88 protein-coding genes and 1 tRNA gene (2 of these 89 cut by a window edge) are annotated in these 115,343 nt (G+C 68.1%); 37 read left to right on the top strand and 52 right to left on the bottom strand.

Annotation, left to right across the window (positions count from 1 at the left end):
• Both IEX50_RS02025 and IEX50_RS02020 read right to left on the bottom strand, forming a co-directional pair.
• On the bottom strand, positions 1-5 hold the 5' portion of the coding sequence (locus IEX50_RS02025; RefSeq protein WP_229673590.1) for a TonB-dependent receptor. It extends 2,839 nt beyond the left edge of the window; 5 of the gene's 2,844 nt are visible here — the first part of the coding sequence; its start codon is at positions 3-5; its stop codon lies beyond the left edge, outside the window.
• Between the two features lie 775 nt (positions 6-780).
• On the bottom strand, positions 781-3,108 hold the full coding sequence (locus tag IEX50_RS02020) for a glycoside hydrolase family 31 protein (protein ID WP_373285290.1): 2,328 nt from the start codon (positions 3,106-3,108) through the stop codon (positions 781-783).
• Positions 3,109-3,273: 165 nt separating this feature from the next.
• Here IEX50_RS02020 and IEX50_RS02015 point away from each other — a divergent pair, with 165 nt between their 5' ends.
• Positions 3,274-5,538 (top strand): beta propeller repeat protein, encoded by a 2,265-nt coding sequence (locus IEX50_RS02015; RefSeq protein ID WP_229673588.1) that lies wholly within the window; start codon positions 3,274-3,276, stop codon positions 5,536-5,538.
• A 25-nt stretch (positions 5,539-5,563) separates the two neighbouring features.
• Here the strand turns inward: IEX50_RS02015 and IEX50_RS02010 are convergent, their stop codons facing one another.
• The 6 genes from IEX50_RS02010 to galA are packed head-to-tail and all read right to left on the bottom strand — an operon-like array spanning position 5,564 to position 16,381.
• Positions 5,564-7,195: an alpha-L-fucosidase gene (locus IEX50_RS02010; RefSeq protein WP_157177268.1), complete on the bottom strand. Its 1,632-nt coding sequence runs from the start codon at positions 7,193-7,195 to the stop codon at positions 5,564-5,566.
• Between the two features lies 1 nt (position 7,196).
• Complete coding sequence (locus IEX50_RS02005) at positions 7,197-8,006, bottom strand: SGNH/GDSL hydrolase family protein (RefSeq protein WP_157177267.1); 810 nt, start codon at positions 8,004-8,006, stop codon at positions 7,197-7,199.
• A 56-nt stretch (positions 8,007-8,062) separates the two neighbouring features.
• A complete protein-coding gene (locus IEX50_RS02000; protein WP_157177266.1) occupies positions 8,063-10,147 on the bottom strand; it encodes a beta-galactosidase in 2,085 nt (694 codons plus the stop codon).
• A gap of 55 nt (positions 10,148-10,202) precedes the next feature.
• Positions 10,203-11,735, bottom strand: a complete 1,533-nt coding sequence (locus IEX50_RS01995) for an alpha-L-fucosidase (RefSeq protein WP_157177265.1) — start codon at positions 11,733-11,735, stop codon at positions 10,203-10,205.
• A gap of 25 nt (positions 11,736-11,760) precedes the next feature.
• Positions 11,761-13,419 carry a DUF5597 domain-containing protein gene (locus IEX50_RS01990; protein WP_157177264.1) on the bottom strand — a complete coding sequence of 553 codons (1,659 nt, stop codon included), beginning with the start codon at positions 13,417-13,419 and terminating at the stop codon, positions 11,761-11,763.
• A gap of 37 nt (positions 13,420-13,456) precedes the next feature.
• Entirely contained in the window at positions 13,457-16,381 is a 2,925-nt protein-coding gene (gene galA / locus IEX50_RS01985; protein WP_157177263.1) for a beta-galactosidase GalA, read from the bottom strand.
• Positions 16,382-16,696: 315 nt separating this feature from the next.
• Between galA and IEX50_RS01980 the strand changes: the two genes are divergently transcribed.
• From IEX50_RS01980 to IEX50_RS01930, 10 genes are all read left to right on the top strand, one after another.
• Positions 16,697-19,747 (top strand): TonB-dependent receptor, encoded by a 3,051-nt coding sequence (locus tag IEX50_RS01980; protein WP_157177262.1) that lies wholly within the window; start codon positions 16,697-16,699, stop codon positions 19,745-19,747.
• An 86-nt stretch (positions 19,748-19,833) separates the two neighbouring features.
• Positions 19,834-21,384: a tryptophan halogenase family protein gene (locus tag IEX50_RS01975; RefSeq protein ID WP_157177261.1), complete on the top strand. Its 1,551-nt coding sequence runs from the start codon at positions 19,834-19,836 to the stop codon at positions 21,382-21,384.
• Positions 21,381-22,916 (top strand): tryptophan halogenase family protein, encoded by a 1,536-nt coding sequence (locus IEX50_RS01970; RefSeq protein WP_229673586.1) that lies wholly within the window; start codon positions 21,381-21,383, stop codon positions 22,914-22,916. Before IEX50_RS01975 ends, IEX50_RS01970 begins: the two co-directional genes overlap by 4 nt.
• 17 nt (positions 22,917-22,933) lie before the next feature.
• Complete coding sequence (locus IEX50_RS01965) at positions 22,934-24,535, top strand: GH39 family glycosyl hydrolase (protein WP_157177260.1); 1,602 nt, start codon at positions 22,934-22,936, stop codon at positions 24,533-24,535.
• 105 nt (positions 24,536-24,640) lie between these two features.
• Complete coding sequence (locus tag IEX50_RS01960; protein ID WP_157177259.1) at positions 24,641-27,526, top strand: glycoside hydrolase family 31 protein; 2,886 nt, start codon at positions 24,641-24,643, stop codon at positions 27,524-27,526.
• 502 nt (positions 27,527-28,028) lie between these two features.
• On the top strand, positions 28,029-28,385 hold the full coding sequence (locus IEX50_RS01950; RefSeq protein ID WP_373285268.1) for a hypothetical protein: 357 nt from the start codon (positions 28,029-28,031) through the stop codon (positions 28,383-28,385).
• Positions 28,386-28,697: 312 nt separating this feature from the next.
• Positions 28,698-29,741, top strand: coding sequence for an arabinan endo-1,5-alpha-L-arabinosidase (locus tag IEX50_RS01945; RefSeq protein WP_157177258.1), 1,044 nt, complete (start codon positions 28,698-28,700; stop codon positions 29,739-29,741).
• Entirely contained in the window at positions 29,738-31,183 is a 1,446-nt protein-coding gene (locus IEX50_RS01940; RefSeq protein WP_157177257.1) for a family 43 glycosylhydrolase, read from the top strand. The genes IEX50_RS01945 and IEX50_RS01940 overlap by 4 nt, the downstream gene beginning before the upstream one ends.
• Before the next feature lie 3 nt (positions 31,184-31,186).
• Positions 31,187-32,551: a glycoside hydrolase family 27 protein gene (locus tag IEX50_RS01935; protein WP_157177256.1), complete on the top strand. Its 1,365-nt coding sequence runs from the start codon at positions 31,187-31,189 to the stop codon at positions 32,549-32,551.
• A gap of 163 nt (positions 32,552-32,714) precedes the next feature.
• Positions 32,715-35,615, top strand: a complete 2,901-nt coding sequence (locus tag IEX50_RS01930; protein ID WP_157177255.1) for a TonB-dependent receptor — start codon at positions 32,715-32,717, stop codon at positions 35,613-35,615.
• A gap of 42 nt (positions 35,616-35,657) precedes the next feature.
• Here the strand turns inward: IEX50_RS01930 and IEX50_RS01925 are convergent, their stop codons facing one another.
• Together IEX50_RS01925 and IEX50_RS01920 are read right to left on the bottom strand one after the other, a co-directional pair.
• Positions 35,658-36,635, bottom strand: coding sequence for an alpha/beta hydrolase (locus IEX50_RS01925; RefSeq protein WP_157177254.1), 978 nt, complete (start codon positions 36,633-36,635; stop codon positions 35,658-35,660).
• Between the two features lie 88 nt (positions 36,636-36,723).
• Positions 36,724-37,995, bottom strand: a complete 1,272-nt coding sequence (locus IEX50_RS01920) for an NAD(P)/FAD-dependent oxidoreductase (RefSeq protein ID WP_229673584.1) — start codon at positions 37,993-37,995, stop codon at positions 36,724-36,726.
• Between the two features lie 197 nt (positions 37,996-38,192).
• On the opposite strand from IEX50_RS01920, the gene uxaC reads away from it, so the two are divergent.
• Together uxaC and IEX50_RS01910 are read left to right on the top strand one after the other, a co-directional pair.
• Positions 38,193-39,605, top strand: coding sequence for a glucuronate isomerase (gene uxaC / locus IEX50_RS01915; protein ID WP_157177252.1), 1,413 nt, complete (start codon positions 38,193-38,195; stop codon positions 39,603-39,605).
• Positions 39,602-41,053, top strand: a complete 1,452-nt coding sequence (locus IEX50_RS01910) for a mannitol dehydrogenase family protein (RefSeq protein ID WP_229673582.1) — start codon at positions 39,602-39,604, stop codon at positions 41,051-41,053. Before uxaC ends, IEX50_RS01910 begins: the two co-directional genes overlap by 4 nt.
• 230 nt (positions 41,054-41,283) lie before the next feature.
• On the opposite strand, the gene IEX50_RS01905 is transcribed toward IEX50_RS01910, so the two are convergent.
• From IEX50_RS01905 to IEX50_RS01875, 7 genes are all read right to left on the bottom strand, one after another.
• On the bottom strand, positions 41,284-41,694 hold the full coding sequence (locus IEX50_RS01905) for a Na+/H+ antiporter subunit G (protein WP_157177251.1): 411 nt from the start codon (positions 41,692-41,694) through the stop codon (positions 41,284-41,286).
• A complete protein-coding gene (locus tag IEX50_RS01900; protein ID WP_157177250.1) occupies positions 41,691-41,960 on the bottom strand; it encodes a K+/H+ antiporter subunit F in 270 nt (89 codons plus the stop codon). The genes IEX50_RS01905 and IEX50_RS01900 overlap by 4 nt, the downstream gene beginning before the upstream one ends.
• On the bottom strand, positions 41,957-42,448 hold the full coding sequence (locus IEX50_RS01895) for a Na+/H+ antiporter subunit E (RefSeq protein ID WP_157177249.1): 492 nt from the start codon (positions 42,446-42,448) through the stop codon (positions 41,957-41,959). Before IEX50_RS01895 ends, IEX50_RS01900 begins: the two co-directional genes overlap by 4 nt.
• Positions 42,445-43,968 (bottom strand): monovalent cation/H+ antiporter subunit D, encoded by a 1,524-nt coding sequence (locus IEX50_RS01890; protein ID WP_157177248.1) that lies wholly within the window; start codon positions 43,966-43,968, stop codon positions 42,445-42,447. Before IEX50_RS01890 ends, IEX50_RS01895 begins: the two co-directional genes overlap by 4 nt.
• Positions 43,965-44,318: a Na+/H+ antiporter subunit C gene (locus IEX50_RS01885; protein ID WP_157177247.1), complete on the bottom strand. Its 354-nt coding sequence runs from the start codon at positions 44,316-44,318 to the stop codon at positions 43,965-43,967. The genes IEX50_RS01890 and IEX50_RS01885 overlap by 4 nt, the downstream gene beginning before the upstream one ends.
• A complete protein-coding gene (locus IEX50_RS01880; protein WP_157177246.1) occupies positions 44,315-47,125 on the bottom strand; it encodes a monovalent cation/H+ antiporter subunit A in 2,811 nt (936 codons plus the stop codon). The genes IEX50_RS01885 and IEX50_RS01880 overlap by 4 nt, the downstream gene beginning before the upstream one ends.
• Positions 47,126-47,186: 61 nt before the next feature.
• Positions 47,187-48,731: a L,D-transpeptidase family protein gene (locus IEX50_RS01875; RefSeq protein ID WP_229673580.1), complete on the bottom strand. Its 1,545-nt coding sequence runs from the start codon at positions 48,729-48,731 to the stop codon at positions 47,187-47,189.
• Between the two features lie 116 nt (positions 48,732-48,847).
• On the opposite strand from IEX50_RS01875, the gene IEX50_RS01870 reads away from it, so the two are divergent.
• The 4 genes from IEX50_RS01870 (at position 48,848) to IEX50_RS01855 (ending at position 53,267) form a co-directional block, all read left to right on the top strand.
• Complete coding sequence (locus IEX50_RS01870) at positions 48,848-49,516, top strand: hypothetical protein (protein ID WP_157177245.1); 669 nt, start codon at positions 48,848-48,850, stop codon at positions 49,514-49,516.
• 62 nt (positions 49,517-49,578) lie between these two features.
• Positions 49,579-49,980 (top strand): DUF2946 family protein, encoded by a 402-nt coding sequence (locus IEX50_RS01865; protein ID WP_229673579.1) that lies wholly within the window; start codon positions 49,579-49,581, stop codon positions 49,978-49,980.
• Between the two features lie 99 nt (positions 49,981-50,079).
• Entirely contained in the window at positions 50,080-52,122 is a 2,043-nt protein-coding gene (locus tag IEX50_RS01860) for a TonB-dependent receptor (protein ID WP_157177244.1), read from the top strand.
• Positions 52,119-53,267 carry a PepSY-associated TM helix domain-containing protein gene (locus tag IEX50_RS01855; RefSeq protein WP_198350695.1) on the top strand — a complete coding sequence of 383 codons (1,149 nt, stop codon included), beginning with the start codon at positions 52,119-52,121 and terminating at the stop codon, positions 53,265-53,267. Before IEX50_RS01860 ends, IEX50_RS01855 begins: the two co-directional genes overlap by 4 nt.
• Here IEX50_RS01855 and IEX50_RS01850 read toward each other — a convergent pair.
• Both IEX50_RS01850 and IEX50_RS01845 read right to left on the bottom strand, forming a co-directional pair.
• Positions 53,227-56,232 (bottom strand): glycosyl hydrolase family 28-related protein, encoded by a 3,006-nt coding sequence (locus IEX50_RS01850; RefSeq protein WP_157177243.1) that lies wholly within the window; start codon positions 56,230-56,232, stop codon positions 53,227-53,229. The two genes, IEX50_RS01855 and IEX50_RS01850, sit on opposite strands and share 41 nt — an antisense overlap.
• Positions 56,233-56,288: 56 nt before the next feature.
• Positions 56,289-56,519, bottom strand: coding sequence for a response regulator transcription factor (locus IEX50_RS01845; protein WP_157177405.1), 231 nt, complete (start codon positions 56,517-56,519; stop codon positions 56,289-56,291).
• Positions 56,520-56,828: 309 nt separating this feature from the next.
• On the opposite strand from IEX50_RS01845, the gene IEX50_RS01840 reads away from it, so the two are divergent.
• Together IEX50_RS01840 and IEX50_RS01835 are read left to right on the top strand one after the other, a co-directional pair.
• Positions 56,829-58,181: a GntP family permease gene (locus tag IEX50_RS01840; protein WP_157177242.1), complete on the top strand. Its 1,353-nt coding sequence runs from the start codon at positions 56,829-56,831 to the stop codon at positions 58,179-58,181.
• A gap of 16 nt (positions 58,182-58,197) precedes the next feature.
• On the top strand, positions 58,198-58,875 hold the full coding sequence (locus IEX50_RS01835) for a FadR/GntR family transcriptional regulator (RefSeq protein ID WP_157177241.1): 678 nt from the start codon (positions 58,198-58,200) through the stop codon (positions 58,873-58,875).
• Between the two features lie 8 nt (positions 58,876-58,883).
• Here the strand turns inward: IEX50_RS01835 and IEX50_RS01830 are convergent, their stop codons facing one another.
• Entirely contained in the window at positions 58,884-59,438 is a 555-nt protein-coding gene (locus tag IEX50_RS01830) for a gluconokinase (protein WP_157177240.1), read from the bottom strand.
• A gap of 134 nt (positions 59,439-59,572) precedes the next feature.
• Between IEX50_RS01830 and IEX50_RS01825 the strand changes: the two genes are divergently transcribed.
• Together IEX50_RS01825 and IEX50_RS01820 are read left to right on the top strand one after the other, a co-directional pair.
• The gene (locus IEX50_RS01825) at positions 59,573-62,653 is read left to right on the top strand and encodes a glycosyl hydrolase family 28-related protein (RefSeq protein ID WP_229673578.1); all 3,081 of its coding nucleotides are present in this window, start codon (positions 59,573-59,575) and stop codon (positions 62,651-62,653) included.
• Between the two features lie 110 nt (positions 62,654-62,763).
• Positions 62,764-65,802 (top strand): TonB-dependent receptor plug domain-containing protein, encoded by a 3,039-nt coding sequence (locus IEX50_RS01820; protein WP_157177239.1) that lies wholly within the window; start codon positions 62,764-62,766, stop codon positions 65,800-65,802.
• Between the two features lie 47 nt (positions 65,803-65,849).
• Here the strand turns inward: IEX50_RS01820 and IEX50_RS01815 are convergent, their stop codons facing one another.
• The 6 genes from IEX50_RS01815 to IEX50_RS01790 all read right to left on the bottom strand — a co-directional run bounded on the left by IEX50_RS01815 (position 65,850) and on the right by IEX50_RS01790 (position 72,645).
• Positions 65,850-67,022, bottom strand: coding sequence for an MFS transporter (locus IEX50_RS01815; protein ID WP_198350694.1), 1,173 nt, complete (start codon positions 67,020-67,022; stop codon positions 65,850-65,852).
• A 154-nt stretch (positions 67,023-67,176) separates the two neighbouring features.
• Positions 67,177-67,656, bottom strand: a complete 480-nt coding sequence (locus IEX50_RS01810) for an Hsp20 family protein (RefSeq protein ID WP_157177238.1) — start codon at positions 67,654-67,656, stop codon at positions 67,177-67,179.
• 154 nt (positions 67,657-67,810) lie between these two features.
• Entirely contained in the window at positions 67,811-69,040 is a 1,230-nt protein-coding gene (locus IEX50_RS01805; protein WP_157177237.1) for an MFS transporter, read from the bottom strand.
• 56 nt (positions 69,041-69,096) lie between these two features.
• Complete coding sequence (locus IEX50_RS01800) at positions 69,097-70,344, bottom strand: arsenic transporter (protein WP_157177236.1); 1,248 nt, start codon at positions 70,342-70,344, stop codon at positions 69,097-69,099.
• Between the two features lie 310 nt (positions 70,345-70,654).
• A complete protein-coding gene (locus tag IEX50_RS01795; protein ID WP_184075080.1) occupies positions 70,655-71,101 on the bottom strand; it encodes a ferritin-like domain-containing protein in 447 nt (148 codons plus the stop codon).
• A gap of 65 nt (positions 71,102-71,166) precedes the next feature.
• A complete protein-coding gene (locus tag IEX50_RS01790; RefSeq protein WP_157177235.1) occupies positions 71,167-72,645 on the bottom strand; it encodes a deoxyribodipyrimidine photo-lyase in 1,479 nt (492 codons plus the stop codon).
• Between the two features lie 106 nt (positions 72,646-72,751).
• On the opposite strand from IEX50_RS01790, the gene ribB reads away from it, so the two are divergent.
• Positions 72,752-73,876, top strand: coding sequence for a 3,4-dihydroxy-2-butanone-4-phosphate synthase (gene ribB / locus IEX50_RS01785; RefSeq protein ID WP_184075082.1), 1,125 nt, complete (start codon positions 72,752-72,754; stop codon positions 73,874-73,876).
• 75 nt (positions 73,877-73,951) lie between these two features.
• Here ribB and IEX50_RS01780 read toward each other — a convergent pair whose 3' ends face one another.
• Positions 73,952-75,088, bottom strand: coding sequence for a glycosyltransferase family 4 protein (locus tag IEX50_RS01780; RefSeq protein ID WP_157177233.1), 1,137 nt, complete (start codon positions 75,086-75,088; stop codon positions 73,952-73,954).
• The gene (locus IEX50_RS01775) at positions 75,085-76,032 is read right to left on the bottom strand and encodes a UDP-2,3-diacylglucosamine diphosphatase (protein ID WP_373285265.1); all 948 of its coding nucleotides are present in this window, start codon (positions 76,030-76,032) and stop codon (positions 75,085-75,087) included. Before IEX50_RS01775 ends, IEX50_RS01780 begins: the two co-directional genes overlap by 4 nt.
• A gap of 203 nt (positions 76,033-76,235) precedes the next feature.
• Between IEX50_RS01775 and IEX50_RS01770 the strand changes: the two genes are divergently transcribed.
• Both IEX50_RS01770 and IEX50_RS01765 read left to right on the top strand, forming a co-directional pair.
• Positions 76,236-76,952, top strand: coding sequence for a class I SAM-dependent methyltransferase (locus IEX50_RS01770; RefSeq protein WP_157177232.1), 717 nt, complete (start codon positions 76,236-76,238; stop codon positions 76,950-76,952).
• Between the two features lie 23 nt (positions 76,953-76,975).
• Positions 76,976-77,587 carry a hypothetical protein gene (locus IEX50_RS01765; RefSeq protein WP_157177231.1) on the top strand — a complete coding sequence of 204 codons (612 nt, stop codon included), beginning with the start codon at positions 76,976-76,978 and terminating at the stop codon, positions 77,585-77,587.
• A gap of 128 nt (positions 77,588-77,715) precedes the next feature.
• On the opposite strand, the gene IEX50_RS01760 is transcribed toward IEX50_RS01765, so the two are convergent.
• Positions 77,716-79,377 (bottom strand): aminotransferase class III-fold pyridoxal phosphate-dependent enzyme, encoded by a 1,662-nt coding sequence (locus tag IEX50_RS01760; RefSeq protein ID WP_157177230.1) that lies wholly within the window; start codon positions 79,375-79,377, stop codon positions 77,716-77,718.
• Positions 79,378-79,412: 35 nt separating this feature from the next.
• Between IEX50_RS01760 and asd the strand changes: the two genes are divergently transcribed.
• Entirely contained in the window at positions 79,413-80,306 is an 894-nt protein-coding gene (gene asd / locus IEX50_RS01755; RefSeq protein WP_157177229.1) for an archaetidylserine decarboxylase, read from the top strand.
• A gap of 122 nt (positions 80,307-80,428) precedes the next feature.
• On the top strand, positions 80,429-82,432 hold the full coding sequence (locus IEX50_RS01750) for a TonB-dependent receptor (RefSeq protein WP_157177228.1): 2,004 nt from the start codon (positions 80,429-80,431) through the stop codon (positions 82,430-82,432).
• A 175-nt stretch (positions 82,433-82,607) separates the two neighbouring features.
• On the opposite strand, the gene IEX50_RS01745 is transcribed toward IEX50_RS01750, so the two are convergent.
• On the bottom strand, positions 82,608-83,123 hold the full coding sequence (locus IEX50_RS01745; RefSeq protein ID WP_157177227.1) for a YciE/YciF ferroxidase family protein: 516 nt from the start codon (positions 83,121-83,123) through the stop codon (positions 82,608-82,610).
• 293 nt (positions 83,124-83,416) lie between these two features.
• On the opposite strand from IEX50_RS01745, the gene IEX50_RS01740 reads away from it, so the two are divergent.
• On the top strand, positions 83,417-84,523 hold the full coding sequence (locus IEX50_RS01740) for a glycerophosphodiester phosphodiesterase (protein WP_157177400.1): 1,107 nt from the start codon (positions 83,417-83,419) through the stop codon (positions 84,521-84,523).
• Between the two features lie 86 nt (positions 84,524-84,609).
• Here the strand turns inward: IEX50_RS01740 and mtgA are convergent, their stop codons facing one another.
• Positions 84,610-85,323: a monofunctional biosynthetic peptidoglycan transglycosylase gene (mtgA, locus tag IEX50_RS01735; protein ID WP_157177399.1), complete on the bottom strand. Its 714-nt coding sequence runs from the start codon at positions 85,321-85,323 to the stop codon at positions 84,610-84,612.
• A 99-nt stretch (positions 85,324-85,422) separates the two neighbouring features.
• Between mtgA and IEX50_RS01730 the strand changes: the two genes are divergently transcribed.
• Entirely contained in the window at positions 85,423-86,250 is an 828-nt protein-coding gene (locus IEX50_RS01730) for a transporter (RefSeq protein WP_157177226.1), read from the top strand.
• Between the two features lie 84 nt (positions 86,251-86,334).
• Here the strand turns inward: IEX50_RS01730 and IEX50_RS01725 are convergent, their stop codons facing one another.
• On the bottom strand, positions 86,335-86,856 hold the full coding sequence (locus IEX50_RS01725) for a hypothetical protein (protein WP_157177225.1): 522 nt from the start codon (positions 86,854-86,856) through the stop codon (positions 86,335-86,337).
• 79 nt (positions 86,857-86,935) lie between these two features.
• Here IEX50_RS01725 and IEX50_RS01720 point away from each other — a divergent pair.
• Positions 86,936-87,012: transfer RNA gene (locus IEX50_RS01720), tRNA-Arg, on the top strand.
• Positions 87,013-87,283: 271 nt separating this feature from the next.
• Here the strand turns inward: IEX50_RS01720 and IEX50_RS01715 are convergent.
• The 6 genes from IEX50_RS01715 to IEX50_RS01690 all read right to left on the bottom strand — a co-directional run bounded on the left by IEX50_RS01715 (position 87,284) and on the right by IEX50_RS01690 (position 93,682).
• Positions 87,284-88,546, bottom strand: a complete 1,263-nt coding sequence (locus IEX50_RS01715; RefSeq protein WP_157177224.1) for an N-succinylarginine dihydrolase — start codon at positions 88,544-88,546, stop codon at positions 87,284-87,286.
• Positions 88,533-89,549, bottom strand: a complete 1,017-nt coding sequence (gene astA / locus IEX50_RS01710) for an arginine N-succinyltransferase (protein WP_157177223.1) — start codon at positions 89,547-89,549, stop codon at positions 88,533-88,535. Before astA ends, IEX50_RS01715 begins: the two co-directional genes overlap by 14 nt.
• Positions 89,546-90,739, bottom strand: a complete 1,194-nt coding sequence (locus tag IEX50_RS01705; protein ID WP_157177222.1) for a hydrolase — start codon at positions 90,737-90,739, stop codon at positions 89,546-89,548. The genes astA and IEX50_RS01705 overlap by 4 nt, the downstream gene beginning before the upstream one ends.
• 427 nt (positions 90,740-91,166) lie before the next feature.
• On the bottom strand, positions 91,167-92,189 hold the full coding sequence (locus IEX50_RS01700; protein WP_157177221.1) for a DUF481 domain-containing protein: 1,023 nt from the start codon (positions 92,187-92,189) through the stop codon (positions 91,167-91,169).
• A 3-nt stretch (positions 92,190-92,192) separates the two neighbouring features.
• Positions 92,193-92,669 (bottom strand): RNA pyrophosphohydrolase, encoded by a 477-nt coding sequence (locus IEX50_RS01695; RefSeq protein WP_157177220.1) that lies wholly within the window; start codon positions 92,667-92,669, stop codon positions 92,193-92,195.
• Positions 92,666-93,682 carry an alpha/beta hydrolase gene (locus IEX50_RS01690; protein ID WP_229673576.1) on the bottom strand — a complete coding sequence of 339 codons (1,017 nt, stop codon included), beginning with the start codon at positions 93,680-93,682 and terminating at the stop codon, positions 92,666-92,668. Before IEX50_RS01690 ends, IEX50_RS01695 begins: the two co-directional genes overlap by 4 nt.
• Positions 93,683-93,722: 40 nt before the next feature.
• Here IEX50_RS01690 and IEX50_RS01685 point away from each other — a divergent pair, with 40 nt between their 5' ends.
• The 3 genes from IEX50_RS01685 (at position 93,723) to IEX50_RS01675 (ending at position 97,402) form a co-directional block, all read left to right on the top strand.
• Positions 93,723-94,616, top strand: coding sequence for a histone deacetylase family protein (locus tag IEX50_RS01685; RefSeq protein WP_157177219.1), 894 nt, complete (start codon positions 93,723-93,725; stop codon positions 94,614-94,616).
• A 78-nt stretch (positions 94,617-94,694) separates the two neighbouring features.
• Positions 94,695-96,089 (top strand): cryptochrome/photolyase family protein, encoded by a 1,395-nt coding sequence (locus IEX50_RS01680; protein ID WP_157177218.1) that lies wholly within the window; start codon positions 94,695-94,697, stop codon positions 96,087-96,089.
• Positions 96,090-96,151: 62 nt separating this feature from the next.
• Positions 96,152-97,402, top strand: a complete 1,251-nt coding sequence (locus IEX50_RS01675) for an SAM-dependent methyltransferase (protein WP_157177217.1) — start codon at positions 96,152-96,154, stop codon at positions 97,400-97,402.
• Between the two features lie 4 nt (positions 97,403-97,406).
• Here IEX50_RS01675 and dcd read toward each other — a convergent pair whose 3' ends face one another.
• The 3 genes from dcd to IEX50_RS01660 form a co-directional block, all read right to left on the bottom strand.
• The gene (gene dcd / locus IEX50_RS01670; protein ID WP_157177216.1) at positions 97,407-97,961 is read right to left on the bottom strand and encodes a dCTP deaminase; all 555 of its coding nucleotides are present in this window, start codon (positions 97,959-97,961) and stop codon (positions 97,407-97,409) included.
• Between the two features lie 142 nt (positions 97,962-98,103).
• Complete coding sequence (locus tag IEX50_RS01665) at positions 98,104-98,556, bottom strand: cytidine deaminase (RefSeq protein WP_157177215.1); 453 nt, start codon at positions 98,554-98,556, stop codon at positions 98,104-98,106.
• Positions 98,557-98,563: 7 nt separating this feature from the next.
• Complete coding sequence (locus tag IEX50_RS01660) at positions 98,564-99,046, bottom strand: UPF0262 family protein (RefSeq protein ID WP_157177214.1); 483 nt, start codon at positions 99,044-99,046, stop codon at positions 98,564-98,566.
• A gap of 133 nt (positions 99,047-99,179) precedes the next feature.
• Here IEX50_RS01660 and IEX50_RS01655 point away from each other — a divergent pair, with 133 nt between their 5' ends.
• Positions 99,180-100,694: a replicative DNA helicase gene (locus IEX50_RS01655; RefSeq protein ID WP_157177213.1), complete on the top strand. Its 1,515-nt coding sequence runs from the start codon at positions 99,180-99,182 to the stop codon at positions 100,692-100,694.
• An 82-nt stretch (positions 100,695-100,776) separates the two neighbouring features.
• Positions 100,777-101,553 (top strand): outer membrane protein, encoded by a 777-nt coding sequence (locus tag IEX50_RS01650; protein WP_229673575.1) that lies wholly within the window; start codon positions 100,777-100,779, stop codon positions 101,551-101,553.
• A 182-nt stretch (positions 101,554-101,735) separates the two neighbouring features.
• Here the strand turns inward: IEX50_RS01650 and IEX50_RS01645 are convergent, their stop codons facing one another.
• The 5 genes from IEX50_RS01645 to cobA are packed head-to-tail and all read right to left on the bottom strand — an operon-like array spanning position 101,736 to position 105,713.
• Positions 101,736-102,506 carry a phosphoadenylyl-sulfate reductase gene (locus IEX50_RS01645; protein WP_157177212.1) on the bottom strand — a complete coding sequence of 257 codons (771 nt, stop codon included), beginning with the start codon at positions 102,504-102,506 and terminating at the stop codon, positions 101,736-101,738.
• The gene (locus IEX50_RS01640; protein ID WP_157177211.1) at positions 102,499-102,915 is read right to left on the bottom strand and encodes a DUF934 domain-containing protein; all 417 of its coding nucleotides are present in this window, start codon (positions 102,913-102,915) and stop codon (positions 102,499-102,501) included. The genes IEX50_RS01645 and IEX50_RS01640 overlap by 8 nt, the downstream gene beginning before the upstream one ends.
• The gene (locus IEX50_RS01635; RefSeq protein ID WP_157177210.1) at positions 102,912-104,585 is read right to left on the bottom strand and encodes a nitrite/sulfite reductase; all 1,674 of its coding nucleotides are present in this window, start codon (positions 104,583-104,585) and stop codon (positions 102,912-102,914) included. Before IEX50_RS01635 ends, IEX50_RS01640 begins: the two co-directional genes overlap by 4 nt.
• A 1-nt stretch (position 104,586) precedes the next feature.
• A complete protein-coding gene (locus IEX50_RS01630) occupies positions 104,587-104,925 on the bottom strand; it encodes a DUF2849 domain-containing protein (protein ID WP_157177209.1) in 339 nt (112 codons plus the stop codon).
• Entirely contained in the window at positions 104,922-105,713 is a 792-nt protein-coding gene (gene cobA / locus IEX50_RS01625; RefSeq protein WP_157177396.1) for a uroporphyrinogen-III C-methyltransferase, read from the bottom strand. The genes IEX50_RS01630 and cobA overlap by 4 nt, the downstream gene beginning before the upstream one ends.
• A 138-nt stretch (positions 105,714-105,851) precedes the next feature.
• On the opposite strand from cobA, the gene IEX50_RS01620 reads away from it, so the two are divergent.
• Positions 105,852-106,268: a hypothetical protein gene (locus IEX50_RS01620; protein WP_157177208.1), complete on the top strand. Its 417-nt coding sequence runs from the start codon at positions 105,852-105,854 to the stop codon at positions 106,266-106,268.
• Between the two features lie 62 nt (positions 106,269-106,330).
• Here the strand turns inward: IEX50_RS01620 and IEX50_RS01615 are convergent, their stop codons facing one another.
• From IEX50_RS01615 to IEX50_RS01605, 3 genes are all read right to left on the bottom strand, one after another.
• A complete protein-coding gene (locus IEX50_RS01615) occupies positions 106,331-108,607 on the bottom strand; it encodes an ATP-dependent helicase (RefSeq protein WP_157177207.1) in 2,277 nt (758 codons plus the stop codon).
• A 203-nt stretch (positions 108,608-108,810) separates the two neighbouring features.
• Positions 108,811-109,434 (bottom strand): 16S rRNA (guanine(966)-N(2))-methyltransferase RsmD, encoded by a 624-nt coding sequence (rsmD, locus tag IEX50_RS01610; protein WP_157177206.1) that lies wholly within the window; start codon positions 109,432-109,434, stop codon positions 108,811-108,813.
• Positions 109,435-109,682: 248 nt separating this feature from the next.
• Positions 109,683-110,522, bottom strand: a complete 840-nt coding sequence (locus IEX50_RS01605) for a pseudouridine synthase (protein WP_229673574.1) — start codon at positions 110,520-110,522, stop codon at positions 109,683-109,685.
• A 118-nt stretch (positions 110,523-110,640) separates the two neighbouring features.
• Between IEX50_RS01605 and IEX50_RS01600 the strand changes: the two genes are divergently transcribed.
• Positions 110,641-111,057 carry a response regulator gene (locus tag IEX50_RS01600; protein ID WP_157177205.1) on the top strand — a complete coding sequence of 139 codons (417 nt, stop codon included), beginning with the start codon at positions 110,641-110,643 and terminating at the stop codon, positions 111,055-111,057.
• A 177-nt stretch (positions 111,058-111,234) separates the two neighbouring features.
• Positions 111,235-112,551, top strand: coding sequence for an AmpG family muropeptide MFS transporter (locus IEX50_RS01595; protein ID WP_157177204.1), 1,317 nt, complete (start codon positions 111,235-111,237; stop codon positions 112,549-112,551).
• A gap of 20 nt (positions 112,552-112,571) precedes the next feature.
• Here IEX50_RS01595 and IEX50_RS01590 read toward each other — a convergent pair whose 3' ends face one another.
• The 3 genes from IEX50_RS01590 to accD form a co-directional block, all read right to left on the bottom strand.
• Positions 112,572-113,015 carry a DUF6628 family protein gene (locus IEX50_RS01590; RefSeq protein ID WP_229673573.1) on the bottom strand — a complete coding sequence of 148 codons (444 nt, stop codon included), beginning with the start codon at positions 113,013-113,015 and terminating at the stop codon, positions 112,572-112,574.
• A gap of 87 nt (positions 113,016-113,102) precedes the next feature.
• Positions 113,103-114,431, bottom strand: a complete 1,329-nt coding sequence (locus IEX50_RS01585) for a bifunctional folylpolyglutamate synthase/dihydrofolate synthase (RefSeq protein ID WP_157177203.1) — start codon at positions 114,429-114,431, stop codon at positions 113,103-113,105.
• Positions 114,432-114,550: 119 nt separating this feature from the next.
• On the bottom strand, positions 114,551-115,343 hold the 3' portion of the coding sequence (gene accD, locus IEX50_RS01580) for an acetyl-CoA carboxylase, carboxyltransferase subunit beta (RefSeq protein WP_157177202.1). It continues 59 nt past the right edge of the window; the window shows 793 of its 852 coding nt (coding positions 60-852); its start codon lies beyond the right edge, outside the window — the gene reads right to left on this strand; its stop codon occupies positions 114,551-114,553.

The following is a 115,343-nucleotide window of genomic DNA, read 5'->3' as shown; positions in this document are numbered from 1 at the left end:
TTCATCACATCCTCCTCCAGCTGGTCTGGTCCCGACGGACCGCCTGCTTTTTGACGCTTGGATATCGTCCGCGGTGCGCCGCTGCCGTATCGTCCGCCACGCGTAGCGAATGATCTGACGCCCTCATACGATCGATCGATATACGCAGACAATTTCTCGGAGATCATAGCAAAAATGTCGCATGACGAGCGGTTGGTCGCGGGATCCGCAGCCGTCAACATTGCAGATCTCAAGGCGGCGGAGTTGCAAGCAAACCAGAAAATAGCCGGGCATGTCCGTAGATCTCAGGAGCCCTTCAGCACATTGCACCTTCGTAATTGTAGGACTAAAAACGGAACATTTGTGTCGTTTTCGTCGATGCGTAATCGGTGCTCCGCACCAGGATTTGAGCTGTCGAACAGGGAGACCCGGTGACGTCCGGTAAAGACGCGGTGCTGCACGTATGACCCGAATCTGGGTTCGGCCGGGGGGCAGGCGGGTAGGGGCCTAGGCCGCCGTTGCTGGCGACCCCGTCACTCCCGGAAACCGGGCCAGAGCCTTCGACGGTTCGATGCCATCGCACGGCCGGTCGATGTTCGATGTCGGCGAGTTGGCCAGATCGCCCGCGAGTTCGCTGGCTGAGGGCGATCGCCGCGTGCACGACCGGAGGCCGCAATAGGGATCGTCCAGTCGTGCCCCCCTGCCTGGCATCCGGCGGCAACGAGAGAGCGGCCTTTATGGTCTCTCGGGAACGCGGCCGAAGCGGCAGGGGGTTTATCAGTCCGTTTTATCTGGCCCGCGTCAGTTCGCTCCCGCAGCTGGCTGGATCACCTTGACCAAGCCGGGCAGCGCCTGTCCGGTGGGGAGGCGGCCGCTGGCGGTCAGGCGGCCGGTGCGGTCGTCCCAGCGCAGCGTGGCGGACTGGCCGCCCTGGCGGTAGGCGTTGGTGACGCCCTCGTCGTCGTAGAGCGCGAAGCTGGTGTCGCGGCCGGGGTAAACCATGACACTTTCGAGCGGCTGGCGGGTCGCGGTGCTCATCACGGGGGCGCCTATCGGGACGATCGATCCGGCGCGGACGAACAACGGGATCTTGTCGATCGGTGCGGCGACCGTGACCGTCTGGCCGCCCGTATATTTGCGGTTGGTCCAGTAGTCGTACCAGTCGGCACCGGCGGGCAGGTAGACCGGTCGGCTGGTCTGGCCCTGTTCGGTGACGGGGGCGACGAGGAAGGCGGGGCCGAACATATACTGGTCGCCGATCGTCGCGGCGGCTGGGTCGGCCGGGAAATCCATGAACAGTGCGCGCATGAACGGCGCGCCGGTGTCGTAGGTGTGGCGGCCCATGGCGTAGAGATAGGGCATCAGCGCGTAGCGGAGCTTCAGGAAGTCGGCGATGACCGGTTCGGCCGCCTTGCCATACTCCCACACCGCGGTACCGGGCCGCTGGCCGTGAATGCGGAGCGTGGGGGTGAACACGCTGTAGGCGAACCAGCGCGTGAACAGTTCGGGATAGTCGCGGTAGTCGGGCGCCATCGCGGTGGCGCCGGCCGGATCGAGCAGCACGGGCCGTGCCGCCGCCGGTCCGCTCGGCCACTGCCAGCCGCCGATGTCGCTGCCCCAATAGGCGTGGCCGCTGGCGGTGAAGCCGAGGCCGGTCGGGATCTGGCGGCGATACGCCTCCCACGTCGATTTGATGTCGGACGACCAGAACAGCCCGCCATTGCGTTGCGTGCCGAGATAGGCGGCGCGCGACAGGATCAGGTTGCGCAGGTTCGGGCGATCGCGCGCCGATCCGTCCGCCACGCCGCTTGTATGCACGAGCGGGAAGAGGTTATGATAGCGGTCGCCCGAACCGATCGAGAACAGGTTGCCGTCCGGCACCAGGTCCGGCTCGGTTTCGTCCAGCCAATACCATTCGAAGCCCTGCGACGCGATGTTGTCGCGGATCGTCTGCCAGTACCAGGCGCGCGCATCCGGGTTGGTGCTGTCGATCAATGCACCGGCGCGATCCGCCCGGATGGGCAGCCCGTCGACGACATTGCCGTCATGATCCTTCAGCAGCCAGCCCTTGGCCGCGAGCATGTTGTAGTAGCGCGATTCGCGTTCGAACCGCGGCCACACGCTGATGATCGAGTGCATCCCCATCGCGCGCAACTTGTCGTTCATCCCCTTAGGGTCGGGGAAGTAGGTGCGGTCGATGTCGAGCTGCCCCATGCGGGTCCAGTGGAACCAGTCGAGCACCATGATGTCGAGCGGGTAGCCGCGGCTGCGATAGCCGTCGGCGATACCGAGCAGTTCGGCCTGCGTTTCGTAGCGCGCCTTCGACTGGATCAGCCCGAAGGCGGCCTTGGGCGGCAGCGGGGTACGTCCGGTCAACTGGGCATAGCCGGCGTAAAGCGCGTCCGTGGTGGCGCCGGTAATCAAGAAGAACGACACGCGTTCGCCGACGTTCGACTGGAAATGCGTCCCGTTGTGCAGGCCCGGCGACACGGTCAGCGCCGACGGATTGTCCCAGACAATGCCGTAGCCCTTGTTGGTCACCATGAACGGCACGCAGACCGTCTCGCCCGCCGGCGCATCGTAATTATGGCGGCAGTCGATGGTGCGGCCGCGCAGGTCGAGCGTGCCTTCCTGGTTCTGGCCGAGGCCGTAATAATGGGTGTCGGGCGTGTCGGCGAAGCTGGCGCCGACGCGGAACGTTTTTTCCCCGTTCACGGTGTGCGGGGCCATTTCCCAGCCGTCCATGCGGGTGAGCACGCGGCCCGCGCCGTCGGCGATGGAGAGCGACACGGGCGGCAGCGATGGCGCAAAATATCGTTCCATCTGGCTGGGCGCCTTCGGCCAGGGCTGAGCGTTCACGGTCAGCGTCATGCCGGACGATGCGAAGATGTCGCCCGTGGTGTCACTGCGGCGGGTCCAGCCGGCGGCGTTCGATTGCGCGTTCGGGCCGGGGCCGGGCGCGGCATTGGCCAGCGTGCGATCGAGCGCGATCGTGACGCGCACGATGTTGGGCGCATAGGGTTCGACCGCGACCAGGCTACCGTTGCGATCGAGCGTCGCCATCGGCTCCGCCAGCGCCGGGACGGTGGCCAGCGTCGCGAGCAGCGATGCCCCGGCCAGCGTCAGCATGCGACGGCGCTTTGTGATGCTCATCAGGGTCCCTCCCGTCGGACAGGCGAACTGAGGCCGCCTTTGAATTCCGGACTTCGGCTTAAGAGACAAGTCTTTACAGATGCAAGCGTAACCGTGATTGGCCGTTGCATGGGCCGGGGGAGATGGCATTAGTCTTATCCCATGCTGACACCCTTCCAAATAACACCGCGCCACCGCCGGGCGGCCGCGCGCCGGGTTGGCTTTCCGTACCTTCTCGCGCTTGCCGCATTTGGCATGGTGGCGCCGGCTGGTGCCGCCGGTTCGCCGCCTTATGAATGGCGCAACGTGACGGTGGGTGGCGGCGGGTTTGCGCCGGGGATCGTGTTCAGCCCAGCGGAGCGCGGCCTCGCCTATCTGCGCACCGACATGGGTGGTGCCTATCGCCGCGATGCGCGGGCGGACCGCTGGGTCCCGTTGCAGGACGGCATGGCGATCGGCAGCTACATGGGGATCGAGAGCGTCGCACCCGATCCGGTCGACGCGGATGTCGTCTATCTGGCCGCGGGGATGGGCGCGCGTGCGCCAGCCGCGATCCTGCGATCGGCCGACCGCGGCGGGCATTGGCGGATCACCCCGGTTCCGTTCGCGATGGGCGGGAACGAGGACGGGCGCGGCATGGGAGAACGACTCGCGGTCGATCCGCATAGGCGCACGACGCTGTTCTTCGGATCGCGTCACGACGGGTTGTGGCGCAGCGACGACAGCGGCGCGCGCTGGCGGCGCGTGTCGGCGTTTCCGCTGGCGGGGCTCGGCCAGCCCACGGAACCGCGCAAGACGCATGGCGGACTGAGCTTCGTCCTGTTCGACCCTGCGCAGGCGGGGCGGATGTTCGTGGGCAATGCGGACCCCGGCGACCGCCACCTGTTCCGGTCGGACGACGGCGGGCAGAGCTGGCGCGCGGTGCCTGGCGGCCCGGCGGCGGACATGTTGCCGGTCAAGGCGGTGGTGGGCGGCGACGGCGTGCTGACCATCAGCTATTCCGATGCGATCGGGCCGAATGGCGTCACGCGCGGCGCGGTCTGGCGGCACGTGATCGCAACCGGTGCGTGGACGGACGTGACGCCGGACCGCCGCGCCGATGCGCCACCGGGCGGCTATTTCGGGGTCGCCGTGTCGCGCCAGAACCCGCGCGTCATCGCCGTCAGTACCGTCAACCGGTACAACCCGATCGACACGGTGTGGCGGTCCGTCGACGGGGGCACGCATTGGGACGAACTGTACCGTCGCAGTACGCGCAACGTGGCGGCCAGCCCGTTCCTGAAACTGAACGGCGAAGAGGCGGATTTCGGCCACTGGATCGCCGGGCTGGGGATCGATCCGTTCGACGACCGCCATGCCGCCTACACGACCGGCGCGACGTTGTACGACACGCGCGACTTCGCCGGACCGGGCCGCATGACATGGCGGCCATGGACGCGGGGGATCGAGCAGACCGCGATCATCACGCTGACCAGTCCGACCGGCGGTGCGCCGCTGGTTTCGGGGTTCGGCGACATCGCCGGGTTCCGTCACGACGACCTGACGGTGTCGCCGCCGCATGTCCACCGCAACCCGTATCTGACCAACACCAACACGCTCGACTATGCCGGACTGGCGCCGTCCGTGATGGTGCGCAGCGGCAGTACCCACACCAGGATCGTGCCCGGGCCGTCGCTGGCCTGGTCGGCCGACGGGGGCGGCAGCTGGCAGCCGCTGGTCCCGCGCGCGATCGCGCCCGTGCGGCCGCTGGCTGGGCCGCCGCCCGTCGCGACGGGCGACGCGCCGATTGTCGTGTCGGCGGACGGCCGGACCTTCCTGGCCGGCACGATTATGCCGGTGCTGACCCGCGACCGCGGCGCGAGCTGGGTCGAGGCGATGGGACTGCCGCTGCGCAGCCGTCCGGCGGCGGACAAGGTCGATCCGCGGCTGTTCTACGTGGTGGATGCGGAGGCGGGCCGGTTCCTGCGCAGCGACGATCGTGGCGCGCATTTCACGGTCGTCGCTGCACGCGGGTTGCCGCGGGACCTGTCGAGCGTGCGCAACACGTGGCGCGAGGCGCAGAACCCGCTTGTCGCGACGCCGGGGCGTGCGGGTGCGCTGTGGCTGCTGATCGACGGCACACTCTACCGGTCCGAGGATCGCGGGGACAGCTGGGTACGGGCGCCGGGGGCCTTGAAGATCGGCTATTACGGGCTCGGCAAGGCGGCGGTCGGCAGCCGGTGGCCGGCGCTCTATGCCATCGGCGAACGCGACGGGATAAAGGCGGTCTGGCGGTCGATCGATGGCGCGACGGACTGGGTGCGGATCAACGACGACGCGCACCAATGGGGCATGCGGTTCCGCGTCATCGGGGGCGATCCCAAACTCTACGGCCGGGTTTATATCGGCACCGATGGCCGCGGAATCGTCTACGGGGACCCCCGCTAGGGCAGGACAGAGCGCCGGGCGGGGGTCAGGTGGTAACACCCCGTCCATCGATCCGCACGACCGGTACGAACCCGCCATCGGAGCGTGCGGGCAGGTCGAGATGGAGGCCCGCCGCGTCCTGCCGATGACGGACCGGCCCACCGCCGAGCAGGGTGACGCGGCCAATGTTCGCGTTCCAGCGGCCGGCGGCAAGCGACGTGACGGTCGCGGTCTCCGTCGGCCATTTCAGGAACAGCAGGTAGAGCGCGCCCTTGTTGGTGGTGAAGCGCACGTCGCGCGGGGTGAACGGCTTGGCCGCGCCCTCGTTCTGCATGCCGGCGGCCAGCACGGTCGGCCCTTCGCCGAAACTGCGCCACGGGCGGGAGCCGAAGATCGCCTCGTCGTTGATCGCCATCCAGCCGCCCATCCGGTCGAGGATCCGCTCCTCCTCCGCATCGATCGAGCCGTTGCCGGGTTGCGGCACGGACAGCAGCAGGTTGCCGTTCTTCGACACGACGTCGGCCAGCCGCTGCACGACATCCTCGGCGGTCTTGTAGCTTTTATCGTTCAGCCGCGCGACGTTGTAGAACCAGTCGCCGAGACAGGTGTCGGTCTGCCACGGCTCCTCCCAGAGATGGTCGGAAAAGCCGCGTTCGACATCCTGCACCATGCCGAACCGCTGGTGCGGTTGCAGCTGCTTGCCCGTCAGCACGACGTCGATCTTGCCGTGCCAGTCGATCGAGCGGTTATAATAGTCCGCCGCCGCCTGCAGCCCGACCGGACCGAATGGCAGCCCGTAGTCGTCGAGATAGCAAAGGTCGGGTTTGTACTTCGTGATCAGGTCGGTCTGGCGCAGCAGCCAGTTGGCGACATAGGCCTGACCGCGCGCGCCGGGCGGCGCGGTTTCGAGCCATTGGCCGTCATGGATGTCATGCCAGCGGTTCATCGCGGCCACGCTATCGATCCCGTCGGGCATCGCGGCATAGGGGCCGTTGTACAGGGTTTGCGGATCGAGCCCGTCCCACCACAGGCCGCGACCGTCCGCCCGGGCCAGCCGCGACGCGTCGTAGCGCACGCCCTTCATCGGCCCGGTCGGGTCATAGCCATAGGCCGTCTGGTACCAGTGCCAGCTGTGCGCACCGTGGTTGGATACGCCGAATTTCAGCCCGGCTCGGCGTGCGGCCTTTTCCCAGATGCCGACCACGTCCTTCTTCGGCCCGACCCGCACGGAATTCCACGGATGGTAGCGGCTGTCGAAGCAGTCGAGATTGTCGTGATGGTTGGCGAGCGCAACGAAATATTTCGCGCCGACCTTCTTGTACCGCTCGATCAGCGCGTCCGGGTCCCACCGGTCCGCGGTCCAGCGGTGCATGATATCCTTCATGCCGGTCCGCGATGGATGGCCGTAGGTTTTCAGATGATGGTCGTACATCGGGTGACCCTGCATGTACATGAATCGACCATACCAATCGCCCTGTTCGGGCACCGATTGCGGCCCCCAATGCGACCACAGGCCGAGCTTCGCATCGCGAAACCAGTCGGGATAGCGGTAGTTCGAGACCAGCGATGGCCAGGTCGGTTGAACGGGCCCGCGCGCGACGCCCATTGGGCTTTGCGCGAGGGCTGTGCGGGCCAGACCGAGGGCAGCCGCACCGGCGAGGAAGGATCTGCGTTGCATCTCAGCGTCCACCCAGCGTCTTCGCGATCGCCGCCAGTGCCACGGGACGCATCGCCGCGTAGCCGGCGGGCGTCGGGTGGACGCCGTCGCTGGCCAGTCCCGGCTTCATGGCGCCTTCGGGCGTGGCGAGCACGGGATGATAGTCGACATAGGTGAAGCCGTTCCGCCGTGCGTAGTCCGCCAAGCGGCGGTTGAGCGCGGCGATCTGCGGCACCGGGCGCGTCCGAGGGCTCCAGCGGAAGGCGGCGGCGGGCGGGATCGACGCGATGATCACCTTGATGCCATGCGCCTTCGCCAGCTCCGCCATCGTCGCGATATTGCCTTCCACCGTCTCGATCGTGGCGGCGCCGGTCGACCCGCCGATGTCGTTGGTTCCGGCCATGATGTGAACCGCGGCAGGGCGGAGCGCGAGGACGTCTTGGCGGAAGCGCACCAGCATCTGCGGCGTGGTCTGCCCGCTGATCCCGCGATCCACCAGCCCGCCGGTGAAAAATGCGGGGTCGGCCCCGATCCAGCTGTCGGTGATCGAGTCGCCGAGGAACACGACCCGCGCTGCGGCGCCCGATGCGGCCAGGCGGGCATTGTCCGCGCGGTACCGGCATAGCTGGCCGAAGTCGCGGGTCAGCAGATGAAGGTTCCACATCTGCCAGCCGCCGGAATTGTCGATGGTACGGCCCGGCGGGCAGGGGTCCGCAACGATGCCGACGGGGTCGCTGACATACGGATCGCCGGGCACGTTCGTCTGCGCCAGGGCGGGCGCGGCGAGCAGGGCCACTGCCAAACTCAGTCCGTACGTCGATGTCTTCCGCATGCTTGTCCTTTCGATCGTCGTGTCGGGTAAGGTGCGTCCCGCTCCCATGGCGGCACTCACGGCCGGTCGAGCAGTTCGACGCCGTAGGGTGCCAGCGGCAGCGTCCCGGAAAAACGCTGTCCGCTGAGCAGGCCCTTCGCGGTGCCGGCGATCGTCACCGTCGCGGGCACGTTGGCGGTGTTCACGTACAGGGTCCGTCCGTCCACCACCCGCGCGGAAACGCTTTCGGGCGTCTGCGGTCCGGGCGTGATCCCGAGCGAGGGATAGAGCGATCGGATGAGCGGTCCGATCAGCCCGGGCTGGGCGGCCGTAGCGAGGTAGATCGCGCGGCCCTTGCCGTAGCGGTTCACCGTGATCGCCGGGCTTTTCTCGGGCGTGTTTTCGAAAGTGGCCAGCGTCTTTGCGGTCCCGGGTTCAAGGACCTCGTAATAGGGATCGGTGCCTTCGCGCAGCTGGCCGTCGAACCGGACCCGAAGCGGCTGTTCCGCGCGGTAGAAGGCATTGGTCCGCACGCCGAACACGTCAGTCAGGCGACCGGGCAGGGGCGTGTCGAACCATTTGCCGGTCTCGTCCGCCTTGGCGGAATAGCCCGTCATGACCACCGTCCCGCCGTTCGCGACATAGCGCCGGACGGCGTCGCCGGTCGCCTTGTCCATCAGATACGCGCTCGACAGCACGACCAGCTTGTACCGGTCGATCGGATCGTGGCCGATGTCGATGACGGCCGCGTCGATATTGTCGCGGTGGAACGGTGCGTAGGCGGCCTTCACCTGATCGGTGTAGTTGCCCTTGAAATATTCCTGCATCGTGTTGGGGCCGGGCGGCGGGCTGGTCAGCCAGCTCGTCTCGAACGAGTAATGGATCGCGACCTGCGGCGGCGCGTCGCGGGGGAAGCCCATGGCCTGCAGCGTCTTGAACTCGCGCGCGATCCGGCCGAACTCGGCGACTTTCCAGGACGGGCGGCCGTCATGATCGACCAGTCCGAACAGGGACTGTTCCTCCCCACCGATATGCGAATTGAACGTCCAGGCCAGCACCGTCTGCGCATAATGGAGCAGGCCGAAATAGGCCCACATGCGCGAACGGCCGGGCGTGCCGTAGTTGCCGCCGCCGCCCGCGACGAATTCGTTGAACCAGACCGGCGTCTGGTGCGCCGCCCGGTTCATCATCACTTCGAAGCCGGCACCCAGCGGATCGCCCGGATAGAAACCCTGCGCGCCGTAGGTCGAGACCTTCTCCCACGATCGGAGATAGTCGAACCCCTTGGTCCAGGCGGTCGGCCAGAAATTCGATGCGACCGGCAGGTTGGGGGCGAACCGCTTGCGCACCGCCTCCAGGTCGGTGAGCGCGCCAATCGTATCGTCTGACCAGAAACGCCGCAGATCGAGATAGCGCTCGTTCGGGCCGGGGCCGCGCATATAGGGCAGATCGACCTGATCCCAGCTGTTGATCCGGCGCGACCAGCGCTGCGTCGCCCAGGCGGTGTTGAGCGCGGCGATCGAGCCATATTTCTTCTGCAGCCAGACGACGAACCGCGCACGGTCCGCGGGCGAGTAGGACACCTGCCCATTGCCGATCTCGTTATCGTAACCGATCGCGATCACCGCGGGATTGCGGGCGTAGCGTTGCAGCATCCGCTCCGCCAGACGGGCGGCCAGCCGGCGATAGTCCGGGTCGGCGATATTGTCCCAGTAGCGCGTCGCGGCGTTGAGCCGAACGCCGTCCTGGTTGACAATATCGACACCGGGATAGCGTTTGTGCAGCCAGATCGGTGCCGGCTGACCCGGAATGTCGACGATGACGCGGATGCCCGCGGCGTGCATCTGGCGCAGCACGTCGTCGAACCAGCCGAACTCGAACCGCCCCTCCTCGGGTTCGAACGAGTCCCAGGACAGGTCGCCCATGCGGACCATGTTGAACCCCGCGCCCTTCATGATCGCGATATCCTGGCGGATCTGTTCGGGGGACCGATCGACCGGTTGATAGCAGGTGCCGACGAACAACTGCCCCTTGCCCGGCCATTCCGGGTGGCCGACCGCGCTCTGCGCCGCCGCCGGTTGCGGGGCGGCGATCGCGACCAGCAGGGAGGACAGCGCCAACGCCAGGACGGTGCCGGAGGACGGGGTGCCGGTCGGGTTCATGGGGCGGACTTTCCTGGAAGCGTGGCGGGCAGGCGGGAGGATGCGGGGCGGGGCGTTAGGCATAGGAAATGCGGAAAGCGCTGGCGTGCCGGGTGGGCAGCGTCGGCGGCACGGCGATCGTCAGGCCCTGCGCGGTCTGACGGAAGTCGATCGGTCCGGCGTGGCCGAGCAGCGCGACGTGGCGGATCGGACGCGGTTCGTGCCGGTTTCCCGCGGCGAGCGTCGTGATCGTCAGCGTACCGGACGGTTCGCCCAGCACGATCGCGAACAGATCGTCGCCGCGCGTCGTGAAACGCACGTCGCGCGGCGTATAGTCACCCTTCTCCGCGAACATACCGGCGGTCGTTTTGGTCGGTCCTTCGCCATATACGGTCCAGGGGCGGGTGCCGTGGATCGCGGCGCCGTTCACCGCCATCCAGTCCGCGAGTTCGGTGAGCAGCAGTTCGGATTGCGGCGGCAAACTGCCGTCCGGGTCCATGACGATGTTGAGCAGCAGATTGCCGTTCTTGCTGACGATGTCGGCCAGCATCGTCACGACCTGCGTCGCGGTCTTGTAAGGATGGGCCGCGTTGTAGAACCAGTCGCCGTTCGATGTATCGGTCTGCCAAGGAAGGGGGTTTATCCCGGCCAGGACACCGCGTTCGACATCCTGCACGGCCGCGCCGCGGTGGAAGCTGCCGGTGCCGTTATCCTTGCACGTGTAGACCGCGTCGAGCCGGCCCGAGCGCCGGATGCTGCCGTTGTAGAGGTGCTCGACGAGGCTGCGCCCGACGGCACCGAACGGCAGGCCGCCGTCGGAGTAGAGCAGGTCCGGCTGGTAGCTGTCGACGAGGTCGCGGATCCGATCGAACCAGCGCGCATGAAAGTCGGCGTCTACGGTGTACCAGGAGGTCGGCGTGTTGCGGTAGGGTTCGTCGCGGTTGCGGTGGTACAGATCCGCAAAGGCGGGGTCCGCGCCGTCATAGGCGACGCCGAGTTTCGGCCAGAACTGATCGTAGAGGTGGTTCGGGTACCACCAGCAATAGCTGGCTGCCAGATGTTCGGAGACGCCGAAGCGCAGTCCGCGGCGCGTTGCGGCGGTTTTCCAGGCGCCGACGATGTCGCGTTTCGGCCCCAACGCGACCGAGTTCCAGCGGTGATGCCGCGATCGCCACAGGTCGAAATTGTCGTGATGCACGCCCATCGCGACGAAATAGCGCGCACCGGCGGCGGCGAACCGGGTCATCAGCGCATCGGGATCGAACCGCTTCGCCGTCCAGAGCGGCAGGATATCCTTGTAACCGAATGTGGACGGGTGGCCGTAGGTCTTGACGTGATGATCGTAATGCGGGTGGCCGGGCACGTACATGAAACGCGCATACCAGTCGCCCTGACGCGGTACCGCCTGCGGCCCCCAATGCGCCCAGATGCCAAACTTGGCATCGCGAAACCAGTCGGGAACGCGGTAAGTTTCGAGCGAGGCGACCGATGCGTCGAACCGCCCCGGCGGGATCTTAGGCGCCGGGCGGGGCGCTGCGGTGGCCGACGATAGCCCCGCCGCACCGAGCAGCGGTGCCGCCAGGATCTCCCGCTTCGTGAAATCGGCCATCCCGTCTCCCCCCAACCCCTGTACCCTAGTTCGGATTGCCGACCGGAATGACGGGATTGCCCTTGTAGCTGCCCAGTTTCACATGCAGCACCTGCGGCCGCCCGGTGAAATTGAGACCATAGTCGGTCTGGTCGCCGTTCAGGACACGGTCGAACACCCAGTCGCCCTGCGCGTCGTAATGACCTTCCTCGATCCGATCGTACAGCATCGACCGGCCGCTTTTCGTGTCGGCCAGCGCGAAGGTGACGCGCGTGTCGAAGCCGGCGACAAGATATTCGTCGGGTCCGATCTCGGCGATCGCCAGGCCGCCGGTCGGTTGCGGGTTGCCGGTCGGCTTGTCGACGCCGAACTGGTACTGACCGAACGTCGCGGTGGCGCGGTATTTGCCCAGCTCCATCACCTGGCGATGCTCCGCCTTGGGATCGGTCGGTTCGGCGACGCCCCAGGTCTTGCCCGCAAAGGCCAGCCGCGCCCAGTGCCGCATCATCGGCGCGAACATGCGGTAGTTTCGCGCGAACAAATCCAGCGTCGCGGCGTCCAGCGTCCGCGCGCCCAGCGGGAAGTTGTAGTAGCCGGTATCGTCCATGCCGAACGGCGCGAAGCCGATTCCACCCTTGCCGACGACCGGATAGAAATAGCGCGCGAATTCGGCGGCGTTGCCCGTTTCGGGTACCATCAGCGCGTTGTCCGGCCGCCCGTAGAGCCGCAGATATTCGAGATAGGGGCCGTGGTCGCGCGCATAGATGTCGGGCGCGACCAGGTCGATCGACGGTGCGGCTGCCTTGTACACGTCGATGACGTGGTGGACGGGACCGCCGCTGGCGTAGCTATTGGCCAGCTGTCGCCCGAATGCCGCGGCCAGCGCGGCGTTGACGTACATCGGGATGGGCTTCACCGCCTTTCCGGCTGCCGCGATTTCATCGATATAATGCGCGACCGACCAAGCGTGGAAATATTCATCGGCGTCGGCACCGAACACGGTCTTCCAGTTGCCGGGGCGCTTCCCGAACCTGGTCAGCAACGCCTGCGGCACCGGGCCGTCGAACGCCTTTTGCGCGACGGGCGAGAAATCCCGGACGCTGCCGTAGGTGCCGGCTTCGTTTTCGGGCTGCACCATGATGACGGTATTCTGCGGATCGGCGGCCTTCAGATGCTCCATCAGCTTGACGAAGGCGCGTTTGTCCGCCTCCAGCGTGGCATGGGAATGCGGCGACAGCGCGTAATGCGTCTCGCCCTTTGCATTCGTCATGCGGGGGAAGCGCTTGTTGTCGAGCTTGACCCAGGACGGCGCATAGTTGGGCGAGGTGTTCTTCCACGTCGCGAACCACAGGATGACCAGCCGAACATTGTTCTGCCGCGCTTCGGCCAGCAACTGATCGAGGAACGAAAAGTCGAACTGCCCTTCCTTGCGCTCCACCTGTTCCCATGCGATCGGGACCTCGACCGTGTTGGCGTGCATCGCCCGGATGGTCGGCCAGACCTGCGGCAACATGGCGGGGTAGTTGCTGGAATTGTTGACCTGCGCACCCAGCATGAGCCACGGCGCGCCGTCGACCATCAAGGCGTGGCGCCCGTCGCGGGTGACGAGGGCAGGGACCGGGTTCGTGGGCTGCGCAGACGCGGTGCCGGCCAGCAGCCCGGCCGCGATCAGGCAGGTCATGCCCCGGAACAGGCGGTCCGTCATTGTCGATATCCTCTCATAAGCCGGGCGGTACGGGCGTTCATTGTTCGACGAACACGATGCCGCCCAGCCCGGACGGGACGCGGCCGTCGCTTTCGAGCAGGAGGGTGACGACGCGCTCTCCCTGGCCCGCCGGCAGCGGCACGGTGATCGTTTCCGGCGCAAAGCCGGTCTTAGTGGCCAGCCGCCGGCCGTCGATCCAGACTTCGCCGCGTCCGACGACGTCCCTGAACCGGATCCGGCCGCCCTTCGCCTGCACCGGGCGGTGCGGTGTAAGCCGGGCGCGGAGGACACTCCAGGTGCCTGTCCCCTGCGCGGGCTGGATTTCGCCGGCGCGCACGAAGAGCCAGCTGTTCATGTCGTTGTCGGCCAGGACGATGTCCGGCGACGGTTTCGCCGCCGATGCGGGTGATTGGCGCCAGTCCGGTATCATCTGCGTCGCAGGGGTGACCGGCACGAACGGCAGCGGCGGCGTCGCGAGCAACCGAACGGTGCTGCGCGCAGCCCGCAACCCGGTTGCGTCGGCGCGAAGCGTCAAGGCGCGCGCATCGCCGCCGTCGGCGCGCACGATGACCTGCGCCAGCCCATTGAAAAGACGGCGGCGATTGCCCTGTTCCGGTTCGTGGCTGACCGGGTCACCGTTGCCCAGTCCGATGATCTTGCCACCGGTCACGGCGAAGCTGACGTCGAGATTGCTCGTCGGCACATGGCGCCCGCGCGCATCGACCGCATCGATCGTGAAGGGCTGCACATCCTCGCCGTCGGCCGCCATCGTGCGGCGGTCGGGGGTGAGCCGGAGCGCGACCGGCGCACCCGTGGTCTCCACGACGCTGCGCGCGACTTCGCGGCCGCCGCGGTATCCGATCGCCTCCAGCCGGCCCGGCGCATAGGGGACCGACCAGACCGGCATGGTGTAGCGATCGACCGTCCGTTCGCCGACCGGCCGGCCGTTGAGCGTCAGCCGGACTGACTCGACGTTGGTGAGCGCCACGACGCGGACCGGCTGCCCCTCGCGCCCCGGCCAGTTCCAGTGCGGCATCAGATCGAGCAGCGGGACATCGTCGATCCACTGCGCGCGGTGCAGGTAGAAGGCCATCTTGGGAAAGCCGCAGAGGTCCATGATCCCAAAATAGCTGCTCGCCGACGGCCATTCGAACGGCGACGGCTCGCCATGATAATCGAACCCCGTCCAGACGAAAGCGCCGGCCACGAACGGCCGTTCGGCGATCGATTTCCATCCGTCACGGTGCGTGCTGCCCCAATCCGCCGGTTCATCGTCATAGGACGACATGACGTGTGAGGCGCCATCGGTTTTCCAGGCGCCGCGCGTCATGAACGCGCTGGTATCCTCCGAACTGGTCAACGGCAGCGTCGGATTGGCGGCGTGGAACCGGTCATACTGGTCGCGCTGATAGTTGAAGCCGACGACGTCGACCGCCTGGCTGACGTTGACGGGTGCGAACATCCCGCCGTTCATGGCCGCGGTGACCGGGCGGCTGTCGTCGAGTGCCTTCACCACGGCGGACATCCGCCGGACCATCTCGTACCCGGCGGGAGTGCCCTGCATCGGTTCTTCGTTGAACACCGACCACATGAAGACGCTCGGCCGGTTCCGGTCGCGCCGGACCAGCCATTCCAGCTGCTTCATATAGTCTGGACTGGTATTGAAGTTGCGGTTCTCGCTCATCACCAGAAAGCCCAACCGGTCGCAGGCGTCGAGCACTTCGGTCGCGATCGCGGCGTGCGCGAAGCGGATCGCGTTGCAGCCGAGCGCTTTCAACCGGCGCAGCCGCCAGTCCCACAACGCATCCGGCACGGCGACGCCGACGCCGGCATGATCCTGGTGATTGCACGTGCCCTTGATCTTCACGGGGCGGTCGTTGAGGTGAAATCCGGTGGCCGCGTCGAAGCGGAGCGTGCGAAAGCCGATCCGGAGCGTGCGTTCGTCCGCGACCCGGCCGTCGCGCAGCAGCCTGGTCTGCACGCTGTAGAGCGTCGGCGTGTCGATCGACCAGAGCCGCGGTGCCGGGACCGCGATCGACAGGGTGGCCGACTTGGTCTTCAACGGATCGATCGTGGCGGGGACGCGGGCCGTGCCGACCGTGCGCCCGTCCGGATCCCGCAACGTCGCCTCGACGGTTGCGGTTGCCGCCGCCTTGCTGATATTGCCGAGCGTCACGGTGACCGGCACGGTCCACGATCCGTCCGGAGCACGGCGCGGATCGGCATGGATGCCGTCGGTGGCGATGTGGACCGCGTCGCGGCGGGCGAGCCAGACATGGCGGTACAGTCCCGCGCCCTCGTACCACCAGCCCTCCATAGTCTGCGCATCGACCCGGACGACGATGCTGTTCAGATCGTCGCCGTAACGCGCAAGGTCGGTGATATCGACGTAGACCGAGGTGTAGCCGCTCCAGTTGTGCGCCACGACCGAACCGTTGAACCAGATCGTCGCGTTGGTCGCGATGCCGCCGAATTGCAGTTCGAGAAAGGCGCCGCGGTCGGCGGGATCGAGCCTGAGGGCACGTCGATACCAGCCGAACCCGCGCCGGCGGTAGCCTTGCGAAACGTTGGCGGTCTCGTCGAACGGCATCGCCGCGGCCCAGTCGTGCGGTAGGTCGATTTCGGGCCAGTCCGAATCGTCATACTGCATGGCGGCGGCGCCCTGCGCCTGTCCGGCCTTGGCGGCGTTATAGGACCAGCCGTGACCGCGGATCTCGGGCATCGGAATATCGCCGAGGTGGAAACGCCAACCATGGTCGAGCAGCAGCCGTTTCGGATCTTCGACATGTGCCCTCAGCGGCAGTGCGTCGCGGGGCGCGGGCATCGGCAGCGCGCCGGCCGGCGGCGGGGCTTCCGCGGTCGAGCCGAGTGCGCCTGCCACCGGCACGCCGACGCTCGCCGCCACACCGGTCCGCAGGAGCGTTCGTCGGTCGAGCGCGCTTCCGCTCCGCAGCCCGGTCATTCCCAATCCTCCCCTTCGGTGCGGCGGCACTTCACCATGCTCGCCGTCAACGATCCCAATATGTACGACTAATGTAAAGCCGTACAGCGCGCGAACGAAGCCGCCGACCATCCTACGGTTTCAAATTGCCGGTCGCCCAAGCGCGCGGGCGCGGGCTCGCCGGTGCCTCGTTCGCCATCGCCGTCACCAGCGGTCGTTGCAGCCGCGAAAGGTTGTTGCGGGATTGTTGCTCCGCTGTTACCGCGCGCTTCCCGGAATGCACAAAGTGCGCCGTCGGGCCCGTGAGGGCATGTACACCAAGGGGGGATGATAGAAATGCGCGCGATCCAGCAGCTTGTTTTGAAACGCCAGTTTCGGGCGCAGACCGGTGTATCGTTGATCGCGCTGCTCGCCGCCGGATACAGCACGGGTGCCGCGGCGCAGGCGGAGGTCCAGGCGATCGCGCCGGTTGCGACGCAGGCCGCGGCGCCGAGCGCGGACGTCGGTGAGCCTGCCGCGGATCAGACGGGTGGCGACACCGTCGTCGTGACCGGACGCCGTGCCGCGCTGGAGGCTGCGGTCGAGCGCAAGCGGCGCAGCGAGACGATCGTCGACTCCGTCGTCGCCGACGATGCCGGGAAATTGCCCGACAATTCCATCACCGAAGTGCTTCAGCGCGTTTCAGGCGTGTCGATCGTGCGTTTCGCCGCACTGGGCGATCCGGATCACTTTTCCGTCCAGGGTTCCGGCGTGCAGGTGCGCGGTCTGACCGGCGTCGCATCCCGCCTCAACGGTCGCGAAATCTTCAGCGCGAACAATGGTCGCGCGATTCTTTGGAGCGACGTGACGCCCGAGCTGATGGCCGCGGTCGATGTCTACAAGGCGTCGACGGCCGACCTGATCGAAGGCGGCACGGGCGGGCAGATCGACCTGCGGACGAAGATGCCGTTCGATTTCAACGGCAAGTTCCACGTTGCCGGCACGGGCGAACTGAGCCTGGGCGACATGGCGAACAAGGCCGATCCGATGGGTTCGGTTCTGGTGACGGACTCGTTCGACACGCCGATCGGTCGTATCGGGCTGCTGGCGGACGTGGCGTACAGCCAGTTCAGCTCGCTGTCGCAGTTCATCCGCACCGAACCCTATTTCAAGACGCGCATCGGCGATACCGACCGGTACATCCCGGGCGGATTCACCTACGGCGACGAAGCGTTCCAGTATCGCCGCAACGGCATCTACGGCGCGGCGCAGTGGGCACCGTCGGACAGTCTGACGTTCACCGGCACCTTCTTCCAGTCGCGGTACAAGAGTCAGTCGAGCGACTATGGCGCGCAGGTTTCGTCCCAGACGCTCGCCGTCGATCCGGCCACCAGCACGTTCGACTCGAACGGCCTGCTGCTCAAGACGGACTCGCTGTTCAACCGAGATCCCGCGACATTCCTGCCCGGCGGGCAGGTGACCAGCAGCGGCAACAAGGGTTTTGTCGAAAGCGACACGCGGACGCGGGACTATTCGCTGTCGTTCGCATGGGCGCCGCAGGATGGTCCGTTGACGCTGAAGGGAGCGATCCAGCGCGTCGATTCACGCCAGATATACGACCGGATCGATATCTTCCGCGAAGTGAGCTTCGGCTCAGGGTTCGGAATGGACCTGACCGGCGGACTGCCGCAGATCAGCGTCAGCCCGGCGACCCAGGCATCGTTCGCCGATCCGTCGAACTATTTCTGGTCCGCATCGATGCCGCACAACGAGCGGAACAAGGGGCGGCTCGACACGGCGCAACTCGACGCCGAATACAAGTTCGAATCGAGCTTCTTCCGATCCGTGAAGATCGGCGCACGCTACGCCGAGCGGACCGAGCGCGATCTGCAGAACGGCTATAACTGGGCGGCACTCGGTCGCGGGTGGAACGGCGACCCACAGCTGACCTATGCCAATGCCGCGCCGGGCGATGTCGCGCTCCATGCGTTCAAGGACTTCTTCCGCGGCGAAACGCTGCTTCCGGGCAATCTGCTGTTCGCCAGCGAGGAGCTGGCCGACCGGTTCAACGTCGATCGGACCGGCCTCGTCACGCCGCCCCCGGCAGGCTTCTGCCCGGCCGGAACGGAGTTCAACTGTTCGGCGTCGGGTCCGCTGGCGCAGACCGGTTATGGCGGCCTATCCGGCATCCGGGCACCGGGGTTCATCCTGCCGGGTGACCAGGTCGACAACCGCACGCAGAACCTGGCGGGCTATGCGCTCGTCCGGTTCGGGCCGCAGGGCGACGCCAACGGTGTGTCCGGCAACGTCGGTGTCCGCGTCGTCAACATCAAGAACGAGGGCAACGGCTTCATCCAGCAGAACGGCAACACGTTCATCCGCGACGGCCAGATCGTGACGCTCGGCACGCAGTTCGTCGCGCGCGGCGGCAAGGCGGAATTCACCCGTGCGCTGCCGTCGATCAACGTGGTCTATGCGCCGTCGAACCAGATCAAGCTGCGCGCCGGGTACAACATCACGATGGACCTGCCGAGCTTCAACGCGCTGCGCGCGTCCGGATCGGTGGGCGTCGCGACGACTGCCAGTGCGGTGCAGGGTCAGCCCGGGACGTTCACGAACTTCACCGCCGAAACCGGCAACCCGCTACTCAAGCCGACGATTTCCAACAATTTCGACCTGTCGTTCGAATATTACGGCCCGCGCGGGGTGACGTTCCACATCGCGCCCTTCTACAAGCGGCTGACCGATCTGCCGATCTTCTCGCTGACGACGCGGCAGGTGCAGGTCGTATTCTCTGACGGACGGTCGGAAACCGTGAGTGCGGCGGCATCCGACTACATCAATGCCGACGAGGCAGCGACGGTGAAGGGCGTGGAAGTGGGCGGCCGCTTCTTCCTCGACATGTTCGAAGGGCCGATCAGCGGTCTGGGGTTCGAGGGGAACTACACCTACATCGAAAGCAAGAACCCCGGCGACGTCTACCGCGACATCAACGGTGCCATCCGCAACGATGCACCGCTTGTCGGTCTTTCGAAGCACAATGCCAACGCGGCGTTGTTGTACGAGCGCAATCCCTTTTCGCTGCGCATCGCCTATTCTTGGCGGTCGAAATATCTCCAGTCGACCAACAGCAACGGCACGAACCCGACCTACACCTATTACTCGGCGCCGGGTGTCTCCACGGCGACCCAGATCGCGTTGCCGGTCTACAGCGATTCCTACGGGACGCTCGACGCCGGCATCCGTTTCAAGGTCACCAAGAACTTCTCGTTCGGTGTCCAGGGAACGAACCTGACGGCGGCGACGGCGAAGACGCTGATGGGCGGCTATCCCGGCGGCAAGCTGGTCGGGCGCAGCTGGTTCCAGAGCGATCGCCGGATCAGCACGGGCATCAACCTGGCTTTCTGATAGACCGTCGGACGAGCTCCACCGCGATCGGGATCAGTCCGGTCGCGGTGGACATTCCGGATCGATGACGGCGGGGAGTGGGGGGAATGAGACAGCGCATCCTGATCGTCGGTGGCGGGACGGCCGGCTGGCTGACCGCGGGTTACCTTGCCAAACGGTTGAGTGCCGATCTGCCGGGGGGCGTCGCGATCACGCTGGTGGAATCGCGCGACATCGGGGTGCTGGGCGTCGGCGAGGGGACGTTCCCCACGATCCGCCGGACGCTGGCCACGATCGGCATCGACGAGGCGGAGCTGGTCCGCCGATGCGGCGCGACGTTCAAGCAGGGCATCAAGTTCGCCAACTGGCGCAATGAGCCGGGCGAGGGCGCGACCGACCATTATCTGCATCCGTTCCAGGTCGCCGACCAGAGCAGCGGGCTCGAACTGCTCCCTTACTGGCTGATCGGCGCGGGCGGCCCCGAGGGCTGGGACGCGGTCGCGACGCCGCAGAAGAAGGCGGCTGACGCCTGGCGCGCGCCGAAGCTGGCGAGCCATGCCGACTATGTCGGGCCGCTCAGCTATGCGTTCCATTTCGATGCGATCGCGCTGGCTGGGTTGTTGCGCGACCAGGGGATCGTGAACGGGGTCTGCCATCTGGTCGATACCGTGACGGAGGTCATGCTCGACGAGGATGGTGCGATCGGCGGCGTGCGGACCGAGCAACACGGCATGCTGGACGCCGATCTGTATATCGACTGCACGGGGTTCCGCGCCGAGTTGATCGGCAAGGCGATGGGGATGCCGTTCCGGTCGTGCCGCGACACGCTGTTCTGCAACCGCGCGGTCACTGCGCAGCTGCCCTATCCGGACCCGAACGCGCCGATCGCGTCCTATACCATCTCGACGGCGCAGCAGGCCGGCTGGACGTGGGACATCGGTCTCGCGGCACGGCGCGGGATCGGTCACGTCTATTCGTCGGACCATAGCGACGACGAGACGGCCGAGCGTGTCCTGCGCGATTATCTGGGTCCGGCGAGCGCGGAGACCGAGGTGCGGCGGTTCAAGTTCGACGCCGGCTACCGCGAGATCAGCTGGCACAAGAATTGTGTCGCGGTCGGTCTGTCGAGCGGGTTCTTTGAGCCGCTGGAGGCGACGGGGATCGCCTTTGCCGAGGTGGCCGCCGGGTTGATCGCCAACCTGTTCCCGTGGGGCGGCGATCATGAGACGTCGGCGCGGCAGTTCAACGCGGCGCTGCGCCGCCGGTACGAGCGCGCGCTGGATTTCATCAAGCTGCATTATTGCCTGTCCGAACGGCGCGACACGGACTTCTGGCGAGACAATGTCGCCGCCGCGTCGATCCCCGACAGCTTGCAGGAGATGCTGGACCGCTGGCGCTTCCGCTGGCCGAACGAGCTGGATATCGACCCGCGGACGGAAATCTTCACCGAGCATAGCTGGCAATATGTGCTGTACGGCATGGGATGGAAGACCGACCTGACCGCCCGGGCCGGCGCGCTGCGCTACCATGAGGATGCCCGCCGCGCGTTCGCCGAGGTGCGCCAGCAGGCGCAGTTTGCGATCCGGAATTTGCCGAGCAATCGCGACTTGGTGCACTATGCGCAGGGTCGACGGTTCGGCGCGCAGGCGGCGGCGTGACCGGCGCGGCGACAGGCCCCATCCGCAAGGTGGTGATCGTCGGCGGCGGCACCGCGGGGTGGATGACGGCTGCGGCACTATCACGCGCCGTGTCCGCGGACGTGTCGGTCACGTTGGTGGAATCGGAGGAGATCGGCACGGTCGGCGTCGGCGAGGCGACGATCCCGTCGCTGCTCGATTTCAATCGCATCATCGGCATCGATGAGGATGCGTTCGTCCGGGCGACCCAGGCGACGTTCAAGCTGGGGATCCGGTTTCGCGACTGGGGACGGATCGGCGACGACTATCTGCATCCGTTCGGGACGCATGGGCGCGACGTGGCCGGCGTGTCGTTCCACCAATTGTGGCTGCGTGCGGCCGCGCGGGGTGAAACTGCAACGCCCGGCCCGATCGGCGACTATTGCCTGTCCCACGTCGCGGCCCGACTGGGGCGCTTCAATCGCCCGGTCGCGGACCCGTCGGCAGTCCTTTCGACCTTATCGTACGCGTTCCACTTCGACGCCGGCCTCTATGCCGCCTATCTGCGCACACTGTCGAAAGCCGCCGGCGCGACGCGGGTCGAGGGGCGCATCGCCGGCGTCGTGCGCAACGCCGAAACGGGTTTCATCGACGCGGTGACACTGGCCGATGGTCGCCGTGTGGACGGCGAGCTGTTCGTCGATTGCAGCGGGTTCCGCTCGCTGTTGCTGGGCGATGCGCTGGGGGTGCCGTTCACGAGCTGGCAGCACTGGCTGCCGTGCGACCGCGCCTGGGCGGTGCCGAGCACGCGGCAGGGGCCGCTGACCCCCTATACGCGCGCCACCGCGGACCGGGCGGGCTGGCGGTGGCGCATCCCGCTGCAACACCGCGTCGGGAACGGGCATGTCTATTCAAGCGCGTACAGCGACGACGACACCGCGGTCCGGGCGCTGCTCGACGGGTTGGAGGGAACGCCGCTTGCCGAACCGCGCCAGTTGCGGTTCGTGGCGGGCCGGCGCGAACGATTGTGGGAGAAGAACTGCGTCGCGATCGGGCTGGCCGGCGGTTTCCTCGAACCGTTGGAGTCGACCAGCATCCATCTGATCCAGTCCGGTATCACGCGATTGCTGAGCCTGTTTCCGGATCGCTCGTTCAATCCGGTTGAGATCGCCGAGTATAACCGGCTGCTGCTGCGCGAATATGATCAGGTGCGGGACTTCATCATCCTGCATTACCATGCAACGACGCGTAGCGATTCACCGTTCTGGGATCATTGCCGCACCATGACGCTTCCAGCGTCGCTGGCCGACAAGCTGGCACTCTGGGCCGGCAATGCCCGGCTGTTCCGCGAGGCCGGCGAGCTGTTCACGCCGGACAGCTGGATCGCGGTGCTGCTGGGGCAGGGGCAGCGTCCGACCGGTTGCGATCCGCTGGTCGCTGCACTGCCGGTCGGGGAGGCGGCCGCCTTCCTGGCGCATCTGCGCGATGTGATCGGCCGGACGGCCGCCGCGATGCCGACGCACGAGACCTTCATCGCGCAGCATTGCGCCGCGCCCGCCCTCCAAACCGCATGATCCAGTTGGGAAGAACTATGACGCGTCCGCTCTCGCTCACTCTGGCCGCGTCGTTGGTGGCGACCGCAATGATCGCCGTGCCGCATGCCGGGGCCGCGGCTGCCGTCGCGCGCCCCGCCGAACGCGTGATCGATATCGATGTGCAGAAGGCGGGCGCCCCGATGGACCAGTCGTTCCGGCTGTCCGTCGGTTCCGACTATGCCGGGACGCTCATCCGCCCGGACAGCATGGCGCAGCTCGATACCGCGGTGAAGGAGCTTGGTTTCCAATATGTCCGCTTCCACGCGATCTTCCACGACGACCTGAAGACGGTGCGCGTGGAGAATGGCCGGACGATCTACGACTGGACGAAGATCGACCAGCTGATCGACGGGCTTCTCGCGCGCAAGATCAAGCCGTTCGTGGAATTGGGGTTCACCCCGAACGCGATGGCCACGTCGCCGCAGACGATCTTCTACTGGAAGGGCAACACCTCGCATCCGGAGCCGAAGGCCTGGGCCGCACTGGTCGATGCGTTCGTGCGCCACCTGCGCCAGCGTTACGGCGAGGCCGAGGTGCGGAGCTGGTTCTTCGAGGTCTGGAACGAGCCCAATCTGGACGGTTTCTGGGAGAAGGCGGACCAGAAGGCGTATTTCGAGCTATACGAATCGAGCGCGCGGACGATCAAGGCGATCGATCCGCAGCTGCGCGTCGGCGGACCGTCCACCGCGGGGGCGGCGTGGGTGCCGGAACTGCTGGACTATGTGTCCCGGCGCAAGATCCCGATCGATTTCCTGAGCACCCACACCTACGGCGTCGACGGCGGTTTCCTGGACGAGAAGGGGCAGGACGACAACAAGCTGTCCACCAACCCCGACGCGGTCACCGCGGACGTGCGCAAGGTGCGCGCGCAGATCGATGCGACGGCCTATCGCGGGCGACCGCTCTATTTCACGGAATGGAGCGCAAGCTACAACCCGCGCGACCCGGTCCACGACAGCTATATCAGCGCGGCCTACATCCTGGGCAAGCTGCGCGCGACCCGCGGGATCGCGCAGGGCATGAGTTACTGGACGTATAGCGACCTGTTCGAGGAAGCCGGCGTGCCGCCGACATCGTTCCACGGCGGGTTCGGGCTGATGAACCGCGAGGGTATCCGCAAGGCGAGCTGGTTCGCATATAAATATCTCAATCAACTGCGCGGTCGCGAGATCGCGACCGGCGACGGGGAAGCGCTGGCGACGACGGGGAACGGCGGGACCAACGTGCTGCTGTGGGCATGGCGCCTGCCGGCCCAGTCGATCAGCAACCGGCCGTTCTTTACCAAGGTGTTGCCGACCACTGCGCAGGTGCCCGCGCAGCTGCGGCTGTCGGGACTGGCGCCGGGCACTTACCGCGTGACGCTGCGCCGGACCGGTTTCAAGGCCAACGACGCGCATACTCGCTACCTGGAGATGGGGTCGCCGAAGGATCTCACGCCGGTCCAGGTTGCGGAGTTGCAGGCGCTGACCCGCGACCTTCCGGAATCGACGCAGACCGTTCGGGTCGGACGCGACGGCCGTTACGCGGTGCGCGTGCCGATGCGCGCCAACGATGTCGTGCTCGCAACCGTCGAGCGGACGGACGCGACACCGCGATGAACACTGTTCCGGGGCCGCGCGCCGTGGCACGGATTGCATGAACCGCCGCGACGCCCGGGGGCCGGTCCTGAACGGCCGTGGCGCGCATGATCGAGGGGAACGACCATGAACAAGGCTCTTGTTGCTGCGCTGCTGATCGGCAGCGCCATTGCGTCACCGGCCTATGCGAAGGCCGGACGGTATGAGCGGACGGCGGACGGCATCGTGGTCACGCCCGCGACGGGACCGTCGTCACGCGTCGCACTGACCGTCCACGGCGACGGCATCATCCATGTCGTCGCCACGCCGCGTGACGCCACGACCGGTACGCCCGCGACGAGCCTGATGGCGCCGACGCCCCCGGCGGCTGGCGGCTTCTCCGTGCGCGCAACGGCCGGCAGCGTCGTCGTGACGGCTGCGCGGACCGTCGCCGAGGTCGAACTGGCGACGGGCCGGGTGATTTTTCGCGACGCCGCCGGAAAGCCGCTGCTGAGCGAGGCAGGCGCGACCGGTTTCGCGCCGGCCATCGCGGACGGCAAACCGTTCGTTTCGGTGTCGCAGCAGTTCAATCGCGGGACGGACGAGGGGCTTTACGGCCTTGGCCAGCATCAGGCCGGTCAGATGGACCAGAACGGCGAAGACGTCGAACTGGCGCAGCACAATATGGACATCGCGGTCCCGTTCCTCGTCTCCACCCGAGGCTACGGCATCCTGTGGGACAACAACTCGATCACGCGCTTCGGTAATCCCAAGCCGTACACGCTGGTCGGCGAGGGTATGCGCGTCACGTCGAACGGGAAGCCCGGCTTTACTGCCGAATATTCGCTGAACGGTCGGCCGGTCGTCACGCGGCAGGAAGCCACGGTGAATTATCAGTTCATCAAGGACCAGGTGAACTGGCCGGCCGCGGCGAAGGTTCAGACGACGGCGGCGGAAGGCGGCCAGAATACCGCCGGCAATGCGGTGCAGAAACAGCGCGTCGTATGGACGGGCGACCTGCAGCCGACCGTCGCCGGGATGCACCGCTTCCAGCTTTACGGATCGAGCTATTTCAAGGTGTTCGTCGACGGCAAGGAGGTCCTGAACCGCTGGCGTCAGAACTGGAACCCCTGGTACGCCAACTTCGACGTGCCGATGCGCGCCGGCACGCCCGCGCGGATCCGGATCGAGTGGGAACCCAATGCCGGCTACATCGCCCTGTTCCACAACGACCCCGTGCCGGAGAGCGATCGCCGGTCGATCCGGTTCACCAGCGAGGTGGCCCAGGCCAAGAACTACTGGTTCGTGCCCGGCGCGGGCAGCATGGACGGCGCGGTCGCGGGCTATCGTCAGCTGACCGGCAAGGCCGAGATGATGCCGAAATGGGCGTACGGCTTCTGGCAGTCGCGGCAGCGTTACGACACCGCGGCGGAGCTGACCGCCGTCGTCGATCGCTACCGCGAGCTGAAGATCCCGCTCGACAACATCGTGCTCGACTGGCGTTACTGGCGGGACGACGACTGGGGGAGCCACCGGTTCGACCCGACGCGTTTCCCCGACCCCAAGGCGATGATCGACGCGGTCCACGCCAAGAACGCGCATTTTATGATCTCGGTCTGGCCGAAATTCTATCCGACAACCGATACCTACAAGGAACTCGCGGCGGCGGGTGCGGTGTATCAGGGCAACCTGAAGATGGGGAACAAGGACTGGGTGGGACCGGGCTATGCCAGCACGGTGTACGATCCCTATTCGGCGGCGGGCCGGCGGACCTTCTGGCGGCAGATCGAGGATCGCCTCGCCAAGCTGGGCACCGATGCGTGGTGGGCGGACGCCAGCGAGCCCGACATGCATTCCAACATCTCCGTGCCCGAGCGGATCGAGACGATGGGCCCGACCGCGATCGGGCCGGCGGCGCAGTATTTCAACAGCTTCCCGTTGATGAACGCACGGTCGTTCTTCGACGGCTGGCAGGCTTTCAAGCCGGACGTCCGCCCGTTTCTGCTGACCCGTTCGGGCTTTGCCGGGTTGCAGCGTTACGGCGCGGCGATCTGGTCCGGCGACGTCGCCAGCCGCTGGTACGATCTGCGCGCGCAGATCTCGGCGGGCGTCAACGCGTCCGTGTCCGGCATTCCGAACTGGACGCACGACATTGGTGGGTTCGCGCTGGAAGATCGCTATTCGGCCAAGACGCCGGCCGCGGCCGATCTTGCCGAATGGCGCGAACTCAATCTGCGCTGGTTCCAGTTCGGCGCGTTCAGCCCGCTGTTCCGCAGCCACGGCGAGGCACCGTTCCGTGAGATCTACGAGATCAGCCCGGCAGGATCGCCGATGCGCGCGTCGATGGTCTGGTATACGCAGCTGCGGTACCGGCTGATGCCGTATATCTACACGGTGGGCGCCGACACCTGGGCGAAGGACGGCAGCATCATGCGGCCAATGGCGGCCGATTTCCCGACCGACCTTGGCGCACGCAAACTGACCGACCAGTATCTGTTCGGCGACGCGTTCCTGGTCGCGCCGGTCACCGAATATGGGGCACGTGTGCGCCCGGTCTATTTCCCGGGCACGGGCCGCTGGTATGATTTCACCACCGGCGCGGCGTATCGCGGCGGGACGACGGCGACTGTCGCCGCACCGTTCGAGCGGATGCCGCTGTTCGTGCGCGCGGGTGCGATCGTGCCGATGGGACCGGTCACGCAATATGTCGACCAGGACCGGGCGGCTCCCCTGACGATGGCGGTCTATACCGGCGCGGACGGCCGCTTCTCGCTCTACGAAGACGACGGGACCAGCCAGCAGTACAAGCAGGGTGCGTTCAGTCGCATCCCGATCGGTTATGACGACCGCACCGGCGCTGTGACGATTGGTGCGCGCGAGGGCAAGGGATGGGAAGGAATGCCGACAACCCGCACCATCCGCATCCGCTGGGTCGGTGAGGACCAGACCATGACGGACGCCAACGGTTTCGATGCCGAGATCAGCTACAGCGGCGGGGCACTCACGGTGTCGCGACGCGGTACCCCCCGCTGAGATCAAGCCACGCGGCATTAAAGGCGTTCGACCTGCCGCTGACGTGCGGTCAGATCGGCGATGTGCCGGGTTTGACGATCGCGACGGTGAGCCGACAGATGACGCGTCCGAAGGCGGCCGGGGTGATCGGGCGGCCGGGCCGTGACGATTTCGGACTGGGCCGCGTTCGCCGTCTGCGCCAACGCCGCCTGACGGGCGGTCGGTCGGCGCGGGGCAGCACGCCAGCGCGTTCTCAAGGTCGGCGCGCGCCGTGCTGGTCAGCTGGGTGCGACGTGCTCCCAGGCGGAGCTCGATACCGGCATCAGCAGGAAACTGTTCGCGGACTTCGATGTGAATATGTCGATATCGACACCAGGGCGCTGCTTAGGTTCGGGGCGTTGTTCAACCGGGCCTCCGCCGGGATCGGCATGCGGTTCTAGACCGCAATCGGGAAACGGCCGGGTCCGCTGGATGTCCGAGGCTCGAACAGCTGGGGCCTCCACTGGTCGACTCACCGGGACTGATGAACTGGCTGGGCTGGCATGCTAAGGCGGCGGGCATGTCAAACAACCGAAGCAACACCGGGACCGTCGATGTCGACGGCCTCACCTACATCTGGGAACTCCAACGCGAGCCGCAATGGTCGGATGATGAGGGATGGAGGGGCATGGCGATCCGCCTGCTGCAAAAGGATACGCAGCGTGAGGCCTCGATCGAATTTCCGGCCCCGAAGCGCCTGATGAAGGGGCTGCCGCGGGGGCGTCTGCAGATTGACGATGCGACCCTCTCGCGTGGCGTTCGTGCAGCGCTCGCCGCGGGGTGGGACCCGATGTCGCGCGGCAGGCCGATGCTGTTCATGGTGGACGCCGAAGGCAACTGACGGAGCGCGATCCGCCGCCCTGGGTGCCGCTCGCTTTGGAGTGACGCAGGTGAACGGATCTGGCCGGCGGCCTTGTCCGACATCCGGTCACCCATCCATAGCCTGGCTTAGCCCCGACGGCGGCCTTCGCCGGCCACCTCTGCCCTCGAACGTTCAAGACGAGAAGCGCGGGGGGTCGATTGTCAAACTCGTCGCGACCGCATATGTCGGAGTAGAAATACTGAAACCGACCATCCGAACGGGCGATCCGCCCGGCCGGAGTCGGTGGCCCGGCCGGAACAACCGGCGGGCGGCGATGGGGAGAGTGCGACGATGGCTTCACGGGTTTGGGCGACGGGATTGATCGCCCTGATGCTGGCGGGGAGCGCGTCGGGACAGGCGCAGCCGGAAGCCGCCGCCCGTCGCGGGGCGCTCAACGCGCGGATGACGGGCGATATCGCGCCGGTCCACGACCCCGTCATGATCCGCGCCGGCAAAACCTATTATGTCTACGGCACCGGCCTCGACGGGCAGATGCTCAGCGCGCGGACGTCGACCGACCTGATCCACTGGACCGCCGGTACGCCACCCTTGTCCCAGCTGCCCGACTGGGCGACCAAGGCGGTTCCCGGAACGAAGGGGATGTGGGCGCCCGACATTTCACGCGGGGCGGACGGGCGGTACCGGCTCTATTATTCGGTGTCGACATTCGGGTCGAACCGCTCGGCGATCGGTCTGGCGACCAGCGCGACGCTCGATCCGGCCGCGCCGGGCTATGGCTGGCGCGACAAGGGGATGGTCGTGATGTCCACCCCGGCGGACGATTTCAACGCGATCGACCCCAACCATGTCGTCGACGCGGACGGCCGCCACTGGCTGGCGCTCGGCAGTTTCTGGAGCGGGCTGAAGCTGTTCGCGCTCGATCCGCGGACCGGCAAGCTGCTCGATCCCAAGGAGAAGCCCTTTGCGATCGCGCGGCGTCCGGCCCCCGCGGGCGGGCCGGACCCGGTGGAGGCGCCGTTCATCATCCGGCACGGCGGCTATCACTGGCTGCTCGCCAGCTATGATTATTGCTGCAAGGGCGTGAACAGCACCTACTACACCGTCGTCGGCCGCGCGAAGGCGATCACCGGGCCGTATCTCGGCAAGGACGGCAGTACGATGCTGAACGGCGGCGGCACGATCCTGCTGCGCGCCGACCTGCAGGAGCAGCAGCGGTTTCGCGGGCCGGGCCATCCGGGCGTGATGCACGATGCCGACGGGCGGGATTATGTGGTCTACCACGCCTATGACCGGACGAAGGACGGCGTGCCCACGCTCCGGATCGCGCCGATCGCCTGGGGTGCCGATGGTTGGCCGACAGCGGAGTATCAATGATGATCGCAGTTTCACGCCGCCTGTTCGTGGCCGGTGCCGGCGCAGTATCGGCCAGCGGCGCGATCGCGCGTCTGCCCGGCGGGGCGCCCGCGGCCGCGCCGGTACCGAGCAATCCAGTGGTGCGCCAGCGGGCGGATGCACAGGTGTTCCGTCACGACGACGGCTATTACTACATGACCGGATCGGTCCCGGAATATGACCGGATCGTGCTGCGCCGGTCGCGGACGCTGGCCGGGCTGACGACTGCGCTGGAACGCGTGCTGTGGCGGCATCTGGCCAGCGGGCCGATGTCCGGCTTCCTGTGGGCGCCCGAGCTGCACCTGATCGACGGCAAGTGGATCGTGTATTTCGCCGCGGGGCCGAGCGGGGGCGGGGAGGACGTGTTCCGCATCCGCACCTATGCCCTGGTCGCGGACGGGGCTGATCCGATGACGGCGCGCTGGTCCGTGCTGGGCCAGTTGAAGACGCCGTGGGACAGCTTCAACCTCGATTCGACGTCGTTCGTCCATCGCGGCACGCGCTATCTTTGCTGGGCGCAGCGCGAACCGGGGATAGAGACGAACAGCAACCTTTACCTCGCGCCGCTCGCCACGCCGCTGACGCTGGCGAAACCGCCGATCCGGCTGGCCGTGCCGACGCTGGACTGGGAGATCCAGGGGTACAAGGTTGCCGAGGCGCCGTCGCTGCTGACGCGCAACGGGCGGCTGTTCATCACCTATTCGGCGAGTGCGACCGACGCGCGCTACTGCCTCGGCATGCTCAGCGCGCGCGCCGATGCGGACATCATGACCGTGGGCTCCTGGACGAAATCGCCGCTGCCGGTGTTCGTCTCCTCGACGGTCACCAACGTCTACGGGCCGGGGCACAACAGCTTCACGGTGGACGAGCAGGGCCGCGACGTGCTCGTCTATCACGGGCGCGACTATGCCGCGATCAAGGGCGATCCGCTGTTCGATCCGAACCGCCACACGCGGATGCAGCGCTTTTACTACAAGCCCGACGGCACGCCCGATTTCGGCATCCCGGTCGGCAACGGACCGCTGCCGGACCGGTTCGCGGCGGTCGGCAGCGATGCGGGCTTCCTGCGCCATGACGGCGACCGCGTGTCGGTGGGGCAGGGCGACATCACGTCCAGCCAGTTCCGTCAGGTGCCGGGCATTGCCGGGCGGGGCAGCGTGTCGCTGGTGCCGATTGATGCGCCCGACCGCTATCTGGTCGCGCAGGGCGACGGGCGGATCGCGCTGGCGGCCAAGAACGGCGGCCGCGGGTTCGCGGAACAGGCGAGCTTTATCGCGCGGCCGGGGCTGACCGATCCACGGGGCATCACGTTCGTGGCGGCGGGGCGGCCGGGCATGGCCATGCGGCGCGGCGACGGCGGGTTAATGCTCGGCACCACCGCGACGCCTGCCGAGCGCGCGTCCGCCACCTTCCTGGTGCGCTGAGCCATGATCGCGCCGGTCGATCGCCGCACGCTGCTGGCCGGCGCGTTCGCCGCGACCGCGATCGGCGGGGAAGGGGTGGTGCGTGCCCAACCCGCGCCGCCGTCGCGTCCGCCGCTGCTCGCGCCGACCCCGCCAATGGGGTGGAACAGCTGGAACAGCTTCGCGACGACGATCACCGAGGCGCAGGCGATCGAGACCGCGCGGATCATGGCGGCCAGGCTGCTGCCCGCGGGCTACGACATCTTCACCGTGGATATCCAGTGGTACGAACCTGAGGCGCAGAGCTACACGTACAATGCCCGCCCGACGCCGGCGATGGACGGCCATGGCCGGTTGCTGCCCGCGCCGAACCGGTTTCCGTCGAGCGTCGGCGGCAAGGGGTTCCGCCCGCTCGCCGACCGGGTCCATGCGCTGGGCCTGCGGTTCGGCATTCACCTGATGCGCGGTATCCCGCGGCTGGCGGTCAAGCGCAACCTGCCGGTGCTGGGGACGCGGTACCGCGCGCGCGACATCGCCGATACCACCAGCATCTGCGCCTGGAACCCCGACATGTACGGCGTCGACATGCGAAAACCCGGTGCGCAGGCCTATTATGACAGCGTGTTCGCGCTTTACGCGTCGTGGGGCGTCGACTTCGTCAAGATGGACGACATGAGCCGTCCCTATGATGCGCACGCGGCCGAGATCGAGGCGGCGCACAAGGCGATCGGCGCGACCGGCCGGCCGATCATCCTGAGCCTGTCGCCGGGCGAGACGCCGGTGCCACGCGCCGACCATGTCCGCCGCTACGCGCAGATGTGGCGGATCAGCGACGATTTCTGGGACGAATGGGCGTTGCTGGAGGCGCAGTTCGTGCGGCTGGAGAACTGGAACGCGCACCGTGCGCCGGGGGCGTGGCCGGACGCCGACATGCTGCCGCTCGGGCGGCTGGCGCTGGGCGCGCGGGACACGAAGTTCACGCCGGACGAGCAGCGGACGCTGATGACGTTGTGGGCGATCGCGCGGTCGCCGCTGATCATGGGCGGCGACCTCCGCCACCTCGACGACGCGACGCTGGCGCTGCTGACCAATCCGGAAGTGATCGCGGTCAACCAGCGCAGCGACGGCAACCAGCCGCACTACATCGCGGACGGGATCCGCGTCTGGTCGGCGCGGGTGCCGGGTACCGAAGATCACTACCTTGCCTTGTTCAACACTGACAAAAGCAAGCGAACCGTGTCGCTCGATCTCGCGTTGCTCGGACTGTCGGGCCGGCTCGGCGTGCGGGATCTCTGGACGCGGCGTGACGAGGCAACGGTGTCAGATCGCATCACACGGACCATTGCATCGCATGGCGCCGCCCTGTACCGGCTGACGCCCGGCCGCTGAAACGGCAGGTTTGGCGGCGTCCGCCCCTCGCTCGGGCCAAATATTTCGCTGTGCGACAGACCCGTAACTTACCGCTTGCGTAAAGCCCCAAGCAGGCATAGCGGCTGTCGGAGTAATGGTAGGCCGACAACAAGGCCACGATAACGAATCGGGGAGAGGTCGCATGGCGATCAAGGCATTCAAACTCTGTTCTGCGTCCGTTCTCGCGCTGGTGCTTGCCTCACCGGCCTACGCGCAGGCGGTGCCCACCACGCCGCAGGATCGCCCGGACTCCGCACCGACCGGCACCCCCGCACGGACCGACAGCGCGCCTGCGGTCACCACCACTGCCGACACCGAGCAGCCCGCAGCCGGCGCCGCCGCACCCGCCGTGGACGGCAGCGAGGAGGCGATCGTCGTCACCGGCGTGCGCGCCAGCTTGGTCGGGGCGCTGAACGTGCGCAAGAATTCGATTCAGATCGTCGACTCGATCGTGTCGGAGGATGTCGGCAAGCTGCCCGACAACAATGTCGTCGAAGCGTTGCAGCGCGTGACCGGTGTGCAGGTGACCAACCGCACGGGGGGCGAGGCCGCCGCGATCTCGATCCGCGGCCTGCCCGACGCGCTCACCACGCTGAACGGTCGCAACATCTTCACCGCGGCGGGGCAGGCGTTCGCGCTGCAGGACATCTCGGCCAACCTCGTGAAGCAGGTCGACGTGTACAAGACGCGCGCGGCCGAGCAGATCGAGACCGGGCTGGCCGGCCAGATCGACGTCGCCACGCGCCGCCCGTTCGATTTCGACGGGTTTGCGATCTCGGGCTTGGCGCGCGGGATCTACAACGAGCAGGCCGACAGCTATAATCCGAACGCCGCGCTGCTCGTCAGCAACCGCTGGGAAACCGGCATCGGCGACATCGGCCTGCTGGTGAACGGGAGCTACACGCGCACCAAATATCGCGACCAGACGATCACCGCCGGCGCGTTCGTGCCGTTCGCAACCGAGACGCCGCCCGCCGGGTCCGGCCTCGCCCCGCTGGAACGGATCTTCCCGGGCGCCACCAACGGCAACTGGACGCCCGGGCTGGACCGCGGCCTGCCGACCACGCCGGGTTCGACGCTGAACATCAACGGCGTCACCACGCCCTATTATCTGTCACGCGACGCGATCTTCAGTTCGGACCTGTACGGCAAGCGCGAGCGGCCGTCGGCGAACATCGCGCTGCAATGGGCGCCGAACAGCAGCTCGGTCTACACGGCCGAGGCGTTCTACGCCGGGTTCCGGGGCGAAACGTTCAACAGCTTGCAGTTCAGCTTCGTCGATTTCTGGGGCAATCCGCAGCCGGTGACGCTGTACGACGGTACCAACATCGTGAAGTCGCGCACCGCCAACAGCGTCTACGGGTTCAACAGCGGCGACTATACCAAGTCGAAGACGGACAGCTTCGTCTATGCGGTGAACGGCAAATGGGATCTCGGGTCGAGCGGCAAGATCATCGGCGACGTCGCATATCAGACCAGCAAGGTCACCACGTCGTTCAACGCGATGCGGACCGAGCGGACCGCCAACCAGATCAACGTCGACTTTAACGCGGGCGGCGGCATTCCGTCCTATCATTTCGACAATGACGCGCTGCTGACCGACCCCAGCATCTGGAACGTCGCGCAATTCTACGACAACGCCAATCGCGACAAGGGCAGCGCGCTGACCGGCACGCTCGACGGCTATTATGGCTGGGACGAGGGCTTCCTGCGCCAGATCAAGGCGGGCTTCCGCTACGACAACCGCAAGGCGGCAACGTCGGTCCGGACGCAGGACGCCGCCAATCTTGGCCGCACCCTGTCATCGCTGCCGTCCGAAGCGCAGTTCACCAACAAGGACTTCTTCGACGGTCGGAGCGACAGCCCGACCAGCTGGGTCCTGCCGAACGGTTACTGGCTGCACGAGAATGCCGACACCGTCCGCGCGCTGTATGGGTTGAAGACGTCCGACCAGCTGGCCTTGCAACGCGTGTTCGACATCACCGAAACCACGCTCGCCGCCTATATCCAGGCGGATGCCGAGCTGTCGATCTTCGGCCGGCCGCTGAAGCTGCAGGCCGGCGTGCGGCACGTGACGGTCGACACCGATTATAATTTCTTCGATCGGTACGCCAACGGCGCGCAGACCTTCGTCTCGACCGGTTCGGCGAAGTGGCTGCCGAGCTTCACCGCGCGGTACGAGATCACCAACAAGCTGCGCGTGCGTTTCAACTACGGCCAGACGCTGCGCCGGCCGAGCTTCTCGGACATCAACCCGAACTTCGCGCTGACCGGCGATCTGACCAATGTCGGCTACGGCAGCGGCACGGCGGGTACCGCGACGCTGCGGCCCACGGAGTCGAAGAATTACGACGTCGCGGCCGAATGGTATTTCGATCGCAACAGCGCGATCTTCGTCACCGGGTTCCGGCGCGAGGTCGACGGCCTCGTCGTGCCGCTCACGGTGCGCGAGACGATCCTGAACAACGGGATCGTCGCCGGTGCCACCAACTCGTTCGCGATCACGCGGCCGGTCAACGCGTCCGACGGCGTGCTCAAGGGGATCGAGGCGGGGCTGACCTATTTCCCAGATTATCTGCCGGGCCCGTTCCGCGGCCTGGGATTCCAGGGCAGCGTCACCGTGCTGGATTCGAAACAGAACATCCCGCTGTCTGATGCGGCCGGCAACATCACAGGGCAGGCGACGTCGCCCTTCTTCGGCGTGTCGGATCTGTCGTACAATACGACGCTCGCTTATGATCGCGGGCCCATCGGCGCGCGGCTGTCCTACATCTGGCGCAAGGCGTTCCTGGCCAACAACGAGGCGCGGCTGTTCGCCAACCCGATCGGCGTGTGGCGCAACCCGGAAAAGAGCCTCGATCTCCAGCTGACGCTGAACGTCAACGACCGGCTGGGGCTTACGTTCGACGCGGTGAACCTGACCAAGTCGAAGCAGCAGACCTACTACAAGTTCGAGGATACCGGCGGCCCGGAACAGTTCAACCTGGGCACCACGTTGCTCAGCCGGACCTTCGCGATCGGCGCGCGCTACACGTTCAAGTGAGGCTGTGTCCCCCCGGTCGTGCGGCCGGGGGGACAATCGAATTCAGGTCGGGCCGCCCGGCAGGATACCCTGCCGCGTCGCGAACGTGACGAACAGGTTGGGCCAGGCGGATGCCGATTGCGTCGCGGGCAGTCGCGTGCCGAAACCGTGGCCGCCATCCTCGAACACATGCATTGCAACCGGTCGCTTCGCGGTCCGCATCGCATCGAACATCGCGATGCTGTTCGCCACCGGCACCAGATCGTCGTCGGCGGCGTGGACCAGGAACACCGGCGGGGTGGCGGCATCGACGCGCCGCTCGACCGATCGCGCCCGCAGCGCGGCGGCGGGTGCATCCTTCCCGAGCAGATTGTCGCGCGAACCGCCATGCGTGAACGGCGCATCCAGGCTGATGACCGGATAGATCAACCCGGCCAGGTCCGGCCGCGCGCTCAGCCGGTCGGTCGCGTCGATCGGTGAATAGACCCGCTCCGCATGGCGCGTCGCGAGCGATCCGGCAAGATGCCCGCCGGCCGAGAAACCCAGCACCGCGATCCGGTCCGGCCGGATGGCGAAGCGCTGTGCGCCGGCGCGGATCGTCCGCATCGCGCGCTGCGCATCCTGCAACGGCACGTCGCCGCGCCCGTCCCAGCCCTCCGCGGGCAGGCGGTACATCAGGATGAAGGCGGTGATCCCGCGCGCGTTGAGCCACTTCGCCTGCTCCTCGCCCTCGTTATCGTAGGACAGGAAGCCATAGCCGCCGCCCGGCATCAGCAGCACTGCCGACCCGTTCGGTCGCGTGGGGCGCCGCACCACCAGCAGCGGGCGCGCGATGCCGCGGACCCAGCGGTCGGGGTGGGCGGGATCGCGCCCCTTCTGCTCGATCGAGCGGGTGATCGTGGTGCCGCGGCTGCCGGGCGGCGGGCCGGGCCAGAGTTCGATCACCTCGTCCTGCGCAGTCACCTGTCCGGCAAGCGGCGTCGCGGCGAGCGCCAGCATCGCACCCCCGCCGAGTATCGCGCGACGGGATGGTGGCGTCATGACGGTCTCCTGTTGCCTCATGGGCACCTGACGCGCCCTGGTTCCGAGCCGATGTATGCGCGTTCCGACCTACCGCAAAGGGCCGGCATCACCCGACCGGTATCAGCGCCTTCAGCGGGACGGCGGCGTCGGCGAGCAGGGCCGGGGCGATCTCCGCACCCGCCACCACCAGCGCGCGGCCCTGGACATAGTCCTTCACGCTGTTGACGCAGTCGAGCGCGATCACCCGCCCGTCGCGCAGATAGACGACCGAGAAGCTACGCGTATCGGGATCGCCGCGCAGCACCGCCAGATCATGGCCGGTCGACAGCCCGACGGTCTGGAGCTTCAGATCATACTGGTTCGACCAGAACCACGGCACCGCATGATAGGGTTCGGCCGCCCCGGTCAGCCCCTTTGCGACGATGGTCGCCTGGTCGTTCGCGTTCTGCACCGATTCGAGGCGGATCGCGGCACCGCCCGCAAACGGGTTGGCATGGCCCGCGCAATCGCCGATCGCGAACACATCGGGCAGGGTGGTGCGGCAATGGTCGTCGACCGTCACGCCATCGCCGCCCGCCGCGCCCGCCGCCAGTAGCGGTTCCACCGCAGGCACGATGCCGATGCCGACGATCACCATCTCGCACGGCAACACCTCGCCGTCCGCCAGCCGCACGCCGGTGACCGCGCCGTCGGCTTCCTCAAGACAGGCGACTGTGACGCCGAGCCGCAGGTCGACGCCCCGCGCGCGATGTTCGGCGGCGTAGAAGGCGGACAGCGGCGCCCCGGCCACGCGCGCCAGCACACGGTCCTCCGCCTCCAGCACCACGACCGGCTTGCCGAGCTTGGTCAGCACCGCCGCCGCCTCCAGCCCGATATAGCCGCCGCCGACCACCACGACGCGGCGCACCGCGGGCAGTTCGGCCATCATCCGGTCGACATCCGCCCGCGTCCGCACGCCGTGGACACCGGCCAGCGCATGGCCAGAACAGCTCAGCCGCCGCGGCTGGCCCCCAGTTGCCCAGACGAGCGTGCCGTAGCCGACCGTCCCGCCATCGGCGAGCGTCACGCGGTGCCCCGCGGGATCGACCGCCACCACCCGCCGGCCCGGCAAGAGCGTAATGTCGCGCGCGGCGTAGAAGCTCTCCGGTCGGATCAGGATGCGCTCGAACGGCTTGTCGCCCGCCAGATAATCCTTCGACAGCGGCGGCCGTTCGTAGGGCAGTTCCGGCTCGTCGCCGAGCAGCGCGATGCTGCCCGCATAGTCGCGCTGCCGCAACGCGATCGCCGCCTGCGTCCCGGCATGGCCCGCGCCGACGATCAGGACGTCGTAACGGATCGCTGCCTCTCCGGCCGGTGCCGGGATATTCGATTCAAACACGCTGTGCATACTCGCAGGCCAGATGATGGCTCTGCGCTATCACATCCGGCCGGTGATGCCAGTCATCGTGCGGCGATGGCACGGACGCCGCTTCACCGCGCGGGCAAACCCCGCTATTCGGCGGTCCGCGGCTGCGCGGCCCCGCGACGATGCGGGGGGCCGGAGCGCGGGATCGCAACTGGCAGAGGAGCCCCGGCATGACCCGGCGTCTGGAATTGCACCCCGATCGGCTGTTTCCCGCCGATCCGACGACGCGCGCCATCGCGCGCAGCCTGTATGCCGGCATCGCCGACCTGCCGATCGTCAGCCCGCACGGCCATGTCGACCCGAACTGGTTCGCGGACGACCATCACTGGACCGACGCGACCTCGCTGCTGCTCGCGCCCGACCATTATCTCTACCGCATGCTCTACAGCCAGGGCATCGATCTCGACCGGCTGGCGATCCCGCGGCACGGCGTCGCGCCCGAGACGGCGATGCGCGAGGCATGGCGCGTGCTGGCCGAGCATTATCCCCTGTTCCGCGGCACGCCGTCGCGGATGTGGCTGGACCATGTGTTTGCCGAGGTGTTCGGGATGGACGTGGCGTTCGAAGCTGCGACGGCCGACCTGTACTTCGACACGATCGGCGCGAAACTGGCGACCGACGCGTTCCGCCCGCGCGCACTGTTCGACCGGTTCCGGATCGACTTCCTCGCCACCACCGAGGGCGCGCACGACAGCCTCGACGCGCATCACCGCATCCAGGCGAGCGGCTGGAACGGGCGCGTCGTCAGCACCTATCGCCCCGACGGCGTGATCGACGTCGAGCATGAGCAGTTCGCGGGCGCGATGCGGCGCTTCGCCGAACTGACCGGCGAGGATGTCTACAACTGGCACGGCTACCTTGCCGCGCACCGCAAGCGGCGCGCCGATTTCCGCGCGGCCGGGGTCACCGCGACCGACCACGGCCACCCGACCGCGGCAACCGCGAACCTGTCGCCCGCGGAATGCGAGACGCTGTTCGCGCGGATCGTCGGCGGCGACTGGACCGCGGCCGATGCCGAACTGTTCCGCGCGCAGATGCTGACCGAGATGGCGGGGATGAGCATCGAGGACGGCATGGTGATGCAGATCCACCCCGGATCGGTGCGCAATCACAATGCCGGCCTGTTCGCCAGCCACGGCCGCGACAAGGGCGCCGACATCCCCGACCGCACCGACTATGTCCACGCGCTGAAGCCGCTGCTCGACCGGTTCGGCACCTCGACCGAACTGTCGATCATCCTCTTCACGCTTGACGAGAGCACCTATTCGCGCGAACTGGCGCCGCTCGCCGGCCATTATCCCTGCCTGAAACTGGGGCCGGCCTGGTGGTTCCACGACAGTCCGGAGGGCATGCGGCGGTTCCGCGAGATGACGACCGAGACCGCCGGTTTCTACAACACGGTCGGGTTCAATGACGACACGCGCGCCTTCCTGTCGATCCCGGCGCGGCACGATGTCGCGCGGCGGATCGACTGCGGTTTCCTGGCGCGGCTGGTGGCGGAACATCGGCTGGAGGACTGGGAGGCGGCCGAGTTGGCGCAGGAACTGACGAGCGGCCTCGTTCGCCGGGCGTACAAGCTGTGAGACTGTCGCGCGAAACCTTGTCCGCGCTGTCCGGCGATGTCGTGCGGACTGTCGAGGGAAGGGGTCCGGTTCGGCGGATCGTCCACCTCGGCATCGGCGCGTTCCACCGTGCGCATCAGGCAATCTATACGCAGGATGCGGCGGCCGTGGGCGAGAACTGGCGGATCACCGGCGTGTCGCTGCGCTCGCCGGCAGTGCGCGATACGCTCGCCCCGCAGGACGGGCTCTACACCGTGACCGATCGGCAGAACGGCGCGGGCGAGACCCGGCTGGTGACCGTCATCGACACGCTGCTGGTCGCGGCGGAGGACCCCGACGCGGTGATCGCTGCGCTTGCGGACCCCGCGACGCATGTCGTCACGCTGACCGTGACGGAGAAGGGCTATTATCGCGATCCCGCCACCGGCCGGTTGCGGACCGACGATCCCGCGGTCGCCGCCGACCTGCGCGGCGACACGCCGCAGACGATCTACGGCTTTCTCGCCGCCGGGTTGGCGCGGCGTCGCGCGGACGGGGCGGGGGGGCTGACGCTCGTGTCGTGCGACAATCTTTCGCACAACGGCACGCTGCTGATGGCCTTGCTCGGCGCGTTCCTCGACGCGTCCGATGCGGGCCTGGCGGACTGGACCCGCACGCATGTCGCAGCACCCGATACAATGGTCGACCGGATCGTGCCCGCCTCGACCGCCGCGGACCGCGCCACGGTCGCCGCGACGATTGGCGTCGAGGACGCAGCGGCGCTGGTGACCGAGCCGTTTCGCCAATGGGTGATCGAGGACCGCTTCGCCGGCCCGCGTCCGCGCTGGGAGGCGGCGGGGGCGCAGATCGTCACGGATGTCGCGCCGTTCGAACTCGCCAAGCTGCGGCTGCTCAACGCCAGTCATTCGACACTGGCCTATGCCGGGCTGCAGCTCGGTCACGACTATGTCCACCAGGCGATCGCCGACCCGCTGCTCCGCGCCTTCGTCGTGGCACAGATGCGGACGGAAGCGGTCCCCGGCCTGACCCCGGCCGCCGGGCTCGACCCGGAGGCGTACATTGCCGCGATCCTCGACCGGTTCGGCAATGCCGACCTCCACCACCGGCTCGACCAGATCGCCATGGACGGATCGCAGAAGCTGCCACAACGCTGGATCGCGACGGTCGCGGACCGGCTGGCGAGAGGGCAGGCAAGCCCGTTCCACCTGATGAGCCTCGCGGCGTGGATTGCCTACACGGCGGGCGCGCCGGCGATCGCGAGCGATCCGTTCAACGCGCGCTACGCCGCGATCTGGGCCGAGGCCGACGATGTGGGCGTTGTGGTGACGCGGTTCGCCCGAGAGCTGGGCATCTTCGCGCCCGCGATCGGGGCGTCCGAAGTCACGATGGCGGCGCTTGTCGAAGCTGTGACGAAATGGCGGACGGACGGTCCCGGCGCGGCGTTGCAGGATGCGATAGCGGCTTCCTGAACCGTTTATCTCGAGCGCAGTCGAGAAGCCCACAGCGCCCCTGCCCGCGCTCGGCATGACGGGGTGAGAGGGTATGTGGGCGCGTTGAGCGCGGAATCTTTAGCGAGACCCTAACTCCTCTCCCGTTTGGTTCGAGCTTGTCGAGAACTCTGCGGACGGTTCTCGACAAGCTCGAACCAAACGGGTCCGGGGCAACTGATGCGACCCGATGCGCGCGCCCCAGACCTAGATCAGCTGTTCGCGGTCGATGCCTGCGTATCCTGCTGCGGTGCCTCGAACGTCGCCCAGTCGCCGTCCTCGCTCGGCCGCGGCGGTTCGCCCGCGATGCCGTCGGGCTCGACCTTCGCCCCGGTGCGGCGGCGGTGCAGGTGGACCTTGGCGATCATGTTGGCCGAGATCGGCGCGGTGATGAACAGGAACAGCGAGATCAGCAGCTCGTGCGCGGACCAGATCCCGCGCGACTGGAAGAACAGCACGCTCGCCAGCAGCAGCGCGCCGAGCCCGAGCGTCGTCGCCTTGGTCGGCCCGTGCAACCGCTCCATCGTGGTTGGCAGGCGGACGAGCCCCCAGCTGCCGATCAGCACGAATGCCGCACCGAGCAGCAGCAGCGCCGCGACCGCGATGTCCAGCAGCGCGCTCATTCGACGATATCCCCGCGCAGGACGAACTTGCAGTAGGCGATCGTGCTGACGAACCCGACCATGGCGAGCAGCAGCGCCGCCTCGAAATAGGTCGCCGTGCCGTCTGCAATGCCGATCAGCAGGATCACGCCGATGACGTTGATCACCATCGTGTCGAGCGCGACGATCCGGTCGCCGAGCGCAGGCCCCTTGAGCAGCCGCCAGCCGTTCAGCAGCAGCGCGAGCGCGATCGCGACCGCGGCGATATATAGTGCCACCGTGATCATCGGAAGATCCTCAGCAGGGGGGCCTCGTAGCGCGCCTTGATCCGCGCGATCTCCGCCGCCGGATCGGGCACGTCGAGTGCGTGGACCAGCAGGAAGCGCCCGTCCGCGGAGACGTCGGCGGAGACGGTGCCTGGTGTCAGGCTGATCGTCCCGGCCAGCACGGTGATCGCCTCCGGCGTGGTGAGCGCGATGGGGATCACCAGCCAGCGCGAACGCAGGCCGTCATTGCGGCGGAACAGGATCAGCCCGGCAACGTGGAAATTGGCGACCACGATGTCGAACAGCACCGTGACGAGATAGATGAGCAGCGCCCGCCCGAACCGGATGCGCGGCCGATCCGGCCAGAACGGTTCAGTGAATTTCGGCAGCAGCACGCCGAATAGCGCGCCCAGCACGACGCCGCCGGCGGTAATGCCGTTCGCCATCAGCAGCCAGACGACCAAGAGCATCGCCGACAGCGCGGGGTGCGGCAGGATGCGCTTCATCATTTCTGAGCCTCCCCCAGCACCGCGGCGATCGTGCGCTCGGGCGCGTAGACCTGCGCCGCGGTTGCCTGCATCTGCGCCGTGACCCAGCCGGCGCCGATCGTGAGCAGCGCGAGGAGCGCGATCAGCGTAGCGGGCGCGATGAACTCCGCGCGCGGCCGTACTGGGCCGGTGATCGGCGCGGAGTCGGGGGCGGACTTCCAGAACAGACGGCTGCCGCTCTGCGCGAAGCCGATCACGCCGATCAGCGTGGTGCCGAGCACCGTTGCCCAGATCACCCACCAGCCGGGCAGCGCGAAGCTCGACTGGAGGATGAACAGCTTGGCGACGAAGCCCGACAGCGGCGGCAGACCGACGGCACCGACGGTGGCGGCCAGGAACAGCAGCCCGGCCGCCTGTTGCCCGGCGAAACGCGGCGTGGGGACCAGCGCGTCGCCATATTGCCCGCGCCGCCGCTGCGTCACGTCGGCGACCAGGAACAGGGCTGCGCCCGCGATCACCGCGTGGACGAGGTATGTGAGAGCCGCCGCGGTCGTGGTCGGCGTCCAGCACGCGACCGCCAGCAGCAGCGTGCCGGTCGATCCGACGATCGCGAACGCCGCCTGTTCGCGCATCGCGCGCGCCGCCAGGATGCCCGCGAACCCGATGACTGCGGTCAGGACGGCGGCGGGCAGCAGCCACGGTGCAGGGACCCATGCCGCGGCCCCGGCACCGTCACCGAAGATCAGCGGGATGACGCGGATCATCGCGTAGACGCCGACCTTCGTCATGATCGCGAACAAGGCGGCCACCACCGGCGCGGTCGCGGCATAGGTGCGCGGCAACCAGAGGTGCAGCGGCACGACCGCGGCCTTCAGCGCGAAGACCGTGACGAGCAGCAGCGCCGCGATCCGCAAAAGCCCCTGATCCGCCGCGCCCAGCGTTGCCACGCGCACCGCCAGATCGGCCATGTTCAGCGTACCGGTTAGCCCGTAGAGCAGCCCCAGCGCGATCAGGAACAGCGCCGATCCGACGATATTGACCACGACATAGGCGACCCCCGCCTTCAGCCGGTCCGCCCCCTGGCCGTGCAGCATCAGGCCGTAGGACGCGATCAGCAGCACCTCGAAGAACACGAACAGGTTGAACAGGTCGCCCGTCAGGAACGCACCGTTCAGGCCGAGCAGCTGGAAATGGAACAGCGGGTGGAAATGCCAGCCGCGCCGGTCCGCCGCGGTGATGACCGCATGGATCATCACCACCAGCGCCAGCACCGCGGCCAGCACCAGCATCGTCGCGGACAGCCGGTCGAGCACCAGCACGATGCCGAACGGCGCGGGCCAGTCGCCAAGCGGATAGGCGCGGATCGCATCGTCCTGCGCGATGCCGAACAGCGCGAGCGCCGCGGCCAGCATCGCGACGCAGCCCGCCAGCGACAGCGCGACGCCGACCCGCCGCCGGCGCCGCATCGCGAGCAACGCCAGCGGCGCGACGATCGCCGGGATCACGACCGGGGCGATGACGAGATGGTCGAGCACAGTCATTCGGCTTCGTCCCGCGTCGGATCGGCGATGCCGTCGACCTGGTCCGACCCGCTTTCGAGGAACGACCGCAGCGACAGGATGACGACCAAGGCGGTCATGCCGAACGTGATGACGATCGCGGTCAGCACCAGCGCCTGGGGCAGCGGATCGGCATGGTCGGTCACGCCGGGCGCGTAGAGCGGCGGGCGATCGACCATCAGCCGCCCGACCGCGAACAGGAACAGGTTCACCGCATAGGACAGCAGGGTGAGCCCCAGCACGACCTGGAAAGTCCGCGCCCGCAGCGCGAGATAGATGCCGCCCGCGGTCAGCACGCCGATCGCGCTGGCGATCAGGAATTCGAGGCTCATCGCGGCGGCTCCGCATCCGGTTCGCGGTATTTCGCGGCACGTTGCGCGACATGGCTCAGCTGGGCGAGCGCCATCATCACCGCGCCGACCACGACGCAGGCGACGCCCGTGTCGAACAAAGTCGCGGTCGCCAGCTCGAACTCGCCGACCAGCGGGAGCGTGAAATGGCCGAAGCTGCTCGTCAGGAACGGCTTGCCGAACGCCAGCGAGCCGAGCCCGGTCGCCGCCGCGATCAGCACGCCCATGGCGATCAGCGGATGCTCGCCGATCTTGCGCCGGTCGTCGGTCCAGTCGAACCCGGAGGCGAGATACTGGAGCAGGATCGCGATTGCGAAAACCAAGGCCGCGATGAACCCGCCGCCCGGCTGGTTATGCCCGCGCAGGAAGATGTAGATTCCGACGAGCAGCGCCAGCGGCAGCAGCAGCCGCGTCGCCATCACGAACATCATCGGGTGGCGTTCGGGCGAATGCGGCATGTCCGCGCGCCATTCGCGCAGCCGCCGGCCGGCCGCACCGCGCGCCGCGGGTTCGAGCAGCGCGTAGATCGCGAGGCCGGCGATGCCGAGCACGATGATCTCCCCCAGCGTATCGAACGCGCGGAAATCGACGAGCGTGACGTTGACGACATTCTTGCCGCCGCCGCCGGAGTAACTGTGCGCCCAGTGCCAGGACGAAACCGACGTGCGCGTCTCCCGCGTCATGATCGCCCAGGCGGCCCAGCCGGTGCCGATCCCGGCCGCGATGCCCAGCACCGCATCGCGCACCCGGCGCGGCGTGTCGGACAGCCGCGGCGGGATCTTCGGCAACAGATGGAGCGCGAGCAGCATCAGCAGGATCGTCACGACCTCCACCGCGATCTGCGTCAACGCCAGGTCCGGCGCGGACAGCCGGATGAAGGCGAGCGCCATGACCAGCCCGATGACGCTGATGAACACCAGCGCCAGGAACCGCCGGCGCTGCGCGATCACCACGGTGCCGGTCGCAATGACGAGCGCGAACCACGCGACGATCGCGATGGGGGAGGCGGCCTGCGTCGGGCGGGTACCGACGGGCAGGCCGCCGGTCGTCAGCGCGCCGTCGATCCCGCACGCAACCGCGACCGCGAACAGCATGAAGAGATAGCGTTGCAACGACGGCTTGTGGACCGCGAGCGAGACACGCCGCGTCACGCCGACGACCGCGGCCATGGCGGTATCGAACAGGACCTTCGCGTCGGGCCTGCGCTGATCCGCGACCCAGCGCGCGATCGGCGGACGCCGCCAGAGCAGCAGCGCACCCGCCGCGACGGCGACGATGCTCATCCCGAGCGCCGGGTTGATGCCGTGCCACAGCGCCAGATCCAGCCCCGGCGGCGCGCCCCCGATCACCGCGCCAGTCGCGGCCCGGACCAGCGGCCCGGCGATCGTCATCGGCAGCATGCCCAGCACGAGCGCGATTATAACCAGCCCCACCGACGGTCCGATCATCGCCAGGCCCGGGTCATGCGGCGCCGCGATCTCGCCCGTCCGCCGCGCCCCGAAATATTGCGTGGCGTAACGCAGCGAGTAGGCGGCCGACAGCAGCGCGGCGAGCGTCGCGAGCAGCGGGACGAGCCAGCCGTCCCCCGCGTGAAGGCTCTCCTCCAGCATCATTTCCTTCGAGATGAACCCGCCGAGCGGCGGCAGCCCGGCCATGGCGGCGACCGCCAGCGTGCCGAGCGTCGCGGTGATCGGCATCAGCCGCGCCAGCCCGCCCAGCCGCGTGATGTCGCGCGTGCCCGTCTTGTGATCGACGATCCCGGCGTTCATGAACAGCGCCGCCTTGAACGCGGCATGGTTCAGGATGTGGAACAGCGCGGCTGTCACCGCCGCGGCGGTGCCGAAACCGAGCAGCATGACCATCAGCCCGAGCTGGCTGATCGTCGAATAGGCCAGGATCGCCTTCAGGTCGTTGCGGAACAGCGCGACCGCCGCCCCGAACAGCATCGTCGCCAGACCCGTCGTGGCGACCAGATCGAACCACAGGTCGGTCCCGCTCAGCACCGGCCACAGCCGCGCGAGCAGGAACACGCCCGCCTTCACCATCGTCGCGCTGTGCAGGTACGCGCTGACCGGCGTGGGCGCGGCCATCGCGTGCGGCAGCCAGAAGTGGAACGGAAACTGCGCCGACTTGGTGAACGCGCCGAGCAGCACAAGCACCAGGATCGCGGGGTAGAGCGGTGACGCGCGGACCAGATCGCCGCGCGTCAGGATCGTCGCCAGATCATAGGTCCCGGCCGCCTGGCCGAGCAGCAACAGCCCGCCGATCAGCGCCAGCCCGCCGCCGCCCGTCACCGCCAGCGCCATCCGCGCGCCCTGTCGCGCATCGGCCCGGTCCCGCCAGAACCCTATCAGCAGGAACGACGACAGGCTCGTCAGCTCCCAGAACACCAGCATCAGCAGGACGTTGTTGGACAGCGCGATGCCGACCATCGCGCCCTGGAACAGCATCAGGAACGAGAGGAACCGCCCGGTCGGCTCGTCCTTCGCCAGATAGCCCTGCGCATAGATCACGACGAGCAGGCCGATGCCCAGGATCAGCCCGGCGAACAGCAGCCCGAGCGGATCGAGCCACAGGCTGAAATCGAGATCGATCGCCGGCACCCAGCCGATCCGTAGCGTGAGCGGCGTGCCCGCCAGCACCCCCGGCGCGGCGTGCAGCAGCAGTCCGAGCCCGACCGCACTCGCGGCCCCTGCGATCCCGATATGAACGCCCCGCGACGCACGACCGCACAGCGCCAGCAACAGGGCGGCGAGGAACGGGAGCGTCGTCAGCGTCGTCAGGATCATCAAGCGTTATCCGTGCGGTAGTGCGATCCTCTGGCACGATGCACGCCGCGGGTCGATGCCTTCACGGCCCGATATCGATCGCCTTCGCCTCCACCTTGCGCGCCGCGTTCGGCGTGAAGCCCAGCCGCTCGGCAACCGGGTCGTTCCAGCCATAGGCGTCGGTCCGGAACGCGACCCGCCCGGCATCGTCGACGAATACGGTGTGATAGAGCAGCCGCACCGGGATCCGCGTCGGGATCGGCACGAACTGGGTCTCGCCCGACGCCTGCGCGACATACCATTCCGACCCGATCCCCTGATCCTCGGCGATCATCTGCGCGAAGCCTTGCGCATCCTCCACTCGGACGCAGCCATGGCTCAGGTGGCGCTGGCTGCGGCCGAACAGCGCGGGTGCGGAGGTGTCGTGCAGGTAGATCGCCTGGTCGTTCGCCATGTCGAACTTGACGAGGCCGAGCGCATTGTCCGGCCCCGGCTGCTGCACGATCCAGCCGTCCTTCAGCACCATGTTGTGCGCGGCCAGATAGGCCTCGTCGGTGTTCGCCATCTCGCCGTTCTGGATCGATTTCGGTACGGTCCAGGTCGGGTTGGCGACCAGCCGGAAGATCGGCGAGGCGAGCGGCGGCGTCTCGTGCCCCGGCTCGCCGACGATCACCTTGCGCTCGTCCGCCAGCGTGCTGGCGCGGTAATAGCGCAGCTGCGCCGCCGCGGTGTTGACGTCGATCCGCGTCTCGGGCGTCGTGCGCGACAGCCAGCGCCGCCGTTCCAGCGCCACCGCGATCGCGCGTGCCCGGTCGCCGGGGCCGAGGTTGATCACCTTCAGCGTATCGGGGCCGACGACACCGTCCGACGCGATCCCGTAATCGTCCTGCAACGCCTTCAACGCATCGGCCATCGCCTGCGTGTAACGGACCGGTCCGGTCCGTGCGGCCGCCGTCGCGGGCGTGAAATAGCCGTTCTCGGTCAGCTGCTCGACCACCGCCGCGACGCGCGCATCGCGGTCGCCAACCCGGATCAGTCCCGCCGCGATCGGCTGCGCGGCAGGCGCGACCGACGCCTTGGCGCGGAACGTCAGGTAGGCGGCGGACAGCTGGCGGTACTCGTCGTCCTGCGGCGCAAGCCCGTCGAACCAGGCGGCGAGCCGGTCGACTGCAAGGGCCCCCGCCAGCCCGGCGGCGAGGTCCGCCTTCGCCTTCGGCAGCGTGTAGACGGTATGCAGCGTGGCCGGATCGACGCGCCCGTAGGCCAGCGCCGCGGCATAAGCCAGCGCAGCCTCCGTCCGCGCGATGTCCGCCGCCACCGGCGACGCCGCGGGCAGCGGGTCCGGCAGGAACGCCACGCGGTCGAGCCCGTGCCGCCCGCGATCCTCCAGCACGCGATCGAACGCCGCGATCAGCCCGGGCGTCCAGATCGTCCGCCAGCCCACCTTGGCATAGACGTTCGCCACGATCGGACCGGTGACCGCGGTCTTGGCGACCGGGATGCTGTCGGTCGAAGGCGTCTGCGCCATGCCGCCGTGCGGGATCGAGATCGCGGCCAGCGCCGCCAGAACCATGGGCAGCGTCCGCCCTGCATGGGTGCGTCGCACCCGCATCGTCTTCAACTTCATGCCATCGCAACGTCCCGGCGGTGCGATCGTCGCAATTTTGGCCCGAAATTCTCGCAAGTCGCGTTGTCCGTTCTTCATGGTCGTGACGTCCGTGGTCTGCGGGCGAGCGGGGTGCAATGCGCAATATCGATTTCAGTTCGTGGCAGAGCGTGTTCGCGACACTGTTCGGGCTGGTGCTGGTCACGTTGATCGGCGTCGGTATCCGGCTGGTCACGATGATGACGATCCAGCAGCGTCGCGAGCGCATGAACCGCCAGATCAACGAGCGGCTCCGCACGCTGATCGCGGCGTACAAGACGCTGGGCGGATCGTTCACCGGCAACCTGACGGTTGATCCGGCGCATCTGCGCGACCTGCGCCGGCAAGGCGAGGCGACTGAGGCGACCGCGATCGACCTCACCGTTGCCGGGACTGGCGCCGCCGGGTCGGACCGGACGCGCCGGATCCGCGACGCGGTGGAGGCCGCACTGTCCGACATCATCCTGCTCGGCACCGATGCGCAGGTGCAGCTTGCCGCGACGGCCGCGCAAGAACTGGTCGCCGGGCGGCCGGTGCCGACCCATGACCTCGTCGTGTCGCTGCGCGATTTTATCCGCGCTGCACTCGATCTCGACCCCGTGCCGGCCGGGCTGGTGTTGCCGCCGCAGGGTCCGGCGCGGCCGTCCGGGTCGAGCGGGCGCGGGGGAGGGGATCGGTCCGGGCGCGGCGGCGGCGGTGGTGGTGGCGTGGGTGGCGGCGGCGGGATGATGGCGGGCGGCGACGCTCCGACCGACCCGCACCCGTAGAAATCGACACGGGACATCCTGTCCCGATGACAGCGCCCGGCAATCGCGGTAGCGGTCCCTCCGTGTCCGCACTCCGCAGCCTCATTCTAGCGTATCGTCATATCGCCGTGCTGGTCTGTCTGGCGGCGCTGGCGCTGAAGCTGATCGTGCCGGCCGGGTACATGGTGGCCAGCCAGGATGGGCGCGTCACCATCACACTGTGTTCGGGCGTCGCACCCGCCGCGATGCCGGCGATGCACCCCGACATGGCGGATCACGAGAAACCCGGCGACCACGGCCAGACCGAAATGCCCTGCGCCTTTACGGCGCTGAGCGCCCATGCGCTCGGTGGGATCGATCCGATCGTCCTGCTGGCGGCGATCGCGTTCGTCATGGCGGCGGCGTTGCGCCCCGTCCGAACGCCGGTCCGGCCGGGCACGCCCTACCTCCGCCCGCCGCAGCGCGGACCACCCGCGACCGTCTGACCCCCACGCTACGCAGTGCGCCCGGTCCCGGTTGGGGCCGTGCGCCGTCGTTGATGGCAGGCAGTCCCCAGGGATCGCCGCCGGTCGAAGGTCTTACCGATGTTCCGCCTTACGCTGACCGCGTCGGTGGTGGCTGTTGCCGCCGCCACACCCGCATTCGCACAAACCGCCATTTCTCCCACACCGTCGCCTGGCGTGACGGACGGCGACACCCGTTTCACTATCGGCGACATCGTCGTCACGGCACCCAACATGGCGCGCGCCGCCGATACCGTCCTGACCTCGGTCGACGTGCTGGGCGGCGACATCGCGCAGCGGCAGTCGGTCGACAATGCGTGGGAGCTGTTCGCCCGGCTGCCCGGCGTCGTGCTGACCGATTTCAACCAGGGGACGACTTCCGGCCGCTTCTCGATCCGCGGGTTCAACGGGGAGGGGGAGATCAACGCGGTCAAGCTGCTGATCGACGGCGTGCCGACCAACGACAATGCCGGCGGCATGACCGGGATCGACATGGTGGCACCACTCGACATCGCCGGGATCGAGCTGGTGCGCGGCACGTCCGACCCGCGCTGGGGCCTGCACAACATCGCCGGCAACGCGAACATCCTGACCCGGATCGGCGGCACCTATCTGGACACGCGCGCGATCGTCGGCGCGTTCGGGACCTATGAGGGGCAGGTGTCGGCCGGCTATGAACGCGGCGGGTTCAGCCAGAATTATCTTGTCAGCTACCGCCGGACGGACGGCTACCGCGACCATGCCGATCTCGAACGGCTGAACCTGACGGGCAAGTGGTTCTACGATTTGGGCGGTACCCGGCTGGGTGCGATCGTTCGGCGGTCGACGGCCACCGCGCAAGAACCGGGCTATCTGACCGAGGCGGACGCCTATACCGACCGGCGCAAATCCTACCCGCTGTCCGAGACCGACGGCGGCCGGCGCCGGATCGGGCAGTACAGTCTGCACCTCGATTCCGACCTCGCCGATACGCTGGCGTTGAGTGCGAAGGGCTATGCCAACAGCCTGCGCGACGACCGCTACGTCCGCTATTCCGCCACCGTCGCGCAGCAGCGCCGGCTGGCCGACGAATGGCAATATGGCGGCACGGTCGCGCTGCATTACCACCCGCCGGTCGCCGGGCTGCACAGCCTGATGATCGAGGCGGGCGGCGATGTGCAGGTGCAGGACAATCAGAGCTCGCGCTGGACCACCGACCGCCGCGTCCTCGTCCACCGGACGCGCGACCAGGCGTTCGACCTGACGGTCTACGGCGGGTATCTTCAGGCGGTGATCGAGCCGAACGGCTGGCTGACGATCACGCCGGCGTGGCGGATCGACCGGGTGGAGGGAGACTTCCACGACCGGCTGTCCGCCGTCACCGCGCCGATCAACGATTACGGCACGATCAGCCAGCCCAAGCTGAGCGTCGCGGTCGTGCCCACGCCTGGGCTCACGCTCTACGGCAATTACGGCCGGACGTTCCAGATCGGGGCGGGCTCCGGCGCGTATCTCGTGCCGCCGCGGGTGACCGATGTCGCCGCATCGGTCAATGAGGGGTATGAGGGCGGCGTGAAGCTGACCCGCGGGCGCTGGCTGGAGGCGCGCGTGGCGCTGTGGCAGCAGACGGCGAGCGGCGAGTTGAAGCGCCGCCTGAACGATCCGTCGGGCGATTTCGACAATCTCGGCCGGACCCGGCGGCGCGGCGTGGACGTGCAGATCGACGTGAAACCGGTCCGCGGCGTGGCACTCTGGGCCAGCTGGTCGCGCCAGTCCGCGCGGATCGTGACGCCCGATCCGACGACCCCGTCGCAGGCCGGCAACCGGATCGATCATGTCCCCGGCAACGTGTTCAGCGGCGGGATCGACCTCGACCCGGCGGCGCGCGTCCGGCTGTCGCTGTGGGGCAATGGGCAGTCGAGCTACGAACTCGACCCCGCCAATTCGCAGGGGCGCTACGGCGACTATGTCGTGCTGAATGCGGAGCTGGCCTATACGCTGACGCCGCAGGTGACGGTGTCGGCGCAGGTCAAGAACCTCGCAAATGATCGCTACGAATATGTCTGGTACGACGGGGCGCAGCGGCTGCACGCGCCGGCCGATCCCCGCTCGCTGCTCGCCACCGTCCGGGTCGGGTTCCGGTGAGTGCGGGCCCCGCGCCGCTGCGCGTGACGGCGCGGCGCGTTCACCTCTGGCTCGGGCTGACCATCGGCGCGCTGTTCGCCTTCGCCGGGCTGACGGGCAGCGCCTTGGTGTTCTATCCGGAGATCGACGCCGCGCTGAACCCGGCGTTGCGCGCGGTTCCGGGCGATGCGCGCCCGCCGTCGTGGCAGGCGGTGGTCGATACGCTCCACCGCGACCATCCGACCCGCACCGGGGCCTGGCGGATCGAGGTGACTGAGGCGGGCGGCGCGATCCCGGCGCGTTACTACAAGCCGAGGGAGACCGCGGGCCGCGCGTTCGCGCCGCTGCTCGTCTGGATCGATCCGGTCGCGATGCGGACGATCCGCACCGGGTTCTGGGGCGATACGGTCGTGACCTGGCTCTACGACCTGCATTACCGGCTGCTGCTGGAGGAGCCGGGCGGGATCGCGATGGGGATCGCCGGGCTCGTCATGCTGCTGCTGATCGTGAGCGGTATTTGGGCATGGTGGCCGCGGCCCGGCGGCTGGTGGCGCGCGCTGCGGTTCAAGCGCGACGCCGCGCCGATCCGCCGGCTGTACGACTGGCACAAGCTGAACGGGCTGCTCGGGCTCGTCCTGCTGCTCGTCGTCACAGCGACGGGGGCGATGCTCGACCTGCCCGATCAGACGCGTGCGGTCATCACGCTGGCCTTGCCGATCACCACCCCGCCCCGCCCGACCGTAGCGGCGGGGCAGGGCGCGGTCCCGGTCGACCGGCTCGTCGCGATCGCGCAGGCGCGGTTTCCGGACGGCGCGCTTGCCTGGATCGAGACGCCGACCGGCGCGACCGGCACGGTGCGGATCAACCTGTCGCGCCCCGGCGAACCCAGCCGGCGCTTCCCGCGCACCAACGTCTGGCTCGACCCGCACGACGGCCGGATCGTCGCGGTGCGCGACGGGTTGGACGGCAGCGGCGGCGATACCGTCATGAACTGGCTGCACCCGCTGCACGGCGGCGAGGCGTTCGGCCTGACAGGGCGGGTGCTCGCCTTCGTCGCCGGGCTGCTGCCGGCGATCCTGTTCTACACCGGGCTGCGGCGCTGGCTCCGGCGGCGGAGCCAGTCCGTCAGAGCGTCGTCGCGTACAGCGTGTGATGCGCCAGGATGAACAGGGTCTGTCCGTCCGCCCCGCCGATCACGAGTTGCAGCGGGCGTTCCGGCACGTCGATCCGGCGAGTAAGCGTGCCGTCCGGCGCGTAGACGAACACCTGTCCGTTCGCGACGTACAGGTTGCCGGCCGCGTCGCGCGCCACGCTTTCGCCGCCGCGGTCCGCCGCGATCTTCAGGTCCGTCACCCGGCCGCCGTCGCCGACCAAGCCACTGTAGGTGCGGTTCTCCGACGCGTTGGTCAAGAACACGCGCGACCCGACCGGCGCGCCGACGAAGCCGTGCGCGTCGAGCGTATCGGACCAGCGCCAGCCCTGATGATCGTCCGGCCCCTGGTTCCACACGCGGAACGCGGGCAGCACCAGCGACCCGTCGGGTGAGACATATTCCTGCGGTTTCGGCTCGCCCAACCCGCGCGTGAAGAAGTCGGCCAGCGTCGGGAAACGGTAGGTCACCGGATCGATCCGGTCCGCGAATTCGCCGTTCGCCCAGACGTTGACCGGCAGCAAGGTCGCCGCGCTCCGTCGCGCGCGCACCGGCGTCGGCGGGATGACGCGCACGTCGGCGGGCTTGGCCGGATCGATGCTGTAGACCGTGCCGTCGCGCCCGGCCGAAGACAGCACGAGCAGGTCGCCTAGGCGGGCCACGGCCAGGTTGACCGGATCGAGCGTCGCGTCGCTGACGATCGACAGCCCCTCCGCGTCCGTCCAGCCATGGATGCGCTGGAACTGGCGGTCGATGAAGTACAGCTTGCCCTTCGCATCGGTGGCGGCGCCGGCGATCGAGTAGAAGCCGCCGGCGAGTTTGCGCACGCCCGGCGTCACTGGGATGGCTGGGGCCTGCGCCGCCTGTGCCGGAGCGGCGGGCACGTCGAGGCTGGCGAACTCGCGCTCTCGGACCTCCTGTTGACGCGTCATGTCCTTGATCGCGTTTTCGAACGGGAACTTGCTCGCGCGGACATAGGTCCCGCAGCCCTTGGCGTCGCAACTGGCGAACGCGCTTTCGGCGTTCACATGGACGTTGCGGAACCGGATGTTGCCCGAATTATAAAGCTTCACCGCCGCATCCATCGGCTTGGCGGAGCGCGTGACGCGGTAGCCGTGATAGTTGGCGAACAGGATGTTGCGCGAATTGCGGAACTCGGTCGAAATCGCGTCGACGCCGTCGCGCACCTCCTGCTCGGTCTGCGGCGCGAGGAACTCCCAGTTCTCCACATTATCGAGCACGATTTCCGCTCGGTAATGATGTTCGGCCGACAGCTCGTAGACATGGCCGGGCGTCTTGGTGTTCGACACGTAGAAGCCCGCCGACGCCAGTGTGTTGGGGGACCAGACCGCCGCGAACGTGCCGCCGCCGCCGTCGGTCACCCAGATGCTGGGATGCTGCCCGTCGAACCGCGCTTTCGGGTTGCCGAACCCGATGGGACTGCCCTTGGTCAGCACCGTGCCGCCGCCGCCCTGGATCTTCACGTCGTTGACCATCGACGCCTCGCCGGCGCGCCAGACGAGCGCGCTCGCCCGCGGGTTCACGCCGCCGGTCCAGAGGCCGACGCCGTGGACGATCGCGTTGCCGCCGCGCGCCGACTCGATCAGCCCCTTTGCCGCGCCGACACCCATGAAGGCGGGCGTTTCGTCGGGCAGGTAGATGTGCGTCAGGCTGGGGTGCAACGCGATCAGTACGCTGTCCGGCCGCAGCCGCAGCGTATCGGACACGCGGTACCGCCCCATCGGCAGGTACACGACGCGGTGCGTGTCGATCGCGCGCTGGAACGCGGCGGTGTCGTCCGTCGTGTCGTCGCCCTTCACGCCGAAGTCGCGGACGTTTGCCCAGTCCTTGACCGGCGGGAGCGCGCGGATCGCGGGGGCGGGGCGGGCGAGCATGCGTCCGAGCGGCGCCATCCTCACGTCGGTCGCGAACGCCCCGATCGTGCCGAGCGCGGGCAGTTTCAGCCCGTAGGAGAAGTCGGTGACCCGGTATTGCCGGCCCTGGCCCGCCACGGTGCGCCCACTGTCGCGGAACCGCGCGAACGTCGGCGTCCCGGTCGCCACCGCATTGTCGAACCCGATCTGCGTCAGGACATTGTTCTCGTTCGAGATCAGCACGCCGGCCTGCGCGACATTCTCGAACCGGACGTCCTTGCCCCAGAGCGAATCGGAATAGCCGTTGTCGATCTCGATCCCGACCGGCGTGTTGCGGATCGCGACGTTGACCAGCGTCAGCCCAAGCTCATGTTCGCGGATCGCGGCGTCGCGTTGTCCATCAAACGTCGAATCGATCAGCGTGAACTGCCAGGCGGGCGACGTCTTTTCGGAGATGATGCCGTAGCGGCCGCCGTGGAAGTTCAGGTCCTCGAACTCGTTGCCCGCCTGGTACACGCCGGCCAGACCTGACCCGGTGTGGAAATCGATGTGGCGCAGATAGCCGTGCTGCGCGACGCGGAACCGCACCGCGACCGCGCCGGCATTGCGTTCGCCGATCGCGAAATCGACGTTGGACAGCGTGGAGTAGAAGGTGCTCGACGTCGCGTCGAAGATCGCCGGATCGAACGGCACGCTGGTGCGCGGCGGCACGGGCGCCTTGCCGACGCGGTACTGGTCCTCCCCGGTGAAGCTGACCATCGCCGCCACGCCGGATCCGTAGCCCGGCGTCCCGTCCGCCAGCAGGATCACCGGCCGCGTCTTGCCCACGCCGAACACCCGCACCGCCGTTTTGACGAAGATCGTCCGGGTGATGCGGTACCGGCCCGACGGCAGGAACACGACGCCGCCATGGCCACCTGCGGCGGCGGCATCGATCGCCTGCTGGATCGCGGCACTGTCGTCCGCACGGCCGTCGCCCACGCCGTGCACGGTGATCGCGCGCGGATCGGCCGGCGCCTGGAGGTAGACGGAGGTCGAGCCCGCCGTCGCCGCGAGGGCAGGGACAGGCAGCAGCAGCGCCGCGCCCGCAAGGCACCATGACTTCATCGATTCTCTCCCCCGAAATTCTATCGTGCCGGCGGTCGGCCCGTGCAGTCGCGCGGTCAGAGCGACAGCGACATCCGCTGCGCAGCGATCGCAGCCTGCGTCCGGTTGCGGACGTTCAGCTTGCGCATCAGCGTCGTCATGTGCGCCTTCACGGTCGCCTCGGCGATGCCCAGGTCGTACGCGATCTGTTTGTTCAGCTGCCCCGAATGGACGCCGCGCAGCACCTTGATCTGGGTGGGCGTGAATTGCGTCGCCGGCCCGCCGTCCGCGTGCGCGGTTTCCGGCATCGGCGCGATCGCGCTGTGGGCGTTCCTCTCCATCGTCATCCTCTCGTCCCTTTTCCCTGTCCGGTCGCAGCCGTCAGACCGTTCCGTCAGCGCGACTCCGTGCCCCCGTCCGACATTCCGGTGATTCCGGATTCTGTTGGACAGATATCCATATGATCGCCTCTTTTGATGGCTCGGCAAGCCTTTTATGGTGTTATTCCCGAAATAGCTGTCCTACAGCGTTCACGTTAACGAGCAGGCGAATGCGCCGCGGGGGAGGACGAACATGACGGTCAGGACCGATCCCGTAGCGACGCCCGGATTTCGCCCGTGACCGGCGCCGATACCCGACTCGTCCTGGCGGCACTGGCCGGCATCATCCTGGCCGTCGTGATGATCGTGCGCGGGCGGTTGCACCCGTTCATCGGGCTGCTGTGCGGCGCGTTCACCGTGGGCATACTCGCTGGCCTGCCGATCGGCGAGACGGCCAAGGCGGTGCAGAAGGGCGTCGGCGACATCATCGGCGGGACCGGGCTGGTCGTGGCGCTTGGCCTGTCGCTCGGCGCGATGCTGCATCTGTCGGGGGGGGCGGCGTCGCTCGCGACCGGTGCGTTGCGGCTGACCGGTGTGCGGGCCGCGCCGTGGGCGACGCTCGGGATCGCGATGGTCATCGGGCTGCCGCTGTTCTTCGAGACGGGGCTCGTCCTGCTGCTGCCGATCGTGGTTGCCGCGGCCGACGCGATGCACCGTGACGAGGAAAGCGGCGCGGTGCGCGATGCGGGCAAGCTGCGGCTCATCATGCCCGCGCTGGCCGGGCTGGGCGTGGTCCACGCGCTTGTGCCGCCGCATCCCGGGCCGCTGCTCGCGGTCGAGGCGCTGGGGGCGAACCTTGGGCTTACGATGTTCTACGGAATCCTGATCGCGATCCCGACCGCGATCCTGGCGGGGCCGGTGCTGGCGCGGTTCGTGACGCCGGGCGTCCGGCTCGAACCGCTCGCCATCACCGAACCGACCGTCACGATCGCCCCGCCGGGGCGCGCCGTGTCGCTGCTCGTCGTGCTTTTGCCCGTCCTGCTGATCGCGACCGGGGAGCTGGGGCAGTTCGTGCCGGGTCTGAAGGGTGCCGCCGGTCTGGTCGCGGCGAGCAACCCGGTGGTGGCGCTGCTCGTCACCAACCTCGTGGCACTTCCCCTGCTGTTCGGGCGGCGGCTCAGCGAGGCGGCGATCCAGGATGCGGTCTGGCACGAAACGATGATCTCGGCCGGCGCGATCCTGCTCGCGATCGGCGCGGGCGGCGCGCTGAAACAGGTGCTGGTGACCGCCGGCTTGTCCGATCTGCTCGCCCGACTGGTGTTGATGCACGCGATCTCGCCGCTGCTGCTCGGCTGGCTGGTAGCGGTCTGCATCCGGCTGGCGGCGGGATCGGCGACGGTCGCGACGATCACCGCGGTCGGCGTGATGTCGGGCGTCGTCACCGGGTCGGGCGTGTCGCCCGAACTGGTCGTGCTGGCGATCGGCGCGGGATCGGTGTTCTTCAGCCACGTCAACGATCCGGGTTTCTGGCTGGTGAAAAGCTATGTCGGGACCAGTACGGCGGACACGTTCCGCACCTGGTCGATGCTGGAGACCGTCATCTCGGTCGCCGGCCTGGCGTTCGTGCTGCTGCTGAGCCTAGTCGTGTGAGCGGGCGGGGACGGCCATGAGCGAGGGGCGGCTCGCCGATCGCGCCTACACCGCGATCGCGCAACTCATCAACGATGACGCGCTGGTCAGCGGCGACCGGCTGCCGTCCGAGGCGCGGCTGGGCGAGATGTTCGGCATGTCGCGCACGATCGTGCGCGAGGCGCTGGTCCGGCTGGCAGCGGACGGCATCACGGAGGCGCGGCGCGGCGCCGGGTCCTACGTCAAGCGGCGGCCGTCCGAACGGCTCGGCTCGTTCATGCCGATGCACGCGCTGTCCGCCACGCTCGGCACCTACGAGGTGCGGTTCGTGCTGGAGGCGGAGGCCGCGCGGCTGGCCGGGCAACGCCGCTCGGCGGACCAGATGGATGCGATCGAGGAGGCGTTGCAGGCGCTGCGCGGGGCGCTGCTGTCCAACGCGCCGGCGCATGACGAGGACTGGCTGCTCCACCGCGCGATCGTCGAAGCGACTGGAAACCCCGCGTTTATCGAGAGCTTCGACCATCTGCGCGACGGCGTGCTGCGCATCCTGAAGGCGGGGGTCGAAATCTCGCGCTCCCGCCCGCCGGAGGTGATCGGCGCGATGATGGAGGAGCATGACGCGATCGTCGAGGCGATCCGCGCTCACGATGCGGACGGCGCGGCGCTCGCGATGCGCTGGCACCTGTCGCAGGGCCGCAAGCGGTTGATGCCGTGACGCGCGGTTCAGCGCGGGGGCAGCGCGGCCCGCATCCCGCCGATCCAGTCGAGCGCAGCGCTGCAGAGCGCGTCCTGCGGCCGGCCCGCGTCGAGCGTCACCGCGCGTTCGTCCGGCGCGGGGCGTTCCAGCGTGGCGATCTGGCTGTCGAGCAGGCTGGCCGGCATATAGTGGCCGGGGCGATGCTCGATCCGCCCGGCCAGCGCGCCCGCGTCGCCGTCGAGCAGCACGAACAGCAGAGGCACGCCGGCCGCGCTTTCGAGCCGCTGGCGGTAGCTGCGTTTCAGCGCGGAACAGGTCGCGACCACGATGCCGCCGTCGCGCGCGCCCGCACCGATCGCCGCGCCCAGCCGGTCGAGCCAGGGCCAGCGATCGTCGTCGGTCAGCGGGTGGCCGGCGCGCATCTTGGCGACGTTCGCCTCGCCGTGGAACGCGTCGCCTTCCAGGAACGGGCAGGCCAGCCGTTCGGCCAGGCATGCCGCCAGCGTCGATTTGCCGCTGCCGCTCACCCCCATCGCGACGATGGCGCAGGGGGCGGTGTTGGTGCTGTCCGGTCGCATCATTTTCTTTCTGTCGCGTCGGTGCCCGACCCGGCATCGCTATCGGTGGCGGCGGGCGACCTGACTATCGCGACCTTTGTCGCGGTCGCGGATCGCGCGGCAAGCGGGAATAGACAGGCCGGACAGGGAGCAGGACGATGGCGCGCGACGGAATGAAGACGGGTATTGCGGCCGGGCTGCTCGCGCTTTTGCTGGCGGGTACGGCCGCGCCCGCCATCGCCGCATCGGGCGTGTCGGCGTTCGGCGCCGCGACCGACGACCCACGCGCCGTCACCGTGCGGGGGCGCGGCGACGGCGTGGCGGACGACAGCGCCGCGATCCAGGCGGCGATCGACGCGGCGGAGGCGAAGGGCGGCGGCGGCATCGTGTTCCTGCCCGCCGGCCGGTACCGCATCACGCGCAGCCTGTTCCTGTGGCCGGGCGTGCGGCTGTTCGGCGTCGGGCGGACGCGACCCGTGATCCTGCTCGCGCCCGCCACGCCGGGGTTCCAGACGGGCGTCGGCAGCATGGTGTTCTTCACCGGCAACCGGCCGGGCGGCGCATCGCCCGGCCCTGGCGGAAAGGTAGCGACCGGCCCGGTGCCGGTGCCGCCGCCGACCAGCGTGCCGTTCGACCCGCGGATCGGCGATGCCAATTCGGGCACATTCTATTCCGCGCTGTCCAACGTCGATTTCGAGATCGGCGACGGCAATCCGGCCGCCACTGCGGTGCGGTCCCACGCCGCCCAGCACGCCTATCTCAGCCATATCGATTTCCGGCTCGGGACGGCGCTGGCCGGGATCTACCAGGTCGGCAATCTGGGGATGGACCTGCATTTCCACGGCGGCCGCTACGGCATCCTCACCGAGAAACCGTCGCCCGCGTGGCAATATACGCTGCTCGATTCTACGTTCGAGGGGCAGCGCGACGCCGGCATCCGCGAACATGAGGCGGGGCTGACTTTGGTCAACACCAGCTTCCGCAACATGCCGGTCGGGGTCGAGATCGACCGTGGCTATGGCGACTGGCTGTGGGGCCGGGACGTGCGGTTCGAGAACGTCGCCAAGGCCGGCGTGATCGTCAGCAACGAAGGCAATGCCTACACCCAGATCGGGTTCGAGAATGCGACCGCCAGCGGCACGCCGGTGTTCGCCCAGTTTCGCGACAGCGGCCGGACAGTGGCCGGCCCCGCGGCGCAGTACCGCGTCCGATCGTTCACCTACGGTTTGACGCTGAACGGCACGGGGGCGGGGGCACCGACCACCGGCACGTACGAGACCCGGATGGACGCCGCAGCGCTGTCCGCCCGTCCGCGTACGCCGGCGCCCGCGATCCGCGCGTTGCCCGCGGTCACGACCTGGACCAACGTCCGCACCCTCGGCGTGCGCGGCGACAACAGCGCGGACGACACCACCGCGATCCAGCGCGCGATCGATCGCCACCGCGTGCTGTATTTCCCGAGCGGCTTCTACCGCGTCACCGATACGTTGAAGCTCCGCCCCGACAGCGTGCTGATCGGCCTGCACCCCAGCCTGACGCAGATCGTGCTGGCCGAGGACAGCCCGGCCTATCGCGGCGTCGGCAGCGCGCGTGCGCTGATCGAAAGCGCGAAGGGCGGCGCGGCGATCCTGTCCGGGCTGGGCCTCGCCACCGGCGGCCGCAACCCGCGTGCGACCGCGCTGCTGTGGCGCGCGGGCGAGGCATCGCTGGTCGACGACGTGAAGTTCCAGGGCGGCCACGGCACGAACCTGCCCGACGGCACCCGCTTTGATCCGTATAACGCCAACCACACCGCCGACGCGGACCCGGCGAAGCGCTGGGACGGGCAATATGCCAGCCTGTGGGTGACCGACGGCGGCGGCGGCACGTTCAACGGGCTGTGGACGCCCAACACCTATGCGCAGGCCGGGCTGTACGTGTCGGATACCGACACGCCGGGCCATGTCTACGAAATGTCGGCCGAACATCATGTCCGCGCCGAGATCGTGCTGGACCGCGTGCGAAACTGGGAATTCCTGGCGCCGCAGACCGAGGAGGAGGCGGGCGAGGGCCGCAACACCGTCGCACTGGAGGTCCGCAACTCGCGCGACATCCTGTTCGCGAACCTGCACGCGTACCGCGTCACGCGCTCGCTGCAGCCCGCGCCGGCCGCGGTGACGCTGTATAATTCGACGAACATCCGGTTCCGCAACGTCCACGTGAACGCCGAAAGCGGCTTCTCGACCTGCGACGCGAACGGCTGCGGCACCTATCTGCGCGCGAGCAAGTTCCCGTACGAGAATGCGATCCGCGACGTGACCCGCGGCACCGAGATCCGCGAGCGCGAGTTCGCGGTGCTCGACGTCACCGACGCGCCGACCCCGGCCGCGACGCCGTCGCTCGCGCCGGTCCGGAAACTGGCGGACGGCTTCTATTCGATCGGCGGCGGGGCGGTCGATGCGGCGGGCAAGCTCTACTTCGTTGATCGGCAGTTCCAGCGCATTCATGGCTGGTCCGCCAGGGAAGGCCTGTCGATCGTGGCGGACGCGCCGCTCGATGCGGTCAACCTGGCGGTCGATCGCTCCGGCGACCTGATGGTGCTGTCCTCCGCCGGCCCCGCCGCGACGGTTTACAGCATCGACCCGCGCAAGCCCGCGGAGGTGCGGCTGATCGCGCCGACCGCGGCCGCCACACGGCGCGGGGCGAGCGTCGCGCTGCCCGGCAGCTTCTGGAACAATGGCGAATTCCGCGACCAGTATGACGCGGCGACCGACCGTTTCCCGACGCTGGCCGACATGTTCGCGCGCGACATGGCGGTGCCCAAGGCACGCGACTATGTCTCGCCGGACGGCAGCCTCGTGCTGCCCGCGTTCCGCGTGTGGCAGCAGGGGCCGGCCGATCACATCGGCTGGCGCTTCTCCGATACGCTCGACACTTACGGCCTCGTCACCGGCAAGGTGGGCCAGCGCATCCACGTCGCCAACGCGTCGGAGAACCGGACCTATAGCGGGCTGCTCGGGGCCGGCGGGGCGGTGACCGACCTGCGTGCCTTCGCGCCGCGCGGCGGGGAGAGTGTGGCGACCGGGCCGGACGGGCGGGTCTATGTCGCGAACGGGCAGGTGTTCGTCTACGCCGCGGACGGCCGCGAACTGGGGCGGATCGACGTGCCGGAACGCCCGCTGCAACTGGTCTTCGGCGGGGCGGACGGCCGCACTTTGTTCATCCTCGCCCACCACGCGCTGTACGCCGCGCAGCCGTGATTTCCGGGCCACACGCGACCATGGTCGCGGGTGCCGCACCCCCCGCAATCCGGTAACTCGGAGGTAATTAGAACAAGCATCGCACGACGGTGCACGACAGGGGATGAACCATGACGACCGAACAGGGGATTCGTACATCGACCGTTGCATGGCGTGTCGCCGGCAGCCTCGCGGCGCTGGCCGCATCGCTCGCCAGCGCACCGGCCTTCGCGCAGGCGACACCCGTCACGCCGCCGGCCGACGCGGGCGTCCCGGCCTCCACCCGCACCGCCGATCCGGCCGCGCCGGACCAGTCGATTGCGCCGCGCACCACGCCCGCCGAAGGGCCGCAGGACGCCGGATCGATCGTCGTCACCGGCACGCGCATCACATCGAGCGGGTTCGCCGCGCCGACGCCCACTACGGTGATCGGCGAGGACGCGATCCTGAAGAATGCGCAGCCCAATATCTTCAACACCATCGCCCAGCTCCCGTCCTTGCAGGGATCGACCGGCGCATCCACCGGCACGTTCAGCACGTCCAGCGGCACGCAGGGGCTTAGCTCCTTCTCGCTGCGCGGCCTCGGCGCGATCCGCACGCTGACGCTGCTCGACGGGCAGCGGGTGGTGGGCGCCAACGTCACCGGCGTGCCGGACATCAGCATGTTCCCTCAGCTGTTGATCAAGCGCGTCGACGTGGTGACCGGCGGCGCGTCCGCATCCTATGGGTCCGACGCGGTCGGCGGCGTGGTCAACTTCATCACCGACACGCGGTTCAAGGGGTTCAAGGCCAACGTCCAGGGCGGCGTGACGCGCTACGGCGACGACAAGCAGGCGCTCGTCCAGGCGGCCTACGGCGCTTCGTTGTTGGACGACCGGCTGCACGTGATCGTCAGCGGGGAATATGACGACGAGGACGGCGTCGGCCCGGGCGATTACGGCACCGACTTGGCCAAGGGGCGCAACTGGTATCGCGCGTCGACGTTGCTCAACACCGGACAGACCAACAACGGCCTGCCGCAGTTCAACTATCGCGATTTCGCGCAGCCCTATCAATATGCGAAATACGGCCTGATCAACAACGGGCCGCTGCAGGGGATCGCGTTCGACCAGAACGGTGCGCCGTATCAGTTCAACTACGGGTCGAACGGCCGTCCGACGGGTACCGGCGCCGTCACCAACTGCTTCCCCGGCAACAGCTTCTGCGTCGGTGGCGATCTTTCGGGGGCTCCTGGCTCGGGCGCTTCGCTCAAGTCGTCACTCGAACGGCTGATCGGCTTCGGCCGGATCGGTTATGACTTCGCGGAAAGCAGCGAGGCCTATGTCACGGTCAACGTGGCGCAGGTGAAGACCAGCAACCAGCCGAGCCCGGGCTACAACCGCCCCAACCTGACCGTGCAGTGCGCCAACCCGTATCTGCCGCAGCTCGTCCGCGATCGATGCGCCACGGCGGGCATCACCCAGTTCAATTTCGGCAGCAGCAACGCGAACTTCCCCAACCCGCTGGTCCAGACAGATCGTCGGCAATATCGCTTCGTCGCCGGCCTGAAGGGCAAGTTCGACGTCGGCGGCACCGACTGGACCTATGACGGCTATTACGAGCACGGCGTCACCAAGGCGGCGATCGATGTCGAGCGGACCGTGTTGCAGAACCGTTATGTTGCCGCGACCAACGCGATCACGCTGAACGGCGCGATCGTCTGCGCCGATGCGGCGGCGCGCGCGGCGGGGTGCCAGCCGATCAACATCTTCGGCGGTGCGACACCGTCGGCGGCGGCGCTCGCCTATGTCACCCCGGCCAACGGACCGTTGCAGCGCACGACGCTGAAACAGGACGTCGCCAGCCTGAACTTTTCGGGCGAGCCGGTCGAACTGTGGGCGGGGCCGCTGTCGGTGGCGTTCGGTGCCGAATATCGCCGCGAATATTACCGCGTCCGCGGCGACCCTTACGGTGCCGGCGTGACCGACGTCAGCCCAAACAGCGAAGCCTATCCGGCCGATCCGCTGCTGAACTCGACGCTCGGCAGCAACTGGGCGGCCGGCAACTACAAGAACGGGACGGGCAAGTACGACGTCTATGAAGGGTTTCTCGAACTCAACCTGCCGCTGTTCGACAGTGAAGCGATCGGCAAGGCGAACGTGAACGGCGCCGCCCGCGTGACGCGCTACAGCACGTCGGGCACGATTTGGGCGTGGAAGATCGGCGGGACGTGGGAGACGCCGCTCGACGGCATCCGGCTGCGTGCCGTCACGTCGCGCGATGTGCGCGCGCCGAACCTGTCAGAACTGTTCGCCGCACCGACCGTCACGACGCTGCCCAGCTTCACCAATCCGTTCGGCGGCCCTGCCGTGCAGATTTTCCAGAACACGGTCGGTAACACCGACCTGAAGCCTGAAATCGCGCGCAATACCGAGGCGGGCATCGTCCTGTCGCGTCCGTCCTGGCTGCCGGGGCTCAGCCTGTCGTTCGACTATTACAACATCAAGCTGAACGGCGTCGTGTCCACCCTGTCGGCGGACCAGATCGTGCGCTTCTGTTTCGAAGGGAACCAGGCGTTCTGCGGCGGCTTCGAACTGAACAGCCCGACGCAGGGCGGCAATTTCGTGAACGTCCAACCGTTCAACCTGGCATCGTGGAAGACCAGCGGGTTCGATATCGAGGCGAGCTACGCCTGGAAGCAGCCGCTCGGCCTGCCGGGCAGTTTCACGATCCGCGCGCTCGGCACTCATGTGCGGGAATTCAAGGTGGCGGCCGGCATCGCGGGCGTCGCCACGGTCGACCAGGCCGGCGCCAACAACGGCGCGACGCCCAACTGGAAATGGCTGGCGACGCAGAGCTACGACAACGACCTGTTCAGCATAAACGTCCAGCAACGCTGGTTCTCGGACGGCAATTTCGGCAACCAGTATGTCGTCTGCACGACGGGCTGTCCCGCCTCGACCGCCAACAATCCGACGATCGACTACAATAAGATGAAGGGTGCCTTCTATGTCGACGTCGGTGGATCGGTGAACCTGACCAAGCAGGTCAGCGCGTTCGTTCGCGTGGAAAACGTGTTCGACCATGATCCGGCGGCCGCACCGCAGACCAATACCGGTTTGGACGTTAATCCGGCGCTGTACGACACGCTCGGCCGCTTCTACCGCGCCGGTGTCCGCGCCCGCTTTTGACGCGTGATCCCGCCGGTCCCCGGGGAGGGACCGGCGGCTTCAATTTCCTACCGCCGCGCGTGCAGCAGCTGGATCAGCAGCGCCGCGGCGGACAGCGTACCGCCGAACATCGACACCGCGGTCCAGCCCGCGCCCCAAGCCCAGATCGCGGTGGCCGAGCCCGCAGCGCCGCCCAGGAACATCGCGCCCATGAAGATGGTGTTGAGCCGCGCCCGTGCTTCGGGCCGCAGCGCGAACACGATATGCTGGTTCGACACCAGCGCGCCCTGCACCCCGAAATCGAGCAGGATCACGCCGACGATCAGCCCGGCGATCGAAGTCCACAGCCCGAAGATGATCCAGGCGACCAGCGTCAGCGCCGCGCCCAGCAGGATCACCGGCTTCGGCCCGCGGCGATCCGCGATCCGCCCGGCGATCGGCGCGGCCAGCACGCCGACCGCGCCCACCACGCCGAACAGCCCGGCGACGTCCGCGCCCATACCGAACGCCGGCGTCTGGAGCAGGAGCGCCAGGATCGTCCAGAACGCGCTGAACCCGCCGAACAGCAGCGCCTGCGTCACCGCCGCACGGCGCAGCGCGGGGAAGGTCCGCCATAGATCGGCCAGCGACGCGATCAACGCGGTGTAGCGCATCTCCGCCGCCGGCATGCTGCGCGGCAGCCGCATCGCCATCACAGCCGCCGCGCCCAGCGCCATCGGCACGCCCAGCCAGAACATCTCCCGCCACCCCGCATGGGTCGCGACGAACCCGGCAAGCGTCCGGCTGAGCAGAATGCCGCAGAGCAGCCCCGCCATGACGGTGCCGACCGTCGCCCCGCGCCGTTCCGGCGTCGCCAGATGGGCGGCGAACGGCACGATCTGCTGCGCGACGGTCGCCAGCACGCCGACAAGCAGCGAGGCGACCAGCACCAGCGCCGCACCGGGCGCCGCCGCCACCATCGCCAGCGCGGCCGCCAGCCCGATGAACTGCACCACGATCAGCCGCCGCCGTTCGACCAGGTCGCCCAGCGGGACGAGCAGGAACAGCCCGGCGGCATAGCCCAGCTGCGTCGCGGTCGGCACCAGCGGCATGATCCCGCCGGGCAGGTCGCGCTCCATCACGCCCAGCATCGGCTGGTTGTAGTAGATGTTGGCCACCGCGACGCCCGCCGCCGCCGCCATCGCGAACGTCAGCCCGCGACCGAGCGGGGCCGCGCCCGCCGGCTGTTCCGTCGATGTCATGCTCACCCTTCCGTTGCGGCCGAGCCGCGTCGCGCACCCCATAGCCCAAGGTGGCGGCGGCATGCACCGGTTTGATCGAACGCCGCGGACAACAAAAAGGGCCGCCGCCGGTCCCGAAACCGGCGGCGGCCCGCTCGCACCTCGCTACGTGGGATCAGGCGGCGTTGCGATCCGCGACCGGCGCTTCGATCCGGTCGTTGGCCGCGGTGCTCGCGCTCGCGATCTCGATCCGGCGCGGCTTCATCGCCTCCGGCACCTCGCGGCGCAGCGCGATGCGCAACAGTCCGTTGTCGAACCGCGCGCCCTGCACCTGCACGAAATCGGCGAGCTGGAAGCGTCGCTCGAACGCGCGGGTCGCGATGCCGCGGTGGACGAAGCGGCCCTCGTCGCGCTCGTCCGGCCGGCGCCCGCTGACGGTCAGCTGGTTGTCCTGCGCCACGATGTCGATGTCCTCGGGCCGGAACCCGGCCACCGCCAGCGTGATCTGGTAGCTGTCCTCACTCTCGCGCTCGATATCGAACGGCGGGTAGCTGTCGACCGTCTCGACGCGCGCATTGGTTTCGAGCAGGTCGAACAGCCGGTCGAAACCGACCGTGGACCGCCGATAGGGAGTGAAATCGAAGCTCGTCCTCATATCCAAATCCTCCTCATGAGCAATCTGAGCACAAGGAGCACCGGGAGAGCCGGTGCCCTCAACTTGGGTGCCGGACCGATCAACGCATCCGACGGCGAGCGAGATAATTCGAGTGTCCCGACCGTCAAGAATGTCGCCGGAAAATTTTTTTGGGTCACCCCTTTTTCGTCTCCGGCATCGCGATTGCGTAGAGCGCGAGACCCGCCACGGCGATCCCGGCGAGCGTCAGGAACCCCGCGGCATAGCCCGCCGACACGATGATCCCGCCGGCCAGCGATGCGGACAGCGCCGCACCCAGCCCCTGCGCGCTGGCGACCGCGCCCTGGCTGACGTTGAACCGCCCGGTCCCCTTGGTCAGGTCCGCGATCAGCACGGGGAACAGCGCGCCGAAGATGCCCGCGCCGACCCCGTCCAGCGCCTGCACTCCGACCAGCCACCAAGGATTGTTCGACACGGTGTAGAGCGCCCCGCGCGCCGCGAGTACGCCGAACGCGACCAGAAACAGCGGCTTCGTCCCCCAGCGATCGGTGTTGCGCCCGACGATCACCGCGACCGGCACCATCACCAGCTGCGCCGCGACGATGCACGCGGCGGTCAGCGACGTCGCCTGGTCCTTGCCCACCGTGCGCGACAGCAGCTGGCTGACCGACGTCAGCATCGCGGCATTGGCGAGGTGGAACAGGAACGCGATCACCGCGAACAGCAGCAGCGGCCGGTTTTCGACGAGCGCCTTCCACCCGCTCAGCTCCTCGCACCCTTCCTCCGGCTCGCACTCGAGCCCGCGTGCGACCGCATTGTCGATGTCCGCGTTGCGGATCCGCATGGTCGTGACGATGCTCGCCACGGTCAGCCCGCCCATCAGCCAGAACACCACGACCGGCCCGAAATTCCACGCGAGGACGCCGGCCAGCGCGGCCGACACCGCGTTGCCGGCATGATTGAACGCCTCGTTCCGCCCGACCCGTCGCGCGAACAGCTTGGGCCCCACCAGCCCCAGCGTGATCGCCGAGATCGCGGGTGCGAACACCGCGCCCGCCACTGCCGCCACCGATTGCGTGATCGCGACGAACGTGAAGCCGGAGACAACGGGCAGCGACAGGCTGCTGATCGTCACCAGCAGCGCGGCGATCATCACGGTCCGCGGCTTGTTCCGGCTGCGGTCGATCAGGCTGCCCGCGGGCGTCTGGCCGAGCAGCCCGACGATCCCGGCGATCGTCAGGACGAGGCCGACCGTCGCCTCGTTCCAGCCATGTGCCGGGCCCCGGACTGCGAGCAGGTAAATGGCGAGATACGGTCCGAGCCCGTCTCGCACGTCCGCCAGGAAGAAGTTGAGCGCATCGAGCGTGCGCCCCTGCGACGGGTTGGGCTTGGTGTCTGCGGCCATGGCTGTGCGTCCGTTCGGGGGGAGGGTGCCGGGGGAGGGGCCGGTAGAGGGGGGCGTCATCCGATCAGCAATCGGACGCCGAGTGCCGCGACCAGCGCGGGCACCATCGTGACGAGGCCGACGCGGAAGAATTGCCAGAAGCCGACATCCTCGCCCTCCCGCCGGATCGCCTGCAGCCAGAGGATCGTCGCGAGCGAGCCGGTGATCGACAGGTTCGGGCCGAGATCGACGCCGATCAGCAGCGCGTCGACCACGATCCGCGGCGGCTGCGCCTGCGCGACCGCACTGCTCGCGATCAGCCCGGCGGGCAGGTTGTTCATCAGGTTCGACCCGAACGCCAGGATCGTGCCGGACACCGCCGCCGCGCGCGCCGGATCGGCGGACGCGGTGCGCAGCGCGCCGGCAACGCGGGCGATCACGCCGGTCCGGTCCAGCGCCTCGACCAGTACGAACAGCCCGGCGACCAGCGGCAGGACGCTCCACGACACGTCCCGCGCAACCGCGATGGGCGAACGTCGGGCCAGCGCGCAGACGACCAGCGTCGTCGCCACGCCCGCTATGCAGGTCGGCAGCCCGAGGTCGACCCCGCGCAACGACATGACGAGCAGCAGCACGGCGGTCGCGACGATCCCGGCGAATGCCAGCTTCCCGCCCCAGCTCAGCGGCGCGCGCTCGACCGTTGTGGTGCAGGTGCCGGCGATCCGGTCGCGCTGCACCCAGCGCAGCATCAGGAACGTCGCACCGATCGCCGCGACCGAGGGCAGCGCGAACGACCCGAACCACTCGGCCAGCGGCGGCATCTGCCCGCCGTACAGCACGAGGTTGGCGGGGTTGGAGATCGGCAGCACGAAACTGGCCGCATTGGCGATCAGCGCGCAGGCGAACAGCAGCGGCAGCGGATCGGCCTTCGCCTTGCGCGCGGCGGCATAGACCGCGGGGGTCAGCACGACCGCGGTGGCATCGTTCGACAGGAATGCGGTCGTGACGACCCCGGTCGCGAACACCAGCGCGAACAGCCGCGGCGACGATCCGCGCGCATGGATCGCGGCGGTCGCGGCGATCCAGTCGAACATCCCCTCGGCCCGCGCGACTTCGCTGAGCAGCATCATGCCGACTAGGAACAGATAGACGTCGAGGCCCTTGCCGACCGCGCCGGCCGCCGCGCCCCATGGCATGAACCCGCCCGCGATCAGCAGCACCGCGCCCGCCACCGCCCAAACCGCCTCCGGCCAGCGGAACGGCCGCACGATCACGCCCGCGGTGGCACCAGCGCAGATCGACCAGACGGCGGCGGTCGCGATCATGCGGAGCGACGTCCGGCTGGGGCGAAATCAGGCATGCGGCAGAGTTCCCCGGTCCGGTCGTTCGCGGCTCTTATCGGCGCGTATCGGTAAACATACGTCAAGTGCGGCCCCGCGGTTTCAGCGGAGCTGATTGTCTGCCCTGGTTCTACGGACGACGAACAAATGCGCCCTGAACGGGGCTGTTCAGCTTCGGTTCGGGCGGCGAGCACGTACCGTGTGAGGTTGGTAACCGGTTGGACAACGCTCGAACGAAAAGCGGCCACACCCGGGGTCCGGGTGCGGCCGCTCGATTAACTTACGAAAAGAAAGCTCAGCCGATGCTGTGCTTCAGCGCGCTCATCTTGTCGTGGCCCTCCTTGACCGAAGCGAAGCCGTCCTTGACCGCTGCCAGCGTCGCCGGGGAAAGGTCGGCTTCCTGCATCGCGGCTTCGTACTTGGCCTTGATCACGTCTTCGCCGCGCTCGACTTCCTCGATGATCGCCTTGTCGTCCTTGCCGGTGATGGCCTGCTTCAGGTCCATGAACGAACGGTGCGCTGCGGCCAGCAGGCTCGAGTCCATTTCCGGCTCGCCACCCAGCGTGCGGACCTGCGCCTGCAGCTTCATCGCAACGGCGCTGCGATCACGTGCGAAATCGGCGAACATCGTCGCGAACTGCGTGCTCTCGGCGTCCTTGGCCGCTTCTTCGTAACCCTTCATGCTGTCCAGCGTGGTTTTGATCAGGCTGTTCAGGACGGTGACGTCGGTCGTGTTGCTCATGATGGCTCCTTTCGAGAGAGCCGGTAGAACGCGCACGTTCGAATTAGGTCCCACGCCAATAAGTACTATGAGCCGACTAGATATCGCTCGGTCGGGACTTCATCCGGGACGGTCGGGGTGGGCGCGGGCCGGTTGGCGGCCTCGTGCAGCCATTGCGGTCCGTTCGGGCGGTGGCGGGTCGAACCGTCTGACCGCGTCGCGACCTTGCCATAGACCGGCGCTTCGTCTCGCGCCGGCGCGCCGCCGTCGAAGGACGATGCGATGTTGCCGTAGGTCGACGGATCGCGCCCGTCGAGGCTCAGCCGGTCATTGAGGTAGCAGGCCACCGCCCACGCGGCCTCGGGATCGGCGGTCATCGCGATGATCCGCTTGCCCCAGTACATCCGCAGATTGTTGTGCATCCAGCCGTCGATCAGGAACTGGCGCTGGCAGGCGTTGAACGTCTCGTCCTGCGTCGTGCCGTGCAGGATGTCGGCGAGCGTCTCGCCGTCCCAGCGGCGGTCGCCGGCATGCGCCTCCAACGTCTCGCGTGCCCAGCCTGCGATCCGGTCGTAGCGCTCCGGTGCCGCCAGTGTCCGTGCGCGGTAGTGGAACCACTCGCGCCAGCTCAGCAGCTCGTCGGCGAACTTGTCCTTGCATGCGGCGGGCGCTTTGGCCGCGTCGACCGCGTCCATCACCTCGCGCGGACCGATGACGCCGAAATGCAGATAGGGCGACAACATGCTCGCGCCCTTCGGCCGCGTCGCGTCGTTGCGCGTGCCCGCATAGCTCGGCAGTACGGCGCCGACCAACCGCTGCAGTCCTTCCAGAGCACCCGTCCGCCCGCCGACGAACAGCGGGCTCGGCGGTACGCTGTGATCAATGTCGGCTGCGGCGACGAGCGCGTCGAGGTCCGCGTCGGACATTGCGCCGAGATCGTCGGGCAAGAACGGCAGCGACCCGTCGTAGCGTGCGACCGCCGGCACCTCCGCGGTCGCATGCTGCCACTCCGCGCGCAGTGGTTCGTGCCGACGGCGGAAGGCGGAAGTCGAGCCGATCCCGTCGCCGAGGACGGCCGGCGGGACGAGGCAGGCCGCGTTGACCGCCAGCACTGCGCGGTCGGCCCGCGCCGCGACACGCTCCGACTGCCAGCGCGCGACGAACGTCGGCTGATCCTCGACCAGCACCGCCGCGCTGTCCGCGGCCAGCCGGTACACCAAGCCCTTCTCGCGCATCCCCGCCCGGTCGACATGCTGGACGCACGCGATGCCGCGCGCAGCACAGTCCCGCGCCAGATCGCGCCCGGCGGCGAGCATGAACCCGTGCAGCCGGTCCGACGCGTAGGGATAATCCTCCCGCACGCCCTGATAGACCAGCACCGGCAGGCCGAGCGCGTTGCCCAGCCGGATCGCCGCGTCGATCACCGGATTGTCGTTCGCCCGCAACGCCTGTTGCAGCCAGCACAGCACGTAACGTCCGTCGGCCCGGACGGCCTCGGCGTTGAGCGGGCGGACGCGTGGCGCCTCGGACCAGGAGGCGAGCGGGGCGGGGAGGGGAGCGATCATCCCCGCCCAACGGTCCGGCCCGTATCGCGATCCATCCGCGCGGGTTGCGATCGGTGCGATCCGCGCCGATATGCGGGCAAGGCATTCCCAGGGTTGGATGGTACGGATGAACACCGCGTTGGCGCATATCAGGCACGGGTTCCTCTCGTCCCCCGAAGAACTGATCGACGAGGCGCGCAACGGCCGCATGGTCATCGTGGTCGACGACGAGGACCGCGAGAACGAAGGCGACCTCATCATCCCGGCGCAGATGGCGACGCCCGATGCGATCAACTTCATGGCGCGGTTCGGCCGCGGGCTGATCTGCCTGGCGATGACCAGCGAACGCACGACGCAGCTCGGCCTGGAGCCGATGACCCGCGCGAACGGCACGCGCCACGGCACCGCCTTCACCGTGTCGATCGAGGCGAAGGAGGGCGTGTCGACCGGCATCTCCGCCGCCGATCGTGCGCGCACCATCGCGGTGGCGATCGATGCGGGCAACGGGCCGGACACCCTCGTGTCGCCGGGCCACGTCTTCCCGCTGATCGCCAAGGACGGCGGCGTGCTGGTCCGCACCGGCCACACCGAGGCTGCCGTCGATATCGCGCGGCTCGCCGGGCTGAACCCGTCGGGCGTGATCTGCGAGATCATGAAGGACGACGGCACGATGGCGCGGCTCGACGACCTCGTCGCCTTCGCGCAGCATCATAATCTGAAGCTCGGCACCATCCGCGACCTGATCGCCTATCGCCGGCGCTACGACCATCTGGTCGAAAAGCGTGCGGAGGCGGACTTCGCCAGCCATTGGGGCGGCGACTGGAAGGCGATGACCTTCTGGAACCGCGCGACCAACACCGAACAGCTGGTGCTGGCCAAGGGCACGATCGACCCCGACAAGCCGACGCTTGTCCGGATGCACGCGCTGTCGCCGTTCGCCGATATCTTCAACGATCTCAGCGGGCGTGGCGGGCTGCTGCAGAAATCTATGGAGATCATCGGCGCGGAGGGTGCGGGCGTCATCGTCATCATCAACAGCACCGATCAGGACGCGTTCACCACCGCGCTGCGCGTCCGGTCCGGCGAGGCGAGCGTCGCCGAGATGGAGGCGCTGCGCGACTACGGCGTCGGCGCGTCGATCTTGACCGAACTCGGCGTGCAGAAGATGGTCCTGCTGACCAACACGCACCACACGCTGGTCGGGCTCGACGGCTACGGCCTGTCGATCGAGGGCGAACGCCGGATCGACTGACCGGTTGGCGTTGTAACTGACGTCGTTCCCCCGCGCTTGATGTTCGCGACTAGACCGCTGAACTTCGAGCGGAACCTACGCCGGTTTGGCGCTGTCCTTTGCAAACGCCGGACGGCGAACCGGCATTGCCGTGGGCCGGCGCGTCCGGCGGCGCAACGGGACGGGATCGGTCGGCAGGCGGGTCCGCGGGCGTAGCCCGGCGAGGAACTGGTCGGTCGATGCCGCCCAGCTGAACCCGCGGCCATAGTCCGCGCAGGCCACGCGATCCGCCCACATCGCGCGGTCGATCGCGACCCCGAGGTCTTCGTCGAGCGCGCCGATCGGTCGCGTGCCGCCACTTAGCCCGACGCCTTCGATCCCCACCACGTCGAGCGGCCCCTGCACAGGATAACCCGCGACCGGCACGCCGCTCGCCAGCGCCTCCACCATCACCAGCCCGAACGTGTCGGTCCGGCTCGGGAACACCAGCACTTCGGCCGCGCGGTACACCGCGGCCAATTCCGCGCCGTGCAGCGCGCCTAGGAACAGCACGTCGGGATGCGCCGCCCGCAAAGTTGCGAGCGCGGGGCCGTAGCCGACGACGATCTTCGTCCCCGGCCGATCGACGTCGAGGAATGCGCCGATATTTTTCTCCACCGCGACGCGCCCGACATGGAGCAAGAACGGGCGGGGCAGGTCGGTCAGCGCGGCCGGCACCGCATCGCCCGGCGTGAACAGGCTTAGGTCCACGCCGCGCGACCAGCGGTGCGTGCGTAGGATGCCGCGGCCGTGCAGTTCGTCCTCAAGTCGTGCGGTGGCCGCCAGCACGTTGGCCGCCTCCCCGTGGAACCGGCGCAGCAGCGGCCAGAACCAGTCCGCCGGCAACCGCGTGCGCAGCGCGACATAGTCCGGGAAGCGCGTGTGGAACGACGTCGTGAACGGCATGCCGCGGTCGATGCACCAGCGCCGCGCCGCCCAGCCGATCGGGCCTTCCGTGGCGATATGGACCGCATCTGGGTCCGCCGCCGACAGCGTCCGCGCGACGGCCCGCCCACACCCCAGCGCCAGCCGGATCTCCGGATAGCTGGGGCAGGGGACGGTCCGGAACAGATCGGGCGTGATCATGTCGACGACATGGCCACGCGCCACGACCTCCGCCGCGGTGGTGCGCAGCGTGCGCACCACGCCGTTCACCTGCGGCGCCCACGCGTCGCTACAGATCGCGATCCTCATGCCGCGACGACGGGGCGCTTTGCCTCGGCGCGGCGGGCGGACTGCTGCGCACGGGCGCGCTCGTGCCAGTCGAGCACCTCCATCCGGCCGTCGTCATGTTCGACCAGCGCGGTGCAGCTTTCGACCCAGTCGCCGTCGTTATAGTAGGTCACGTCGTTGAACTGGCGGATCTCGGCGGTGTGGATGTGGCCGCAGACGACGCCGTCGACCCCGCGTTCGGCCGCGGCATGCGCCACCGTCTCCTCGAACCGGCTGATGAACTGCACCGCGTTCTTCACCTTGCGCTTGGCATAGGTGGACAGCGACCAATAGGGCAGGTCCAGCCGGCGGCGCACCGCGTTGTAGACCGCATTCGCCTTCAGCAGGAAGGTGTAGGCCGAGTCGCCGAGGAAGGCGAGCCAGCGCGCGTAGAGCACGACGGCGTCGAACGCATCGCCGTGAACCACCAGCAGGCGGCGTCCGTCGGCGGTGACGTGAATATCCTCGGGCAGCAGCTCGACCCCGCCGAATTCCAGCCCGACATAGTCGCGGAACGCCTCGTCATGATTGCCCGGCAGGTAGACGACGCGCGTGCCTTTCGTCGCGATCTTCAGGATGCAGCGCACGACATCGTTATGCCCCTGCGGCCAGTACCAGCCCTTCTTGATCTGCCACCCGTCGACGATATCGCCGACCAGATAGAGCGTGTCGCATTCGATCGTGCGCAGGAAATCGAGCAGCAGGTCCGCGTTGCAGCCCGCGGTACCCAGGTGGAAATCGGACACGAACACCGTGCGGAACCGCATGCGGTCCTTCGTCGGCGGCGTGTCGGCCGGATCCTCGGCAGCCAGCCACGTCGGCAACGGAATGCGCGGCCGGCGGCCACCGCCACCGATGCCCGAACCCGGAGCTCGATCCCGGGTCGGTGCCAGCTTTGCCGTGCTGTCGTCGAACATGGTCGCCATGGCGTTTCCCCTGTCGCTGCCGCCGGCCGGTCGCCGCTGCGGTCCGTTCATGATTAGTGCAGGTTCGCGTCGTGGCGGTTTCGGCTGCGTGACGGTCCTGTCACCGTCCTGCCACCGCATGTTCACCGATCCGCAACCGGTTCGTCATGGTTCGTGGCCACCGTGGTTATCGGCCGATCTTTCCGGCCGCATGCGGTGACGGGATGCGTGTCGATATGGTGAAAACACTCGCAAAGCAGGCCGGTTCGGTTGGCAAGCCGGCCGACAAACAACTCGACAAGCAGGTCGTGACCGCGGCCTACGATCGCTGGGCGCCGGTGTACGACATGGTGTTCGGCCCGGTGTTCCGCCGCGGCCGACGCGCCGCGATCGTGGCCGCCGAGAAGGTCGGCGGGCGCATCCTGGAAGTCGGCGTCGGCACTGGCATCTCGTTGCCCGACTATGCGTCGACCAGCACGCTGTTCGGCGTCGACATCTCCGAGGAGATGCTGGAACGCGCACGCACCCGCGTGACGCAGCTGAAGCTCGCCAATGTCGAGGGTATCCAGGTGATGGACGCCGAGGCGCTCGATTTCCCGGATGCCGCGTTCGACGTGGTCGTCGCGCAATATGTCGTCACCGCGGTGCCCAACCCGGAACGCGCGCTCGATGAATTCGTGCGCGTCGTGCGGCCCGGCGGGCTGATCGTGATCGCCACGCGGATCGGCGCCGAAGGCGGCCTGCGCGGCGGGATCGAACGCGCGTTGATGCCGGTCACCAGCCGGCTCGGCTGGCGCACCGAATTCGCGTGGGAACGCTATGCCCGCTGGGCCGGCGGCGCGGGGGTGGAGCTGGTCGAACGCCGGCCGCTGCCTCCGCTCGGCCACTTCGCCCTCATCTGTTTCCGCCGGCGCGACGTGCCCGTCGCCGTCGCCGCCTGACCCCCCCCGAAAGGACGAACCGCATGCCTGCATTTCTCGCGTCGTTGCGCGAACAGCGGTGGGACGATCACCGCTACTACCATCACAGCCTGGTCAATCAGGCGCTCCATTTCGTCAGCGCGACGACGTTCCTGTGCGCCTATGTCGTCCTGTTCATCGATCCCGCGCTCGCCAGCCTGCTCGGCTGGCTGGTCGCGATGACGACGCGGCAGTCGGGCCATTTCTTCTTCGAACCCAAGGGCTACGATCACGTCAACGACGCGAGCCACGAGCACAAGGAAGAGATCAAGCTCGGCTACAACCTGTTCCGCAAATGGGTGCTGGTCGGCATCTGGGCCGCGACGCCGATCCCGCTGCTGATCGATCCGACGCTGTTCGGGCTGTTCACCCCGCATGACGGCTTCGTCCAGTTCGCGCGTCACCTGGGTCTGGTCTGGCTGGGCCTTGCGGTCGCGGGCCTGCTGTTCCGCATGGTGCAGCTGTTCGTGCTGTACGACGTGCCGACCGGGGTGACCTGGGCCACGAAGATCCTCACCGATCCGTTCAGCGACTTCTGGCTCTACCGCAAGGCACCGCTCCGCCTGCTCCGCGGCGAGACGATCGACGCGCGGCTGGTCGAGGCTGCGCGTCACTAAAACGTGACGTTCGGCGCTCGATCACCAACGCCGTTTGGTTCGAGCCTGTCGAGAACCCTGCGCAGAGTTCTCGACAAACTCGAACCAAACGGACTCTGAGCTTTGAGTTTGCCGGGGGAAGCTCGGTGCTAACCCGTCTGCCCGAACCGCGCCGCCAGCGTCTCGCGCAGGACGCGGCGGCGGACCTGCTTGGGGGTGATGCCGGGTTCCACCCACCACCATCCGTCCGCCTGCATCGCTTGCGCCGCCGCGACGAACCGGGTCGCGACCTCCGCGAACGCCGCATCGTCATAGTCCAGGCTGAAGATCAGCCGGCCGGTCCCGACCCAGCTGAGCGCCAGCCCTTCGGCGCGGAGATAATATTGCAGCATCCAGTTGTAGCGCGACGGCACGTCGTACAGCACGGTCCAGACGGTCGACATGTTGGCAACCTTCACCGGCACGCCCGCAGTCGCCAGCCGCTGGTTCAGGTCGGCCGCCCGCGCATCCCAGCGTTCGTCGATCCCGTCGTAGAGCGCCAGCACCTCGGGCGTCTCGATCCGATCGAGGAACGCCGCCATCGCGCCCATGACATAGGGGTGCGCGTTGAATGTGCCGCGCGCGAAGCAGATGTCGACCGGCCGGTCCTCGCGGTACCGCTGCATCAGGTCGCCGCGCCCGCACAGCACTCCGACGGGCAGGCCGCCGCCCAGCGTCTTGCCGTACGTCACCATGTCCGGCCGCACGCCGAAATAGGCGGCCGCCCCGCCCGGCGCGAGCCGGAAGCCCATGAACACCTCGTCGAAGATCAGCACGATGCCGCGCTTCGTGCACACCGCGCGCAGCTTGTGCAGCCAGGCGGTGTAGGCCTCCCGATCGAAATGCGCGCGCCGGCTGCCGTCGACCAGCGTGCCGTCCGAGGGCGCGCCGCCATTGGGGTGCAGCGCCTGCAACGGGTTGATCAGCACGCAGGCGATGTTGCGCCGCGTCGCCAGCACCTTCAGCGTGCGGTCCGACATTTCGGCGAGCGTGTAGGTGCCGTCGGCCGGCGTCGGGTTGCCGATGCCGGGCTGCACATCGCCCCACCAGCCATGATAGGCGCCGCAGAACCGCACGAGATGGCTGCGCCCGGTGTGGTAGCGCGCCAGCCGTACCGCCTGCATCACCGCCTCCGTCCCCGACATGTGGAACGAGACCTCGTCCATGCCGGAGATTTTGCGGAGCCGCGCGACATTGCCCTGCACGACCGGATGATAGGCACCCAGCACCGGCCCGAGCGCCTCGACCCGCGCCGTGCCGTCCGCAATGCAGTCGCGGTAGAAGCCGTAGCCGAACAGGTTGACGCCGTACGACCCGGTCAGGTCGTGATAGTGGTTGCCGTCGAGATCGGTGACCGTCGTCCCCTCCGACGAGGCCAGGAACGCGCCGACCGGCAACCGCTCGCGCACGATCCGCGCGAACTGGAACGGCACGCGGTAGCGGCTGGTGAATTTCAGGTCGGAATAGCCCTCCCGCAGCGCCGCCGTCTCGGCCAGCGTCTTGGGGCAGCGGCCGCGGAACAGGTCGGACAGCCGCGCGAAGCCGGCGGTGCGCGCCGCCACGACGTCGTCCGGCGCATCGTCCGCGCGGAAGAAGCGGTCCTCGCCATAATCGTAGAACGGGATCTGCCCCGCGACGCGCCGGCCCATCCGCGCATGGCCGGCGAGCGACCGATGTTTCGCGCGCGACAGGGTGAGCCGCGGCACGCCCTTCAACCAGGTGGTTCCAACGATGGCGCCCGCGCCGACGAAGCCGAGAAGTGTCATGTTCATGACCGGCAGCGTTATGACCGAACGGGGAAAATCTCATGACAGTCCGCAGCGCCATCACGCGTTTCCTGATGCAGGAGGATCTGAATTTCCTGCTGACCAACCGCATTCCGCGCCGCGTGGCGACGACGTTCATGGGGCGGGTGAGCAAGATCGAACAGCCGCTGGTCGCGCGCGCCTCGATCGCGGCGTGGCGGTTCTTCTCCGACGTCGACCTGGGTGACGCGGCGGAGGCAAAGTACCCGAGCCTCCACGCCGGCTTCACCCGCGCGCTGCGCCCCGGTGCGCGGCCGGCCGATCCGGATCCCGAGGTGCTGGCCAGTCCGTGCGACGCGATCGTCGGGGCGTGCGGGCGGATCGACGGCGACATGCTGATGCAGGTGAAGGGCTTTCCCTACACGTTGACCGACCTGCTCGGCGATGCCGCGCTCGCCGCGCCGTTCCGCGACGGCAGCTATGTCACGCTGCGGCTGACGGCCGGCATGTACCACCGCTTCCACGCGCCGCACGATGCGGAGGTGCAGGAGATCCGCTATCTGTCGGGCGACACCTGGAACGTGAACCCCATCGCGCTGAAACGCGTCGAGCGGCTGTTCTGCCGGAACGAGCGTGCGGTGCTGCGGCTACGGCTGGCGCAGGGCGGCTGGCCGGTGTTGCTGGTGCCCGTCGCGGCGATCCTGGTCGCGGGCATCCGGCTCCACTGCCTCGACACCGAACGGCTGCTGCGCGACGGCGGCCCGCGGCGGATCGCCTGCGCGGTGCCGGTGGCGAAGGGCGCAGAGATGGGCTGGTTCGAACATGGCTCGACCATCCTGGTGTTCGCCCCGCCGGGCTTCGCACTTTGCGTGGCGGAGGGCGAGCAGGTGCGGGCCGGCGTCCCGCTGATGCGCCTGCCGGGGACTGACGCGGGGCTGTGTAGCGATCCGGCCTGACGGCACGCCGACAAACCTGGGCCGACCCACTCGGTTATAAGCATCGCAACCGGGTTTTTGTGGCATGGGGGCGGAAAGTCCGGGCTTTCCGTCCGTCCGAATCCCCGAAAGCCTCCACCGCGATGCGTTATCTCCTGCCGTTCCTCGCGCTCGCCACGCCGGTCGCGGCCGCCGCCCAGACGCCGATCACGAAGGCGGAGGCCGATATCCTCGTGCTCGGGTCGGGCCTGCCGCTGCCACCCGGTACGCCGGCCTACGGATCGACGATCATCGACCGCGACCGGCTGACCAACGAGGCGTCCGACCGCGTCGAGAATGTCCTGAAGGACGTCGCGGGGTTCCAGCAGTTCCGCCGGTCGGACAGCCGATCCGCCAACCCGTCGGCGCAGGGCGTCACGCTCCGCGCGCTGGGCGGCAACGCGTCGAGCCGCGCGCTCGTACTGCTCGACGGCGTGCCGCTGGCCGATCCGTTCTTCGGCTACATCCCGTTCAACGCGCTCAGCGGCGACCGGCTGTCCGCGGTGCGCATCACGCGCGGCGGCGGGGCGGGGCCGTTCGGCGCGGGCGCGGTGGCCGGCACGATCGAACTGGCCAGCGCCACGCGCGCCGACCTGCCGCCCTATTCCGCCAGCGCCTTCTACGGCAGCCGCGATTCGATGAGCGTCGCCGGCGCGGTCTCGCCCGATGTCGGCGGCGGGTTCGTCACGTTGTCCGGCCGGTTCGAACGCGGCGACGGGTTCCAGACGACACCGCGGGACCAGCGTGGCGCGGCCACCGTGCCGGCGCGCTACCGCGACTGGTCGATCGGCCTGCGCGGCGTCGCGCCGATCGATGCGGAGACCGACCTGCAATTCCGCGGGCTCGTCTACGACGACCAGCGCACGCTGCGCTTCGCCGGCGCGGACAGTACCTCGACCGGGCAGGACGCGAGCGTCCGCCTCGTCCACCGCGGCCCGTGGCAGGTCGACGCGCTCGCCTATGTCCAGGCGCGCAATTTCAGCAACCGGGTCATCAGCGCGACGAACCTGCGCCTGACGCTGGACCAGCGCAATACGCCGTCGACCGGCCTCGGCGGCAAGATCGAAATCCGCCCGCCGGTCGGCCCGGACCATGTCCTGCGGATCGGCGTCGACGCGCGGCTCGGCGACGGCGAGCTGTTCGAGGATGCGTACAGCACCGTCACCGGCCAGGTCACCACACGCCGCAACGCGGGCGGCCGGACCAGCACGACCGGGCTGTTCGTGGAGGACGACTGGACGATCGGCCGGCTCGTCCTGACCGGCGGCGTGCGCGCGGATCGCTGGACGATCACCGACGGCTTCTTCCGCGAACGCCCGGCGGCGGGCGGGGCGGCCACCGACCAGAGCTTCGCCGACCGCGACGGCGTGACCGCGACGGGGCGGGCAGGGGCGCTGTTCCAGGCAACGTCTGCCGTCGCGCTGCGCGTGGCGGGCTATACCGGCTTCCGCCTGCCGACGCTGAACGAGCTGTACCGTCCGTTCGTGGTGTTTCCGGTCACGACGCAGGCGAACGCCGACCTTGGGCTGGAGAAACTCCGGGGCGTGGAGGCGGGGATCGACCTGACCCCAGCGCCGCGCACGCGGATCGGGCTGACCGTGTTCAGCAACCGGCTGAACGATGCGATCGCCAACGTCACGATCGGTACCAACCTGCGCCAGCGCCGCAATGTCGACGCGGTCGTCGCGCGCGGCGTAGAACTGACCGCCGCCGCCGCGCTGGGGCAAGTTTCGTTCGACGCCTCCTACGCCTATAGCGACGCGGAAGTCCGTGGATCGGGCGAGTCCGCCGCGCTGGACGGCTTCGTCCCTTCGCAAAGCCCGCGGCACAGCGGCAGCGCGACGATCGCCTGGACGCCCGCACCGGACTGGTTGCTGTCCGGCACAGCGCGCTATGTGGGCAAGCAATATGAGGACGATCTCGAAACCGACGTTCTGCCCGACGCGGTCACGATCGACGCGGTCGCGCGGATCGGCATCACGTCGCACATCGCTGTCGTCGCGCGGGCGGAGAACCTGTTCGACGAGACGGTGGTGACCCGCAACCAGGGCGGATCGATTGATCTTGGGACCCCGCGAACGCTCTGGATCGGCTTGCGGCTGAACTAGGTCGCCACCGATTATAGGTGGTCACAAAACCGAGTCCCGTTTGGTTCGAGCCTGTCGAGAACTCTGCGCAGGGTTCTCGACAGGCTCGAACCAAGCGGGTCGGAGAATGGGTCGGACTGATACGGTTAAACTGTGAGGAACGGGGGCACCTGAACCAGCACCCCCGTCCATCAAATTAGGCCGTAACCTGCTCCGCGCGCGGGTTGATGCGCGATTCTGCCATCTTGGTCAGCTTGTCGTCGGTCGCATATTCCTCGTCGAGCGTCAGCTTGAGGATCGCGGCGCTGTCCTCGCGGCCGAGCTGGCGGGCCCACGAGATCAGCGTGCCGTAGCGCGTGATCTCGTAATGCTCGACCGCCTGGGCCGACGCGATCAACGCGGCGTCGAGCACGGCCTTGTCCGAAATCTCGCCCGCGACTTCGTTGGCTTCCTTGATGATGCCGTCGATCGCCGGGCAGGTGACTGCCTTCGGCTTCTCATTGTGGAGCGCGAACACCTGTTCCAGCCGCGCAACCTGCGTCTCGGTTTCGCGCAGGTGCATTTCGAACCCTTCCTTCAGGTCGGCGGCGGTCGCCTTCGCGGCCATCTTGGGCAGCGCCTTCAGGATCTGGTGCTCGGCATAATAGACGTCCTGGAGCTGGTGGATGAACAGGTCGTCGAACGTCTTGATGTCGCTGCTGAAGAGACCCATGCCAAATTCCTCGTCTGCCGATGCCGGGACGGCGGTCGGTCGTGGGTGCGTAACGACCCCGACGGCGGGAGGTTTCCGCCCCGCATCGTCCTTATTGCGCTTCCGTCGCGGCCGCGGTCCGGCCTGTCGCAACGCGGCAAAACCGGCATTTGTCCCTCGTCATCGAACCGTCGCGGGCCTGTCACCGAACCGACATGGATGGGGATGATGCGCGGTAGCGGCGCGAGCCGAGAACGCTCGCAGAAGGGGCTGGCATGACCGACGAGAACCGATATCCGGCCGACGCCGTGACGATGTCCCGCTTCACCCGCCGCGGGCTGATCGGCAGCGCGGTCGGCAGTGCCGCCCTAGCGCTGGCTCCCAAAATGGCGACGGCGGCGACCGCCCCGAAGGTGCCGCTCGTCATCGCGCATCGCGGGGCCTCCGCGCTCCGCCCCGAACATACGCTGGCGGCCTATGCCAAGGCGATCCAGGACGGCGCCGATTTCATCGAGCCCGACCTGGTCGTGACGAAGGACGGCGTGCTGATCGCGCGGCACGAGAACAATATCGCCGAGACGACCGATGTGGCGCGCCACCCGGAATTCGCCGCGCGCCGTACGCGCAAGACGATCGACGGCGAGGCGCAGGATGGCTGGTTCGCGGAGGACTTTACGCTGGCCGAGTTGAAGACGCTGCGCGCGGTCGAGCGGCTCGGCAAGATCCGCCCGATCAGCGCCAGCTATGACGGCCAGTTCCAGATTGCGACGTTCGAGGAGATCGTCGATTTCGCCGCGGCCGAGGCGGCGGCGCGCGGGCGGACGATCGGGCTGATCCCCGAGCTGAAGCATGGCAGCTATTTTGCCGGCATCGGCCTGCCGACCGAGGACCGGTTCCTCGCCGTGCTGGGCGCGCACGCCTATACCAAACGCGCGCCGGTCGAGGTGCAGTCGTTCGAGATCACCAACCTGCGCGACCTCCGCCGGAAGCTCGGCCGCCCCGCCAATATCCGGCTGGTGCAGCTGATCGGCGACGGCGCCATCCGCCTGCCCGACGGGCGGGGGGCAGGCGGCAGCATCACCTTCGCGGAGATGACGACGCCCGCCGGACTGCGCGAGATGGCGACCTATGCCGATGTCGTAGGGCCAGGTATTCGCGCGATCATCCCGCTGCGCCCCGACGGACGACTGGGTGTGCCGTCCCCGCTGGTTCGCGACGCGCATGCCGCCGGGTTGCAGGTCATCCCGTGGACGTTCCGCCCGGAGAACAGCTTCCTCGCCGCCGACTTCCGCAACGGGGCGGGCAAGGACGCGCGCAATCCGGCCGGCTCGATCGCCGAGATCCGGCGCTACATCGCGACCGGGATCGACGGGTTCTTTACGGATGATCCAGCGCTGGGGCGGGCGGCGCTGGCTAGCTGAGCACTGTCCATCGCGAGCGAAATCGAGAAGCCCACAGCACCCCTCGACTGCGCTCGGCATCGACGGATCAGAGGCAGTAACCGCCCTTACAGGCAGCTATAATAGCCCGCCCGCTGCATCTTCGGCACGCGCTTCGCGATGTTGTTGCCGTAGCGCCGCGTGAACCCCGTCGGCGAAATCGCACCACGCTTCTTGGGCAGCGGCAGGACCGCGGCGATCCGCGATGCCTCCGCCATGCTCAGCTTCGACGCGTCGTGGTGGAAATAGCGCTGCGACCCGGCATTGACGCCGTAGGTGCCGATCCCGGTCTCCGCGATGTTCAGATAGAGTTCCATGATCCGCCGCTTGGGCCACGTCGCCTCGATCAGCACCGTGAACCATGCCTCCAGCCCCTTGCGGAAGAAGCCGCCGCCCTGCCAGAGGAACGCGTTCTTCGCGACCTGCTGGCTGATCGTCGATCCGCCGCGCAGCCGGTGGCCGGTGGCGTTGTTGCGGATCGCGCGGCCGATCGCCGTCACGTCGAACCCGTGATGGCGGCAGAAATTGCCGTCCTCCGCCGCGATCGCGGTGCGCGGCATGTCCGGGTCGATCCGGTCGATCGACATCCAGTCCTTGTCGATCCCGCGCCCGGCGAACGCATCGCCCAGCATCGTCGCGGTGACGGGTGGCGGCACGAAGCGATAGGCCAGCACCCACAGCACCGACACGACGACGAAGATCACCGCGGCTCGCAACACGAACCGCATGATCCGCGCAAAGACGGACCGGGTCGGGGCGGGGCTTGGCGGCGCGCTGCTCATCCGCCCCGCGTAGCCGATCAGTCCGGCGGCGTCATCCTGTCGCGCGCAGACTGATCGCAAGCGCTTGCGACGCAGCGAAACTTGGCGGATGGCCGGGACATGACCCAGCCCCGAATCTGCCTCCTCGCCGTAGCGGCGCCCATGTTGTTCGCGCTGTCGCCCGCACCGGCGGCGGCGCAGGCGTCGGACGCGCCGACGCGGCCCTATTGCCCGACGCGGCCCAGCCTGGGCGCGGGCGCCTGCATCACGGAGATCGGCCATCCCATGCTGGAAATGGGCGTCGCGGACTGGCAGCGCGAGACCGACGCCGGCACCCGCACCGACACGTTCCTGACCGGCGACACGCTGGTCCGCGTGGGGCTGGGCGAGACGACCGAGGTGCAGCTCGGCTGGGAGGCGCTAGGCCAGGTCCGCGAACGCGACGCGACCGGCATGGTCGATCGCCGCACGCGGATCGGCGACGTGTCGATCGGCCTGCGCCAGAACCTGCGCAACCCGGACGGATCGGGGTTCAGCCTCGCGCTCCAGCCGTTCGTGACGCTCCCCATCGGCCGCCAGCCGACCGGCGAGGGCACCTGGGGCGCGGGCCTGACCGTGCCGATGGGCTATGAACTGAACGACACGGTCCAGCTGCAGCTGACCGCGGAGGTCGACGCGACCCCGGACGAGGACGGCATCGGCCGACACCGTGCCTATTCCGCGATCGGCGGCATCGCGCTGACGCTCAGCAAGGCGGTCTCGGCCACCGTCGAGCTGTCCGCCGCGCGCGACCGCGACCCGGACGGCGCGCAAACCTTCCTGCTCGCCGCGCTGTCAGGCGGTTACCAGGTCAGCGACAACGCCCAGGTCGATTGCGGCACCGCGATCGGCCTGAATGCAGACAGCCCGGCCGTGCGGATCTTCGCGGGCTTTTCACGCCGCTTTTAAATTACTGAACTCCGTTCGGTTCGAGCTTGTCGAGAACTCCGCGCTGGAGGTCTCGACAGGCTCGAACCAAACGGGGAGCGCAAATCAAGCCGACTTCAGCCCCGCCAGCAGCGCCGCGTATTCGGTATCCTGCGCCTCGCCCTGCGCGATCGATGCCGCCCAGATCCGGTCCAGCCGCGCGGTATCGATGACCTTCGCCGCCTGCGCCCGGTCAATCCGCAACTGGTCCAGCGCTTCCGTCACCTTCGCGGTCCGCTCGCGAATCGCATCGAGCCGCGACACCGACTGCTGCGCCACGATCCAGCCCTCGCTGCCAACCGCAGCCCCACGCGCCCGCTCGACCGCCGCGCGCGTCGTCGCCGCGGTGGACGACCATTCCGACGCGGCGCTCTGCAACTCGGTCTCAAGCGCGGTCACCTGCGTTTCCAGCGCACTGTCATTCACCGGGACCGGCGCGGTCACGATCCGCTCCGACTGGCGGGCAATGGCCTCGATCGGCCGCGGAGCGAGCGAGGGGAAGGCGGTATCCCCGGCGCACCCCGCGAGCAGCGCGAGGGCGGCACAGGAGAGGGCGGGAAGGGCGGCGGTGCGGGGGCGATATGTCATGCCGCCTTATGCATCATCATTTTACCGTCGCAACGGGGTTGCACGATCTGCATGTGGTGGCTAGAGACCCTCCCACGGCGCACCCATAGCTCAGCTGGATAGAGCATCAGACTACGAATCTGAGGGCCGGGCGTTCGAATCGCTCTGGGTGCACCAACTCATACCGCCGGAAACGGCAGGGCCGGTCCTTTCGGGGGCCGGCCTTTTTCGTATGTGCTGCGGGGGTTTGAGGCGGGGCTAGTGTTCGCCGCTGAAGGTTGGCTGCATAACCAGCTGCACCGATCCTGATCCCCCAATCCGTTCGTGCTGAGTAGAGACCGAGTAGCGCCGCTTGGCGCGTATCGAGGGCTCGTATCGAAGCAGCTGCACAGGGCCCTTCGATACGGCCTTCGACTGCGCTCAGTCCCTACTCAGGACGGACGGGTGGCTAGGATTCGAGTTCGCTAAGGTCGAGTTCGGCAAGAAGCGCGGACCGCGCCGCTTGGATCGCTTGGTGCAGTTCCGGATCACCCAGCGCATCCGGCACGATCCGTTCCGGCCAATTGCGCTCGATAACACCTGCAATCCGATCGAGCCTCGCCCCATCCACCAGAAACCGCGGATCGACCGTCGCCGGATCGCACAGCACGCGCAGCCGCAGGCACGCCGGCCCCCCACCATTGGCCATCGATTCGCGCACATCGACGAACTGCACGTCGCGGATCGGTCCGTTGCCCGCGACCAGCGCGTCGACATAGGTCCGCACGCTGTCCACGTCCTGCGCCTCGCGCGGCAGGATCAGCACCCCGCCGCCCGCGGGCCGCGTCACGAGCTGCGCATTGAACAGGTAGCTGCGGATCGCATCGGCGAGCGGCACCTGCGGGGCCGGGACCTCCACGATCTCGACCGCGGGGAGCACGGCGCGCAGCGCGTCGAACGCCGCCGTGCGGTCGGCGAACGCCTGTTCATGCGCGAACAGAATCGTGCCGTCCGCCACGGCGACGACATCGTTGTGGAACGCCCCCGCCGCGATCGCCGCGTCCGACTGCTGCCAGAACAAAGTGTGCGCCGGATCGAGCCCATGGCGTCGCGCAACCGCACGGCTCGCCTGCTCATGCTGCCGTGCCGGAAATTCGCCGCCCGACCGGCCGTAGACGAAAATCTCGACCCCTGCGGTGCCCGCAGAAGCCAATCGCATATGATTCGCCGCGCCCTCGTCGCCGAATGGGGCGGGGACCGGACCGTGGACGGCAAAGGCCCCGTTCGCGAACGCCACCCGCAACTGCGCCAGCGTCGCGGGCCATTCATGCGCACGGTGCGGCATCGTTAGCAGGTTCGCGACGCTCAGGTGGCAGCGCCCGTCCGCGCTGTCCGCCGCGGGCGACACCGTCGCGGCGTTCGCGGCCCACATCGCCGACGCGCTCATTGCGTTCGCGATCAGTAGCCGGTCCGCGGTCTCGGGCGTCGTCCCCAGCGCCGCCAGCCAGTCCGCATCGGGGCGCGGATGGGGCAGCAGGATGCCCTGCGTCAGGCCGAGCGACAGCGCCGTACGCATCTTCGCCACCCCCTCCAGCGCCGCATCGCGCGGGCGGGATACGCGCCCGGCATTGCCGACCGCCGCCAGGTTGCCGACGCTCAAGCCCGCATAATTGTGGCTCGGCCCGATGATCCCGTCGAAATTGATCTCCACCACGGCATCAGCGCGCGACATGGACGAACCCCCCGCCGACCGGCAGTTCCAGCGCCCGCGCCGCCGCCGGCTCGACCGCCATACCGCCCGCAGAAGGCGCGATCCGCCCCCACGCCGCGCGGAACGTATCGTAATGCCCCGTCGCGAGCAGCGCCGCGCGTCCGCCGTCGGCGGCATCGCCCGCCGCACGGGTCGCATCGGTCGCACCCTGGATCGTCGCGATCCGGTCGGTCTGCGCCGCCATCGTCGGGCCACCGTCGAAGATGTCGACATAACCCTCGTGCGCGAAGCCCTCCTTCTCCAGCATCCGCATCGCCGCGCGACCGGTTGGGTGCGGCAGGCCCAGCACGTGGCGCGCCGGCTCGCTCAGCATCGCGAGGTAGACCGGGTGCTTTGGCATCAGGTCCGCGATGAACTGCGTCCCGTGCGTCGCGTTGAATTCGTCCGCGTCCTGAAACCCCATGCCGAAGAATTTGGCGCCCAGCCCGTCCCAGAACGGCGATCCGCCCGCCTCGTCGATCACGCCGCGCAGCTCGGCGATCACGCGGTCCGCGAACCGAGCGCGATGCTGCCGGATGAACAGGTAGCGGCTGCGCGCGAGCAGCAGGCCAAGCCCGCCGGCCCGTTCGCGCGGGTGGAGGAACAACCCACCGACCTCGGACGCGCCCTCGTAGTCGGTGGTCAGCGACAGCATCTCCGCCTTGAACGTGCGGCCCAGTTCGCGGCTCGTCTGGCTGAGCGTGCCGAGCCGGTAGCTGTAGAAGGAGCAGGTCATGCCGACGCAGCTGAAGATCTGCGCGGTGCCGGCGATGCGCCCGTCCTCGGCATTTTCCAAGATCAGCAGGAACAGGTCGTCGCCCGGCGCATCATCGGTGCGCCCGAACGCGGCAGCCGACCGCGCCAGCTTGGCGGTCAGCGCGGGCCGGTCCGGCGGCAGGTTGGTAAACCCGCCGCCGGTCAGCTTCGCCATCTCGTACAGCGCGTCGATATCGTCGGTGCGCGACGGGCGGACGAAGAACGTCATGGCCGGCCCCCCGTGGCCAGCCGGTGCAGCACCAGCGCGGAAAGTCGCGCGCGTTCGGCCAGGCTGTCGATCATCAGAAACTCCGCATCGCTGTGGATCGCCCCGCCGCGCGCGCCCATCGTGTCGACCACCGGCACGCCGCATGCCGCAATATTGTTTCCGTCGCACACCCCGCCGGTCGCCGACCAGCCGATCGACAGCCCCAGCTCCGCCCCGCAATCCCGCACCAGCGCGAACAGCCGTTCCGCGGCGGGATCGAGCGGCTTCGGCGGCCGCCCGAACCCGCCGTGCAGGTGAATGGTGACGTCGTGCGTCGCCGCGACCATCGCGATCGCCGCGTCGAGATAGGACCGCGCGCGTACCTCGTCCTCCGGCGTCGCGGGGCGCATGTTGATGCGCAGGATGGCATGGTCGGGGACGACATTGTTCGGCCCGCCACCCTCGATCCGCGCGGGGTTGACCGACAGCCGCGGCCCCGCCGCCTTCGACAGGCGCAGCGCCAGATCGGCCGCCGCGACGACCGCGTTGCGCCCGTCCTCCGGATTGCGGCCGGCATGCGCGCTGCGCCCCGTCACGATCGTGGAGAAATTGCCGCTCCCCGGCCGCGCGCCGGCCAGCGTCCCGTCGGGCAGCGCCGGTTCGTAGGTCAGCGCCGCCGCCTTGCCGCGCGCCGCCGCCGCGATCAGCGCCGCCGACCCGCCGGACCCGACCTCCTCGTCCGCGTTCAGCACGACCTCGTACCCCAGCCGCTCGCGCACCGGATCGCCCTCGATCGCGGCGAGTGCGGCCAGCATGATCGCGATCCCGCCCTTCATGTCCGCCACTCCGGGGCCGTTGAGTCGGTCCGGTGTGATGAGGCGGGTCGCCTGAAACGGATGATCCGCGGCGAACACAGTGTCCATGTGGCCGGTGAGCAGGATCTGGACGGGGGCCTCGGGCCGGACGCGCAGGTGCAGGTTGGCCCCGTGGGGTTGCTCTGCCCGCGTCCCGTCGGGGAGGACCGCGTCGACGGGCTCGGGCGGGACGAGCGCGATCTCGCCCGGCAGGACGGCGAACGCGTCGGCCAGCAGCCCGGCCATCGTGGCTAGCCCGGCGAGGTTCCGCGACCCGCTGTTGACCGCGGACCAGGCGAGGACCTGATCCAGCATCGGGGCAGCGGCGGCACGGTCGAGCAGGGCGGTGTGGAGCATGGGGGGACTGTAGGACGGGAGCGGGCTGAGTGAAACCTGCGATGCTCCGGGGGAGGTTCGTCGGCCTATCGCTCCCCTTTTTGCCCTGGCTTGAGGCTGCGCGCGGACAGTCAAACCCGGAACCAAACCCCCGTCCGTCCCGAGCGCAGTCGAGGGACTCCTTCGAGCGAAGCCGAGAAGCCAACAGCACCCCTCGGCTACGCTCGGGGGAGCGTGCCTCGACTGCGCTCGGCATGGACGGGTTACTGAGGTTTGGGTTTGGGTTTGGGTGGTGTCTTTAGTTTCGAGGTCGTTCGACCCACCCCCCACCCCGTTTGGTTCGAGCCTGTCGAGAACTCAGTGCGGAGTTCTCGACAGGCTCGAACCAAACGGGGTGGGGGAAGGAGCGGTCAGGGGTGACGAAGTAGGTCGACCCCAACTCCGCCCCCTAAAACCCGTAGACCAGCGTTGCCCGCCCCAGCGTATCGACCGACCGGTTCCGCGTCGGCGCGGCGCGCTCATACTGCACGTTGTAAGAGAAGCGCGCCTTCAGCGATCCCAGAATTGTCGTGTCGAGCGACGTACTCGACGTCGCACTGCGGTTGTCCGGCTCCAGATAGAATGACGCGTTCTGGGTCAGCACCAGCCTGGGCGTCACGTTCCACGTCATGTTGAGCGATCCGCGCCCGGCGATGCCGCTTTCCTCGGGCAGTTCGACATAGTTGGTGCGGCGCAGCGCCGGCCCGCCTTCGAGGTCCAGCTTGATCGGTCCGGTGCGGAACACGCTGTACCCGATCCCGCCGCCCGCGGTCAGACGCGTGGTGTAGCCGAGCAGCCGATCGCGCTCATATTGCGCGAGGCCGTAGACGTAGAGCTGCTCGTCGATCTTGTAGTTCGGCTGGTACGCCGCGTTGAACCGCTCCGTGCTCGTCACCCCGTCGGTCCGCTGGTAATCGATCCGCCCGGTCAGCTTGTGGCGCCAGTCGATCCCCTCGCGCGTCGCGGCGGCGCCCGCATAGACGCCCAGTGCATCGGTGTTGCCGGTCGATCGCGACGCGCCCAGTTCGACCGAACCCTTCCAGTAATCGAGCGGCCCGGCGAGCATCAGTGCGTCGCGCTTCTCGCGCGCCTCCCGTGCCTTGCGTGCGGCGACGCGGGCGAGATACGCCTCGTTGATCCGGTCGATCTGCACCGCGGTTTCGGGGTTGGTGGTCTTGGCGAACTTCACGACCGCCGCGACCGCCGCGGGATCGCCGCTGCTGACCGCGGCATTCACCACCGCGCGGATCTGTTCGGGCAGCACCGGCGGCGCATCCTCCGGCCGGCGCGGTTCGAGCAGCGGTAACGGATCGGGCGGCGGTGGCAGGAAGAACACCATCACGGGCGGGGGCGGCGGTGCCGGCGTAACCGGTTCCAGCAGCTCCGGCGGCAGGGTCAGCACCTGCGCGGCGAACAGAATCAAGGGGGTCATGGGCTACTCGGGCGACAAATGATCGGCGAACTCGCGTAGCACGTCGCGGTACAATTCTGCCTTGAACGGCACGATCATGTCCGGAAGTTCGCGCGGTTCGGCCCATTTCCACGCGCGAAACTCCGGATGCGGGGTCTCGATGTCGATTTCATCGTCCTGGCCCAGGTAGCGCATCAGGAACCAGACCTGCCGCTGCCCCCGCCATTTGCCGCGCCAGAGCGACCCGGCCAGATCGGTCGGCAGGTCGTAGCGCAACTCGCCCCGCGACCGCGCAATGATCTCCACCAGCCGCGCCGGAATACCGGTCTCCTCCTCCAGCTCGCGTAGCGCACCCGCTTCGGCATCCTCGCCGGGGTCGAGCCCGCCCTGCGGCATCTGCCAGGCATCCAGCGTGGTATCGAGACGCTGCGCCACGAACACGCGGCCGTCGCGGTTGAGCAGCATGATGCCGGCGGCGGGGCGATACTGGTCGGCGCTCATCGCGGTGCCGCCTGCGCCATCACGCGGTTGGCCTCCGCCTCCGCGATCATCGGTTTCAGCACCGCCAGGCACATCGCCAGATCGCCCTGCGACGACGGGATCGCGCGACGCAGGCTGATGAAGCCGTGCACGTTGCCCACCGCTTCGCGGTAGATCGTCGGCACACCGGCCTGGATCGTCTTGGCGGCATAGGCACGGCCCTGATCGCGCAGCGGGTCGAGCCCGGCGGTCACCACCAGCGTGGCGGGCATGTCGTGCTGCGACGCGATCAACGGCGATCCGCGCCAGTCCGCGACGTTGGGCGCGTAGCTGTCGTGAAACCACGCCATCCCCTCGCGCGTCAGGAAATAGCCATCGGCGAACTGCGCGAACGACGCATATTCGGTCGCCTTGTCGACCGCCGGATAGATCGGCCACTGCGCCACGACCGGCACGTCCGCCGCCCGGTCGCGCAGCGCGAGCGCGGTGACGACGGTCAGCGTGCCGCCGGCGCTGTCGCCGGCCAGCACCAGCGAGGTGACGCCAAAACCGAGGTCCGCCGGTCCCGTCGCGACCCAGCGCGCCGCCGTCTCGCAATCGTCGGGCGCCGCCGGCCACGGATATTCGGGGGCCAGCCGGTAATCGACCGACACCACCGGCATGTCGAGCGTCCGGGCGATCTCCGCACAGGCCGGCTCGTGCGTGTCCAGATCGCCGATCACGAAGCCGCCGCCGTGGAAGAACACCATCACCGGCCCCGGCGCCCGCGACGGGCGCGGATCGTACAGCCGCAGCGGGATCATGCTGCCGTCGGGCCGCGGGCAGGACAGGTCGCGGAGCACCGCGAGCGGCCCGACGTCCAGATCGACCAGCGACCGCGAATCGCGCATCTGCTGGCGCGCTGCGACCGCGCCTATCTCGTGACTGCGCGGGCCGGGCAGGGCGTTCAGATAATCGAGGAACGCGCGCACATCTGGGCGCGCGGGGGGCAGGCCGTCGGTCGTATAGGCGGGGGGCTGTCTCATATCGGTCATGCACTTCTCTCCGCAGCGGCGCGTGCCTACCTAGTCCGCGATGCTGCACGTCGTCCACCACCCGGCCTATGTTTCGCCACCACCGCCGGGATCGACGTTCACGTTCGACAAATACGGGCTCGTCATGGAGGTGCTGTCGAACGGCGGCTATCCGCACATCGTCCACACGCCCGATCCGATGCCGCGCGACTGGGTCGAGGCGGTCCACGACCCCGACTATGTCGAACAGGTGCTGTCCTGCACCGTGCCGGCCGACAAGACGCGGCGGATCGGTTTTCCCGTCACCGAACGCGTCGCGCGGCGGGCCTTGCTGTCGCCGGGCGGCACCTGGCTGGCGGCGAAACTGGCGATGCGCCACGGGTTTGCCGCCAATGCCGCGGGGGGCAGCCACCATGCGCTGTACGACACGGGCGCGGGCTACTGCGTGTTCAACGACCTCGTCATCGCCGCCAACCGGCTGATCGCGGAGCGCGACGTCGACCGCATCCTGATCCTCGATCTCGACGTGCATCAGGGCGACGGCACCGCGGCGTTGACCACGGGGCGCGACGACATATTCACGCTGTCGGTCCATGCGGTGAAGAACTTCCCTGTTCGGAAGGTCGCCTCGTCGCTCGACGTCGACCTGCCCGACGGGGTGGGGGACGAGGCCTATCTCGCGATCCTCGACGATCATCTGCCACGCGTGATCGACGGGTTCGCGCCCGACCTGATCCTGTACCAGGCCGGCGTCGATCCGCACCGCGACGACCGGCTGGGCCGGCTGGCGCTGAGCGACGCGGGGCTCGCCGCGCGAGAACGGCATGTCATCGCCGCGGCGCGCGGGATACCGGTCGCCAGCACGATGGGCGGCGGCTACGGCAATGACCGGCTCGCGGTGGCCACGCGCCACGTCGCGGCGATGACGACGCTGGCGGGGGCTGCGCGCGGATAAGCGCGCGCGGATAAAATGCCGGAGAAAATGGCGGAGTCAGGCGTTTCCAGCGCCTGTTCGATACGGAGCCGTCCTTTTATGACCACCCCATCCATCGTCTGGTTCCGTCAGGACCTGCGTCTGGCGGACCAGCCGGCGCTGGCGGCCGCCGCCCATGACGGGCCCGTGGTGGGGGTCTATGTACTCGACGACGACGCGCCCGGCGCGTGGAAGATCGGCGGCGCGCAACGCTGGTGGCTGCACCACAGCCTGACCGCGCTGGCCGCGGACCTGAAGAAGCAGGGCGTGCCCCTGATCCTACGCCGCGGCGATGCGGTGGCCGAGATCGCGAAGCTGGCCAAGGAGGTTGGCGCGGAGACGGTCCACGCCGTCCATCATTACGAACCCTGGTGGAAGACGGCCGAGGACGCGCTTGGCAAGGCGCTGACGCTCAAGCTCCACGGCGGGATGCTGCTCGACGATCCGGACAGCATCCGCACCGGATCGGGCGGCCGCTACCGCATGTTTACCGCGTTCTGGAAGGCGCTCCGCGAACGCATGCCGCCGCCCGAGCCGATCGCCGCACCGCGCAACCTGTCCGGTCCGTCCGGCAAGATCGCGTCCGACGATCTCGCCGACTGGAAACTGCTGCCCACCACGCCCGACTGGTCGCCCGGCTTCGCCGACTGGAAGCCCGGCGAGGCCGGAGCGCATGCGGCGCTGAAGGCGTTCGTGCCGAAGGTCGGCGCGTACGATATCGCGCGCAACCTGCCATCCGAGGAAGGCACGTCTCGGCTTTCCCCGCACCTCCATCACGGCGAGGTTTCGCCCGCCGCGGTCTGGCACGCGGTGGCCAAGGGGAAGGGCGACACCGAACCCTATCTGCGCGAGGTCGGCTGGCGCGATTTCACCTCGAATGTCATCGACATCCTGCCCGGCTATGCCGACGCCAACGGCCGTAACGCCTATGACGCGATGCCGTGGCGCGAGGGCAAGGACGCCGACGCCGACTTCAAGGCGTGGACCGAAGGCCGCACCGGCTACCCGCTAGTCGATGCCGGCATGCGGCAGCTCTGGACGCATGGCTGGATGCACAACCGCGTCCGGATGGTGGCGGCCAGCTTCATGATCAAGCATCTGCTGCTCGACTGGCGGCGCGGCGAGGCGTGGTATTGGGACTGCCTGATCGACGCCGACTACGGCAACAACAGCGTCAACTGGCAATGGGTCGCGGGGACCGGCATCGACTCCAACCCGTTCGGCCGCATCATGGCGCCACTGACCCAGTCGCCCAAGTTCGAGGCCGCCGACTATATCCGCACGTGGGTGCCCGAACTCGCGGGCCTGTCCGACGGCGCGATCCACGACCCGGAGGAGGCCGGGTGCCGCCCGGACGACTATCCCGAAAAGATCATCGGCCACCGCGAGGCGCGCGAGCGCGCGCTGCAGGCGGTGAAGAAGGTGACCGCGCGCGACCCCGGCGCGCCGGACTGACTAAGCCGCCGACAAACCCGCTTCCGCTTGCATCCCGTCCCGCACGACGCCACTGAGCGCGCATGACGACCGATACCCCGCGCCGGGGCGACCATCTTGTCCGGGCCGATCGCGGTTTTTCGACCGGAGGCGGGCGGGTCTCGCGCTTTCTAGCGCCCGCCTTCCACCGCGTGCTCGACCGCGTCGACCGCGGTCTGGCGGAGGGCGCAATCGAAGCGACCTTGCCCGACGGGCGGAAACGCCGGCTTGGCGGTCGCAAGCCCGGCCCCGTTGCGATCGTCACGCTGCACGACTGGCGCCCGCTGATGCGGCTGATGCTGTCCGGCTCGGTCGGCTGGTATCGCAGCTGGGCGGACGGCGAGTGGTCGAGCCCCGATCCGGTGCCGCTGTTCGACCTGTTCATGCGCAACCGCGTGCCGCTTGGCGCGACCGCGCGCGCGCATGGCTGGGGGCGGATCGTCAACCGCATGGCCCACGCCTGGCGGCGCAACGACCCGCGCGGCGCACGCCGCAACATCGCGTTCCATTACGACCTGGGCAACGACTTCTACGCCGCCTGGCTCGACCCGGGCATGACCTATTCCAGCGCGATGTTCGGCCACCCGGACGAACCGCTCGAACAGGCGCAGCGGCGCAAGATCGGCGCGCTGCTCGACCGGCTGGGCACGCGGCCCGGCCAGCGATTGCTCGAGATCGGCTGCGGCTGGGGGGCGCTCGCCGACGTCGCGGCGCGCGACTACGGCCTGACCGTCACTGGCCTGACGCTGTCGGCGGAACAGAAGGCGTGGGCGGACGCGCGCGTGCCGGACGCCGTCACGATCGCGCTGCGCGACTACCGGGCCGAGACCGGAACCTACGATGCAGTCGCCAGCGTCGAGATGGTCGAGGCGGTCGGCGCGGAATATTGGCCGACCTACATGGCGGCGATCGCCCGCGCGCTCAAACCCGGCGGGCGCGCCGCGATCCAGTATATCGCGATCGACGACGCGGTGTTCGAGAGTTACGCCGCGAGCGCCGACTTCATCCAGACCTATGTCTTCCCCGGCGGCATGCTGATCTCCGAATCGCGCTTCCGCGCGGCGGCCGCGGCGGCGGGGCTGGACTGGCAGGACCGCGTCGGCTTCGGCCCGGACTATGCCGAAACGCTGCGTCAATGGCGCGTCCGCTTCGACGCCGCGGTGGCGGAGGGACGCCTACCGCCGGGCTTCGACGACCGCTTCGTGCGGCTCTGGCGCTACTACCTGTTGTACTGCGAAGGCGGCTTCCGCGGCGGCGGGATCGACGTAGCGCAGGTGACGCTGGTGAAGCGCTGACGCGCTACAGCTTCGGCAGCGTCACACCGCGCTGGCCCATATATTTGCCCGCGCGGTCGGCGTAGCTTACCTCGCACGGCTCGTTGCCCTTCAGGAATAGGAACTGGCACGCGCCTTCGTTGGCATAGACCTTCGCGGGCAGCGGCGTGGTGTTGGAGAATTCCAGGGTCACATGCCCCTCCCAACCCGGCTCCAGCGGCGTCACGTTCACGATGATCCCGCAGCGCGCATAGGTCGACTTGCCGAGGCAGATCACCAGCACGTCGCGCGGCACGCGGAAATATTCGACCGTCCGGGCGAGCGCGAAGCTGTTCGGCGGGATGATGCAGCAGTCCGTCTGACGATCGACGAAGCTGTCCGGATCGAAATTCTTCGGGTCGACCGTGACCGAATGCACGTTGGTGAAGATCTTGAACTCGTCCGCCACCCGCGCGTCGTACCCGTAGGACGACAGCCCGTAGCTGATGCACCCGTCGCGCCGCTGCGCCTCGACGAACGGTTCGATCATGCCATGCGCCTCCGCCTGTTCGCGGATCCAGCGGTCGGATTGGACGGTCATGAAGCCTCTTTCTTCTGTCTGGCCCTCTCCCCTCCGGGGAGAGGGTTGGGAGAGGGGGCAACGGTTTCGGTTTGCGGTGAGGTCGTCTCAAGCCAAACCCCTCTCCCCAACCCTCTCCCCAGGGGAGAGGGGGCAGGTGGCGCTACACCACCACGCCCAAATCCCGCGGCCCGAACGCGTACGGGATCAGATCCGACAGATCATGCCGCTCGATCTCGTCCCCCGTCGCCGACCCGCAATAGACCAGCACGTCGCGCCTGCCGACCTGGGCCGCCTCGTTCAGCACCTGGCGGCAGCGCCCGCACGGCCGGATCGGCGCGGTGCCCTCGATCCGGTCGCCGCGGATCATGCCGCCGACGATCCCGATCGCGACGACATCGCGCAACCGCCCGGCCATGTTCACCGCCGCCAGCGCGACCGTCTCCGCGCACAGCGACAGGCCGTAGCTCGCATTCTCGAAATTGGTGCCCGGCACGATGCTGCCGTCAGTCAGCAGCACGGCGGCGCCGACCGCGAAGTTGGAATAAGGCGCATGCGCGTTCGCCGCCGCGGTGCGCGCCGCGTCGATCAGCACCTGTCCGGCGACCTCGGTCATCGCCACCTCAACCACGGATGTGCAACATGCAGATCAGCGTGAACAGGCGGCGGGCGGTGTCGAAATCCACGTCGATCTTGCCTTCCAGTCTTTCTTTCAGAAGCTCCGCGGCATCGTTGTGGATACCGCGGCGGGCCATGTCCACCGTCTCGATCTGCTGCGGCGTCGACGCGCGCAACGCCTGGAAATAACTGTCGCAGATCGCGAAATAATCGCGGATCGGCCGGCGGAACCGCGCCATCCCCAGGATCAGCGTCTCCAGCCGCTCGCCGCCGGTCGCCATGATGTCGATCGCCAGCCGCCCCTCCTGCGTCGCCAGGCCAATCCGGAACGGCCCGGCATAGTCCTCGGGATAGGGCCGCAGCGGGCGGAAGTGGTTGTTCTCGAGCAGGTCGATGATCGCAATCTGCCGCTCCTGTTCAATATCGGCATTGCGCCACAGGATGGTCTTTTCGTCCAGATCGACGGCGATGATACGGGGATCGGACATGGCAGCCTATCCGCCTAGCCGAGCCTGCGGGCCGCCGCAATCGCAGCGCGGCTTATCCACAGGACAGCGATTAGCTGTGGGCGACCGCGACCAAGCGGTTGAGGGTGCGGCCAAAAGCGCCGATGATGCGCGCATGGCCACTGCATTCCCCTACACCGTTGCATCCCCGCCGCCCGAACAGACGCTGCCCCACAATGTCGAGGCGGAGGCGGCGCTGCTCGGCGCCCTCATGATCGACAACCGCCTGATGGAGGACGTGCAGCTTAAGCTCCGTCCCGATCATTTCTACGAGTCGCTGCACGGCCGGATCTACGAAGCGATCATTCGCATGGTCGACAAGAACATGATCGCCAATCCGGTGACGCTGCGCCCGCTGTTCGACGCGGACAGCCAGATGCGCGAACTGGGCGGGCCGGGCTATCTGGCGCAGCTGACCGGATCGGGTGCCGCGCTGATCGGCGCGCGTGATTTCGCCGCGCAGATCTACGACCTGGCTTTGCTCCGCGCGCTGATCGGCGTCGGGCGCGACATGGTCGAAACCGCGTTCGACACCAGCGAGTCGGTCGATCCGAAGGGCCAGATCGAAGAGGCCGAAACCGCACTCTACAAGGTGGCGGAGGAGGGCGGCGAACAGGGTTCGGTCAAGACCTTCGCGCAGGCGACGCGCATGGCGGTCGAAACCGCCGAACGAGCGCTGCAATCGGGCGGGCACCTGTCCGGCATCACCACCGGTCTCGACAGCGTGAACAGCAAGATGGGCGGCCTGCACCGCTCCGATCTCATCATCCTGGCCGGCCGTCCCGGCATGGGCAAGACGTCGCTCGCCACCAATATCGCGTTCAACGCGGCGATGCGGCTGGTGCGCGACCGCAACGACGGGATCGAGGATGCCAAGTCGGTCGGCGCGGCCGTCGCGTTCTTCTCGCTCGAAATGTCGTCGGACCAGCTGGCGACGCGCATCCTGTCAGAGCAGTCGGGGATCAGTTCCGAAAACCTGCGCATGGGCAAGATCAGCCAGCAGGATTTCCGCAACCTGGCGCGCGCCGCAGCCGAGCTGGAGAATCTCCCGCTCTATATCGACGACACGCCCGGCCTGACGATCGCCGCGCTCCGCACCCGTGCGCGCCGGCTGAAGCGGCAGCGCGGCATCAACCTGATCGTGGTCGACTATCTCCAGCTGCTCCAGGGGTCCGGCAAGGCCAGCGACGGCAACCGCGTGCAGGAGATTTCGGAGATCAGCCGCGGCTTAAAGACGCTCGCCAAGGAACTGCATCTGCCCGTCATCGCGCTGTCGCAGCTCAGCCGCGCGGTGGAGAGCCGCGAGAACAAGCGCCCGATGCTGTCCGATCTGCGCGAATCCGGCTCGATCGAGCAGGACGCCGACATGGTCTGGTTCGTGTACCGCGAGGAATATTACATTAATTTTGCGAAACCCAAGGAGGCCAGCGCGGGCGAGGGGGACAGCCTGGCATCCGTCGCGGAGTTCGAGGACTGGCAGCGCAAGATGGCCGACGCGCACGGCAAGGCTGAACTTGTGATCGCAAAACAGCGCCACGGCGCCACCGGCACGGTGACGTTGAAGTTCGAAAGCAAGATTACACGCTTTTCAGACTTGGCCGACGAGAGCTTCCGGTCGCTAGAGGAGTGATCATTCCTTACAAAAACTGTCAGCCGCGGTTCAGGCAGGACTGATAGACGCTGCGCTCCTTGAGTTCCAAAGGAGGACATTCGTGCATAAATCCGTCGTAACCGCCGCCCTCATCGCCGCCGCCACCGCGCAGGTCGCGTTCGCGCAGGACACCACCACGCCCGCGCCCGACCCGACGACCGCCACCGCGCCGGCCACCGACGCACCGGTGACCGACCCGGCGATGGCCGCGCCCGCGCCGACCGATCCGTCGACCGCCGCACCAGCCCCGACCGACACCGCCGCGCCGGCCCCGGCACCGGCCGACACCGCCGCCAGCTACACCAAGGCGAGCAGCACGGGCGGCAACGGCACGTCGTTCCGCGGTTTCCGTGTCGAAGGCCAGGTCGGCTACGACCGGTTCCAGTCGCAGGGCACGAACGACAGTTCGATCGGCTATGGTGGCCTCGTCGGCTTCGACGGCCAGATCGGCGACAAGATCGTCGTCGGCGCGGAAGGCACGATCTGGAACAGCGACGGCGAGAATTGCACGCCGGGCGTGTCCGGCGGCACGGTCTGCCACAAGAGCTTCCAGGAATATGGCGCCGCGGTCCGCGCCGGTTACCTGGTGACGCCGCAGGTGCTGGTCTACGGCAAGGCCGGCTTCGTCAACAACGAACAGCGCAAGAGCTTCAGCGGCGTCAACGGTGCGGGTGGTTTCTACGATCACTTCAACACCGATGGATACCAGCTTGGCGGCGGCGCGGAATATTCGCTTAACGACAAGTTCTACGTCAATGCCGAGTATAAGTACTCGCAGTATAGCGACCACACCGCCCGCCAGCGCGCACTGCTGGGTGCGGGGTTCCGCTTCAAGTAAGAGGGGTCGGGGGCGCAACGTCCGGTCGGACGTTCGCTCCCGCAAAGCCGGCCATCGGTATCCCCGCGGATGCGGGGATACAGCTTGGCGTGCGTGACAAACCTATGAGGCGAGACCCCCGCCTGCGACCCAGCTGGATCCCGGCCTCCGCCGGGATACAAAACCGAGCCACATTCAGGCCCTCAGAATGCCGGCTCTTCTCCCGGCAGTTCGCTCACATGGATCCCGCATTCCATCTTGTCCCACCCGCGCCAGCGGCCCGCACGCGGGTCCTCGCCCGGGCGCACCTTGCTCGTGCAGGGCTGGCAGCCGATCGACAGATAGCCCTGCTCGACGAGCGGGTGGGGTGGCAGCTTGTGCTCGACGAAATAGGCGTCGAGCTCCGGCTTGGTCCAGCTCGCCAGCGGGTTGATCTTCAGCCGGCCGTACCCGTCCGTCTCGTCCAGTTCGAAGCGCGGCAGGGCGGTGCGGGTCTTGGCCTGGAACCCCTTCCGCCCGCTGATCCAGGCATCGAACGGCGCCAGCGCGCGCGCCAGCGGCTCCACCTTGCGGATTTCGCAGCAGCCGTCCGGATCGTAGGACCAGCGCAGACCCGTGCCGTCCTTCTTCGCCAGCGCGGCCGGATCGGGGCGATAGACGCGCAGGTCGGTAAAGCCCAGCTGCTCGGACAGCGCGTCGCGGTACGCCAGCGTCTCGCCGAACATCTTCTGCGTGTTGGTGAACACCAGCGGCACGCTCCGGTCGATCTCCGACACCAGGTGCAGCAGCACCGCCGACTCCGCGCCGAACGAGGATACCAAAGCGATCCGCCCGGCCAGTTCGCCGGTTACCAGTTCGCGCAGCATGACGTCGGTCGCCACGCCGTCGTAGCGCGCGTTCAGTGCCGCGACGTCTGCGGCGGTGAACGCCGGGGCGGTATCGATCATGTCGATCCGGCGCGCGGGCTCACCCATGTCGCAAGGCCCAGACCGGACTTCGGCCGTCGGCTGCCTTCTGATACACGTTCGGGTAGCGGTCGAGCGTGCGGGCCAGCGCCGCCTCGTCGACCGGCACGTCGGGCACGAACGAATCGAACCCGCAGCGCCGCATCAGCGGGATCTGATCCACGAGCAGATCGCCCTGCGCACGGAGTTCGCCGAGATAGCCGGCCTCGCGCAGGATCCGCCCCGCGCTATACCCGCGCCCGTCGCGGAACTTGGGGAAAGCGACCTCGATCAGCGCCAGCCGATCGAGGTGCGGCAACAGCGCGCGCGCATCGTCGGTCGGTTCCAGCCGCACCGCGGTCGCGTTGCTCTCGCCGACGAACTCGGCCAGCGGGGCGGGGGGCGCGTCGTGGGCGACATCGTCACGGAAACGGATCATGCCACCGGCTCCCGCACCGGCGTCGTGGAGCCGGCGTCACCATAGATCGCGGCCTTGAACGGTTGCAGGCCGACCCGGCGGTAGGTGTCGAGGAACCGCTCGCCCGGCTCGCGCAGCCCGCGGTATGTTTCGACCGCCTTCTCGACCGCGTCGACCACGCCGTCCTCGGAAAAACCGGGGCCGATGATCTTGGCGATGCTGGTATCCTCCGCCGCCGATCCGCCGAACGAGAGCTGGTAATTCTCCTCGCCCTTCCGGTCTACGCCCAGGATCCCGATGTGGCCGGCATGGTGGTGGCCGCACGCGTTGATGCAGCCGCTGATCTTCAGCTTCAGCTCGCCGATATCGCGCTGCCGGTCCGGATCGGCGAACCGTTCCGTGATCTTCTGCGCGACCGGGATCGACCGGGCATTGGCCAGGCTGCAATAATCGAGGCCCGGGCAGGCGATGATGTCGGTCACCAGATCGAGGTTCGCGGTGGCGAGCCCCGCGGCGACCAGTGCATCCCAGATCGCACGCAAATCCTGCCGCTGGACATGCGGCAACACGACATTCTGGCTGTGCGTGATGCGCATCTCGTCGAAGCTGTAGCGTTCGGCGAGGTCGGCGATCAGGTCGATCTGGTCCGCGGTCGCATCGCCCGGAATACCGCCGGTCGGCTTCAGGCTGACCGTCACGATCGCATAACCCGCGGCCTTGTGCGCGGCGGTATTCTGGTCGACCCAGTGTGCGAAGCCCGCGTCGCTGCGGTCGATCTCGGTCGGCAGGCCTTCTGCGAACGCGGGCGGGGCGAAGAACGCCGCGATCCGGTCATACTCGGCCTGCGGCGGATCGAGCCCGAGCGTCTTCACATGCGTCCATTCCTCCTCGACCTGGCGCGCATATTCCGGCGCGCCGAGTTCGTGGACGAGAATCTTGATCCGCGCCTTGTAGATATTGTCGCGCCGGCCGTAGCGGTTGTAGACCCGCAGGCACGCCTCGACATAGCTCAGCAGGTCGGCCGCCGGGATGAAATCACGGATCACGGATCCGATCATCGGCGTCCGCCCCATGCCACCACCCACCAGTACGCGGAAGCCAAGTTCGCCGGCGTCGTCGCGCCGCATCTGCAACCCGATGTCGTGCAGCTGGATCGCCGCGCGGTCCTGCTCCGCCCCGATTACCGCGATCTTGAACTTGCGCGGCAGGTAGCTGAATTCCGGGTGGAAGCTCGACCACTGGCGCAGCAGCTCCGCCCACGGCCGCGGATCGCCGACCTCGTCCGCCGCCGCGCCCGCATATTGATCGGACGAGATGTTGCGGATGCAGTTGCCCGACGTCTGGATGGCATGCATCTCGACGGTCGCCAGCTTGGCCAGGATCTCGGGCGTATCCTCGAGCTTGATCCAGTTGAACTGCAAGTTCTGGCGCGTCGTGAAGTGGCCGTAACCGCGGTCGTAATCGCGCGCGATCGACCCCAGCATCCGCATCTGCCGGCTGTCGAGCGTCCCGTACGGGATCGCGACGCGCAGCATATAGGCGTGAAGCTGCAGATAGAGCCCGTTCATCAGCCGGAGCGGCTTGAACTGGTCCTCGGTCATTTCGCCCGACAGGCGGCGCGCGACCTGGTCACCGAAATCCGCGACGCGCGCATCGACCAGCGTCTGGTCGTAGGTGTCGTACTTGTACATCTCAGTTCGCCTTCACTTCGGACGGGGCGTCGGCGTTGTTCTCATGCTGCGCGGGCGTCTTCAGGATCGGAATTTCGGGATGGATGCCGAATGCGGGATGCACGGTCGGCCCGGCCGCACGGATGCGATCCTTGATGTGCGCCGGCATCGGCCCGTCCGCGGTCTGCGTCGCGTCGATCACGTAAGGAACGTTGACGCGCAGCGCCTTCTCCTCGGCCGCGGCGATCGCCGGCCCCGCGTCGCCCACATCGACCGCATCGAACAGGTGCAGCGACCAGCCGCTGCCGGTCCACCACGTCACGTCGCCCGATGCCAGGTCCTGGCCGGTCAAGATCTTCATGCGAACGCCTCCGCTGCTTGGGTTGCGATTTGGTGCAGCCGGTCCTGCGCGTCGGACAGCAGCACGACCTGACCCACCACGATGATCGCCGGGCTGGCGATCCGTTCACGCACCGTCATGTCGCCCAGGTCCGCCAGCAGCGTCCGCATCGCGCGCGATCCGGGCAGGGTGCCGCGTTCAAGCACCGCCACCGGCATGCCGGGCGAAACACCGTCCGCCATCAGCTTGTCCGCGATCGCGGTGGCGTTCGCCAGGCCCATGTAGATCACCAACGTGCGACCCTTGCCCGCCAGCCCGGCCCAGTTCTGGTCGGACAGCCCCTTGCACTGCCCCGCGACGAAGCTGACCGCCGACGACCAGTCGCGGTGCGTCAGCGGCAGCATCGCTTCCGCCGCACAACCCAGCGCCGCCGACACGCCGGGCACCACATCGACGCGCAAGCCGGCGGCACGGACGGCCTCGACCTCCTCGCCACCGCGCCCGAACACGAACGGGTCGCCGCCCTTCAACCGCACGACCACGCTGCCCGCACGGACATGCGCCACGATCAGGGCGTTGATCCCCTCCTGCGGCACCGTATGGCGGCTGCGCTGCTTGGCGACCGAGATACGCTGCGCCGATGCGGGCGCGTGATCGAGCACACGCGGATCGATCAGCCCGTCATGCACGACGACGTCGGCCGACCGCAGCGCCTCCACGGCGCGCAACGTCAGCAGATCCGGATCGCCCGGGCCGGCCCCTACCAGGATGACGCGTCCACGCGCCGCAGGATCGAGAAGATTTGCCATGACCGGCAGATGGGCCACCCGCGCCACCGCCACAATCTCCGATTGCTTGACGGGAGCAAAGCTGGGCTTCCGACCCCGCGGCCAGATGCGCTTTATCTCGCGCACCCTATATCGTCAGGAGGATCGGAGAATGCGGTGATGAAGAGGTTTTTGCTAAGCTGCGCCATGCTGGCCGCCATCGTGACGGCCCCCGTCGCCGCACGCGACCGCCAGACATTGGCCGAACGCGGGCAGGCGGAACTTGCCAAGGCCACCAAGGGTCTGGTCCGCGGCGAACCCGTCCGCTGCCTGCCGCTGTCGTCGGTCCAATCGACCCAGGTTATCACCGGTGTCGGTCTGCTCTACGACGTCGGCGGCGGCCGCAAATATCTCAACGCGCCGCAATCGGGCGCGAGCTGGCTCGACTGGAACGTGATCCCCGTATCGACCCTGTACGGCGGTTCGGCCTGCCGACTCGACGCGGTCCGCCTGATCGACCGCAACACGCGCATGCAGGGCGGCTTCGTGGTTCTGGATGATTTCGTGCCCTACATGCGACCTGATCGGGCGAAATAGGCGGGGAGGCGGGTCGGACCAGGTTTCAGGAATTCGTCACGAATCCAAACGCTAAGGCGTCCTCAAGCCGGCTGAATGAAGCTGTCCAGCACCCGCTTCCGCCCCGATAGCTCGAAGTCGATGTCCAGCTTGTTCCCGTCGATCGTCGCCACCGCCCCGTAGCCGAACTTGGTGTGGAACACTCGCATCCCCACGGCGATGTCCGCCCGCGGTTTCGCCGCAAAGCTGGTCGGCGAGGTGCGCGCCTCCACCACCCGCGCCGGCCGCAGATCGACCCCGGTCGCGGCCGCCCGCTGCCAGCCGGGGCCGCGACCTTCGCTGCGCCCGAGATGCGCGAACGGGTCTTGATGCTCCGACCACTGCGCGCGCCACAACGACTCGCCGCCCGACATCGTCGTTTCCTGATCGACATGGTCGGCGGGCAGCTCGCCCACGAAGCGCGACGGGATCGACGACGTCCACTGCCCGTAGATCCGCCGGTTCGCCGCGTGGAAGATGAAGCATTTCCGCCGCGCTCGGGTGATCGCGACATAGGCGAGCCGGCGCTCCTCCTCGACCGCCGCGGTCCCGCCTTCGTCCACCGCGCGCTGCGACGGGAACACGCCTTCCTCCCACCCGGCCAGGAACACGGTGTCGAACTCCAGCCCCTTGGCGGCGTGGATCGTCATGATCGTCACCTTCGCCTCGTCCGCGGCGGCATCGTTGTCCATCACCAGGCTGACATGCTCGAGGAACGCGGACAGCGTCTCATACTCCTCCATCGCACGCGCCAGCTCGGTCAGGTTCTCCAGTCGCCCGGCCGCCTCGGCGGAGCGATCCGCCTGCAGCATCGCGGTATAGCCGCTCTCGTCGAGCATCTGCCGCGCCAGTTCGGCATGGCCGAGCGAGCCCAGCCGGTCGCGCCAGCGCGCGATATCGCCGACCAGATTGCCCAGCGACTTGCGCGCCGCCCCGGTCAGCTCGTCCGTATCGAGCAGCCGCGCGGCGGCATAGGACAGCGGCAGCCCCTGCGCGCGTGCGACCATGTGGATCTTGGCCACCGCCTTGTCGCCCAGGCCGCGTTTCGGCACGTTGACGATCCGTTCGAACGCCAGGTCGTCCGCCGGCTGGCTGATCACGCGCAGATAGGCGAGTGCGTCGCGGATCTCGGCCCGTTCGTAGAAGCGGAACCCGCCGACGATCCGGTACGGCATGCCGATCGCGATGAAGCGGTCTTCCAGCTCGCGCGTCTGGAACTGTGCGCGCACCAGGATCGCGACCTGGTCTAGAGTGCCTCCCCCGCGCTGATGCCCCTCGATCTCCTCGGCGATGCGGCGCGCCTCCTCCGGCCCGTCCCACACGCCGACGACCTTGACCGGATCGCCCTGCGCCTCCTTCGTCCACAATGTCTTGCCCAGCCGGCCGCCATTATGCGCGATCACGCCCGATGCGGCGGCCAGGATGTGCGGCGTGGACCGGTAATTCTGTTCCAGCTTGATGATCGCCGCGCCCGGGAAATCCTTCCCGAACCGCAGGATGTTCTCGACCTGTGCACCGCGCCACGAATAGATCGACTGGTCGTCGTCCCCCACGCAGCACAGGTTGCGGCGCTCCTGCGCGATCAGTCGTAGCCAGAGATACTGGCTGCTGTTGGTGTCCTGATATTCGTCGACCAGCACATATTTGAAGCGCTGCTGATAAAGTGTCAGCACGTCGCGATGCGTCTTCAGGATGACGAGCATGTGGAGCAGCAGATCACCGAAATCGCACGCGTTCACGCCGCGCAGCCGCGCCTGATAGGCGGCGTACAGCTCCGCGCCGCGGCCGTTGGCGAACGCCTCCGACTCCGCGGCGTCGATATCGGCCGGCACCCAGCCCTTGTTCTTCCAGCGATCGATCAACCCGGCCAGCATCCGCGGAGTCCAGCGCTTCTCGTCGATCTCCGCCGCGACGATCAGCTGTTTCAGCAAGCGCAGCTGGTCGTCGGTGTCCAGGATCGTGAAATTGCTCTGCAACCCGACCAGCTCGGCATGACGGCGCAGCATCTTCGCCGCAATCGAGTGGAACGTGCCGAGCCACGGCATCCCCTCCACCGCATCGCCCAGGATCCGCCCGATCCGCTCGCGCATCTCGCGCGCCGCCTTGTTGGTGAACGTGACCGCCAGGATCTCCGACGGCCAGGCCCGCCGCGTCGCGACCAGATGCGCGAGTCGCGCGGTGAGCGCGGACGTCTTGCCGGTCCCCGCACCCGCCAGCACGAGCACCGGGCCCTCGGTCGTCAGCACCGCCTCCCGCTGCGGCGGGTTCAACCCGCGCAGATAGGCGGGATCGGCGGGCGAGGGAGAGAGCGGCTGGTTCACCCGCGAACAGGTAGGGAACGCGGGCCGCGGGGGCAAGTTTGTTGGGGGTGGGTGGGGACGAGCCGCAAACGAAGCCCCTCCCTTTCAAGGGAGGGGGTTGGGGGTGGGTACTACCTCTTCACCAGCGGGACAGCGAAGGCTTGCCGGTACCACCCACCCCCAGCCCGTCCCTTGAAAGGGAGGGGGGCTAATGGCGTCCGAGGTCAGTCCTCAGCTTCGTCTTCAACTGCGTCCTCCTCGTCGACCGCCTCAACCTTCGCCGCAACCGGAGCCTCATCACCCCCAACCCAGCGCAACAAGGTCAGCTTCGCCTTCCCGTGCACCCGGTCGGTATCCTGCTCGAACCCCTTCGCCGCCACGACCTCCGCCTTGCCGGTCTCGACCGACACCAGCGCACCCGGCGCGAACCAGCCCAGCCGCGCCAGCCGCTCAAGCAAAGCCCCGCCGCCGCCCGACAGATAGGGCGGGTCGATCAGCACCAGATCGTAACGCGATCCGTAGAGCGGCCCCAGCGCCTCGACGCCCTGGCCGCGGATGTCGGTCGTCCCCGGCGCGGCGAGCTTCGCGACATTCACTTTCAGCACGTCCAGCGCCTGCCGCTCGCGCTCCACGAACGTGGCATAGGCCGCTCCGCGCGACAGCGCCTCCAGCCCCAGCGCGCCTGTCCCGGCGAACAGGTCGAGCACGCGCACGCCTTCGAAACTGCCGAACCGGCTGGCGAGCATCGAGAACAACGCCTCGCGCGTCCGGTCCGACGTCGGCCGCGTGTCGTCCCCCTTGGGCGATACGATGGAACGGCCGCGCCAGCTGCCGGCGATGATGCGCATGGGTGTGATATCCGATGATGAATGCAACGAGGTGCGTCACGACACCCCCTAAACCGTTCGGTTCGAGCCTGTCGAGAACGGTGCGCCACCTCGCCCCGTTTGGTTCGAGCTTGTCGAGAACGCTAGCGACCTCAAAATCCGTTTGGTTCGAGCCTGTCGAGAACTTTGCGCAGAGTTCTCGACAAGCTCGAACAAAACGGGGTGGGGGATGGGCACACTCGGGGTGAGGGCAGGACCGAAACCGAAGGCTAATCCTTCAACGTCTTCCGAAACGCGACCAGATCATGCTGCTTGATCTCGTCTACATACCCCGCCGGCAGGTCGTCCAGCGGAAAAGGCCCATAGCTCGTCCGGATCAGCCGGCTGACCTGGAGTCCAAGAAACTCCAGCACGCGCCGGACCTCGCGGTTCTTGCCCTCGCGCAGGCGCATCTCGACCCAGCCGTTGCGGCCGGTGCGGCGTTCCAGGTTGGCGTCGATCGAACCGTAGCGGATGCCTTCGATCTCGATCCCGTGGATCAGTTCCTCGAGCTGCTTCTGGCTGATGTCGCCGAAGACGCGCGCGCGGTACGTCCGCTCGACACCCGTCGCGGGCAGTTCCAGCTGGCGCTTCAGCCCACCGTCGGTGGTCATCAGCAACAGCCCCTCGGTATTGAGATCGAGCCGCCCGACCGGCACCAGCCGCGGCAGACCCTCGGGCAGCTTGTCGTAGATCGTCGGCCGCCCCTTGGGGTCGCGCTCGGCGGTCAGCAGCCCTGCCGGCTTGTGATAGCGGAACAGCCGGGTCGGGGCGGGCGCGTTCACCTGCTTGCCGTCCACCGTCACGCCGTGGAGCGAGGTGAGGATCGTCGCGGGCGTCTCGATCGCCACGCCGTCGATTGCGATGCGCCGTTCGTCGATCATCCGTTCGATCTCGCGCCGCGACGCCACGCCGGCGCGCGCCAGCAGTTTCGCGATGCGTTGCGGGTCGCCCGCCTGCTTCTTCAGCGCGCGATCGGGTTCGCGCGCGGGCTTGGGCGGGGGCGGTGCGACGGGGGTTGCGGCGGGCGAAACGGGTGCCGCGGGGCCGGGGCGGCGGGGAGTACGCAAGGGTCAGGTCGTCCGATCTGGAAACGGGTATAAAAGCCGGAAATAAACCGGAACCGAAACATCCGCCAGACCGTCTGATCAACTTACGGCGGGACTCGTGTGGGGGCGTAACGGTCAAATGCTTTTCGGCAAGCGCAAACGCTCGATCCAGCGCATCCTGATCGTCGAGGACGAGCCGCTCGTCGCGTTCGACAACGAACATTTCCTGCGCGACGCCGGGTTCGACATCGTCGCGACCGTCGACCGCGTGGAGGAAGCGCTGCGGTTCATCGATACCGAGGGCCTGCACCTCGTGCTCGCCGACATCAGCCTGTCGGACGGCAGCGGCCTGGACGTCGCGCGAGCGGCGCGGGAGCACGGCGTACCGCTGCTGTTCGTCACGGGCCAGTGCCCGCCCGAGGCCCGCGACCTCGCGCTCGGCGTCCTGAACAAGCCGTACAACCACCGCGAACTGGTCGCCGCCATCGAGGCCGTCGATGCGAAAATGGCCGGCCGTACGATCAAGCGCCCACCGCCGGGGCTCGACCTGTTCTAGACCGGACGACGATATTGCAGGGCCGGCGCATCGCCGCCCGGGCGGCGATGCGGAGGGTGTGGAGGCCAGTAAGCAAATGCTTCGGGCCTCACGTCGCGAGGGCATCGGCTATCAACCAGACGGCGCGGCCGCCGAAATTCCAGTAGCCGATCGGGGGCGCGTCGTTATGGTCGCCTGATGACAGTAACCCCCCGCTTCGAAGGCCCGCTGGCCGCGATCCGTCCTTATCTGGAGGCGGGGCCGATCGCCGCCCTGTTCCTGGGCATGTCGTCGGGCTTTCCCTTCGCGATGATCGGCGCGACGCTGACCACGCGTCTGGCGCAGGACGGGATCGACAAGAAAAGCGTGACCGCGTTCACGCTGGCGTTTCTCGTCTACAATTTGAAACCGCTCTGGGCCTGGGTCGTCGACGGCGTCCGGCTGCCCATCATCGGTCGATTGGGACAGCGTGTTTCGTGGATGCTGCTGGCCGGCTTGCTGGTGATCGCCGCCGTCCTTAACCTGGCGGTGGTCGATCCGTCCGCCAGCCTGATCGCCACGGCGCAGGCGGCGGTGCTGCTGGGGTTCGCCGGCGCGACGTTCGACATCGTCATCGACGCGTACCGGATCGAGCTGCTCGAACCGCGTCAGCTGGGCGTCGGGGCGGGCATGTCGCAATATGGCTGGCGGATCGGGTCGGTGGCGGCCGGCGCGCTGGCGCTGGTGCTGGCCGCGCGGGTCGGCTGGCAGGTTGCCTACATGGCCTGCGCGGTGTTCGCGCTACCGGCAATGATCGTCGCGCTGACGATGGGCGAGCCGGACCGCCACCGCGAACCCGTCGGCAGGCGCGGTCTCACCGAACTCGGCCGATCGATCTGGGGGCCGTTCGCCGAGTTCCTGCGGCGGCCGGGCGCGGCACTGGTGCTGCTGTTCATCCTGATCCACAAGGTCGGCGATACGCTCGCCAACCTGACGTTCCGGTTGCTGTTCGAGGATCTGGGCTACACCAACGACGAGGTCGCGATCTACGATGTCGGCTTCGGTTTCTGGGCCTATCTGATCGGCATCTTCATCGGGGGGATCCTGTACGCCCGGCTAGGTCTCAAACGGTCCGTGCTGCTCAGCCTGGTGCTGATGGCGGTGTCGAACCTGTCCTTTGCGGGCCTTGCCGCGTCCGGCCACAGCAACTGGGCGATGGCCGGGGCGATCGGGTTCGAGAATATCGCGAGCGGGATCGGCGGGGTCACGGTCATCGCCTACTTCTCCGCGCTGTGCGACCTGCGCTTCACGGCTGCGCAATATGCGCTGATTTCCGCGGCGGCCAGCATCGTCGGGCGGCTGGCGACCGGCACGACCGCCGGGGGGCTGATCGAACGGTTCGGCTATGTCGACTTCTATGTGCTGACCACGGCGCTGGCGTTGCCGGGCGTGGTGCTGTTCTGGGTGATGATCCGGGCCGGCCTGGTCGACGCCTCGATCGGCAGTGCCGGCGCCGAAGAGGGGGATCCAGCCTGACCGGATGCTGAGCAGGGGGCTTATCCGACGCTCAACGGATGCCCCAGATCGCAGAACGACTCCGCCAGCGCCCGCGCAGTCTCGCCCGCCACATGGCAGTGCCGCACCCCGATATGCCGCGCCAGCCGGTCATGCCCGGCGCGCGGATCGCCGCCCGCCTCGGCGATCGCGGTCAGCAGGCCATGCTCGTCCGCTGTCGTGCGCGGGCAGCAGCAGGGCGCCACCATCAACGACCGTGCCGACACGCGCGACACCTCCGCCATCATCGCGCGCAGCAGCACCAGCGGCCGGCGGAAGCCATGCCCGAAATGGGTCAGCATCGCGTTGGCGGCATAGGCATCGTCGATCCCGCCCTGCGCCATCCGCCGGATCGCGAACAGCAGCAGCCGGTCCGCCGACGCCGCGGGCATCGCGTGTGGCAGCATCTTGGTGGCTTCGGAAATCTCACTGCGGGGGCCGGGCATGTCGCTGCACTCCATCAACGTCAGGAGCGCAACTAAGCATCGCCGCTATTGCAAGTCAATCGCATTAGCAGAGTCGACGATGCGATCTCAGTCGGGTGGTGTTCCGTTCGCGGCGAGCACGGTCCCGGCCAGATAGAGCGAGCCGAGCACCACGACATGCGGCGGCCGAGCCGGATCGGCCTCCGCGATCACCCGCCCGAACGCGGCGGCGATGTCGGGCTCGGCATCGGCCCGCACGCCGAGTCCCCGCACCGCGTCCGCCAACGCGACCGGATCATGCGTCGCGTGGCCCGGCACCGGCACCGCGATCAGCCGGTCCGACACACCCGCCAGTGGACCGAGCACGCCGTCCGCATCCTTGTTGGCAAGCAACCCGACGACCACCACCAGCGGCCGGCCATCCCCGCGCAGCGCCGCCAAATGTGGCGCGATCGCCATCGCCGCCGCGGGATTATGCGCCCCGTCGATATGCAGGTCCGCGCCCGCGGGTAGCCGATCGAACAGCGCTCCGCGATCGATCCGCTGCATCCGCGCCGGCCACGAAGCACGCGGCCCGGCCGCAACGAGCGCCGCGTCCGGTACCGCGATCCGCCGCTGATGCCGCAGCATCGCCACCGCCAGCGCCAGATTGGCCGCCTGATGCGCCCCGTCCAACGCGGGCGGCTCCAGCAGCAATGTGCCGTGAGTATCGGTGTAGCAAACGCCGTCCGCCTCCGCTGCGAAGAACCACTCGTCGCCAGCCCGCAACAGATCCGCCCCGGCCGACCGAGCCGCCCCGGCGACACGCTCAGCCGGCCCCGCCGCATAGGCCATCGTCACCAGCGGCACGCCGGCCCGCGCGATCCCGGCCTTTTCCGCCGCGATATCCTCGATCCGGTCGCCCAGGAACGCCTGGTGATCCACCCCCAGCTGCGCGATCCCGCACGCCGCCGGGGCCGCCAGCACGTTGGTCGCATCGAGCCGCCCGCCGAGCCCGACCTCGACGATGCACGCATCCGCCGGCACCCGCGCGAACGCCAGGAACGCCGCCGCGGTCGTGACCTCGAAGAAGCTCGGCGAAATGTCGCCTGCAATATTGAGCACCTCGGCCAGCAACGCGGCGAGCAGCGCATCGTCGATCAGCGTGCCGGCCAGCCGGATCCGCTCGTTGAACCGCACCAGATGCGGGCTCGTATAGACATGCGCGGTCAGCCCCGCGCCCTCGATCGTCGCGCGCAGGAACGCGCAGGTCGATCCCTTGCCGTTCGTCCCCGCGACATGCAGCACTGGCGGCATCCTGAGCTGCGGATCGCCCAGCCGTGCGAGCAGTGCGGAAATTCGCTCCAGCCCGAGGATGTCCGCGCCCGGAGACAGCGACGCCAACCGATCGAGCTGCGCCTGCACCGCAGGATCGGACGAGATTGCGTGATCGGCCATCGGTTACGCTCCGGAAACGCGTCGGTTCCCCGGCGCCAAGCCGGGGCCTAGGTGAAACGCTCTTCCCCAGGCCCCGGCCTCCGCCGGGGAACGATATGCTGCTTGAAGGAAGCTGGCCCTCAGGCCGCCTCATCCACGCAAAGATACCCGATCAACCGCGCCAGTTCCTCGCGCAGCTTGTGGCGGTGAACCACCATGTCGAGCATTCCGTGGTCGAGCAGATATTCCGCGCGCTGGAACCCTTCGGGCAGCTTCTCGCGGATCGTCGATTCGATCACCCGCTGCCCCGCGAAACCGATCAGCGCGCCCGGTTCGGCCAGCTGTACGTCGCCCAGCATCGCGTAGGATGCCGTGACACCACCCGTCGTCGGGTCGGTCATCACGACGATATAGGGCAGCCCCGCCTCGTGCAGCATCGCGATCGCGACGGTCGTCTTGGGCATCTGCATCAGCGACAGGATGCCCTCCTGCATCCGCGCGCCGCCGGCCGCGGTGAAGATGATGTAGGGGCAACGGTCCTTGATCGCCGCCTCCACGCCGGCCAGAAACGCGGCACCGACGCCGAGCCCCATCGATCCGCCCATGAACGCGAAATCCTGCACGCCGACGACCGCGCGGCGGCCCTCGATCGTGCCGCGCGCGTTCATCAGCGCGTCGGTTTCGCCGGTCGCGGTGCGCGCCGCACGGATCCGGTCGACATAGCGCTTGGTATCGCGGAACTTCAGCGGATCCTCGCGCACCGTCGGGATCGGCAGCGGCGTGTAGAGCCCGCCGTCGAACAGCGCATCGAACCGCTCGTCCGGCCCGATCCGGCCATGATGGTCGCATTTCGGACAGACCGACTGGTTCTCCTCGAACTCCTTCTTGAACACCATCTGCCCGCAGGACGGGCATTTGTGCCAGAGTTCCTCG

This window comes from Sphingomonas prati (assembly GCF_014643515.1).
Taxonomy (GTDB): domain Bacteria; phylum Pseudomonadota; class Alphaproteobacteria; order Sphingomonadales; family Sphingomonadaceae; genus Sphingomonas_R; species Sphingomonas_R prati.
This window is presented reverse-complemented; position numbering and strand designations above follow the sequence as displayed.

Bases quoted from the DNA above. Each gene is read 5' to 3' on its own strand.
- IEX50_RS01950 (WP_373285268.1), top strand. From the start codon at position 28,029: ATGAACTGGCTGGGCTGGCATGCTAAGGCGGCGGGCATGTCAAACAAC.
- IEX50_RS01655 (WP_157177213.1), top strand. From the start codon at position 99,180: ATGGCCACTGCATTCCCCTACACCGTTGCATCCCCGCCGCCCGAACAG.
- IEX50_RS01750 (WP_157177228.1), top strand. From the start codon at position 80,429: ATGCGTTATCTCCTGCCGTTCCTCGCGCTCGCCACGCCGGTCGCGGCC.
- IEX50_RS01700 (WP_157177221.1), bottom strand. From the start codon at position 92,189: ATGACCCCCTTGATTCTGTTCGCCGCGCAGGTGCTGACCCTGCCGCCG.
- IEX50_RS01905 (WP_157177251.1), bottom strand. From the start codon at position 41,694: ATGAGCGCGCTGCTGGACATCGCGGTCGCGGCGCTGCTGCTGCTCGGT.
- uxaC (WP_157177252.1), top strand. From the start codon at position 38,193: ATGACCCGGCGTCTGGAATTGCACCCCGATCGGCTGTTTCCCGCCGAT.
- IEX50_RS01975 (WP_157177261.1), top strand. From the start codon at position 19,834: ATGAGACAGCGCATCCTGATCGTCGGTGGCGGGACGGCCGGCTGGCTG.
- IEX50_RS01990 (WP_157177264.1), bottom strand. From the start codon at position 13,419: ATGACGGACCGCCTGTTCCGGGGCATGACCTGCCTGATCGCGGCCGGG.
- IEX50_RS01815 (WP_198350694.1), bottom strand. From the start codon at position 67,022: ATGACATCGACGGAACAGCCGGCGGGCGCGGCCCCGCTCGGTCGCGGG.
- rsmD (WP_157177206.1), bottom strand. From the start codon at position 109,434: ATGCGCATCATCGCCGGCAGCTGGCGCGGCCGTTCCATCGTATCGCCC.
- IEX50_RS01745 (WP_157177227.1), bottom strand. From the start codon at position 83,123: ATGGGTCTCTTCAGCAGCGACATCAAGACGTTCGACGACCTGTTCATC.
- IEX50_RS01740 (WP_157177400.1), top strand. From the start codon at position 83,417: ATGTCCCGCTTCACCCGCCGCGGGCTGATCGGCAGCGCGGTCGGCAGT.
- IEX50_RS01660 (WP_157177214.1), bottom strand. From the start codon at position 99,046: ATGTCCGATCCCCGTATCATCGCCGTCGATCTGGACGAAAAGACCATC.
- IEX50_RS01675 (WP_157177217.1), top strand. From the start codon at position 96,152: ATGACGACCGATACCCCGCGCCGGGGCGACCATCTTGTCCGGGCCGAT.
- IEX50_RS02005 (WP_157177267.1), bottom strand. From the start codon at position 8,006: ATGCGGAAGACATCGACGTACGGACTGAGTTTGGCAGTGGCCCTGCTC.
- IEX50_RS01805 (WP_157177237.1), bottom strand. From the start codon at position 69,040: ATGGCCGCAGACACCAAGCCCAACCCGTCGCAGGGGCGCACGCTCGAT.
- ribB (WP_184075082.1), top strand. From the start codon at position 72,752: ATGAACACCGCGTTGGCGCATATCAGGCACGGGTTCCTCTCGTCCCCC.
- IEX50_RS01930 (WP_157177255.1), top strand. From the start codon at position 32,715: ATGGCGATCAAGGCATTCAAACTCTGTTCTGCGTCCGTTCTCGCGCTG.
- IEX50_RS01825 (WP_229673578.1), top strand. From the start codon at position 59,573: ATGGCGCGCGACGGAATGAAGACGGGTATTGCGGCCGGGCTGCTCGCG.
- IEX50_RS01680 (WP_157177218.1), top strand. From the start codon at position 94,695: ATGACCACCCCATCCATCGTCTGGTTCCGTCAGGACCTGCGTCTGGCG.
- IEX50_RS01835 (WP_157177241.1), top strand. From the start codon at position 58,198: ATGAGCGAGGGGCGGCTCGCCGATCGCGCCTACACCGCGATCGCGCAA.
- IEX50_RS01890 (WP_157177248.1), bottom strand. From the start codon at position 43,968: ATGACTGTGCTCGACCATCTCGTCATCGCCCCGGTCGTGATCCCGGCG.
- IEX50_RS01585 (WP_157177203.1), bottom strand. From the start codon at position 114,431: ATGGCCGATCACGCAATCTCGTCCGATCCTGCGGTGCAGGCGCAGCTC.
- IEX50_RS01885 (WP_157177247.1), bottom strand. From the start codon at position 44,318: ATGAGCCTCGAATTCCTGATCGCCAGCGCGATCGGCGTGCTGACCGCG.
- IEX50_RS01765 (WP_157177231.1), top strand. From the start codon at position 76,976: ATGCCTGCATTTCTCGCGTCGTTGCGCGAACAGCGGTGGGACGATCAC.
- astA (WP_157177223.1), bottom strand. From the start codon at position 89,549: ATGACGTTCTTCGTCCGCCCGTCGCGCACCGACGATATCGACGCGCTG.
- IEX50_RS01770 (WP_157177232.1), top strand. From the start codon at position 76,236: ATGCGTGTCGATATGGTGAAAACACTCGCAAAGCAGGCCGGTTCGGTT.
- IEX50_RS01940 (WP_157177257.1), top strand. From the start codon at position 29,738: ATGATGATCGCAGTTTCACGCCGCCTGTTCGTGGCCGGTGCCGGCGCA.
- IEX50_RS01685 (WP_157177219.1), top strand. From the start codon at position 93,723: ATGCTGCACGTCGTCCACCACCCGGCCTATGTTTCGCCACCACCGCCG.
- IEX50_RS01790 (WP_157177235.1), bottom strand. From the start codon at position 72,645: ATGATCGCTCCCCTCCCCGCCCCGCTCGCCTCCTGGTCCGAGGCGCCA.
- IEX50_RS01875 (WP_229673580.1), bottom strand. From the start codon at position 48,731: ATGAAGTTGAAGACGATGCGGGTGCGACGCACCCATGCAGGGCGGACG.
- IEX50_RS01665 (WP_157177215.1), bottom strand. From the start codon at position 98,556: ATGACCGAGGTCGCCGGACAGGTGCTGATCGACGCGGCGCGCACCGCG.
- cobA (WP_157177396.1), bottom strand. From the start codon at position 105,713: ATGGCAAATCTTCTCGATCCTGCGGCGCGTGGACGCGTCATCCTGGTA.
- IEX50_RS01640 (WP_157177211.1), bottom strand. From the start codon at position 102,915: ATGATCCGTTTCCGTGACGATGTCGCCCACGACGCGCCCCCCGCCCCG.
- IEX50_RS01870 (WP_157177245.1), top strand. From the start codon at position 48,848: ATGCGCAATATCGATTTCAGTTCGTGGCAGAGCGTGTTCGCGACACTG.
- IEX50_RS01630 (WP_157177209.1), bottom strand. From the start codon at position 104,925: ATGAAGATCTTGACCGGCCAGGACCTGGCATCGGGCGACGTGACGTGG.
- galA (WP_157177263.1), bottom strand. From the start codon at position 16,381: ATGACCGGGCTGCGGAGCGGAAGCGCGCTCGACCGACGAACGCTCCTG.
- IEX50_RS01775 (WP_373285265.1), bottom strand. From the start codon at position 76,032: ATGGCGACCATGTTCGACGACAGCACGGCAAAGCTGGCACCGACCCGG.
- IEX50_RS01635 (WP_157177210.1), bottom strand. From the start codon at position 104,585: ATGTACAAGTACGACACCTACGACCAGACGCTGGTCGATGCGCGCGTC.
- IEX50_RS01795 (WP_184075080.1), bottom strand. From the start codon at position 71,101: ATGAGCAACACGACCGACGTCACCGTCCTGAACAGCCTGATCAAAACC.
- IEX50_RS02010 (WP_157177268.1), bottom strand. From the start codon at position 7,195: ATGCAACGCAGATCCTTCCTCGCCGGTGCGGCTGCCCTCGGTCTGGCC.
- asd (WP_157177229.1), top strand. From the start codon at position 79,413: ATGACAGTCCGCAGCGCCATCACGCGTTTCCTGATGCAGGAGGATCTG.
- mtgA (WP_157177399.1), bottom strand. From the start codon at position 85,323: ATGAGCAGCGCGCCGCCAAGCCCCGCCCCGACCCGGTCCGTCTTTGCG.
- IEX50_RS01895 (WP_157177249.1), bottom strand. From the start codon at position 42,448: ATGATGAAGCGCATCCTGCCGCACCCCGCGCTGTCGGCGATGCTCTTG.
- IEX50_RS01860 (WP_157177244.1), top strand. From the start codon at position 50,080: ATGTTCCGCCTTACGCTGACCGCGTCGGTGGTGGCTGTTGCCGCCGCC.
- IEX50_RS01695 (WP_157177220.1), bottom strand. From the start codon at position 92,669: ATGAGCGCCGACCAGTATCGCCCCGCCGCCGGCATCATGCTGCTCAAC.
- IEX50_RS01595 (WP_157177204.1), top strand. From the start codon at position 111,235: ATGACAGTAACCCCCCGCTTCGAAGGCCCGCTGGCCGCGATCCGTCCT.
- IEX50_RS01645 (WP_157177212.1), bottom strand. From the start codon at position 102,506: ATGGGTGAGCCCGCGCGCCGGATCGACATGATCGATACCGCCCCGGCG.
- IEX50_RS01780 (WP_157177233.1), bottom strand. From the start codon at position 75,088: ATGAGGATCGCGATCTGTAGCGACGCGTGGGCGCCGCAGGTGAACGGC.
- IEX50_RS02020 (WP_373285290.1), bottom strand. From the start codon at position 3,108: ATGCTGACGCTGGCCGGGGCATCGCTGCTCGCGACGCTGGCCACCGTC.
- IEX50_RS02000 (WP_157177266.1), bottom strand. From the start codon at position 10,147: ATGAACCCGACCGGCACCCCGTCCTCCGGCACCGTCCTGGCGTTGGCG.
- IEX50_RS01845 (WP_157177405.1), bottom strand. From the start codon at position 56,519: ATGCCGGAAACCGCGCACGCGGACGGCGGGCCGGCGACGCAATTCACG.
- IEX50_RS01980 (WP_157177262.1), top strand. From the start codon at position 16,697: ATGCGCGCGATCCAGCAGCTTGTTTTGAAACGCCAGTTTCGGGCGCAG.
- IEX50_RS01810 (WP_157177238.1), bottom strand. From the start codon at position 67,656: ATGAGGACGAGCTTCGATTTCACTCCCTATCGGCGGTCCACGGTCGGT.
- IEX50_RS01760 (WP_157177230.1), bottom strand. From the start codon at position 79,377: ATGAACATGACACTTCTCGGCTTCGTCGGCGCGGGCGCCATCGTTGGA.
- IEX50_RS01690 (WP_229673576.1), bottom strand. From the start codon at position 93,682: ATGACCGATATGAGACAGCCCCCCGCCTATACGACCGACGGCCTGCCC.
- IEX50_RS01880 (WP_157177246.1), bottom strand. From the start codon at position 47,125: ATGATCCTGACGACGCTGACGACGCTCCCGTTCCTCGCCGCCCTGTTG.
- IEX50_RS01620 (WP_157177208.1), top strand. From the start codon at position 105,852: ATGAAGAGGTTTTTGCTAAGCTGCGCCATGCTGGCCGCCATCGTGACG.
- IEX50_RS01800 (WP_157177236.1), bottom strand. From the start codon at position 70,344: ATGATCGCGACCGCCGCCGTCTGGTCGATCTGCGCTGGTGCCACCGCG.
- IEX50_RS01590 (WP_229673573.1), bottom strand. From the start codon at position 113,015: ATGCCCGGCCCCCGCAGTGAGATTTCCGAAGCCACCAAGATGCTGCCA.
- IEX50_RS01705 (WP_157177222.1), bottom strand. From the start codon at position 90,739: ATGCTCCACACCGCCCTGCTCGACCGTGCCGCCGCTGCCCCGATGCTG.
- dcd (WP_157177216.1), bottom strand. From the start codon at position 97,961: ATGACCGTCCAATCCGACCGCTGGATCCGCGAACAGGCGGAGGCGCAT.
- IEX50_RS02015 (WP_229673588.1), top strand. From the start codon at position 3,274: ATGCTGACACCCTTCCAAATAACACCGCGCCACCGCCGGGCGGCCGCG.
- IEX50_RS01960 (WP_157177259.1), top strand. From the start codon at position 24,641: ATGAACAAGGCTCTTGTTGCTGCGCTGCTGATCGGCAGCGCCATTGCG.
- IEX50_RS01945 (WP_157177258.1), top strand. From the start codon at position 28,698: ATGGCTTCACGGGTTTGGGCGACGGGATTGATCGCCCTGATGCTGGCG.
- IEX50_RS01965 (WP_157177260.1), top strand. From the start codon at position 22,934: ATGACGCGTCCGCTCTCGCTCACTCTGGCCGCGTCGTTGGTGGCGACC.
- IEX50_RS01820 (WP_157177239.1), top strand. From the start codon at position 62,764: ATGACGACCGAACAGGGGATTCGTACATCGACCGTTGCATGGCGTGTC.
- IEX50_RS01935 (WP_157177256.1), top strand. From the start codon at position 31,187: ATGATCGCGCCGGTCGATCGCCGCACGCTGCTGGCCGGCGCGTTCGCC.
- IEX50_RS01995 (WP_157177265.1), bottom strand. From the start codon at position 11,735: ATGGCCGATTTCACGAAGCGGGAGATCCTGGCGGCACCGCTGCTCGGT.
- IEX50_RS01715 (WP_157177224.1), bottom strand. From the start codon at position 88,546: ATGTCGCGCGCTGATGCCGTGGTGGAGATCAATTTCGACGGGATCATC.
- IEX50_RS01600 (WP_157177205.1), top strand. From the start codon at position 110,641: ATGCTTTTCGGCAAGCGCAAACGCTCGATCCAGCGCATCCTGATCGTC.
- IEX50_RS01925 (WP_157177254.1), bottom strand. From the start codon at position 36,635: ATGACGCCACCATCCCGTCGCGCGATACTCGGCGGGGGTGCGATGCTG.
- IEX50_RS01725 (WP_157177225.1), bottom strand. From the start codon at position 86,856: ATGACATATCGCCCCCGCACCGCCGCCCTTCCCGCCCTCTCCTGTGCC.
- IEX50_RS01830 (WP_157177240.1), bottom strand. From the start codon at position 59,438: ATGATGCGACCGGACAGCACCAACACCGCCCCCTGCGCCATCGTCGCG.
- IEX50_RS01730 (WP_157177226.1), top strand. From the start codon at position 85,423: ATGACCCAGCCCCGAATCTGCCTCCTCGCCGTAGCGGCGCCCATGTTG.
- IEX50_RS01900 (WP_157177250.1), bottom strand. From the start codon at position 41,960: ATGATCACGGTGGCACTATATATCGCCGCGGTCGCGATCGCGCTCGCG.
- IEX50_RS01850 (WP_157177243.1), bottom strand. From the start codon at position 56,232: ATGAAGTCATGGTGCCTTGCGGGCGCGGCGCTGCTGCTGCCTGTCCCT.